105 protein-coding genes (1 of these 105 running past the window's edge) are annotated in these 115343 nt (G+C 39.2%); 67 read left to right on the top strand and 38 right to left on the bottom strand.

The features are described 5' to 3' along the window. Both J2Z32_RS15345 and J2Z32_RS15340 read left to right on the top strand, forming a co-directional pair. A protein-coding gene (locus J2Z32_RS15345) for a PTS transporter subunit EIIC (protein ID WP_210090061.1) crosses the window boundary here: on the top strand, positions 1–1014 show its 3' portion. It extends 399 nt beyond the left edge of the window; the window shows 1014 of its 1413 coding nt (coding positions 400–1413); the start codon falls outside the window, past its left edge; the stop codon is at positions 1012–1014. A 1-nt stretch (position 1015) separates the two neighbouring features. After that, a complete protein-coding gene (locus J2Z32_RS15340; RefSeq protein ID WP_210090060.1) occupies positions 1016–1864 on the top strand; it encodes a Nif3-like dinuclear metal center hexameric protein in 849 nt (282 codons plus the stop codon). 185 nt (positions 1865–2049) lie between these two features. On the opposite strand, the gene J2Z32_RS15335 is transcribed toward J2Z32_RS15340, so the two are convergent. Next, positions 2050–2949: a copper amine oxidase N-terminal domain-containing protein gene (locus tag J2Z32_RS15335; protein ID WP_210090059.1), complete on the bottom strand. Its 900-nt coding sequence runs from the start codon at positions 2947–2949 to the stop codon at positions 2050–2052. 258 nt (positions 2950–3207) lie between these two features. Between J2Z32_RS15335 and J2Z32_RS15330 the strand changes: the two genes are divergently transcribed. Continuing rightward, positions 3208–4716 (top strand): amino acid permease, encoded by a 1509-nt coding sequence (locus J2Z32_RS15330; RefSeq protein ID WP_210090058.1) that lies wholly within the window; start codon positions 3208–3210, stop codon positions 4714–4716. Positions 4717–4729: 13 nt separating this feature from the next. Here J2Z32_RS15330 and J2Z32_RS15325 read toward each other — a convergent pair whose 3' ends face one another. The 3 genes from J2Z32_RS15325 to J2Z32_RS15315 form a co-directional block, all read right to left on the bottom strand. Beyond that, positions 4730–5362 (bottom strand): LysE family transporter, encoded by a 633-nt coding sequence (locus tag J2Z32_RS15325; RefSeq protein WP_210090081.1) that lies wholly within the window; start codon positions 5360–5362, stop codon positions 4730–4732. A gap of 104 nt (positions 5363–5466) precedes the next feature. Then, entirely contained in the window at positions 5467–7128 is a 1662-nt protein-coding gene (locus J2Z32_RS15320; RefSeq protein ID WP_210090057.1) for a ribonuclease J, read from the bottom strand. Positions 7129–7361: 233 nt separating this feature from the next. Beyond that, positions 7362–8504 (bottom strand): family 8 glycosyl hydrolase, encoded by a 1143-nt coding sequence (locus J2Z32_RS15315; RefSeq protein WP_210090056.1) that lies wholly within the window; start codon positions 8502–8504, stop codon positions 7362–7364. 216 nt (positions 8505–8720) lie between these two features. Between J2Z32_RS15315 and J2Z32_RS15310 the strand changes: the two genes are divergently transcribed. After that, complete coding sequence (locus tag J2Z32_RS15310) at positions 8721–10193, top strand: arsenic transporter (protein ID WP_342453970.1); 1473 nt, start codon at positions 8721–8723, stop codon at positions 10191–10193. An 89-nt stretch (positions 10194–10282) separates the two neighbouring features. Next, the gene (locus J2Z32_RS15305) at positions 10283–11107 is read left to right on the top strand and encodes a DUF2262 domain-containing protein (protein WP_210090055.1); all 825 of its coding nucleotides are present in this window, start codon (positions 10283–10285) and stop codon (positions 11105–11107) included. Between the two features lie 115 nt (positions 11108–11222). On the opposite strand, the gene J2Z32_RS22430 is transcribed toward J2Z32_RS15305, so the two are convergent. Both J2Z32_RS22430 and J2Z32_RS15295 read right to left on the bottom strand, forming a co-directional pair. After that, positions 11223–12866: a DUF4179 domain-containing protein gene (locus J2Z32_RS22430; protein WP_342453969.1), complete on the bottom strand. Its 1644-nt coding sequence runs from the start codon at positions 12864–12866 to the stop codon at positions 11223–11225. Beyond that, positions 12863–13369: an RNA polymerase sigma factor gene (locus J2Z32_RS15295; protein WP_210090054.1), complete on the bottom strand. Its 507-nt coding sequence runs from the start codon at positions 13367–13369 to the stop codon at positions 12863–12865. The genes J2Z32_RS22430 and J2Z32_RS15295 overlap by 4 nt, the downstream gene beginning before the upstream one ends. Positions 13370–13545: 176 nt before the next feature. On the opposite strand from J2Z32_RS15295, the gene J2Z32_RS15290 reads away from it, so the two are divergent. Continuing rightward, complete coding sequence (locus J2Z32_RS15290) at positions 13546–14085, top strand: hypothetical protein (RefSeq protein ID WP_210090053.1); 540 nt, start codon at positions 13546–13548, stop codon at positions 14083–14085. 51 nt (positions 14086–14136) lie between these two features. Here the strand turns inward: J2Z32_RS15290 and J2Z32_RS15285 are convergent, their stop codons facing one another. Further along, positions 14137–14574 (bottom strand): pyridoxamine 5'-phosphate oxidase family protein, encoded by a 438-nt coding sequence (locus J2Z32_RS15285; RefSeq protein ID WP_245251506.1) that lies wholly within the window; start codon positions 14572–14574, stop codon positions 14137–14139. Between the two features lie 72 nt (positions 14575–14646). After that, on the bottom strand, positions 14647–14985 hold the full coding sequence (locus J2Z32_RS15280) for a winged helix-turn-helix transcriptional regulator (protein WP_210090052.1): 339 nt from the start codon (positions 14983–14985) through the stop codon (positions 14647–14649). A 166-nt stretch (positions 14986–15151) separates the two neighbouring features. Between J2Z32_RS15280 and J2Z32_RS15275 the strand changes: the two genes are divergently transcribed. After that, complete coding sequence (locus J2Z32_RS15275; RefSeq protein ID WP_245251504.1) at positions 15152–16165, top strand: UDP-N-acetylmuramate dehydrogenase; 1014 nt, start codon at positions 15152–15154, stop codon at positions 16163–16165. A gap of 23 nt (positions 16166–16188) precedes the next feature. Continuing rightward, positions 16189–17115: an AraC family transcriptional regulator gene (locus tag J2Z32_RS15270; RefSeq protein ID WP_210090051.1), complete on the top strand. Its 927-nt coding sequence runs from the start codon at positions 16189–16191 to the stop codon at positions 17113–17115. A 135-nt stretch (positions 17116–17250) separates the two neighbouring features. Here J2Z32_RS15270 and J2Z32_RS15265 read toward each other — a convergent pair whose 3' ends face one another. Together J2Z32_RS15265 and J2Z32_RS15260 are read right to left on the bottom strand one after the other, a co-directional pair. After that, positions 17251–18849 (bottom strand): response regulator, encoded by a 1599-nt coding sequence (locus tag J2Z32_RS15265; RefSeq protein ID WP_210090050.1) that lies wholly within the window; start codon positions 18847–18849, stop codon positions 17251–17253. 13 nt (positions 18850–18862) lie between these two features. Continuing rightward, positions 18863–20641, bottom strand: coding sequence for a sensor histidine kinase (locus tag J2Z32_RS15260; RefSeq protein ID WP_210090049.1), 1779 nt, complete (start codon positions 20639–20641; stop codon positions 18863–18865). A 234-nt stretch (positions 20642–20875) separates the two neighbouring features. On the opposite strand from J2Z32_RS15260, the gene J2Z32_RS15255 reads away from it, so the two are divergent. The 4 genes from J2Z32_RS15255 to J2Z32_RS15240 all read left to right on the top strand — a co-directional run bounded on the left by J2Z32_RS15255 (position 20876) and on the right by J2Z32_RS15240 (position 25694). Then, positions 20876–22213, top strand: a complete 1338-nt coding sequence (locus J2Z32_RS15255; protein WP_210090048.1) for an ABC transporter substrate-binding protein — start codon at positions 20876–20878, stop codon at positions 22211–22213. Positions 22214–22283: 70 nt separating this feature from the next. Further along, positions 22284–23174: a carbohydrate ABC transporter permease gene (locus J2Z32_RS15250; protein WP_210090047.1), complete on the top strand. Its 891-nt coding sequence runs from the start codon at positions 22284–22286 to the stop codon at positions 23172–23174. 15 nt (positions 23175–23189) lie between these two features. Next, positions 23190–24014 (top strand): carbohydrate ABC transporter permease, encoded by an 825-nt coding sequence (locus J2Z32_RS15245; protein WP_210090046.1) that lies wholly within the window; start codon positions 23190–23192, stop codon positions 24012–24014. A 21-nt stretch (positions 24015–24035) separates the two neighbouring features. Next, positions 24036–25694 (top strand): glycoside hydrolase family 43 protein, encoded by a 1659-nt coding sequence (locus J2Z32_RS15240; RefSeq protein ID WP_210090045.1) that lies wholly within the window; start codon positions 24036–24038, stop codon positions 25692–25694. A 107-nt stretch (positions 25695–25801) separates the two neighbouring features. Here J2Z32_RS15240 and J2Z32_RS15235 read toward each other — a convergent pair whose 3' ends face one another. The 5 genes from J2Z32_RS15235 to J2Z32_RS15215 form a co-directional block, all read right to left on the bottom strand. After that, a complete protein-coding gene (locus J2Z32_RS15235; protein ID WP_210090044.1) occupies positions 25802–27802 on the bottom strand; it encodes a beta-galactosidase in 2001 nt (666 codons plus the stop codon). Positions 27803–27951: 149 nt separating this feature from the next. Next, entirely contained in the window at positions 27952–30285 is a 2334-nt protein-coding gene (locus J2Z32_RS15230; RefSeq protein WP_210090043.1) for an ABC transporter permease, read from the bottom strand. Between the two features lies 1 nt (position 30286). After that, entirely contained in the window at positions 30287–31048 is a 762-nt protein-coding gene (locus tag J2Z32_RS15225) for an ABC transporter ATP-binding protein (protein ID WP_210090042.1), read from the bottom strand. A gap of 110 nt (positions 31049–31158) precedes the next feature. Next, positions 31159–32436, bottom strand: coding sequence for a sensor histidine kinase (locus tag J2Z32_RS15220; RefSeq protein WP_210090041.1), 1278 nt, complete (start codon positions 32434–32436; stop codon positions 31159–31161). Beyond that, entirely contained in the window at positions 32433–33140 is a 708-nt protein-coding gene (locus J2Z32_RS15215) for a response regulator transcription factor (protein WP_245251502.1), read from the bottom strand. The genes J2Z32_RS15220 and J2Z32_RS15215 overlap by 4 nt, the downstream gene beginning before the upstream one ends. A 91-nt stretch (positions 33141–33231) precedes the next feature. Between J2Z32_RS15215 and J2Z32_RS15210 the strand changes: the two genes are divergently transcribed. From J2Z32_RS15210 to J2Z32_RS15195, 4 genes are all read left to right on the top strand, one after another. Then, positions 33232–33837 carry a TVP38/TMEM64 family protein gene (locus J2Z32_RS15210; RefSeq protein WP_210090040.1) on the top strand — a complete coding sequence of 202 codons (606 nt, stop codon included), beginning with the start codon at positions 33232–33234 and terminating at the stop codon, positions 33835–33837. A gap of 27 nt (positions 33838–33864) precedes the next feature. Continuing rightward, the gene (locus J2Z32_RS15205; protein WP_210090039.1) at positions 33865–34845 is read left to right on the top strand and encodes a ring-cleaving dioxygenase; all 981 of its coding nucleotides are present in this window, start codon (positions 33865–33867) and stop codon (positions 34843–34845) included. Between the two features lie 528 nt (positions 34846–35373). Then, a complete protein-coding gene (hflX, locus tag J2Z32_RS15200; protein ID WP_210090038.1) occupies positions 35374–36645 on the top strand; it encodes a GTPase HflX in 1272 nt (423 codons plus the stop codon). Positions 36646–36743: 98 nt separating this feature from the next. Further along, positions 36744–37676, top strand: coding sequence for a manganese-dependent inorganic pyrophosphatase (locus J2Z32_RS15195; RefSeq protein ID WP_210090037.1), 933 nt, complete (start codon positions 36744–36746; stop codon positions 37674–37676). Between the two features lie 128 nt (positions 37677–37804). On the opposite strand, the gene J2Z32_RS15190 is transcribed toward J2Z32_RS15195, so the two are convergent. The 3 genes from J2Z32_RS15190 to J2Z32_RS15180 all read right to left on the bottom strand — a co-directional run bounded on the left by J2Z32_RS15190 (position 37805) and on the right by J2Z32_RS15180 (position 40095). Continuing rightward, on the bottom strand, positions 37805–39070 hold the full coding sequence (locus tag J2Z32_RS15190) for an MFS transporter (RefSeq protein WP_210090036.1): 1266 nt from the start codon (positions 39068–39070) through the stop codon (positions 37805–37807). Between the two features lie 24 nt (positions 39071–39094). After that, on the bottom strand, positions 39095–39397 hold the full coding sequence (locus J2Z32_RS15185; protein WP_210090035.1) for a hypothetical protein: 303 nt from the start codon (positions 39395–39397) through the stop codon (positions 39095–39097). A 68-nt stretch (positions 39398–39465) separates the two neighbouring features. After that, the gene (locus J2Z32_RS15180) at positions 39466–40095 is read right to left on the bottom strand and encodes a TetR/AcrR family transcriptional regulator (protein WP_210090034.1); all 630 of its coding nucleotides are present in this window, start codon (positions 40093–40095) and stop codon (positions 39466–39468) included. Between the two features lie 207 nt (positions 40096–40302). On the opposite strand from J2Z32_RS15180, the gene J2Z32_RS15175 reads away from it, so the two are divergent. Together J2Z32_RS15175 and J2Z32_RS15170 are read left to right on the top strand one after the other, a co-directional pair. Further along, positions 40303–42510: an MMPL family transporter gene (locus J2Z32_RS15175; RefSeq protein WP_210090033.1), complete on the top strand. Its 2208-nt coding sequence runs from the start codon at positions 40303–40305 to the stop codon at positions 42508–42510. Positions 42511–42610: 100 nt separating this feature from the next. After that, entirely contained in the window at positions 42611–42874 is a 264-nt protein-coding gene (locus J2Z32_RS15170) for a YqkE family protein (protein ID WP_210090032.1), read from the top strand. Between the two features lie 583 nt (positions 42875–43457). On the opposite strand, the gene J2Z32_RS15165 is transcribed toward J2Z32_RS15170, so the two are convergent. Next, positions 43458–44459: a quinone oxidoreductase family protein gene (locus J2Z32_RS15165; protein ID WP_210090031.1), complete on the bottom strand. Its 1002-nt coding sequence runs from the start codon at positions 44457–44459 to the stop codon at positions 43458–43460. Between the two features lie 176 nt (positions 44460–44635). Here J2Z32_RS15165 and J2Z32_RS15160 point away from each other — a divergent pair, with 176 nt between their 5' ends. Continuing rightward, complete coding sequence (locus J2Z32_RS15160) at positions 44636–45505, top strand: LysR family transcriptional regulator (RefSeq protein WP_210090030.1); 870 nt, start codon at positions 44636–44638, stop codon at positions 45503–45505. Positions 45506–45537: 32 nt separating this feature from the next. Further along, positions 45538–46122, top strand: coding sequence for a peptide deformylase (gene def, locus J2Z32_RS15155; RefSeq protein ID WP_210090029.1), 585 nt, complete (start codon positions 45538–45540; stop codon positions 46120–46122). Positions 46123–46291: 169 nt separating this feature from the next. Here def and J2Z32_RS15150 read toward each other — a convergent pair whose 3' ends face one another. The 5 genes from J2Z32_RS15150 to J2Z32_RS15130 all read right to left on the bottom strand — a co-directional run bounded on the left by J2Z32_RS15150 (position 46292) and on the right by J2Z32_RS15130 (position 53094). Beyond that, on the bottom strand, positions 46292–47845 hold the full coding sequence (locus tag J2Z32_RS15150; protein WP_210090028.1) for a response regulator: 1554 nt from the start codon (positions 47843–47845) through the stop codon (positions 46292–46294). A gap of 86 nt (positions 47846–47931) precedes the next feature. Further along, positions 47932–49893 (bottom strand): cache domain-containing sensor histidine kinase, encoded by a 1962-nt coding sequence (locus tag J2Z32_RS15145; RefSeq protein ID WP_210090027.1) that lies wholly within the window; start codon positions 49891–49893, stop codon positions 47932–47934. 97 nt (positions 49894–49990) lie between these two features. Continuing rightward, positions 49991–50827: a carbohydrate ABC transporter permease gene (locus J2Z32_RS15140; protein WP_425343009.1), complete on the bottom strand. Its 837-nt coding sequence runs from the start codon at positions 50825–50827 to the stop codon at positions 49991–49993. Between the two features lie 2 nt (positions 50828–50829). Continuing rightward, entirely contained in the window at positions 50830–51726 is an 897-nt protein-coding gene (locus J2Z32_RS15135) for a carbohydrate ABC transporter permease (RefSeq protein WP_210090026.1), read from the bottom strand. A 60-nt stretch (positions 51727–51786) separates the two neighbouring features. Next, the gene (locus J2Z32_RS15130; protein ID WP_210090025.1) at positions 51787–53094 is read right to left on the bottom strand and encodes an ABC transporter substrate-binding protein; all 1308 of its coding nucleotides are present in this window, start codon (positions 53092–53094) and stop codon (positions 51787–51789) included. A 250-nt stretch (positions 53095–53344) separates the two neighbouring features. Between J2Z32_RS15130 and J2Z32_RS15125 the strand changes: the two genes are divergently transcribed. Further along, positions 53345–55528: an alpha-galactosidase gene (locus J2Z32_RS15125; protein WP_210090024.1), complete on the top strand. Its 2184-nt coding sequence runs from the start codon at positions 53345–53347 to the stop codon at positions 55526–55528. Between the two features lie 273 nt (positions 55529–55801). Here J2Z32_RS15125 and J2Z32_RS15120 read toward each other — a convergent pair whose 3' ends face one another. Further along, entirely contained in the window at positions 55802–57793 is a 1992-nt protein-coding gene (locus tag J2Z32_RS15120) for a glycosyl hydrolase 53 family protein (RefSeq protein WP_210090023.1), read from the bottom strand. Positions 57794–58579: 786 nt separating this feature from the next. Here J2Z32_RS15120 and thrC point away from each other — a divergent pair. From thrC to J2Z32_RS15070, 10 genes are all read left to right on the top strand, one after another. Beyond that, positions 58580–59968 carry a threonine synthase gene (gene thrC, locus J2Z32_RS15115; protein ID WP_210090022.1) on the top strand — a complete coding sequence of 463 codons (1389 nt, stop codon included), beginning with the start codon at positions 58580–58582 and terminating at the stop codon, positions 59966–59968. 218 nt (positions 59969–60186) lie between these two features. Next, positions 60187–60861 (top strand): deoxyribose-phosphate aldolase, encoded by a 675-nt coding sequence (deoC, locus tag J2Z32_RS15110; protein ID WP_210090021.1) that lies wholly within the window; start codon positions 60187–60189, stop codon positions 60859–60861. 439 nt (positions 60862–61300) lie between these two features. Continuing rightward, positions 61301–62179, top strand: coding sequence for an ABC transporter ATP-binding protein (locus J2Z32_RS15105; protein ID WP_210090020.1), 879 nt, complete (start codon positions 61301–61303; stop codon positions 62177–62179). After that, a complete protein-coding gene (locus tag J2Z32_RS15100) occupies positions 62172–64346 on the top strand; it encodes an ABC transporter permease (RefSeq protein WP_210090019.1) in 2175 nt (724 codons plus the stop codon). Before J2Z32_RS15105 ends, J2Z32_RS15100 begins: the two co-directional genes overlap by 8 nt. After that, positions 64343–65065: a hypothetical protein gene (locus tag J2Z32_RS15095; protein WP_210090018.1), complete on the top strand. Its 723-nt coding sequence runs from the start codon at positions 64343–64345 to the stop codon at positions 65063–65065. The genes J2Z32_RS15100 and J2Z32_RS15095 overlap by 4 nt, the downstream gene beginning before the upstream one ends. 61 nt (positions 65066–65126) lie before the next feature. Beyond that, on the top strand, positions 65127–65711 hold the full coding sequence (locus J2Z32_RS15090; protein WP_210090017.1) for an RNA polymerase sigma factor: 585 nt from the start codon (positions 65127–65129) through the stop codon (positions 65709–65711). After that, on the top strand, positions 65695–66609 hold the full coding sequence (locus J2Z32_RS15085; protein ID WP_210090016.1) for an ABC-2 transporter permease: 915 nt from the start codon (positions 65695–65697) through the stop codon (positions 66607–66609). The genes J2Z32_RS15090 and J2Z32_RS15085 overlap by 17 nt, the downstream gene beginning before the upstream one ends. 14 nt (positions 66610–66623) lie before the next feature. Continuing rightward, complete coding sequence (locus tag J2Z32_RS15080; protein WP_210090015.1) at positions 66624–67508, top strand: ATP-binding cassette domain-containing protein; 885 nt, start codon at positions 66624–66626, stop codon at positions 67506–67508. A gap of 96 nt (positions 67509–67604) precedes the next feature. Continuing rightward, entirely contained in the window at positions 67605–68789 is a 1185-nt protein-coding gene (locus J2Z32_RS15075; RefSeq protein ID WP_210090014.1) for an oxalate decarboxylase family bicupin, read from the top strand. Between the two features lie 99 nt (positions 68790–68888). Continuing rightward, positions 68889–70181 (top strand): homocysteine synthase, encoded by a 1293-nt coding sequence (locus tag J2Z32_RS15070; RefSeq protein WP_210090013.1) that lies wholly within the window; start codon positions 68889–68891, stop codon positions 70179–70181. 113 nt (positions 70182–70294) lie between these two features. Here J2Z32_RS15070 and J2Z32_RS15065 read toward each other — a convergent pair whose 3' ends face one another. Next, complete coding sequence (locus J2Z32_RS15065) at positions 70295–70966, bottom strand: O-methyltransferase (RefSeq protein ID WP_210090012.1); 672 nt, start codon at positions 70964–70966, stop codon at positions 70295–70297. A gap of 145 nt (positions 70967–71111) precedes the next feature. On the opposite strand from J2Z32_RS15065, the gene J2Z32_RS15060 reads away from it, so the two are divergent. The 4 genes from J2Z32_RS15060 (at position 71112) to J2Z32_RS15045 (ending at position 75569) form a co-directional block, all read left to right on the top strand. Next, on the top strand, positions 71112–71996 hold the full coding sequence (locus J2Z32_RS15060; RefSeq protein ID WP_210090011.1) for a LysR family transcriptional regulator: 885 nt from the start codon (positions 71112–71114) through the stop codon (positions 71994–71996). Positions 71997–72241: 245 nt separating this feature from the next. Next, entirely contained in the window at positions 72242–74191 is a 1950-nt protein-coding gene (locus J2Z32_RS15055; protein WP_245251500.1) for a heavy metal translocating P-type ATPase, read from the top strand. 156 nt (positions 74192–74347) lie between these two features. Continuing rightward, complete coding sequence (trxB, locus tag J2Z32_RS15050) at positions 74348–75295, top strand: thioredoxin-disulfide reductase (protein WP_210090010.1); 948 nt, start codon at positions 74348–74350, stop codon at positions 75293–75295. Positions 75296–75341: 46 nt separating this feature from the next. Further along, entirely contained in the window at positions 75342–75569 is a 228-nt protein-coding gene (locus tag J2Z32_RS15045) for a glutaredoxin family protein (protein WP_210090009.1), read from the top strand. 112 nt (positions 75570–75681) lie between these two features. On the opposite strand, the gene J2Z32_RS15040 is transcribed toward J2Z32_RS15045, so the two are convergent. Next, positions 75682–75855 carry a hypothetical protein gene (locus J2Z32_RS15040; protein WP_210090008.1) on the bottom strand — a complete coding sequence of 58 codons (174 nt, stop codon included), beginning with the start codon at positions 75853–75855 and terminating at the stop codon, positions 75682–75684. A gap of 312 nt (positions 75856–76167) precedes the next feature. Here J2Z32_RS15040 and J2Z32_RS15035 point away from each other — a divergent pair, with 312 nt between their 5' ends. Then, positions 76168–77304 (top strand): transglutaminase domain-containing protein, encoded by a 1137-nt coding sequence (locus J2Z32_RS15035; RefSeq protein ID WP_210090007.1) that lies wholly within the window; start codon positions 76168–76170, stop codon positions 77302–77304. A 147-nt stretch (positions 77305–77451) separates the two neighbouring features. Here the strand turns inward: J2Z32_RS15035 and catA are convergent, their stop codons facing one another. Continuing rightward, positions 77452–78105: a type A chloramphenicol O-acetyltransferase gene (gene catA, locus J2Z32_RS15030; RefSeq protein ID WP_210090006.1), complete on the bottom strand. Its 654-nt coding sequence runs from the start codon at positions 78103–78105 to the stop codon at positions 77452–77454. Between the two features lie 80 nt (positions 78106–78185). Continuing rightward, positions 78186–79121, bottom strand: coding sequence for a helix-turn-helix transcriptional regulator (locus tag J2Z32_RS15025; RefSeq protein WP_210090005.1), 936 nt, complete (start codon positions 79119–79121; stop codon positions 78186–78188). A gap of 209 nt (positions 79122–79330) precedes the next feature. On the opposite strand from J2Z32_RS15025, the gene J2Z32_RS15020 reads away from it, so the two are divergent. Continuing rightward, positions 79331–79852: a dihydrofolate reductase family protein gene (locus tag J2Z32_RS15020; RefSeq protein WP_210090004.1), complete on the top strand. Its 522-nt coding sequence runs from the start codon at positions 79331–79333 to the stop codon at positions 79850–79852. A 327-nt stretch (positions 79853–80179) separates the two neighbouring features. Here the strand turns inward: J2Z32_RS15020 and J2Z32_RS15015 are convergent, their stop codons facing one another. Continuing rightward, positions 80180–81310: a virulence factor gene (locus J2Z32_RS15015; protein WP_210090003.1), complete on the bottom strand. Its 1131-nt coding sequence runs from the start codon at positions 81308–81310 to the stop codon at positions 80180–80182. A gap of 263 nt (positions 81311–81573) precedes the next feature. Here J2Z32_RS15015 and J2Z32_RS15010 point away from each other — a divergent pair, with 263 nt between their 5' ends. Next, complete coding sequence (locus tag J2Z32_RS15010; RefSeq protein ID WP_210090002.1) at positions 81574–82515, top strand: MBL fold metallo-hydrolase; 942 nt, start codon at positions 81574–81576, stop codon at positions 82513–82515. Between the two features lie 121 nt (positions 82516–82636). Continuing rightward, positions 82637–84265: an ABC-F family ATP-binding cassette domain-containing protein gene (locus J2Z32_RS15005; protein ID WP_210090001.1), complete on the top strand. Its 1629-nt coding sequence runs from the start codon at positions 82637–82639 to the stop codon at positions 84263–84265. 130 nt (positions 84266–84395) lie between these two features. Here the strand turns inward: J2Z32_RS15005 and J2Z32_RS15000 are convergent, their stop codons facing one another. Then, positions 84396–84581, bottom strand: a complete 186-nt coding sequence (locus tag J2Z32_RS15000; RefSeq protein ID WP_210090000.1) for a hypothetical protein — start codon at positions 84579–84581, stop codon at positions 84396–84398. Between the two features lie 161 nt (positions 84582–84742). On the opposite strand from J2Z32_RS15000, the gene J2Z32_RS14995 reads away from it, so the two are divergent. After that, positions 84743–85636 carry a cation diffusion facilitator family transporter gene (locus tag J2Z32_RS14995; RefSeq protein ID WP_210089999.1) on the top strand — a complete coding sequence of 298 codons (894 nt, stop codon included), beginning with the start codon at positions 84743–84745 and terminating at the stop codon, positions 85634–85636. 141 nt (positions 85637–85777) lie between these two features. Beyond that, positions 85778–86257: a DinB family protein gene (locus J2Z32_RS14990; protein ID WP_210089998.1), complete on the top strand. Its 480-nt coding sequence runs from the start codon at positions 85778–85780 to the stop codon at positions 86255–86257. A gap of 40 nt (positions 86258–86297) precedes the next feature. Here the strand turns inward: J2Z32_RS14990 and J2Z32_RS14985 are convergent, their stop codons facing one another. Beyond that, the gene (locus J2Z32_RS14985; protein WP_210089997.1) at positions 86298–86612 is read right to left on the bottom strand and encodes a hypothetical protein; all 315 of its coding nucleotides are present in this window, start codon (positions 86610–86612) and stop codon (positions 86298–86300) included. 308 nt (positions 86613–86920) lie between these two features. On the opposite strand from J2Z32_RS14985, the gene J2Z32_RS14980 reads away from it, so the two are divergent. Beyond that, on the top strand, positions 86921–87742 hold the full coding sequence (locus J2Z32_RS14980) for a C40 family peptidase (RefSeq protein ID WP_210089996.1): 822 nt from the start codon (positions 86921–86923) through the stop codon (positions 87740–87742). Between the two features lie 51 nt (positions 87743–87793). On the opposite strand, the gene J2Z32_RS14975 is transcribed toward J2Z32_RS14980, so the two are convergent. Both J2Z32_RS14975 and J2Z32_RS14970 read right to left on the bottom strand, forming a co-directional pair. Next, a complete protein-coding gene (locus J2Z32_RS14975) occupies positions 87794–88222 on the bottom strand; it encodes a hypothetical protein (RefSeq protein ID WP_210089995.1) in 429 nt (142 codons plus the stop codon). A gap of 67 nt (positions 88223–88289) precedes the next feature. Next, positions 88290–88454, bottom strand: coding sequence for a DUF1328 domain-containing protein (locus tag J2Z32_RS14970; protein ID WP_210089994.1), 165 nt, complete (start codon positions 88452–88454; stop codon positions 88290–88292). 182 nt (positions 88455–88636) lie between these two features. Here J2Z32_RS14970 and J2Z32_RS14965 point away from each other — a divergent pair, with 182 nt between their 5' ends. From J2Z32_RS14965 to J2Z32_RS14940, 6 genes are all read left to right on the top strand, one after another. Further along, positions 88637–89128, top strand: coding sequence for a DUF948 domain-containing protein (locus J2Z32_RS14965; RefSeq protein WP_210089993.1), 492 nt, complete (start codon positions 88637–88639; stop codon positions 89126–89128). A gap of 209 nt (positions 89129–89337) precedes the next feature. Beyond that, a complete protein-coding gene (locus tag J2Z32_RS14960; protein WP_210089992.1) occupies positions 89338–90495 on the top strand; it encodes a fused response regulator/phosphatase in 1158 nt (385 codons plus the stop codon). Positions 90496–90558: 63 nt separating this feature from the next. Beyond that, on the top strand, positions 90559–91770 hold the full coding sequence (locus J2Z32_RS14955; RefSeq protein ID WP_210089991.1) for a response regulator: 1212 nt from the start codon (positions 90559–90561) through the stop codon (positions 91768–91770). A 68-nt stretch (positions 91771–91838) separates the two neighbouring features. Beyond that, positions 91839–92198, top strand: a complete 360-nt coding sequence (locus J2Z32_RS14950) for an STAS domain-containing protein (protein ID WP_210089990.1) — start codon at positions 91839–91841, stop codon at positions 92196–92198. A 2-nt stretch (positions 92199–92200) separates the two neighbouring features. Beyond that, the gene (rsbW, locus tag J2Z32_RS14945) at positions 92201–92653 is read left to right on the top strand and encodes an anti-sigma B factor RsbW (RefSeq protein WP_210089989.1); all 453 of its coding nucleotides are present in this window, start codon (positions 92201–92203) and stop codon (positions 92651–92653) included. Further along, positions 92650–93426 (top strand): sigma-70 family RNA polymerase sigma factor, encoded by a 777-nt coding sequence (locus J2Z32_RS14940; RefSeq protein ID WP_210089988.1) that lies wholly within the window; start codon positions 92650–92652, stop codon positions 93424–93426. Before rsbW ends, J2Z32_RS14940 begins: the two co-directional genes overlap by 4 nt. A gap of 132 nt (positions 93427–93558) precedes the next feature. Here the strand turns inward: J2Z32_RS14940 and J2Z32_RS14935 are convergent, their stop codons facing one another. Then, entirely contained in the window at positions 93559–93891 is a 333-nt protein-coding gene (locus J2Z32_RS14935) for a DUF5665 domain-containing protein (protein ID WP_210089987.1), read from the bottom strand. Between the two features lie 109 nt (positions 93892–94000). Beyond that, positions 94001–94423 (bottom strand): YtxH domain-containing protein, encoded by a 423-nt coding sequence (locus J2Z32_RS14930; protein WP_210089986.1) that lies wholly within the window; start codon positions 94421–94423, stop codon positions 94001–94003. A 294-nt stretch (positions 94424–94717) separates the two neighbouring features. On the opposite strand from J2Z32_RS14930, the gene J2Z32_RS14925 reads away from it, so the two are divergent. Further along, entirely contained in the window at positions 94718–95722 is a 1005-nt protein-coding gene (locus J2Z32_RS14925) for an asparaginase (RefSeq protein ID WP_210089985.1), read from the top strand. A 113-nt stretch (positions 95723–95835) separates the two neighbouring features. On the opposite strand, the gene J2Z32_RS14920 is transcribed toward J2Z32_RS14925, so the two are convergent. Next, on the bottom strand, positions 95836–96060 hold the full coding sequence (locus tag J2Z32_RS14920; RefSeq protein WP_210089984.1) for a DUF1128 domain-containing protein: 225 nt from the start codon (positions 96058–96060) through the stop codon (positions 95836–95838). A 513-nt stretch (positions 96061–96573) separates the two neighbouring features. On the opposite strand from J2Z32_RS14920, the gene yyaC reads away from it, so the two are divergent. The 5 genes from yyaC to J2Z32_RS14895 all read left to right on the top strand — a co-directional run bounded on the left by yyaC (position 96574) and on the right by J2Z32_RS14895 (position 102257). After that, positions 96574–97107, top strand: coding sequence for a spore protease YyaC (yyaC, locus tag J2Z32_RS14915; RefSeq protein WP_342453968.1), 534 nt, complete (start codon positions 96574–96576; stop codon positions 97105–97107). A 63-nt stretch (positions 97108–97170) separates the two neighbouring features. Beyond that, positions 97171–97965 carry an alpha/beta fold hydrolase gene (locus J2Z32_RS14910; protein WP_210089983.1) on the top strand — a complete coding sequence of 265 codons (795 nt, stop codon included), beginning with the start codon at positions 97171–97173 and terminating at the stop codon, positions 97963–97965. Positions 97966–98110: 145 nt separating this feature from the next. After that, the gene (locus J2Z32_RS14905; protein WP_210089982.1) at positions 98111–98758 is read left to right on the top strand and encodes a DUF6483 family protein; all 648 of its coding nucleotides are present in this window, start codon (positions 98111–98113) and stop codon (positions 98756–98758) included. Between the two features lie 58 nt (positions 98759–98816). Continuing rightward, entirely contained in the window at positions 98817–99992 is a 1176-nt protein-coding gene (locus J2Z32_RS14900) for a class I SAM-dependent methyltransferase (protein ID WP_210089981.1), read from the top strand. A gap of 36 nt (positions 99993–100028) precedes the next feature. Then, positions 100029–102257, top strand: a complete 2229-nt coding sequence (locus J2Z32_RS14895; protein ID WP_210089980.1) for an O-antigen ligase family protein — start codon at positions 100029–100031, stop codon at positions 102255–102257. Here J2Z32_RS14895 and J2Z32_RS14890 read toward each other — a convergent pair. Further along, positions 102198–102509 carry a dehydrogenase gene (locus J2Z32_RS14890; protein WP_210090072.1) on the bottom strand — a complete coding sequence of 104 codons (312 nt, stop codon included), beginning with the start codon at positions 102507–102509 and terminating at the stop codon, positions 102198–102200. The two genes, J2Z32_RS14895 and J2Z32_RS14890, sit on opposite strands and share 60 nt — an antisense overlap. 144 nt (positions 102510–102653) lie before the next feature. On the opposite strand from J2Z32_RS14890, the gene uptA reads away from it, so the two are divergent. The 13 genes from uptA to J2Z32_RS22660 all read left to right on the top strand — a co-directional run bounded on the left by uptA (position 102654) and on the right by J2Z32_RS22660 (position 114969). After that, the gene (gene uptA, locus J2Z32_RS14885) at positions 102654–103265 is read left to right on the top strand and encodes an undecaprenyl phosphate transporter UptA (RefSeq protein ID WP_210089979.1); all 612 of its coding nucleotides are present in this window, start codon (positions 102654–102656) and stop codon (positions 103263–103265) included. Position 103266: 1 nt separating this feature from the next. Next, positions 103267–103833: a thioredoxin family protein gene (locus J2Z32_RS14880; protein WP_210089978.1), complete on the top strand. Its 567-nt coding sequence runs from the start codon at positions 103267–103269 to the stop codon at positions 103831–103833. Positions 103834–103837: 4 nt separating this feature from the next. After that, positions 103838–104464 carry an MBL fold metallo-hydrolase gene (locus tag J2Z32_RS14875; RefSeq protein ID WP_210089977.1) on the top strand — a complete coding sequence of 209 codons (627 nt, stop codon included), beginning with the start codon at positions 103838–103840 and terminating at the stop codon, positions 104462–104464. 204 nt (positions 104465–104668) lie between these two features. Then, positions 104669–104932: a hypothetical protein gene (locus J2Z32_RS14870; RefSeq protein WP_210089976.1), complete on the top strand. Its 264-nt coding sequence runs from the start codon at positions 104669–104671 to the stop codon at positions 104930–104932. A gap of 264 nt (positions 104933–105196) precedes the next feature. Then, entirely contained in the window at positions 105197–105580 is a 384-nt protein-coding gene (locus J2Z32_RS14865; RefSeq protein ID WP_210089975.1) for an ATPase, read from the top strand. Positions 105581–105778: 198 nt separating this feature from the next. Further along, entirely contained in the window at positions 105779–106066 is a 288-nt protein-coding gene (gatC, locus tag J2Z32_RS14860; protein ID WP_210089974.1) for an Asp-tRNA(Asn)/Glu-tRNA(Gln) amidotransferase subunit GatC, read from the top strand. Between the two features lie 31 nt (positions 106067–106097). Then, complete coding sequence (gene gatA / locus J2Z32_RS14855; protein ID WP_210089973.1) at positions 106098–107552, top strand: Asp-tRNA(Asn)/Glu-tRNA(Gln) amidotransferase subunit GatA; 1455 nt, start codon at positions 106098–106100, stop codon at positions 107550–107552. A 41-nt stretch (positions 107553–107593) separates the two neighbouring features. After that, the gene (gatB, locus tag J2Z32_RS14850; RefSeq protein WP_210089972.1) at positions 107594–109033 is read left to right on the top strand and encodes an Asp-tRNA(Asn)/Glu-tRNA(Gln) amidotransferase subunit GatB; all 1440 of its coding nucleotides are present in this window, start codon (positions 107594–107596) and stop codon (positions 109031–109033) included. A gap of 2 nt (positions 109034–109035) precedes the next feature. Then, positions 109036–109506: a GNAT family N-acetyltransferase gene (locus J2Z32_RS14845; protein WP_210089971.1), complete on the top strand. Its 471-nt coding sequence runs from the start codon at positions 109036–109038 to the stop codon at positions 109504–109506. Between the two features lie 142 nt (positions 109507–109648). Then, the gene (locus tag J2Z32_RS14840; RefSeq protein WP_245251499.1) at positions 109649–111415 is read left to right on the top strand and encodes a DUF4097 family beta strand repeat-containing protein; all 1767 of its coding nucleotides are present in this window, start codon (positions 109649–109651) and stop codon (positions 111413–111415) included. 92 nt (positions 111416–111507) lie between these two features. Further along, entirely contained in the window at positions 111508–111942 is a 435-nt protein-coding gene (gene perR / locus J2Z32_RS14835) for a peroxide-responsive transcriptional repressor PerR (protein WP_280921150.1), read from the top strand. Between the two features lie 212 nt (positions 111943–112154). Beyond that, the gene (locus J2Z32_RS14830; RefSeq protein WP_245251498.1) at positions 112155–113873 is read left to right on the top strand and encodes a glycosyl hydrolase family 18 protein; all 1719 of its coding nucleotides are present in this window, start codon (positions 112155–112157) and stop codon (positions 113871–113873) included. A gap of 211 nt (positions 113874–114084) precedes the next feature. Further along, complete coding sequence (locus J2Z32_RS22660; protein ID WP_210089968.1) at positions 114085–114969, top strand: nucleotidyltransferase-like protein; 885 nt, start codon at positions 114085–114087, stop codon at positions 114967–114969. The last annotated feature ends 374 nt before the right edge of the window (positions 114970–115343 follow it).

The following is a 115343-nucleotide window of genomic DNA, read 5'->3' as shown; positions in this document are numbered from 1 at the left end:
TTATGCAAGACGATTGTTGCCATCATTGGCCCGAGTTTATTGAATATAGTTTCTCCAGAACATGATATTTATGCCCTTTTTGCCTTTATAGGTGACGCCGGCTTTTATTTCTTACCGGTATTTCTTGGATGGTCTGCTGCTCGAAAGCTGAATGTGAGTATACCTATAGCAATGTTATTGGGAGCTTCGTTAATTCACCCTACATTTATTCAAATGGCAACGAATGGTGATCAATTTAGCGTTTATGGAATTCCTACGGTTACGCAGAACTATTCGAGTACAGTTATTCCTATTTTATTAATTGTATGGGTCATGAGTTATGTAGAAAAATGGTTTAAACAGCACACTCCAGATACTTTAAAAGTTTTCGCTATTCCTTTTGGAACCCTATTAATCATGCTTCCGATTTCTCTAGTTGTATTAGCTCCACTTGGTGGATATCTTGGTCAATATATTGGTGATGCCATTATTTCATTAAATAATGTTGCAGGTCCGCTTGCAGTTGCAGTTATTGGGGCTACTTTTATTATTTTGGTTTTAACGGGCATGCATATGGTATTGATGACATACTTGTTTGTGACATTCCCAACTCTAGGTTATGATAACTTCTTGTTGCCAGGCATTTTATGTGCAAGCTGGGCTTCAGCAGGTGTTGCTCTAGCATGTGTATATAGGTTCAAAAATAAGAATAACAAAAAACTAACGTTGGGGTATGTGATAACTTGGTTTATTGGGGGCGTGGGTGAACCGATGTTATACGGTTTATTTGTTCCTTACAAAACACCATTAATCGCAGGGGTTGTTTCAGGAGGGGTTGCCGGACTGGTAGCAGGCTTGCTGGAATTAACCGCACATGTTTTAAATACTTCGAATGGTATTTATGGAGTTGCATCCTTTGTTGGCGGATCAAGCTGGAATTATATCACCCTAGGGATTACGATTGCAGTTGCACTTATTGCAGGTTTTATAACCATGCTATTTATGAAATTAGATGAGTCGATAGGAGCAAATTAATATGGATATCAGTCAGGTCATATCTAAAATTAAAGACTATCACAAAGGAGAGGTCTCTGGGCAAAAAATTACGGACGAAAATACGCGTGATAAGATTCTTTATGGAAATGAAAATCAGGCGTGTACAGGTATTGTGACTACAGTGTTTGCCAGCATAGATGTAATACAGAAGGCTCATGAACTTGGAGCTAACCTGATTATTGTTCATGAGGCATTATTCTGGAATCATGGGGATCATCAAGAATGGCTAATGAAATCTCAAAATGAGACTTATCTTGCCAAGAAAAAATTATTAGATGATTATCAGATCGTCGTATGGCGAAATCACGATTATGTACACTCTGGTATTCCTTTGGATGATGGCTCATATGCGGATGGTATTTTCTATGGATTTGCAAAAGAGATGGGCTGGGTACAATATCCACAGGATAGCAACGAATCCCTTATGACCTTTCAGATACCTGAAGTCAGTGCGGAAGATCTTGCTTATGAGCTAATTAGTAAAATGCACTTAGAAGGAGCGCGTATCATTGGGGATACAAAAACTAAGGTTCGTAAAGTGCAAATTCCATTCCATATTTTAGGGGATGCTAAAGAGTTAATTACTGAGATGGATAAGACGGATATTGATGCTCTGTTGGCTATGGAGCTAGTTGATTTCTCAATTAGTGAATATGTGAGAGACAGCAGTATGTTAAACCGGAACAAGGTTATTATTACGGTGGGACATTTCAATATGGAAGAGCCAGGGATGAAATATATGTCTAGTTACATTCCCCAAGCTATCGAGTGTGATCTCCCTTGTCACTTTATCCAATCAGGTGATACTTATCATTATGTAAAGGGATAGGGATCGCCCCAGTTTGATGAATGCAGTTTTTTTGGAAAGTGAAAAAGAGGGCTTCTGCCCTCCGAGGCCGTCTGAGCTATCTTTAAGCTAGTTCCCACATGACTAAATATTATTTCGTCAAACAAATGAGACACACCCATAATGCTGGACTAGCAGCACTTATGGGTGTGTTTATTTTATCTTGCTTATTTGATAATGTATGGCTCTAATGTACGACCAATCGCTAATACGACTTCAAGCTGACCTTTATCTGCCTGTTCTATTTTTTCTTTTACTTTGATGGTTTTATCTTTCCCCATAGCATATCTTTTGCGATCTTTGTTTTTCCACTTTTTGATCCATAACGGGTCGTCATTGTGGAATTGAAAGCCTTCGGTATAAAAATAAATAGGATGGAAATCCTCTTCATCTGCTACTATGTTTTTTCCAGATATGTTCTTGATCTCAAACTGAATATTGTACCGCCACCATTTATTTGGGTTCCCTTTAATATCTCTACTTCCAGAAAACTGAAAGCTAGTAGGTTGAATTGCATTGTTATTGGTTGAACGCTGAATGCCAAAGCGATCATCATCAAGTATGTAAGTATATCTTCCTGTAGTGAAGGCTTTCTCATCTTGAATAGCAATTAGTCCATTTTTATTAGATACGTCTAACTGAAACATATTGATTAAAAGTCTTAATGGTACATAATAAGTCCCTTTTTGAAGTGCAGGTTCAGCATCCCAGTCCAACATCTCAGTGCCTACTTTATATTGCTCTTTACCTGCATAAAAGGTTAAGGTTTTGTTGTCGCGTGAGACGGTCATTGACTTTTCTTTTTTATCAAAGGAATATTCCATTCCAAGCATCTCAGCTATGGCTTCTAATGGAATCATTAAACGGGATTTCTTATCCATATATGGCGCAACAGGATGAGTATATACAACATAATAGCCATTAATCATGAGCCGTGGAACTGATTTAGTTGTAGGGATAGGCGCAGTATTTTTTGCTGCGGAAACGGACAACACGGGCGTCATACTTAGAATAAAGGTAAGCAAAAATGCCAGAAATAAAGTCAGTTTTTTAGTTTTGTTATTCATGAGTACACTCCTTTAAATTAGAAAATATTAACTGGCTTTATACTCTTAACGATATTTGAAACCCAAATGTTTCATATATTAGTAAATCAAGTGTTACATAAGTTAGAGATTACCATTTAATTGAGCAAATATATTCATGAAATTCCAGCCCTTAGGGAAGCTTAAAAGAAGAGAGTATTTGTACTTTTAAAATTTAACTATATTTAATATACTCCTTGATTTTAACTTTTCTAAATCCAACATAATGAGGGAGATAAAATGAATCAAACTTCGAGAAATTCCAAAGAAGAAAAGAAGCTGAAATGGTGGCAATTAAGTTTGCTAGGGTTTGCGGGTACGATTGGCACAGGTTACTTTCTAGGATCTGGGTTAGCTATTTCCATTGGTGGGCCCGGCGTGTTGGTTGCCTATCTTTTTGCGGCGCTGGGTACATATGTGGTATTTGATGCATTGGCACGCATGACAGCACAACAGCCAGAGCAAGGCTCATTTCGATCTTATGCTAAGAAGGCATTTGGAGATTGGGCTGGCTTTGGAAGTGGGTGGGTATATTGGTTCTCAGAATTATTAATTATAGGTAGTCAATTGACGGCGTTAGCTATCTTTTCACGTTTTTGGTTCCCAGCGGTACCAATGTGGGTGTTTGCGGCAGGTTTTGGTGCTGTAAGCTTAGTGATCGTATTTTTTGGTAATAAAGGCTTTGATCGGGTTGAAAATGTGTTAGCCATTATTAAAATGGCAGCTATTGTCATGTTTTTAGTCATTGCAGTGGCGTTATTAGCGGGTTGGATTGGTGGTAATAAATATACACCGAACGTACCCACACGTCTTCCTGAGCTTTTCCCATCAGGGGGGATTGGGTTATGGTCTGCTTTTATTTTTGCTTTTTATGCGTATGGAGGGATTGAGGTGCTGGGGATTATGTCGTACAGACTTCAAAAACCTGAAGAGGCGCCTAAGGCTGGAAAGGTAATGCTGATCACACTTGCCGTTGTTTATGTCCTATCTATTGGTTTAGCTGTCACTATGGTTCCATTAGGTGTGTTCAATCCGAAGGAAAGCCCTTTTGTACTTGCGTTACGAAGCGACCATTTAGCGTTTGTCCCACATTTGTTTAATGGGGTGCTGATTGTGGCAGGGTTTTCTACCATGACGGCTTCCCTATATGCAATTAACTCAATGATGCTGACCCTTGCGCAGGAGGGGGATGCACCTCATATATTCTCTAAAAAGTGGAAGGACAAATATCCTTTTTATGCTTTATGCTTAATTGCTGTAGGACTAGTGGGTACGATTATGATGTCGTTATGGTTACCTGGAAAGGTGTACGAATATATTACAACCGCAGCGGGATTAATGATTTTGTACAATTGGTCCTTCATATTGCTCTCATCAAAGAAACTGCTTGAAAAGTCCAAGTTAAGTGGTGTGAAGCGTTGGATTGGTTTGATTCTCATTGCAGCGGCAGTTGTAGGCACGTTGTTCCATAAGCTAAGTCGACCAGGTCTTTATATTAGCTTACTCATTGTGGCACTAATTGCACTTAGTGATTGGATTGTGACTCGTGTGCGCAACAAGCAAGAGGGCACTAAGCAGCAGAAGGGAGAAGGTGAACAGACAGAACAGACAGAACAGACATACAGTTCTGAGCAGGAAAAGCAGAAGAAGTTATCTATGAATAAAGAGAATAACCCGTACCATAATCTTGCTGGCGGGCCGCAGTTTTGGATTAAAGGCATTCGTCTTCGAAAAAGTAAGCTGGAATGAAGCTGATTCATGATTACTGAAAAAAGAGCAGCTGTACAGCTTGTACACCAAAATATAAGCCAAAGCCAACAAGCGATAGTCCTGATGAAATCGAGATGATTTTCAAAAGGCGGTTTGTTAGTATTTTGCGGAAAACGCTAGATGCACCTGCCATCAGTACATCCCAAAGTAAAATGCCAAACACGATTGCTCCGCTATAGACTAATAATTGATCCATAGAATATTCACTGGTCATTTTTGCTAATATTGAGCCATAAATCCCAAGCCAGAACAAGATAGAGAGTGGATTAAATAAGGACATCAGAAAGCCAGAGGTAAAGGATTTAAATAAGGATTCCCCGACTCCTCTTGCCTCTATTGATGTCACTTGCTCTGAATTCATAATGCTTTCTATCCCTGTATACACAAGGACGAAAAATCCAAATAACCATAAAAATGCTTTAATAAAAGGGGCATCGAGCAAATGAATCATACCAAAATAGACAAGCAGCATATAAATAATATCAGCGCATACCGCCCCAAGACCAACTACCCACGCATGCATAAATCCTCGCTTGAGACCCTTGTCCAATTGTGCGGCATTAATAGGTCCAATCGGTGCGGAAAGGGATAATCCTAAAAAAATATAACTTATAAAGATGTTGATGTTGTCCACCTCCTACTTATAAGGTAGCTTATTCGTAGTGATGTGGGATTATGATAAAGAAAAGAAGACCTACTTAATAGCAAGTCTTCTACTACTTACCCTTATTACACTTCAATAATGATGGGTAAAATCATCGGACGACGTTTTGTTTTTTCGTACAAAAACTTACTTAATACATCTTTAATCGTCTGTTTCATAATGTTCCATTGTCCAAGATCAGCAGTGCTCATTTTTTCCAAGGTGTCTTTCACAAGCTTGTTGACCTCTTCCATTAAGGTGTCTGAATTCCTGACGTAAATAAACCCTCGCGAAATCGTATCAGGCTCGTTCAGAAGACGACCATCGCTTTGGTTTAAAGTAATGACTGTAATGAGTATCCCATCAGCAGAAAGCTGGCGTCGATCACGTAATACGATATTACCGATGTCACCAATCCCTAGTCCATCAACAAAAATTTGCCCTGATGGAACTCTTCCTGATTGACGGACAATACCACCAACAGATTCAACGAGGTCTCCATTTTTTAAAATGTAGACTTTATCGCCTTGTACGCCAACCGCCTCAGCCAATAAACGGTGATGATGTAGCATTCGATATTCGCCATGAATCGGAATAAAATACTCTGGTTTCATTAAGGTGAGCATTAGCTTTAATTCGTCCTGACTGCCATGACCAGATACATGTAACTCACTTTTTGAGCCGTAAATTACATTTGCGCCAAGCAAATACAAATTATCTACGATTCGTGAGACGTTACGTTCATTACCTGGTATAGGATTCGCCGCAAGTAGGACTGTATCTCCTGCACCGATTTCCATTAGTCTGTTACTCGTATTTGCCAACCGCGATAATGCCGCCATCGGTTCACCTTGACTCCCTGTGACAAGCACTGCAACCTCATGTGGCGGTAGCTTTGCCGCCTCTGTAGGCTCAATAAGCATACCCTCTGGGATATTTAAATAACCCAACTCCTTAGACACGTTTACTACGTTCACCATGCTACGTCCAAGTAAAGCAAGCTTACGCCCTGTTAGTTCAGCAGCGTCAACTACCTGTTGCAGTCGGTGTACATTGGAAGCGAAGGTAGACACAAAAATTCTACGATCTGCTTTTTTAAAAGCCTCTTCCATATGAGCGCCAACAAGCTTTTCAGATGGAGTAAATCCAGGTCGTTCAGCATTTGTACTTTCTGAGAGTAAGAACCGGACACCTTTTTCGCCAATTGCCGCCATTTTATGTATATCCGGATATTGTTTGTTTACGGGGGTTAGATCAAATTTGAAATCACCTGTATGCACGACTGTTCCTTCAGGCGTATCAAAGACGACACCAAGGCAATCGGGTATACTATGATTTGTTCGGAAGAAGCTAGTCGTGATCTGACCAAAGTTTAAAACGGAATCTGAATCAATACAATGTAAGCTGGTTTGTCGTAACAATCCATGTTCTTTTAGTTTTGTTTCAATTAATCCTAATGTGAGACGAGAAGCATAGATTGGGATGTTAAGTTGCTTGAGCAGGTAAGGAATACCGCCGATATGATCTTCATGTCCATGGGTCACCACCAACGCCCGTAACTTATCTATATTGTTCAACAAATAAGAGACATCGGGAATAATTAAATCAATTCCAAGTAAGCTCTCATCAGGGAATTTTGAACCGCAGTCAATGACAATAATGTCGTTTCCATATTGCAGAAAATACATGTTTTTGCCAACCTCATATACACCGCCAAGTGCAGCAATTAACAATCGTTCCTCTGGCATAGTTAATCCTCCTAGTATCAGTTATTGCTTAGTATGTTTGGAGGACTGGTGAAATATCCATTTATTTAATTGAAGTGAAATGAAATAACAGAGCAGTATGTTATTAAAAAAGGCGTAACACTCAAAGATTAGTGAATAGTGCTACTAATCTAAGGTTACGCCTTGGTTCAATCCTAAAATAATGCTTAATATAAAAGGGGATTAGCGTAGGGACAGAGGGATTCAGCATTATTTTAATAAATTCGATAATTCCCACTTAACGCTAACATACTAAAAAAGTACAAGCAGTTATCATAATAACGGCGTTCACCTGTACGCAAAGGGGTATTCCAAAATAACTGCACAAAATGCTTGGCATGTGGTCCATCCGCCGCAAGGGAGGCCATTGCATTAGTTGCCAATAAGCCGATTGGATGAAGCGAAGGCTCATCAAACGGTTGACCATCAATGGTGTATCTACGGTAATCACTCACTTCTTTGTCACTAAAAAATTGTTGAATGCGATTACATTCCTCTACTTGCCAAGGGTCCTTACCAAACCATTCCCAGTCGAGGCTGACATTTGCTGCTACACGATAGGAGTCGCTGTAAAAATGACTGAAATCGCCATGTGGTTGAGGAGGTGTAGGTGTCCCATCATAGTGGGCGTATTCAGGTGCAAGTCCTGTAGTTGGATGGCAAGCTTTATGTAGGTATTGTCTGCTTGCCTCCGTTGCTTCTTGCCAAAATTGAGCATCCTGCTCATCTGCATACAGGGCAAATAGCTCGTAGAAATGGGGTAAGTGATAAGAAGGATCACTAAAAGGCAAACCAGGCACAAATTTAATTAATTTGTTCTCAGGTTCCCACATTGGGTCGCCTTGTCCATCTTCGCCCTTGTGAATACATGCCGATAGTAAAGTCTTAGCTTGCTCTGAATAGTTGTACGGAGCTGCTCCATCTCCCCAGCGTTTAGATGCAAAAAATAAAGCCATTGCAAAAAACTCTTCGCCATCTGGCGCAGATCCAGGGGAAATAATCGTTCCATCTGGCTTACAATGCCAAGCAAAATAATACTTATGTGGCCCTTCTTTATGTTGCATAAAGGTGTGAGCAAAATTCCACAGCCGATCAAATTCTTCTTTCCTATCCATTTGGACCGCCATCATCATGCCATAGGACATGCCTTCTGTACGCACATCTAAATTTCCGGTATCAAGAAAATACCCTTTGTCATCTCCCATTGGATAATAAATACGTACATCAGGATCGCCATAAAATAACTGGTTCCACGTATCCTCTACTTTTGCACGAATTTCATCCTCTGAATAACCAAGCTCCGCAAATAAATTTCTATATTTATGAGTGTAAAATGCCCCCGTAGGTTGACTTGTCATGCTCTTTTTTCCTCCTTATATCGAATTTGCTTTGATTATAGCATAGGTATAGATGGACAAATTAAAGGAGTTATCCTTGAAAACATAGATGAATTTTTCCTTGAAAATTGGCGTGATCTTCTAAGTGCTGAACTAGTTTAAAATGTGATACACTATTGCTTGGCAATATACTTGATTGCTGAGAATGATAGTTAAGGCTTGAATTTATACTCTATTATATCGAAAGATGTGCAGGAAATGGGAACTGTGACGTCTTCAGGGGGAAATATGGCAATACTTACTGCGGTTCTTATCTTTTTATTTACGCTGACGTTGGTGATTTGGCAACCTAAAGGTTTAAGTATCGGTTGGTCGGCTTCGATTGGAGCGATCATTGCGCTTGTCTGTGGCGTAGTCAGCTTTGTAGACGTTGGCACGGTTACAGGTTTAATTTGGAATGCGACGCTGACGTTTGTTGCACTTATTTTTATTTCATTAATTTTAGACGAAGTTGGACTGTTTGAATGGTCAGCCTTGCATATGGCGCGATTGGCAAAAGGCAACGGTACGTTGATGTTTGTCTTTGTCATTTTGCTTGGTGCAGGCGTGTCTGCATTATTTGCAAATGATGGTGCAGCACTGATTATGACGCCAATTGTATTATCGATGGTTCGTGCTTTGAATTTTGAAAATAAAATGGTTTTACCGTTTGTGATGGCTAGTGGTTTTATTGCGGATACGGTGTCTTTGCCACTAATCATTAGTAATCTTACGAATATTGTATCTGCTGACTTTTTCAAAATTGGATTTGCGGAATATGCGAGCGTTATGATTGTACCTAATTTCTTTTCTATGATTAGTAGCTTACTTGTTTTATATCTTTGTTTTCGTAAAGGGATTCCGCAAAGCTATAGTATGGAGCAGCTAAAAATGCCAAGGGAAGCCATCAAGGATATGACTTTATTTAAGCTGTCTTGGGGTATTTTGGCGTTGCTACTTATTGCTTATTTTACAAGTGAGGCGATGGGGGTTCCTGTTTCAGTCATTGCTTGTATTGCGGCGTTTTTATTTGTATTGATCGCTCGTAAAAGTCCACACATTCAAACTAAAAAGCTCATCAAAGAAGCACCTTGGACGATTGTTATTTTTTCAATTGGGATGTATGTCGTTGTGTACGGTTTACGGAACGTGGGCTTAACGGATGCATTAGGCAAAGTGATTCAGGCGGTAGCAGAGCAGGGGGTAGTAGCAGCTACGGTGGGAATGGGCTTTATTGCGGCGTTTTTGTCCTCTGTGATGAATAACCTACCTACCGTTTTAATCAATGCATTAGCGATTGGGGGTACGCATACGGAAGGCATTATTCGTGAGGCCTTAATTTATGCCAATGTCGTTGGGTCAGATTTAGGTCCAAAAATAACGCCAATCGGTTCGCTTGCCACGTTAATCTGGTTACATGTTTTGTCTCGTAAAGGGGTTAAAATCACTTGGGGTTATTACTTTAAGATTGGTATTTTGCTTACCCTCCCGACCTTATTCATTACGTTGCTTAGCTTGGCAGGTTGGTTGTATTTAATTCGTACTGTTCATTTGAATGTGATTGTTTCTACGCTGGTTGTTGCGGTTATTATTATAGGTATTGTATTTTTAGCGATTAAAGTATTGGGAAGAAAACATGCTATGTCGATAACTGAGAATAGTGGAGCATAGTAGGAAAAATACAAACGTTAAAAAGTAATGATCGATCAAAACTATGAATTTAGCTATGAATCCAAACTGATGAATGGTGGGGGTTACAGATGAGTAAGGAGAAGGAAATAAAGAAGGAAATAAAGAAGTTTGAACAAAGATTTGGTGATGAAGTGATTGAAATTGTGGCTGTTACGGGACCTTCTGGAGTAGGTGGCGGCAAAGCGGGTGGGGATACGTTATGGCGTGCTTCGATTAATTTGGTGGCGTGGAGAGAGCTAACCTCTTCAAATCATGACGTAATTCAAGAGGAAAAGAGACTGGAATGGCTAGCGGATGATCAGCAGCTTGAGGAGTCTAGAAAATGGCTCGACAAGGATCGTATCGTTAAGCTTGCTGTGCGACGTGGTGAAAGTTCCTTTATGCTTGTTGAAGTTTTGAATGGTAGCTTCCATGATGAAGAGCTAGAAGCATTACGTGATGAGATGCTGAAGCCGGTCTATTACACGGATGAGAAGTTAGGCACGTTTACACTTGATCGCTCCGTTCAAACCTTTGAAAAGTCTATTGTATGGGCAAAAGAAGAGGGGAAATTGTATTTTGATCATGATGAGACTGAAGTGATGACAGCAGCGTTAGCGACCGCGCACACGTTGTTTGAGGATGAGTTGAAATGGAGCGATAGCATTCGTAGCTATGCGGCGGAGGAGTTACTAGATTTAGCTAATGACTGGCTTGCTGATGATGAGGAAGCTGAATTAGACGAAATTACAAAAGAGATTTTTATTTCTAAATTAGAGTTGAGCAGCATTTCGGTAAGTGCAAATGGTGATTTCACGATATATTTTTATGACGGGGATCTGTTCTGGGGACATGTCATTATTGTTGAGGGCAACGTCAATGGAACTTTTGATTCGGCGTATATCGCAGGATAGGCTAATTTATGAGGGCTTAAAACGCACGCTTTAAAGATATAAAATAAAAATGAGCTAAGCAATGAAGCTAGCTCATTTTTTGGTGTTCACATTTTTTGTATCAACATAGATTTCTTTAAAGATTAATTTCTATATCACGACTTGGATCAAAGTATTTATATACCCCTGGGTTAAGTTCAATCTTTTCTGTAAGTGGAAGGTTGGAATAGCGGTCTATATTGACACCTGTGCTAACCATCCCTTTAGGTGAAATATCTGGAATCAGTTCTTTTCCGTTTATCCGAAGTGTCGTTTGATTGACACCTTTAAAGCCTTTGGAATCAGAGCTTGCTTCAACTACAAGCTTTCCATCCTCTGTATAATACGTAAAGTTAATCGTAAAACCATCTACAAGCATTGAGGTTTTCTGTTTATCAGTGGTAGGCTGTTGTAATGTGACCCAGTTTTTACTTGTATCTCTTTTTACAACCGTTGCATCCTTCAAAATCAACTTCATCGGGGTATCAGCCCAATTTTTGTACCGCTGTGGGGACTCAAATTGAAATAGATGCTGAAACTTGTCTTTGCCCTCTACCGCTTTTAAGTTCCAGCCGCCGGTTATGGTTTTATCGCCAATCATTAGCTTGACAGTGTTGTAGTGAACACTTCCCTTCTTAAATGAGTCTTGATTCTCAAAGTTAACCATAATGTCCAGTGGGGATATGATAAGCTGCTGTAAAGTTATTCCTGTTTTCTCCACAAACTGTGGTGTAGCTTGCAGTTCCTTGGTGAACATGGCTTCACTTGCTTTTTTACCGTCTGCATGGAAGGCGAGCTCCCACGTACCTGAAATTCGTTTAGCCTCATCGGTATAAGTTAAATGAAGCTGGGCTTGTTCCCATCCCTTAGCATTTACATCAAACACCTGCTCAATTAGAAGTTGCTTTTTGTCTGTTGGTAAATAGGTGGGGATCGCTTCTTTATTTTGATCGTGATCATTGAGTGTTAAGCGTGGTATTGCGCTTCCTAAATCATTAGAAACACCTGGAATTGCATAACGGATCACGGTTTGTTCCTTGATGTGAGCGATAGACTCAATTTGAATAACTGGATATTTAGTATCACCTGTATAAATCATATCCCCAGCTTTAAAGCTTGCTTTTAAAGGGATCTCTTTATTTTTATAAAATATTAAATTTTGAGCTTCAAATTTGTAGTTTTTGTTACCGTCTTTTAGTGAATCAGGGGTTTCATAAATGCCAAGTAGCTTTTTACTGTCGGGATCATAGGATAAGTAACCTGACACTTTAGCTTTGGAATTCCCTTCACCAGTCATGATATTGTTTTCTGTTGCAAAACCTTCATAGCTAGTTAAATCCTCATTTTTATTGTCAACATCTAAGGATAATATCATTTTCATTTTTTCCCCGTCTGTAACGACACCATGGAGGTTCATTGTTACGCCTTCATCGCTAACGTGTAAATCATATTGCTGACCAATCCCATTACTTAACGCAGTAGCGACATTCCCACCGCCAATTTTATCCCAGTTAAGTGCCACGCCAGCAAACACAGGGACAGCAAACAAAAGTAGGGAAACAACAGCAACACTCATTGGCATTGCCTTTAGCTTTTGGCTAAATGAGCGACGAGGGAGATTTATGGTTTTCGTAGTTTGAGCATGTGCTTGACGTCGTTTTGCTTCTTGTTCGATATTGCTCCACATTAATTCATAATTAGGCTGAGGAATGCTATGCTCTTTATCCATATGTTCTTTCACGAATAAATCATCTCCTTGGGCCTTGACTCGACCAGTTTATTTAACAATTTCAGACCTTTATGGATTCTCGATTTTACTGTCCCTTCGGGAATATTTATTGTTTTGGCAATTTCAGCAATGGATAACTCGTTAATATAGCGAAGCACGATGACCGTTCTAATTTTATCAGGGAGCTGCTTGTACACTTCAGCCATTTCTTGTTTAGTTTCTTGTGTAGTCAATTGCTGTTCCACAGGATTGGCATTGTCTGATTTAGATAAAACAAAATTGCGTATTTCTTTTAAGATCCCGTTTTTTCGCCTTCTTAGGACAGAGTTACACTCATTAGACGCAATTCTCAATATCCATGCCTTCATATTTGTAACCTTTGATTTATCAGCTAAAATGACCTTTACAAATACTTCTTGGGTAATATCCTCAGCATCTGCCCGATTTTTCATGTAATAATAGCAAAAGTGATAAACCTGCTCCTTATATAGCTCGAAAAGTTCTCGATCATTCAAAGTTCTGCACCCCCTTCGTTGTTGTTGTCATGGTATAGACAGATAAGGGCAAACAAACGTTCATTTTATTTGTTAAACTAAAATTAAGTAGGTATGTAGTACGTCGATTAAAAAGCACAAAATGTTTAAGTGAGAACAAGGTTATATTTATTATGCTCTTCATATGGAGGATTTAAATGAATATGATGTTAAAGCAAAAAAGATTTAAGATAACTATTATATCTTTTTTAGTTGTTACTTTGTTAGTTGTTTCGTTTACTTACATGAAGCAAAAAGTTGTAACGGATGCTAAATCCGCTGCTAAAGCCGAGATAATTAAAAATACAGAGCTACATGTCTTAAATGCGGAAGAGCATTCGGAGATGACACTTGACGGTGCAGTGATTATGATTATGCCAGATATGGAGGTCTTTATTGGTGGAGATGTTGTTTTTCACAAAGAGTTGACTGACGTTAAATATATGAAAATCAGCTATTATTATATCGAGGATGGAGAAGCCATTCCTTTGCGAGTAAATATATTTACAACTGAAGGTTCTGAACATGGAATGAGTTTTAAGAAACAAGATATGGGGACTGAACGAGGAGAAAAATTAATTTCAACGAAAAAGGTAGCACTTTTCAGTGATATTTTACGATTTTCAGCAGAAGGTACCTTCATGAACGGGGAAAGGTTTGAGTATACCACCAAGGTGAATGTTAAAAAGGTATATTAAAAGTAACTCAAACCTATAAATATGGACGACATGAAATAGGTAAAATAAATTTTAAATTATAAAGGATTCCGAGCTAAAGCTGTGATAATATCTGCCCGAATCTGCTGTAAAATGTAGAACACAATAATCGGGGTCTGTCACTCCTAGAGGATAATATAGGGTATCTCCTTCAAGCCATATCATCTCCTTAGAGGCTACGTCTTCCAATACCTGCATCGTGCCCTTCAGCATCATACCCTTAAACTGCTTGGGATCACAAAAATACAGGGAAGCCTTAGGGTTGGCACGAAACTGCTTCACTCTCATAGAGGAAGTGTTCGTAGTGAAGTAAAAATGCTGAATACCTTCTTTTTTGCGTGGAGGTAACATTCCTTTTGTATTTGGAAAACCTTCTTCATCTATAGAGCTAACAAAAGAAACAGGATGATGGAGAAGCAGCTCGTTTAAAATGTGTTCCATATTTTCAGTAACCTCAGTATTTTTAGGCATTGTCATGTTACTTCCTTTCAAATGTAATATTTGTTTAGAATATAACATGACAAAATTAATTAAGCCTATTACTTACTTTTTTGTAAGTAGATCGCGCTCTAGCATAAGCTCAACCCCGATTGACTGCATGATGGTAATGGCTTCAAGCATTTTGATCCCTCGCTTTGTCAGTGAATACTCTACCCTTAAGGGGTAACCGTCGTGCTTTTTTTTGTTTACCATGCCACTACTGATAAGCTCATGTAGCTGTTCGATCAGTACCTTTTCACTAATCCCTTGAATATCTGAGCGAAGCTTGGACAAGGAACAAGATTGCTTACCTAATTGCCATAATAAAATGGGCTTCCATTTTCCTTTAGTAACATCATGTGTTATTTCTAGCGGACATGTATATTCATTACGTATTTTCAATTTGGGCATCTCCTATACAGCTTTTTGTGTTAATGTGCTCTACATGATAATACTTTGCTCTTTGTAATATAGTATAATGAAATCATTGATATTTATAGTGAGGTTTGCATATAAGTGAATGAATATGACCACTGAGTTGGTTTAAATAGAGAAGGGTTGGATTTTATTGAAGGCAAGCTTAGAGCATTTATGTAAAAGTAATATTTCGTTAGCTCCATTTTCCACGTATGCGATTGGAGGAGAGGCTAGATTTGTAGCGATGCCCCAAACGACAGAGCAGCTTGTTGAACTGATGGAGAACGTGAAGAGTAGTGGGTTAAATCCAGTGTTTTTTGGTATGGGTTCGAATATTTTATTCCCAGATCAACCACATCCGGATACATTATTTTTATCCTTGCGAGAACATATTGAAATCAGATACAAATCGATAGATGAGTTATATGTTTCTGCAGGCACACCAATGGCGATGTTATCGTTGTTAGGGATTCAAGCAGGGATTAGTGATTTTGGATTCACCTTTTTACTTCCGGGTACATTTGGTGGCGGCGTCTATATGAATGCTAAATATTTTAGTAATCAAATTAACGAGTTATTAACACTTGTTTATTATATCGATGTAGACCATCTTGAACGTGGTATTCAATCGATTGATGTAGCTGACTGTAAATTTGCTTATAAGCACTCCATTTTTATGGAGCACAATTGGTTTATTATTGGGGCAGATTTGAAGCTAAAATCGCCAATCGTACATGAAGATAGATTATTACAGTTTATTTCCCAAGCCCATAAAACGGCCTTTACCGCTTCTGACTTAGGTCAATTTGCGGATTATTATGTGAAGCAGCTTGAAATATTGGAGCAACGGGGAGAGGCAAATACTGAAGCAATGCGTGCTGTCATTAATGACCGAATGGGTAAGCATCATTTTGACTATCCTTCCTGTGGATCTGTATTTAAAAATAACTATAACATTGGAGAGCCGATTGGCAAGCTAGCAGATCGTTTGAATTTGCGTGGAACACAGCGAGGTCAAGCGATGATCTCACCTGTACATGGTAATGTCATTCAAAATCGTGGGGGAGCGAAAGCTCAGGACGTAATTGAATTAATTAAGCTTGTGCAGGATGCAATTTCTGGGGAGTTTGGATTCGTGCCAGAGTGTGAGCTTGTTATTGTGTAACAGCTTAGAAGGGAGGAAGGGGGATGAAGCAACCTATCCCAAGTGCAGAATGGCTTCATGTAGCACGTTGGTTACCTGCGATTGACTGGAATGTGAAGCTATTTGGCGCACATGAGCAAGTGGTCAAATGTGGATGGAAGGTACCTGAGGATGTCCATGTGGGCTTTGAAATTCATGTTGTGCTTCAGGGCAGTCAAGAAACATGGATGGAGCAAATACATTATGAGCTACAGGAAGGCGATATCCTCCTTGTCCCACCAGGCTTTAAGCATACGATTCATTGTAACGATAAAAATGGACTACATTATTTTTGCGCTCATTTTAATGTGGATGATCCTGTTTTTAGACAAGAGATGGCAATCCGTGAACAAATTTTGTTTAAAGCAGGTACAGTTGAAAATGCTAGACTACACGAAATTGTGCAGGACTGGCTAGCTATTTTGCGTCAAGAAGGAAGCTATACGACAGGAGATCGTTTTCGGATACAGATGGTATTGTTTCAGTTGCTCAATTTTTTAGCGGAACGGCATCCCTCTGAGCTAGGTGAGCAGGATACGTTATCACCATCTTCTCTACATTATGCTAAAGCGATTGCGGAGGGCATTAAAGCTCGTTTTCAAGCTAAGCTAGAGCGTCGTAATGCTGATGGGAATGGTAACTATACTGAGGATGATGGGATAACTGTTAAAATCGAGGACATTGCAACGTCACTTGGTATTACACCAGGGTATTGCTTAGAAATTTTTCGGAAAGTATATGGAACTTCGCCACGGCAGTATTTATCTGAGTTACTGCTCAATGAAGCGAAGCTGCTGATTCAGCAGCCTGAGCTGTCGATTAAGGAAATCGCAGAAAGACTTGGCTACACTCAGCTATCTCATTTTAGTAGGCAGTTTAAACGTTGGACAGGCATGAGTCCGTTACAGTATCGGCAGATGAAAAGTGAGTAACGTAAATGGAGTGTATGAGCTAAATAAGAGTAATAATAGCAATATGGAAAATAAAGAAAATAGAAGGGCGACATCGTAAATTTCCAGGTGGAAATTTGCAATACTGCCCTTCTTTATATAGTTAACGAGAGTAACTTAATTCAAATTGTTCCGATATTGATTGGGCGTCATACCCATATACTTTTTAAACACTTGATAAAAATACTTTTCATCCCCATAACCTACGTCATGGGCAACATCTCCGATTCGTAGACTTTGATCTCCAAGCTTTTCGCAAGCGGAATTAATCCGGATTTTGTGTAAATAGTCTAGAAAGCTTGTTTTCATTTCCTGTTTAAATAAAAGGCTGACATAACCCGGTGTAATATACACCTCTCTGGCTACATCTTCACGGCTAATGTTTTTAGTGTAATTTTGTTTTATATAGTTAAGTACATTTTCAAATAGTTTATTGCTATTTTTTTTTGTCGTTAATTGCTTACTCACCTTTAAGGCGGTATCGGATAAAGCTCGTATTAATTCCTCTTGGCTGGACCGGGCAAGGATCGAGGTTAGCTCGGTTAAATCCTGTCCAAAAACCTGACTGACATCCACGTTATTTTCAATACATAAATGATACAGTGAAAAAAATAATGCAAAGCTAGATTTTAGCACCTGATCCTTAGACGCAATTTCCGGATTTAATGCTTGATTAAAATCGTGTAACGTTGCATTAATACTATCAAACTCACCGTGTCGTACCGCTTTTAGCACGGCCTTTTCCTCAGCAAGGGGGTAGGAGCTCATCGACGATTCTTCCTCTACCGCATCCATATAATCCACAACCTTGGCAGTACCCGCATAATACCCAATATCCAGTGCTTTTGAGGCTTCGAGAAAGGAGAGCCTTACATGCTCAATCTGATTATTGAAGCTACCGATACCGATAGAAACGGTAAATTTGAGATATCTTTCGGTATTTCGCTGAATCGTCTCAATATAGCCTGCTAGCTGCTCGCGATCTAGCCATTTCTCAGTGTTGAGAATAACCACGATATCATCTTGGTATTCAAATACTGCACATGGACATAGTGATGTTGTCATTTCGGCAATCATATTTTTTATGGCAAATTTAAATAATTCGATGTCCTCAGTGCCATATTTCTGTTGTAAGGCAAGAAAATGATCTATTTTGACGATCATCACGCCATACATAACATGGGGAAAAGTAATTCCGTTCATATTAAGTGTCTCAAGTAAACGCTGATAAGGAGGAGCCTCTGTCGTAACAAGTCTACTTAAAGTCTGCTCCTTCAGTAGTGGCAACGTTTCACGAAAACTTTTCTTTAAATTTTCTAGAGCTTGATTTTGAACCTGCTCTTCATTAATTTGCGAGGTGAGATGAACGATCGTTTCCAAAATTTCCTGCCGACGACTTGGCTTTAATAAATAATCACTTGCCCCAAGGCTCAAAGCCTTTTGTGCATACGTAAATTCCCCATATCCACTCATAATGACCGTTTTAATCGATGGGTATTTCTGAGCAACAATCTCGATAAGCCTAAGACCATCTAATTCTGGCATTCTAATATCCGTCAAAATAATATCTACATGTAACTTCTCTAGTAACTCTAAAGCTTCAAGCCCATCTCTGGCTTCGGCAACAATTTCAATATTATGCTCTTTCCAATCAATTAAATCTCGTATTCCCGTTCTTGCACGTTCTTCATCATCAACAAGCATTAAGTTAATCATGAAAGTGTCCCTCCTAAATGTCCCTAGTTATAGGAATCTTGATGATTACTTTTGTTCCCTTACCGATTTCACTGTCATATTGCAATTGGTATTGATCCTTGTAGTAATGACGTAATCTTGCATGTACATTATGAACTGCATAACCGCCAACATCTTGCCCTGTATGCACATCATCTTCCTCGGGAAGGGTTGTAATTTGTTTAATCGTATGCTCACTCATGCCACCACCATTATCCATGATACAAAAAATCAGGTTATCATCTTCAAGTTGTCCTGATATCGAAATAAAGCCACCTTCGCGTTTCTGCTCAATGCCATGAATAATTGCGTTTTCGATAAAGGGCTGTAAGCATAGCTTTAGGATCACAAAATGATCTAATTCATCCGGAATGTTAATTTCATATCTTAACTTTTCTTTAAATCGCATTTGCTGTAAGGATAAATATAAGGCAATAAACTCTTTTTCCTTCCCAACACTTGTAAAGCTTTTTCCTTGATTTAAGCTAAGACGAAATAAGCGGGATAAGTTAATAATCATTTCACTGATTCGTTCCTGTCCTGCCGCCTCTGCTTCCCAGAAAATTGTATCTAACATATTGTACAAAAAATGTGGGTTAATTTGCGATTGAAGTGCTTTTAGCTCAGCTTCTTGTTCCTTTAGCCGAAGCACATACACATCGTTTACTAACGTTTTCATGTTGGAAACCATGTTATTGTAACCCTTGCTTAAATGGCCGATTTCGTCCCAATATTTAATTTCAACACTTTCATCAAACTGTCCATTTTGAAATTTTCGCATTGAAAGCAATAAATTTTTCAGTGGAGCGGTTAAAAAGCTTGTTAATATCATTAACAAAGGAACACACAACACTAAGCAAATGCCTACAAGTAAAATGACAAATGATTTAATCGAATTTAACTCATTTGTTAATAAGCTCATTGGAATACTGTATAAAGTCCGCAATCCATTATCGTTCACGCTATAGGAGATTAACACATCTTCTTTGTTGGACTTAATAATTGTTGAGCCTGAACTCCCTGGATTTAATGGGAGTAAGAAATGAAAGGCATCATTACTTTGATCGTAAAACGATTTTCCAGCCGTAAGTAATGGGGTACCGTCCTGATCTAAAATTGCGATTCCATGATTGTCATCATATAAGTTTTTTAAATATCTATTACGTATTGTATCGACGTTAACACCTACAAAAATAAATCCTATTTTATGTCCGTTGTTAATATCACGAATGATTCGTGTCATTCCGATCTTGCTATTGCGATTATATTGTATAAAAAGGTTGTTGTTATTAGTTAATGCGAACCAATAGGAGGCACCGTTGAGGTCTAGAGATTTATTGTAAATGTCACTGGCGCTAAAGTCGCTTAAATTGGAAGCCCCGTTGCTACCATCCGTAGATACTTCATATAATGCACTATTTTTCTCACCATAAATGGATAGATAATCGAAGCTTCCTGTCACTAGCATCTGATTCATAATTGAAGCAGTAGGGCCATTATATAGCATCGATTCGACCTGATTGCTGCCAATCGAGCCACTTCGCAAAATGTCCTGTACTACATTCGTTAGTGTAAACACAGTGACCCAATCTGAGATAGTTTGCTGAAGCGTATTCATATTGTTGTTAATTTCTTTGACCACACCAAGGTTGGTGCTACTCACTTTGTTAACGATTTGTTTTTTTGAAGTTTGAAAGGAATAATAACCAAGTATCAGTGAGACGATAGTAAGGAGCGTGAAAAATAAAGTAATAATTTTAAATTTCAGGCTCATATTTAAACTTTGCTTAAATAGCTTTGAAAGCACATCATCACAACCTTTTTTTAAAGATGAAGTTGTTAGTATTCTAGCCTGTCTAATGTATTTATACAATGTGAATCTTTAGCCATTCGACATATTTCAAGTTTGTCCGATGTTTCTCTACTGACGGCTAATTTACACATTTGTTATGATGTGTTCAAGTCAAACTTATTAAGATCAAGCGCGATTAAACAAGGGGGATTTTAAGTGGAAAAAAGTAAAAAGAGAGTAAGAATTTCGTTGCTTGCGTTAGTCATGGCTGTCGTTATGATGCTTACTGCTTGTGGTGGTAACACTAAAAATGAAAGCGGTAACGCAGGGAGTAAAGATGGAGATAAGCAAATTACGTTGCGCTTTTTCTCTAACTTACCAGATCGTAAATCAGGACAAGGTTTAGCTGAGCAAAAAATGTTAGACAACTATGTTGCAGCAAATCCAAACGTCAAAATTGATCTTGAAACATTAGCAGAAGAACCATTCAAAAATAAACTTAAAGCATATATGGCTTCCAGTGAACCTTTAGACGTGTCCATGGTACATGGTGGCGCAGAGCTAAACACATTAGTTCAAGCAGGATATGTCAAAGAAATTGATCTAAAACAATATGAAGGTGAAAAATACAATTTCCTTCCAGGCGTATTCACATCTTTTACATTCGACGGTAAAGTATACGGCTTGCCACGTAACAGTGACTATGAAGTCATCTACTATAACAAAAAGATGTTTGAAGACAATGGCGTAAAAGTTCCAACAACATTCCAAGAGTTACTTGATGCAGGTAAAGCATTCCGCGAAAAAGGAATTTCTCCAATGTCCATTAATGGTAAAGACCTATGGAGCTATCCTGCAATGTTCCAAAACATCTACATTCGTTTGACAGGCAACTCTGATGTATTGCTTGGTGCTGTACAAAACAAAAACAAGCTTACAGACAATGCTGATGTATTAAAAACAGCTCAATTGTTGCAACAGGTTAGAGATGAGAAGCTGTTCCAAGATTCATTTATGACTGCGGATTATGGTGCATCTCAAAACTTATTTACACAAGGTAAAGCTGCAATGTGGTACATGGGTTCTTGGGAAGCAGGTATGGCATCCAATGAGGCATTACCTGAATCGTTCCGTAACAATATCGGCGTGTTGAAGTTCCCAACGGTTGAAGGCGGAAAAGGGAAAGATACTGACTTACTTGGATGGAATGGTGGCGGCTATGTGCTTATCAGTAAATCCAAACATCCAGAAGAAGCTAAAAAATTGTTTGATTACATGATGGCTGCAGATCAATGGGCAAAAATTGCTTGGGATACAGGCGCAGCAGTACCAGCTCAAAAGTATGAGTTAACAGGTAAAGAAACAGAGCTTCAAAAGAGCTTAACAGACATCTTAGTTGGTGCAACCTCTAGCTCTGGTGCATTGATGTTAGACTCTGGAACACCTAAATTTAAAGATGATGTGCAAAACATCTTTGGTAAATTTTTCGCAGGTGGGATTGATGCAGAAGGTTTAGTGAAAGAGCTTCAAAACGCAGCAGATACACAAAAATAATTCGTTTGAGGACAGGCCAGCATTCGTCTGCCTGTCCTCTTACATTTTTTGAAGGAATGGGGAGAATATTATGCATAAGGTGCTTAGCAATAAAACCGCTATATTTCTTTTTGTAGCTCCAGGCGTAATTTTATTTATTCTTACGTTTTTGGCACCTATAATTTTGAGTGGTTACTACTCCTTTACAGATACATTGGGACCAGGTACAAACGTTAAAATGGTTGGCTTTGAAAATTATCAAAATTTACTTTTTCATGATGAGCGCTTTTGGATTTCTTTACGTAATGCAATATTACTTGGTTTAGGGTTTATTGTGATACAGCATCCAATTTGTATTTTATTTGCGATATGGCTCGATCGAATTGGTGGAAAAGCAGAAAAAATATTCCGTACCATTTTCTTTATTCCATGTGTTATTTCCGTTGTAGTAATTTCTAAAATGTGGTTATCTGTGCTTGATCCTACCTTTGGCATTCTCAATAAAATATTAGATATGGTTGGTTTAAGCTCTTGGCAACACGTATGGTTAGGTGAATCAAGTACAGCGCTTGGCTCTATGCTTTTCATCTTGATCTGGGCAGGTTTTGGTTGGGGCTTATTGTTTTACTATGCAGGTATTAAAGGGATTCCTGAAGATCTATACGAAGCAGCGAAGCTTGATGGTGCATCTGGATTAAAATTACACCTACGTATTACCGTTCCGTTGTTGTCTCCAGTTATTGCGGTGCAAGTGACACTAGCGATGATTACCGCCTTAAAGCAGATGGAAATGGTGTTCTTAACTACAAATGGCGGTCCTGGTGACTCCACGCAATTCCTTGCCGTTTATTTGTACAATAAAGCATTTTCAGCAAGTCAATATGGTTATGCAAATGCAATTTCTATCTTGTTTGTAGTTGTATGTCTATTATTCACTTATTTAAGCAATAAGCTCATTCGCAGTGATGCGACAGAATATTAAGGGGGAAGAAAAGTTATGCAAAAAAAGACAAAAATTGCACTGTGGCTCTTTTTCCTAGTTGTCGCAGCACTACAGTTATTTCCGCTCATTTGGATGATTGATTTCTCATTTGCCAGCAGTACAGAATTTTATTCCTCGAATATTCTAACTTGGCCAGAAACGTTCCAATGGCAAAACTATGTAAATGCCTGGGTAGACGGCAAGTTTCTTAGATACTTTTTTAACAGTGCTTTAGTGACAAGTACCACGATTGTACTTACGATCTTATTATCTTTAACATTAGCTTATGCATTCACAAGAATGACTTGGAAGCTTCGTTCCTTTTTCTTTGCGATTATTTTGTTAGGAATTATGATTCCTATTCATGCGACATTACTTCCTAACTTTGCAATTTTCAAAGAAATTGGGTTAACGGATTCGTATTTAGGGCTCATTTTACCGTATACTGCGGTTTCTGTACCGTTAGCAACCTTTATTTTAACTGGATTCATGCGTAGTATTCCGAGAGCGATGGAGGAATCCGCGGTCATGGATGGATGCAGTATTTATCGGACTGTATTTCAAATTATTGCTCCACTTACGAAACCAGCCTTGGTGACCGTAATTGTAATGACCTTCCTAAATTGCTGGAATGAATTTATTATGGCTTCGACCTTTTTAAGTAAAGATGCGCTTAAAACATTACCGTTTTCCGTCATGAACTTTGCGGGCCAATATTCCTCTGATTATGGTTCACAGTTTGCGGTGATGGTGCTTACCTCGATTCCTGCAATTATTATTTACGCCATCTTTAATGAACAAATTACTAAAGGTGTAACAGCAGGCGCGGTAAAAGGTTAATACAAAAGGAGCTGATTACATTTGAGTAAGCAGATTCAAAACCCGATTTTAAGGGGGTTCCATCCCGATCCTTCCATATTGCGGGTAGGTGAAGATTATTATATTGCGACATCCACCTTTGAATGGGTTCCGGGTGTACGTATTCATCATTCTAAAGATTTGGTGCATTGGCAACCGATTGGATATGCACTTACCAACAAGGAGCAGCTTGATTTAACAGGCGTTATGGCTTCTGGTGGCGTGTGGGCGCCTTGCTTAACCTATAATGAACAGCAACAACTATTTTATCTCGTCTATACTATTGTGCGTAATCGGGCGGGGAATGTATTTCATGCTGATAACTATGTCGTTACAGCGAAGGAGGTTACAGGGCCTTATAGCAAGCCAGTGTATTTAAACTCCAGTGGCTTTGACCCTTCGTTTTTCCATGATGACGATGGACGTATATGGTTAACTCAGCTAGAGTGGGACTTTAGGCAAGACTATCCTTCTCCTGGTGTGATTTTTTTACAGGAGTATAGTGCTGAACTTCAAGATGTAGTTGGAGACCCTATCCGAATTTACGATGGCGGTACAGATATGGGCTGTCTTGAAGCCTCACATATTTATAAGCGAAATGGCTATTATTATTTGATGGCAGCAGAAGGGGGCACTGGGTACGGTCATGGGGTAACGATGGCGAGAGCGAAGCAAATTACTGGACCTTATGAGCCTGATCCATGCAACCCGATTATTACGTCTGCGGTTACTATCTTTAATGAACGGGGCGTTGGCGCCTTTCTTAAACCGCAATATTACAATCCAGATGCACCACTGCAAAAGTCGGGACATGCAAGTCTTGTAGAAACAACGGATGGTAATTGGTATGCAGCTCACCTATGTGCCCGTCCATTAATGCCACAAATGCGCTCAACATTAGGGCGTGAAACAGCGCTCCAGAAGGTGTACTGGAACGAGGAAGGGTGGCTTCGTCTAGAGGGGGGCGGTAACCAAGCGAAGCTAGTTGTGCCTGCACCTGATCTTCCTTCAAGTCCTGTACCTACATTGCCTGAAAAGGATCATTTTGATGAGCCTGTGTTGAGTACAGAATGGAACACACTTCGAGTACATGTCGGCGAGGCAGGAATTGACTTAACCTCCAGACCAGGATATTTACGACTACGTGGGCAAGATTCTTTATTTTCTGTGCATACGCAAAGCTTAGTGGCTCGAAGAGTTCAAGCCTTTGATGTCATGGCAGAAACCGTCGTTGAATTTGATCCTAAATATTTTCAAGCGATGGCAGGGTTAACCTTTTTCTATGATCATTTGACGCATTACTTTTTACGTGTATACTATAGTGAATCTTTGGGTGGAAAAGCCTTAGGGCTAATTTCTTCCGATCATGGGCAAAAGCAAGAATGGACCGCGTTCCGTGTAGCATTACCTGAAGGAAAACCCGTTTATTTGCGTGGAGAAGTTTACAGGGAAAAACTACAGTTTTTCTGGTCCTTAGATGGTGAGCAATGGAATAAAATTGGACCTGTGCTAGATGCAAGTAAAATGTCTGACGAATATCCTGAAAGCTTTGAGCATTTTACAGGGACATTTGTAGGTGTAACTTGTATTGATACGTACAGACATCAAGCCACTGCCGATTTTGATTATTTTGTGTATCGGGAGCTTGGTGAAGAAGAGTAACAACGAAAAGAGAAGTAAAAAGAGACTGTCCTTATTTAGCTTGTTGGCTAAGGGACAGTCTCTTTACTTTTGTAACCGTTTATAGAATTTGATATTTTATTTTGAAACTATTGCTCAATTATTACAAATCCCCAAGGTGATAATGTGATCTGCTGACCCTCAGATACAGACTGATCCGTCAATAATTGTGTGCCAGCTTTGTGAGGGTAAACAAAAGCCTGCTCCTCGCCAGAATAGTTGAAGTAGTATCGAATTAGCTTACCTTCGTCATTAAAACCTTTTTTAGTAATGATTGGGAAGGTTAGCTTTTGCTCCTCTTGCCAAAGACCAATATGTTGTAACGTATCTGCTAAAATGCTACGTAATGCCGCTGGACTTGACATACAACCGATATAGGTCGCAGTCCCAGCGCCATATTGATTACGCGTAACTGCGGCATAATTATTCCATTCAGGATGATCATAGCTTGCTAGCACCTTGGCTGTCGTAGGTGTTATTAACTCCATCCAACTCGTGATAGCTGCGTCTTCACTTGACCATAACAAAACATCACTTTGTATTTTTGCCACTTCATCAGGTGCGATAAACATGTTGTAGCTGATACCACATGCTTTGCTAATAATCCCTGGTTGTACTACTGTACGTACCTGAACATCCTCGTTAGTAAAGCCACTTTTAAATGTATAAACGACATGTCCACCGTGCTCCGTAAATTCATTAAGCCGCTCTAGTGCTTCATCTTCTACCGAATATAAGGCAGGCACTATGACAAGCTCATAATGACTTAGCTGTTCAAAGTCAGGCGTAATAAAATCAACCTCAACATTAAGCTTGTACAACTCATCATAAATCCAACGGAAAACATCATTATATAATTTACCGTCAGGCAGCTTAAACCATTCGATGGCAGATAAGGCTGTATTGCTGACTAGGATCGCTACTTTATTTTGCTTACGAAGGTTAACTAACTTGTGGCTTAGTTTAGTAAAATCAGCGCCTACTGTTTTAGCTTCATTGTATACAGGGTTTGGCTGAAAATCGTGACTGAGCAAGCCCTTCCAATACGTTTCAAATGAATTATGGATGGAATGCCAATGCCAATAAGCAACCATATTTGCGCCTGAAGCGACATGACTAAATGCTAATAGTCTTAGCTGACCTGGGTAGGGTGTCCAATCTGGAAAAGCTTGCGCTTGCGTTTCTAGCACCAAATAATTGCTTTGCTTTAATGATCTGGATATATCTCCACCAAAGGAAATTTCAATTCCTGTCAGCTTGCTTTGGGATGGATGATAAATATCTACGCCAGCAATGTCAAAGGGCTTCGCAGCCTCAAAATGATCGACAGAAGTCTGAACCCCAAAGGAATGTCCACGCCAGTCATAGTCAAAATTTTGAGTTACGAATTGACCAGGCAGTTTATATTCATTCACAATCTGTACCTGCCATGCTAAAAACTCATTTACTAATGTGCGTTGAAATTTAGCAAATTCCGCACCTAAGCTCCCATTAATTGTCCCTACAACAGAAGGGAACTCCTCCCAGCTATTGATACGATTACTCCAATAAGTAAGACCAAATTTCTGATTAATGACTTCTAATGAACCAAACTTATTTCGCATATATTTTACGAATTGAAGCTGAACATTGTCGCCTGCGGTATCGTAATGCTTCGTTTCGTTGTCCGTTTGATAGCCAATAACCGCAGGGTGCTTATGCACTCGCTCCATTAATTTGCGAATCATCCGTTCTGCGTAAAATAAATAAGCAGGGTGTGTTATATCCATGATTTGACGTGCACCATAACGTCCGGCACCTCTTGAGGTCGTCGCAAGAATGTCAGGATGTTGTTTAATCATCCAAGCAGGTACAGCATAAGTGGGTGTTCCTACAATGACATCGATGCCGGCTTCATGCATTGCATCCAGCACGCGATCTACAGATGTGAAATCAAATACTCCATTTTGAGGCTCATGTGTGCTCCATGTAGATTCCGCGATGCGTACTGTATTAATGCCTGCGGCTAACATCATCTTAATATCCTCTTGAAGTCGGTCATACGGCATATATTCATCATAATACGCAACACCATAACGTAGCTTGTTCATCCTAACACTCCTTTTTCATACGATCGTAGTTATAAATTCCTCTAATATAAGCCCATTATAAAAAGTAAAAGCACTAACGTATATGGTCATAACATCGTGGAATTTACCCAAATCCAAGGTGTAATAAGGAATATAGATAAACCGATCATTTATTCAGTAAGTAGGTTGTAGGTTGAAATGGATTTGATCTTTCGTGTAATGATCATGGCAACAGTATAAGCTAAACACGTAATTGAAATACATAACAAAATAATGTTCGAAGGATGAATAACAAAATGTACATTTGACATTCCCGCATTTGAAAATAATAGCCCAAGTAAAGGATTAATATACAAATAACCTAATATCCCACCTAGTATAGTACCTACAAATATAACTGGAGTAAAACTAAGAGTAACTTGTGTCATTAATTGCATGGTAGTAAAACCAAGTGCTTTAAGTAGTCCAAATTGATGTTTTTGTTTAACAATTGTCATTTTAATTAGAATGTATAAAATCAACATGATTACAAGTAAAGTAGCTATCAAAATAACAACCATTACTGAAAACATCATAGAAGTATAGGATTGGAATGCTTTATCTAATGCTTGATCGACATCACTTATCATTACAATCTTATTTGAATGTAACTGCTTAAATTGATCAATAAATTGTGATTTATGTTCCTTTTGCAAATAAACATTAATGACAGAACTCCTATAGTTAGGGATAAGATAACGAATCGATTGTGTAGTCATGGCTGCGCTACCGTATCCTCCATCGTTAATTTGATTTAAACCTGAGATCAGAAAAGTATAGGTTGACGCACCCATGGTAAGTTTAACTTGATCACCAATATCTTTTCCAAGGCGCTGAGCAAGTCCTTTACTTAGAACAATTTCATTATCATATTTTGGTTGTTTTCCTTTAATTACTGTATTGATTTCTAACTTTTCAAAGTCATCTGTAATGCTTAACGTAATAAGCATCCCATTAATGACCGCTTGCCGTTGATCCTGAATATTTGCTTTAATTACCCCGTTCATACCATTGATAACTGTAATTAACTGCTCCGCATCTTGCTCTTGAGCTGCAATAATACCGATATTTGGAGTTTCAGTACCTAACATTTGGAGTAAAGCAGTTTTATCATTAGCAATATTATCGTACATCACAAAGCTAAAAATAGAAGCAAAGGTAACTGCAGTTGTAATAATGACGACCATTATAATTTGCCGAATATTTGTCATTATATTTTTACAGGACATGACAAATGAAATCCCACCTCTAGCCTGTTCTAGAGCAAAAAAGTTCCGTTTAAAGTTGTGTGAATTTATACCACTACGTAAACCTTCTACAGGTTTTAGCTTACGAATACGTATTGAGGAGATGACTACAACCAAAAATACAAGAATCAAAATAGTTAATAGACTAAACAAAGCGGCTGACATGGGGGTGTTTCCCTGCCAGAGCAAACCGGATAAGGAAGTAATTAATGAGTTTACAAATGGGAAAATTGCATAACACAAACTAACACCAATGCATCCTCCAACTAGAGCAATCATTACAAACTGCAAAATAATAGGAAATATGATTTGTTTGCTTGTATAACCTATCGCCTTTAAAACTGCAATATTTTTAAGGCTTTCATGAATACTATTTTTAATTCGAAATTGTATGATAATAAGTGAAATGAGGACAACAATCGCAGAAAAGGCTATTAGAATGATGGATATTGCATTAATGGTCATTGAATTTTCATTTTGGGCCATTTGAATATCGATGGCTGCGAAAGAAGGGGTAACTGCTTCACTAGACTCAGGGAAGGTTTGAATATAAGCTGTTAACAGTGAGCTAGCTTGCTGACTATCTTGAAGAATTGATGATAATAATACACCATTCAATTCGTCACCTACTTGATTTTGGAGCTCTCCGTAACCCGAATGGGGGAGATAAAATTTAAATATTCCAGAGCCCATTAAAGCAGTATCAAAAAAACCAGCGATGTGATAGCGATAACTGGTGTTGTGGTAGTTAATCTCAAAAATTTGGTCTAACTCGTAGTTATACTTTAGCTTAAACATGTAGGGTAAATATATGACATCGTTGTTTCGAGAAATTGTTCCTTCTATTAAACGTAAAGGGGCAATTTGCCGTTGATGATCTAGGTCAAGAATCGCTGCCTTGATGCTGAGCCTTTCATCATTTAGTTTTATAGTTGATCTAGTTAATAGCAGTACATTTTCCTTTTCCGCTTGGTCTACACCTGGATAAGAAGATATAAATTTATGATAGTCCTCCTTATATTGCTTACGATCCATAAGGATATTAACATGAGCGTCATGTAAGGAGGTTGCCTTGTCTGGAAAAAAGTTATTCATTGTTAGTAGGACACCCGCACCAATCGTTAACAATAATGAAGCTAAAATGATCAAAATAAATAAAGAGAGTTCAGCACTTTTGCTTTTTTTAATGTTGGCGATGGCAAATTTGAAGCTACCCATTTTACCACCCCATCTCAGCTAGAAAACTTGTTAATTTGTGATGGCGTTTCTCGTTTTGTTCAGGTTCATAGCTACCAAGGGTTAAATCACCACAGATCACGCCATCATGTAAATATAAAATACGGTCCCCACGTAGTGCAGTCTGGATATCATGTGTTACCATCACAATGCTTTGTCCACCCCGGCATACTTCCGTCAACACATCAAGCACCTGCTTGCTTGAAGCAGAATTAAGTGCACCTGTTGGTTCATCTGCAAATAGGATTGCTGGAGCATTAATTAATGCGCGCACAATACCTACACGTTGAGCCTCACCACCTGACAGTTGGGCAGGGAACTTTCGCCAAAGCGACTCTTCAAGCCCTACTTCTAGCAAAAGCTGCTTAGCAGATGAAACTAGTGCTTGCTTGTTTTTGTTCACTAACATTCCACTTGCTAAAACATTATCCATCACACTCATATGGTCCAGTAAATGAATTTGTTGAAAGACAAACCCACAATGCACTCTACGAAATTTAGCTAATTGATCCTGGTTTAAGGTAGTAATATTATGTCCTTTAAAAATAATCTCACCTAACGAAGGTTGGTCCATACCAGATAAAGCATACAGTAAGGTGGATTTCCCAGATCCAGAGCTCCCCATAATGATGGTAAAATCTCCTTCGTATAAAGTAATATCTAGATTTTTGAGGACATGTTGCTGCAGTCCAGCTGTGGAAAAGCTCTTACATAACTTCACCGTGTTTAACAATAAATTTTGCATGATTTCCATCCTTTTTAAATGATTTGCGACTAATTTGCAGTACCATCATACAAAATCAAAGCTTAGTGAATCTTTGTCTAATTCTTAATGAATCCTTAAATTTATTGCACCTAGATGTGAGTAAGTCGAATTTTTAAACATACTGTAAAGCCATCTTGACGGTTCCAGCATGTAATCTTCCCTTGCATTTGATGCATCAAATATTGAGAAATAAACATACCAAGTCCCGCGCCATGACGTCCTTCAGTATTGCTACCGCGATAAAATTTATTAAACAATAACGGTAGCTCTTCAGGTGGAATCCCCGTCCCATAATCCATGATTTCAATCCTTAAAAATTCTGGCTCTATCGCAAAAGTAATTGTAATTGGTGAACTAGCGTATTTATACGCGTTACTTAACACATTGTCAAAAACCTGCTGCAATCGAACGGAGTCAATGAGTACAATGCAGTCAGGCACAGGCCCATAGGTAAGCTTTTCATCAAAATTCATATTTTCAATCATCGGTATAAGCCTACTACTGTACTCTTCGGTTACTTGTACCTTTAGCTCCTGTAATTCCTCTAAAGTAGCATGGAACATATCGGTGACGAGGATGTTGATTTGCTCTGCTTTGGTATGAATCATAGTTAGCTGTTTTGTTGTCTTCTCATCTTCAGTGCGTAGCAACATCAGCTCACTGATTGCTTTAATAGAGGCGATAGGTGTTTTAATATCATGACTTAAAGTCGCAATGAGTTCTTTTTTGCTACGATTGGCTTCATATTCGCTTTGCTTGGCTTTAGCTAATTCTTCACGCATAATATCAAAGCTTTCCGTAAATGCACCAAATGGATTATGACGAAACATAGGAAGTGGGAGATCTAAATTACCCTTTGCAATCTGCACTGCAAAATGTTGTAACTTGTTAAATGGAGTAATGATGAGCTGTTTTAAAGTCATGGTGTAAATGAAAATAATAATAAATATCAATAAAAAGGTAACTAGAAGGACAATCGCAAGTTTCTGTTGAGTTTGTTGGAATTGGTTTTGAACATTATTTTGAATAATAATTTTGCCTAATGTCTGACCGTTTCTTTCTACATCTAAAATTGTATCCCGATTCTTTAGTGCTTCATGTAAAGTTATGTTTATGGTGGAGGAGGGGGGATGATTGAATTTAAATCTAGGTTGCTCATGTGTATCAATAACAGTAAATACATAGTTAATATCTCTATAATCCCCTTGTGCTGGATGCTCCCAATGCTGCAACACTTCCTGTGAAATGCGATTTGCTGCAACCATATCTAATGTGTGGTCAACCTTAACGTTAATAAATTGAAAGGAAACAAAAATACCAATGATTCCAACGCCACATAAAGTAATTAAAAAGCTTCGGAGCTTCATTTCCTTTTATCCTCCAGGACATACCCTCTTCCCCAAATCGTTTTTATATACTCAGGCTGATTAGGGTCTGTTTCTATTTTTTCACGGATGTGCCGAATATGTACGTTTAATGTACCGTCTCCTGTAAAGCGATCCTCCCATACATTCGTAAATAGCTCTTCCTTCGTAATAATTCGATTTTTGTTAATAATGAAGTAACATAACAATTTATATTCTAAAGCTGTGAACTTTGTTTCTTTGCCAGCAATATAAACACGAGATAGATTTAGGTCAACTTTAATATGATGAAATTGAAGTAAGGATACAGTAGAGGAGGGAATTGTGTTAAGCTCTAACCTTTTAAGTATCACTTTTACTTTTGCTAACAAAATGCTTAGTGTATAGGGCTTATGAATATAGTCGTCACCCCCAATATTTAATGCAATGAGTACATCATCATCACTAGTACGAGCACTTATAAATAAAATAGGAATTTGGGAGGTTTGTCTCAGTTTTTTACACAACTCAAAGCCAGAGGTTTCCCCTAGATTGATATCAAGTAAGATTAAGCTGACCTCATGCTTTTGCAAAAACTGTTCGCAGTCCTCTGCGTTTGTAACATATGCAGTGGTAACATTAAACATATTAAAATACTCACTCGTTGTTTCGGCGAGTGCAACTTCATCATCAACAATTAAGCAATCATAGTTCATAGCTGGCTCCATTTCATATGTATTTTCTTTTTACGATACCATGAAATAATAAAAGGAAACAGGTATAATGAACAGGAATTGATTAAAATAGGCAGGTGGACAAATGTCCGGTACATTAAGCATTATCGATTTATTTACAGAACAAAATTTGGCATTATGGTTAGAAAAATATCGCTCCTTAGGGCCACTTCCGGGCATTTTACTTACTTTTATGAAATCGTTTGTGCCCCCGTTACCTACGATTGTTATCGTGGGCTTGAATGCAGCGTTGTATGGGTTATGGTGGGGATTTTTATATTCATGGATTGGATTGGTTTCTGGAAGCTTACTGACTTTTCTACTTGTTCGCAAAGGGTCACAGCTAAAGTGGATACGACGTTGGTCAGCCAAGCCAAAGGTAGAGCAAACTCTGGTGTGGGCAAGACGTAATGGCTTTAATTATGTCTTTTTATTAGGAATGTTACCTGTAGGGCCTTTTGTCATCGTTAATATCGTAGCAGGACTAACACGAATGTCTGTACTCTCCTTTTTTGTTGCCGTGGCGTTAGGTAAAGGAGTCATGGTGTTTTGCGTCTCATACATCGGCACACACTTCTCTGATTTTATGGCAGAGCCACTTAAGCTGACAGGTGTTGTTGCGTTTATCGTTTTCTCATTATGGATGAACAAGGCGTTACAGCGTTATTTTGCAAAGGAAGCGTTAAGTTAACAAATGAAAAGAAGGGACTGAAGATACATGCAAATTAAAGGGATTCACCACACTTCTGCTTTTACAGCATCGGCGGCAAAAAATTTTCATTTTTATACAGAAATATTAGGACTAAGATTAGTTAAGAAGACGGTCAATCAAGATAATGACAGCATGTATCATTTATTTTATGGGGATGAAGCTGGCAGTGCTGGGACAGAGGTTACATTTTTTGAAATTGATCATGCAGGTGCAAATCGGGATGGCAATAACAGTATTTCGGCGGTTAGTTTACGTGTTCCTAGTGATGATGCATTAACCTACTGGCGAGATCGGTTTGAGCAGTTGGATGTACCCCATGAAGACATTGTCCAGCGTGGAGGAAGATTGACGTTAGCCTTTAAGGATTTTGAAGGAAGCCGGTATATTCTTGTATCACAGCAAAATGATAAAGCTATACAAGCTGTTCATGGTGCAACTACAGGTAAACCTTGGACAGCGGTTGTCCCGGAAAAGTATGCCATCAGAGGTCTAGGTCCTGTTTACTTGACGGTAGATAATGCAAGTGCTACGTTGTCCTTAATGACGGAAATTATGGGGTTTCGCCAAGCTGGAAGTTATGCGTCTTTTGTTCCTAATCAACCTGATATTATCGTTTTGGAGTCTGGAGAAGGTGGAGCAGGGACGGAGATTCATATTGAAGAGCGGCATGATCTTCCTAAGGAGCGATTAGGTCGTGGGGGTGTGCATCACGTAGCCTTTCGTGTAGAAGATGGAGATGAGATTACAGCTTGGGCGAATAAGCTAAATGAGGCTGGGTTCAGTAATACAGGACTCGTGGATCGCTATTATTTCCAATCGCTGTATTTCCGTGAGCCTAATCGAATTTTATTTGAGATTGCTACAGATGGCCCAGGGTTTACTACTGACGAATCGTTAGAGCAGCTAGGGCACACGCTTGCGCTTCCGCCATTTTTAGAGCCAAGAAGATCTCAAATTGAAGCTACGTTAAAACCACTATTAACTTAATCAGTGTGGGAGCTGAGAAACTGAGCAATACTAAGCATTATGCTTAAAAGCTTGTTGGATTAGGTATACTATGTTAAAATGACCTTATTTCTAGCGAATGGAGGGCTGTACTCTTATGTGGATTACTAAATTTCGTTTTTACTCTTTGCGCGGCTAATTAAATAGTGCTTAGGAGACTCTGCACCTGTGCAGGGGGAACGGGATTGGTCTGCATTTTAGGGACAGTACCTTTAATATAATTCATAGGATTGCATTTCATTATATCTGTTTTGTAATGTGTTCTCAGTATGCAATTATATATTGCTATTGCTCACTCTAGCTTGATTTTCGGAAGGTTACAAGTGAACTTGGGTTTTATTACAAGATAGCTGGCAGGATATCCTTTAGGATGTCTGGCTAGATGTGCATATGCAAACTATTGTTGATGCAGCTAGTATAGTTAGATGTGTATTTTTCGTTCACCCTCTACACAGGTCGCGCTACCTGTGTTTTTTTATGCCATATTAGAAGTTGAAAGGGATGAATCATATGAAAGAATTAGAAACTTTAGTGCAAAAGGCAGTATTAGTTGGCGTTAATGTTAAGTCTCAGGAAGACTTTGAATATTCGATGGAGGAATTAGCGAATTTAACGGAAGCATGTGGGATAGAGGTGGTTGCCACTTTAACTCAAAATTTGCCAAAGGTAAATAACTCCCATTATATTGGGACAGGGAAGATCACAGAGGTCAGCTCGCTCCTTGAAGCGATGGAAGGGAATCTTGTCATATTTAATGATGAGTTATCCCCTTCGCAAATACGTAATTTAGAAAAGGATTTACAGTGTAAAGTTATCGATCGTACCATTCTAATCTTAGATATTTTTGCGCAACGTGCTAAAACAAGAGAAGCACAGCTTCAAGTTGAAGTTGCACAACTAAAATATATGTTACCTCGTCTTGTAGGCTTACGTGAATCGTTAGGAAGACAAAGCGGTGGGGTTGGCACACATAACCGTGGTGCGGGTGAAACAAAGCTAGAGCTCGATCGCAGACGGATTGAAGAAAAAATTACTGCATTAAGCAAGGAGTTAGAAGAGGTCGTCGCACATCGTCAGACTCAACGCAAGCAACGTAAAAAGCAAGGAATGCCTGTTGTGTCGCTCGTAGGTTATACGAATGCTGGCAAATCTACAATTATGAATGCGCTCATGGAGCAATATAGTCAGTCCCAAGATAAGCAAGTGTTTGAAAAGGATATGTTGTTTGCCACACTAGAGACGTCAGTTAGACATGTCCCACTTCCTAACAATAAGTCCTTTTTGCTTACTGATACTGTAGGGTTTGTAAGTAAATTGCCTCATCATTTGATTAAAGCCTTTCGTTCGACGTTAGAAGAGGTGGCAGAAGCGGATTTACTGATTCATGTGGTAGATTACCATAATCCTGAATATGAGCGACTAATTGAGATTACGAATGCAACATTAAAGGACATCGGTATTGAAAATATTCCAACCTTATATGCTTACAATAAAGCAGATTTAACGGATAAGGTGATCCCAGAGGTACAGAAGGATATTGTATATTTAGCGGCAAAACCTCGGATTGGCATGCAGGAGCTAACAGATGAAATAGCTAAACGTATTTTTACAGACTATGTGCAATGTGAAATGTTAATTCCGTATGATCAAGGGAATATCGTTTCTTATTTAAATGAGCATGCAAACATTACGGAAACAGCATATGAAGAAGAGGGCACAAAGTTAGTGCTAGAACTCAAAGCGAGTGACTATGCAAAATACGAACAATTTGTTGTGAAATAACGGGTTGCTTGTCCCTCTAAATGTGGGATATACTTTTGTAAGTTGGAATGTGTAGATTCACATCGCTTTACAATGTATAGCTAAAAGGAGAGTTCACGATGGGAAACGTATTAATTTTTGGTCATAAAAACCCAGACACGGATACAATCTGTTCAGCAATCGCTTATGCTGATTTGAAGAGCAAGCTTGGATTAAAGGTAGAGGCTGTTGCATTAGGAGAAGCAAACAATGAAACGAAATTTGCATTAGAACGCTTTGGCGTGGCTGCACCACGTATTGTTACAACCGTAGCTTCTGAAACAAACGAGGTTATTCTTGTAGATCATAATGAGCGTCAGCAAAGTGCTGAAGATATTGATCAAGTGACAGTGCTAGAAGTCATCGACCATCATCGAATTGCAAACTTTGAGACGAAAGGTCCATTATATTTCCGCGCGGAGCCAGTAGGTTGTACTGCAACGATTTTACTCAAATTGTATAAGGAAAATAACGTAGAAGTTCCGGCTAACATTGCTGGATTAATGTTGTCTGCGATCATTTCAGATTCCTTATTGTTTAAATCACCAACCTGTACCGCACAGGACGTAGCTGCGGCGAAGGAATTGGCTGTTATTGCTGGCGTTGATGCAGAGGAATACGGCTTAGATATGTTAAAAGCAGGTGCGAATTTAAGTGATAAGACGATCGAGCAGCTTGTTAACCTTGATAGCAAGGAATTTGAAATGAATGGTGCGAAGGTCGAAATTGCCCAAGTGAATGCAGTGGATGTGAATGATGTATTGGCACGCCGCATTGAGATCGAAAATGCAATCAACATCATTATCGAGAAAAAAGGTCTTGACCTATTTTTATTCGTAGTTACCGATATTTTAAATAATGATTCTGTTGGTTTGGCATTTGGTAAAGACGCATCATTAGTAGAAAAAGCATACAATGTGAAGTTAGAAGATAGTAAAGCTGTATTAAAAGGGGTCGTTTCCCGTAAAGCGCAAATCGTACCTGTATTAACAGATACGTTTAATCAACGTTAAGTTTAAACGTTAAGAATAAACAACAATGTTTGAAACTTAAAAGCGTCGCTTGGAGCATTTTAGCTGCTTCAAGACGACGCTTTTTATTTGCATACCTATTATGCTTTGAAAGTACTTCATCTAATCTACTAAGACGGTTCTGGTGCTTGCCCCATCGCGGGGGAAGAGGGTAAGTTAGGCTTAATTCTAAAAATAGGGATCAATATTAATCCACCGATAAGCATAACAATCCCTGATGCAATATAAATGTCCATAAGTGGTACATATTTTTTAATAATACCAGCGATCGACATCATAATGACCATCATGCCTGTAAACATTGGACTAAGTACACCGTTCACCCGACCAACGTACGATTGCTCTGTAAATTGTAGAATCATTGTATTAATACCAATTTGAATACAAGGCATTGTAAGACCATTTAGAAATTGCAATGCAAATGTTAAAGGTATACTTTTAGAAATCCCCATTCCTGTAATACAAGCGGCACTGATGACCGTACCAACTGCTAATAGCACCTGTGGTGGAATTTTTTTAGCAAAGCTCATTAACACAGCTCCACCAATCAACATTGCGCCTCCATTGACCATGAGTAAATATTGCAGAAATTCCTTTGTTTGTCCTAAGTTTTCAAAGACGATAAACAAACCTAACGTCTGAATGATCCCAACAGCAAAGCCAGCAATGGCAAAGGTACCACCTAATGTTTTTAGCACTTTGCTTTTCCACACATAGTTAAATCCATCTATTAATTCTTGTTTAATATTAGTACGCTCTACCTGCTCCGTTTTTTCTTCCTCAATATCAGGAGGTAATCTGAACAAAATGCAAGCAGAGATTAGAAAAGCGATCCCCATTACTGAGATTGACCAGTAAATTCCAATTTGCTGATAAGCAAGAATACCAAGTGACGGCCCTAACACCATGAAAATTGCCATTAACGATTGGAATAATGCCATTCCTTGTTGGACCTTATCTGGATGAATGTGCTGTTTAAATAGCTTCATGACAGAGGGTTGAGAAAATTGCGATAAAATAGCAGATACAAAGGTTGCAAAATAAACAGCTTGCCATGATTCAAAAATCAAGGTGAGCAGAACGACAAAAACGGAGATTGCAGACAAAAAGTCACACCATATCATCGTTTTTTTAGGCTTCCATCGATCCGCAAATGCACCGCCAATAAAAGAGAACACAAAAATCGGTGCAAACTCTGCAACAGAAATTAAAGAGATGGAAAAGGAGTCGTTATTCGTCATATCTGTAACGAACATGAGGATGGCGAAGTTTCTAACCCAGATCCCAATTTGTAAAAAGATGTTGGAGATGAGGACCGTTTGATAGAAACGGTTACGCAATATACTTTCTGATGAAGCTTGTGGTGATGTTGACATGATGTCCACCTTTCATATTAAGTTTTAAATAAGCTTAAAGCGTTCCAATTGTTCTCTGTACCCTTCTTCTAACAAAATATCAATTTGCTTAGGGCCAATTAGATCAAAATGAGGAAATAAAAAACGCTTATGTATATGCTGGGGCGGGAGCTCATACTGGATACACCATGCGGTTAAGCGTTCGAGGTCTGAGCATCCAACCTTTGTTACTGTTTTAATATTTGGAAAACGTGGATCAAGCCAATAGTGGGTTAAAAAAGCAATATTGCCCTCAAGCACCTCTTGCTTCCAAGCCTCTAATTCCTTGCGTTTAATACCAAATGCCATGATCATCATCGCTTTCTTATGTTTTATAAGCTTCCGTTTACAAGCTTCTGTATACAGGCTTATATAATTTATTCCTCGCTATTTTGTGGCTGTATCCCTCGCCAGAGCAAAGCTACAATACGTTTTGCGGCGTCTTCCGTACGCCCAACGTTTCGTTCACTCCAGTATTTGCTCTCCGTCACTCTGAGCATTGAAACATATAAATGAGCCGCAAGAATAGGGTCCTCACAATCTATTTCGTGCTTTTCATTTGCCTCAATAAACCAATTTTGTAAATGCTCATAGAGCTGGTGCTCATAGTTATTTAGAGTAGCGGCTTGCTCCTCTGAGAGGTATTGTTGGGCTTTTTCTAGCATTGTATGCATATGCATTTTTGGAACCTTTAAATACTGCTCTGCCACTTGCGTAAGTCGATAATAAAAGCTACCTTCTTGACATAAGATGTTTTCTATCAGTATCGTAACGCGTCCAAGCACGTCGCCAATTGCAGCTAAAAACAAATCGTTTTTAGTTGGGAAATAATAATAAACTGTCGCTTTTGTAACACCACTTTGCTTGGCTACCTCATTCATCGATACAGACTCAAAACCTTTCTCCATAAAAAGCTTTGAAGAAATATTTTTAATCAATTGTGGGGTAGGAATTCCTTCCTCCTGTACTGGTGGTCTGCCTAGTGGCCGCTTGCCTTTGGATCTCATTCTAGTTCACCTCAACGATCAGATGATCCAATATTTCTTTATTGAGCCATCATTATACCATAGCATGATTTATTCAACAAAAGGACGAGAACAATTAAATTTTTCTAAATTTGATTGATAATTAACCTTCCGGTATATATAATTATAAATGCCTAATATAATAAATGACAATGGGTTGTAATATTTAAAGAAGGAGAGGAACAAACGATGGGAATTTTGTTAGAAAAAATGGGACGTTATGTTGCTGGCAAAAGATCCAAGTGGATTACGCTAGCAGTCTGGATTTTGATTGCAGTGATTTTAAGCTCTGTGTGGCCCGCGGTGAACAAGGTGACGCAAAATAATGCACCAAATTTAGGTGACGAGATGCCATCTGTTATAGCGGCACAGCTTGCAGAGGAGCAGTTTCCAAGTGATGCTGGAATTCCTGCGTTATTTGTATTTAAGCGGGATGGAGGGCTAACTGATGCGGATTATGGTCATCTTACCTCGCTAACCTCACACTTTACAGCAAATCCTGCTCTAGGCCAGCAGCTTGTTGTTCCTTTTGATAAAATCCCTTTACCTGTACTTAAAGGGCAAGCTTCAAAAGATGGAAGTACAATTGTATTGCCATTTTTCTTTGAAAAAGGACTAGATTCAGCGGACATTACTAAGGCGATTGATGCCATTGAAGCCCAAATGGAAAAGGAATTTAAGGAAAATCCATTTAAACAAGATTTAGACAAACAAGGTGAGCTAAGTGTAAGAGTAACGGGACCAGCAGGGATTTCTAAGGATGCTTCAGGCTTGTTTGCCGATGCAGATGTGTCTTTATTAATTTCAACCGTGCTACTTGTTCTAGTTTTGCTATTACTTATATATAGATCGCCGATCCTTGCAATTATTCCTCTGATTGCCGTTGGTTTTGCTTATATCGTGACAAGTCCAATTTTGGGCAAGCTGGCAGAGATGGGTGTCATTACAGTAGATTCACAAGGCATTTCGATTATGACGGTTTTGCTGTTTGGCGCAGGAACTGATTATTGCTTGTTTTTAATCTCACATTTTAGACAGACATTATTAGAAGAAAAAAGTAAGGCAAAAGCGCTCGTTATTGCATTCCGTGATTCTGCAGGGGCGATCGCCATGAGTGGCTTTACCGTTGTGTTATCCTTGCTAGTCTTGTTATTTGCTAAATATGGTGCTGTTCACCGTTTTGCTGTGCCATTTAGCTTGTCGATTTTAATAATGGCGGCGGCTAGCTTAACGTTAGTTCCAGCCCTGTTAGCGATTTTGGGGAGAGCTTCATTTTTTCCATTTATTCCACGTACCCCAGAAATGCTTGCAGCTAAAAATAAAACACCTAAACAACCTCGTAAGTCTGCAGGCTGGATTGGGCGCATTGTAACCAACCGTCCTTGGACAGTGGTCTTAGTTACGATGGTCATTTTAGTGGGGCTTGCAGTTAATGCTTTACGTGTTGAGTATACCGTTGATTTATTGTCTTCATTCCCAGAAAGTAGTCAATCTAGACAAGGTTTTAATGTTATTGGGGAGAAATTTACACCTGGTGAGCTTGCACCTGCTAAGGTCATGATTGATACCGAAGGTAAAGAAGTAGATTTAAAGTCATGGTTAGTGGATCAACCTTATATTTCTAATGTATCTGAACAAGCAAAAGGAGCCACTAACGAAGCGATTCAAGCAGTCGATATTGAATTTAATATTAATCCATACTCTAATGAAGCGATGTCACATATCCCTGAAATTCAAAGCCTAGTTGCTGATAAGCTGAAGGAGCAAGGGATTAACGATGCCGATAATAAAGTATGGGTAAGTGGATTAACCGCTACACAATACGATACAGAGCATACGAATTTACGCGATACTGAGGTCATTATTCCAATTGTGATTGGCTTAATCGCCTTGTTATTGTTAGTTTATCTTCGTTCGATTACAGCGATGATCTATTTGATTTTAACGGTCGTGTTATCTTATTTCTCAGCTTTAGGGCTAGGCTGGATTATTATTCATGATTTCATGGGTGTGAGTGCGATTCAAGGACTCATTCCGTTATATGCGTTCGTATTCCTTGTCGCCTTAGGTGAGGATTATAACATTTTCCTCGTCTCAAGCATTTGGAGAAAAAGCAAGGAGATGCCACTTAAAGAAGCGATTTCGCAAGGGGTTAATGAAACAGGAAGTGTAATTACATCTGCTGGACTTATCCTTGCAGGTACATTTGCAGTATTAACGACGTTACCAATCCAAGTCTTAGTCCAATTTGGACTGATTGCTGCAATTGGTGTATTGCTTGATACGTTTGTTGTCCGTCCATTCCTCGTGCCTTCCATTACGATGTTGTTAGGACGTGTAGCATTTTGGCCAGCTAAATTTGAGGAAAAGCAAGGCATTAAAATAGAAGGGAAATAATAGATGCATTGCTATGATTGTGAAAAGTATTTAAGTAGTAAGTTGACAATAATTTTGCCATTATGGTAGCTTAGGGGTAACATAATCCGAGGTGATTGAAATGGCTAAGAAAAAGAACCGTAGTGTGCCTACTCCTGCCGCTAAGGAGCAACCTGCAACACTTAAAGATTTGCTTGGTGCCGATGTCATTGGCAAGTTAAAGGAGCAAGCGGCAAGCCTACAGCAGGAAGAGGATCAACGTAAGGAAGCTGCACGTTTGCAAAAGGAGCAGGAGCGTAAGCAAAAGCAAAAGCAAAAAGAACTAGATAACAATTTTGAGCATTTGCTGAACTCATCTAATATGGATTGGCATAAATTCAAATAAAATATTTAAGGCTTAATATAGGATCAGTACTTTAACACTGGAGGTTAGGCGCTACGATCCAGGTAGTTCTTACAATCGTTGTTAAATCTAGATTACTTGAATGGGATTTTATGGATATAATCTAGATTTAAAGACGATCTTCAGAATCTACCTGTCTCTTCGCTAGTACAAGGGGTGTTAAAGTACTGATGATAATATCAAGCCTTATGTGGGATTGAGCTTGTAGTATAGGAAAGGATGACCTTTGAAATTGTGGAGGTCATCCTTTTTTGATGTGATACTATTTGTATACACATTTAAAAAATTATGCAATTAAACTTATACGGTTTGAAATAATATTTTATTATATGAATTATGGCTCAATCTTGAAATCAGTGCTTGACGCTAACCCAAACTAGCGAAGAGACAGAGCGATTCTGAAGATTGTCTCTTAAAATCAAATTCTATCCATAAATACATTTTAATAAAAAGGAATTTGATTTTAACACAATCGCAAGAACGCTCTGGATCGTAGCTACCAGACTCCTATCGTAGTCAAGTACTAATTTCTAAATAGAGCCTGAATTATACGTATCTAAATGAGTTAGCTAATTTTTAGAACAATATTACCAAGCTGCTCGCTACGCTCCATACGCTGGAAGGCAAGAGTGGTGTCTTCTAAAGAATACACACTGTCCACGATAGGATGAATCTTGTGTTGCTCCATAAACTGTAGCATAGCGACAAATTCCTCATGGCTGCCCATGGAGGTACCCATCAATTGAATTTGCGGGAAAAAGATCGCTCTGGCTGGAATTGTAATGTCATCTCCTGAGCTAGCGCCAAACATGACAATTTTTCCATTTGGCTTGAGTACGTCGAAATATTGATTAAATGTAGCTGGGCCAATGCTATCTAAGATGAGGTCAACAGGTTCATCCTGTAGTTCATCGTGCCAGTGGCTATTGCTATCTATAACCTTTGTAATCGGAAGTTCAAGAGCTTGTTTACGTTTCGCCTCGCTTCTTGACGTCACCGTGACCTTTGCTCCTATCGCAGATGCCATTAAAGCTGCAAAGGTGGCAACTCCCCCTCCAATGCCTGGGATCAACACATGTTGCCCTGCTTGAAGGGTCCCTCTCGTAAATAATGCACGATAGGCGGTAAGTGCCGATAAGGATAAAGCACCCGCTTCTTCCCATGATAAGTAACCTGGCTTAGCTACTGCATTTTGCTCTGGTATAATGACATACTCCGCAAAGGTTCCATCTGTAGGCCCGCCTAATATTTCAGGTACAACAGGCACTTCATCTGTTTTGTCCCAACCAAGAGTAGGGTTAATGATAACTTCTGTTCCTTTGGATAGACCCGTTACACCTTCACCAATCTCTTCAATGATGCCTGCGCCATCTGAACCAAGTATAAAGGGGGCATCTTGTTTTGAACGTGCCGCCATTAAAAATAAGTCTCGATGATTAAGACCTGCTGTTTTTAGCTTAATTTTAACCTGTCCTTTTTTTGGAGGCTTGTCTTGCTGTCCTATATAATGGTGTTTATATTGCAAACCGTTTACTCCTTGTTCACCCTCATGTATAATCGCCTTCATGAATGATCCTCCTAAATGTTGAAGTATATGAACCCCATTGTATACATCTCTAACAGCTTGGTAAAATGAATAAATGAGAAGGTCAGTATCATAAAAAACGATAGTAGAAAAGTCAGTAAGTCGAGTAAGTTGAGTAAGTCCATTAAATGGAGTATTGAGCATAGGAGGCGGAAGCATTGGAAAGCAGTGATCTAAAAATTTTTCAGGCTGTGGCAAAAGCGGGCAGCATTACAAAAGCGGCACAGATGCTAAATTATGTCCAGTCTAATGTGACCACTCGTATTCAAGCGTTAGAGACAGAGTTAGGTATTCCGCTTTTTTATAGAAGTAACCGAGGAATGAGCTTAACCCCTGCTGGTGAAGACTTACTTACCTATGCTGATCAGATCATCATGTTACTTGAGGAAGCCTATAACAAAATAAAGTATTCTGATTCTGCCGCGGGTTCCTTAAAGCTAGGAAGTATTGAAACGGCGGTTTCTCCATATCTACTCCCTATACTTAAAACATATCAAGCTGATTTTCCAAATGTGCAGGTGATACTCACTACAGGAAGTACACATGAGCTTTTACAAAAAGTAAGGTTAGGGGAACTACAGGGTGCTTTTATATATGGTGAGGTGCAGGAACAACAACTAAATTATCATCCTTTATTTGAAGATGAGCTTGTATTAATATCGGAGTTAGATAGATCAGACAGCTTGGATAGCTTGCTTTCATTGCCGATGTTGTTTTTTGAAGTGGGCTGTACACATCAGGAGAGAGTGGAACAGCTTTTGCGTGATTTTCATATCCATCATTTTGAAATGAAGCCCTTTGGTACGATGGAGGTCATTGTTAATAGTGTGTCCGCAGGCTTAGGGATATCTTTGTTGCCCTATTCAGCAGTAAAGGCTGCCGAGCAAGCAAAAAGAATTTCCTGTCACTCCTTACCTGAAGCTTACCGAAAATTAGAAATTGGATTTGTATATCGATCAGAATCAAACTATTTTACTTCATTAACTAAGTTAATTGAACTATTGTTGTGTGGTAAGATGTCAGTATAAATATTGTGATAAAGGTGGATGGCAACAAGGTTATGAGTAAATTTGTTAAAAATTATATGATAAAGATGGATGATATTATTAGAGAGGGCGATCCGATTCTCCGTACTGTAACCGAACCTGTGAACATCCCGCCTTCAAAAGAAGACCGTGAAGAGATGGGCTGTATGATGCAATTTCTTAAAAATAGTCAAGATCCAGTCATCGGTAAAAAATATAAGCTACGTGCAGGTGTTGGGCTTTCAGCGAATCAAATTGGACTCAATAAAAGAATGTTTGCGGCACTTCTTACAGATAAGCATGGTAATGATGTTGAATATGCCTTGTACAATCCCAAAATTGTTAGTCATTCCACTGCGATGATTTATATGCCTGAAAGTGAAGGCTGCTTGTCCGTTGATCGAGCCATCCAAGGTTATGTTCCTCGTTACGAACGTGTTCAGCTTAAAGCTTATAATCATCAAGGGACAGAGTTAACTTTGAAATTTAAAGGATTTGATGCAATCGTGATGCAGCATGAGCTAGATCATCTTAACGGGATTATGTTTTACGATCATATTAATAAAGATAATCCATTTAAGCTGCCGGAAAATGTGGATATCTCTAGCCTGTATGAATAAAACGTAGTAGTGATGCTTTTTGTATTAAATATGTATTGCTAGCCAATAATTGGTATGCTGATATGAATAAAGGAGGGAGGGCATTTTCCCTCCTTTTAAATTTCCTAACTAACTTAGGTATATCTCACTCCTTTTGCCTTCCACGATAATCTACTCCCCAAGGGTGAAGTCAAGCTTGTATAGTGCTATGTGTAATTTTTTTGAATTGAGACGGTGTAATCCCGATTGTCCGCTTAAACAGCTTATGGAAATAAGCTACATCTGCATAACCAACTTGTTCGCTAATTTCCTGTACTTTTAAATGTGGTTGTTGAGTGAGTAGTCGCTTGGCATGTTGTAGGCGTACATCTGTCAAATAATCTGTAATCGTATGCCCTGTTTCCTGCTTAAAGAGCTTGCTTACATAGGTAGGTGTTAAATAAACGATGGCGGCTAAAGCGTTTAAATCAATCTGCTCAGCATAATGCTCATGGATATATTGTTTAATTGTAAGCGTAGCCGAAGCTAAGCTTGCTAACCGATCTGCACGAATGAGCTCCAGCTTGGACAGAAAGATATCCACAACATAACTCACAAGCTCATCATAGCGAAAAAATAGATACAAATCGCTTTGTAATTGTTGCAATATTTGGTCATGGAAGAAAGTTGTCCATTCGTCTACTTCATGCTCGATTTTGCTTGAGATAAGGCAGCATAAATCATAAATATGTGATAGTCCCCCTTGTTGCTCCTTAATATTGGTGAAGTTTTGTATAAGCCAATGTTGGAGTGACGTTGTATTTAAAATTTTTAAATCATTTATAAGCTGAGGATAGGCTTCTGGTTGCCTTTTCTTTATTTTTGTCAAGCAAGGGGGAGAGAGGGAATGGCTGAAATAATGAATACGATTGCTGTATAAACCTTGATCACAGGTGTAACGGGCAATATTAAAGGCTGATTGTAGTTGAGTCAGATTTACGCACAGTCCACCACTTCCAATATGTAACGGAAAGCTTTCTTGCTCCGCATAAGCTAACAGTTGTCTCCCGATTCCATCTAGCTGCTCAGGTGAAGGTGGTTGAGTGAAATAGATTATCCAACCTTGATAAGCCTGATCACGCCATAATAGGTCCAGTTCGATCCCCATAACTAACTCAGATTGAGACGTACAATTGGTTAGCTGTACTTGAAGTTGTTGAAGCCGACTTGCACAATACTGTAAATGACGTGCTTCATTACTTTTTAATATAAAGGGAACAAAAAATGAATGTGGAAAGGGAACCCCCACTATTTGCTTATCCTTATTCTCTTCTTGCGACAACAGCGCACTTAGCAATAAAATACGTTGTTCCTTTACTTGGTTAAGCTTAGTTTGTTGCTCTTGCTGGAGACGATATAACAATTCAAATAACTGCTCTTTATTTATAGGTTTTAGTAAATAGTCTACAGCACTACAGCGGATTGCCTCTTGGGCATAACCAAAGTCAACATAACCACTCATCAGGATCGAGCGAATATGTGGGTAATGATTTTGAAGCTCTTTGATTAAAGGCAATCCACCTAGCATGGGCATTCGAATATCTGTAATAACGACATCTACGCCGAGGTTAGGAAGTGCTTCTAGCACATCTTGACCGTCCGCAAATAGTCCAACAATGTGAAACGTGGGATTTTCTTTTTGAATCATTTTTGCTAATCCTTCTCTAATCAGCACCTCATCATCCACAATAACTATGCGTAGCAAGTTAGAGCACCTCCTTTAAAATTAAACTAAGCTATGACAGGCATGGCTAAGCTCGGGTTACGATATTTAACTTTTGCTAAGCATGCTTAGCTTTGAATGGTGATCGTTACGGTAGTACCATGGTTAAGCTCGCTGTCTATTTGGAGCGTAGAAGTATGTCCATAATGTAGTGTAAGCCTCTCACTGACGTTACGTAGACCCATACTGAAATGAGAAGAAGAGGGCAATGGCTGTGACTGTAAGAGATGATCAACTGTGTGATGAACTCCGTGAGAAGTGTGATGAAATGAGTGATCATGTGAATGAAGTGAGTGACGAAATGTTTGATCAAGTGAATGACGCAGAGTGTTTAACGTATCTGGATTCATGCCACAGCCATTATCGGTAATTTTAAATTGTACGGTATTTTCCTCCTTATAACCTGAGATCGTTATTAAACCACCGTGTGCCTTGTCGTTAAAACCATGAAATATGGCATTTTCAACAATAGGCTGAAACACAAGCTTAATCATAGGCATCTGTAACAATTCATCTGGAATATGAAGCTTAAGTGAAAATTTGTGCGGAAAACGGATCGTTAACAGGTCAACGTAATTTTGAATATGCTCAAGCTCTTGTTGAATGGTCACTAATTCATCGCTATGGACAATACCATAACGCATTTGTGATCCAAGTAAGTAAGTTATTTTGGCAATTCGAGGTTCATCACTGCCTTCAGCGAGCATTCGAATAGATTCTAAGGTGTTGTAAATAAAATGGGGATTAATTTGATTTTGAAGTGCGTGTAAATCCGCTCGCCGCTTGCGTTCCTCTGTCTGGGAAACTTCTTGAATTAGCTCTTTAATCCGTATAAGCATAATATTGAAGTGACTGGCGATGATTCCAATCTCATCATTGTATTTAGGGGTTAGGGATACATTTAAATTTCCATGTTGAACTTGGCGCATGAGCCTCACTAAAGCTTTAAGTGGTGAAGTAAGTGCAAACGAGAGTAGAGTTGCTACACCAAGCGCAAAAGAAATAATAATTAATGTAGTTAACATTAATGTGTTGCGGTTACTTTTCATTGGTGCCATCAGTTGGCTTAAAGGAATCGTAACGATGCTGGTCCAGCCCGTTTGTACAGAGGTATCGTAGACTGCCAGCTGCTCGACCCCTTGGGTATCAACAAATTCAAAATGCCCAGAGGCATGATCCTCCACATTTCCTACATTCCCGACATTCTCTAGATTCTCTAGGTTCCCAAGAACCCCAAGCTGCCCAGAAAGGGGAGAGGGGGATGTGGTAATGATTGATCGTTTATATTGATAAGCTTCATAGCTAGCAAGCTTGTCTCCATAAATCGGTTGCCCGTTTTGATCTACAATTAATGCATGGCCTTGGGTCGTCCCTTCCAGTGCAGTGACAACATGCTCTAGCAAGGATAGATTAACGTCGATCACGATGATGCCTATGTTTTGTAAGGCGCTGGCGGATTGGATCGTTCGGAGTACACTAAATACTTGTCTATGTTTTGGATCGGAGCCATCCATCACAATCTCACTTTTACCTGTGACAACAGAATTAACACCATTCTGCTGACTTAATTCCCGCCAAGACCCGAGCCTTTTTTCTGGATACAACGTATGAATTCCCGGCTTGTTATCATAAAAAATAGCCCCTGCTTGGTCTACTAAATAAACCGCAGAGATTTCCTCCTTACTATGGTTTAAAAAGCTCAGAAACATATGTAAATCATTGCTTTTGTCCCAACTTGCTTCGGGATTTGCTAGGTGTTGCTGCACATTTGCATGGTATAGAGGTAACGTTGAATATCGTTTTAAATCTGCAATGTAGTTATCAAGCACAGCGGTTTGATCTTTGTTTACTTGAAACGCACTGTTGACCGCATTTTGCCGAATTACCTCCATGGTAGACCGGGAGGACAAGTAGCTGACATAAGTAATAGGTACTGAAATAAGAAACACAAATAGCAAAATTAACTTTTGCTGCATGGACAAATTCGCTAGCTTTAGCCAACCGCCACGCAGCAAGTCGATAAACTTCATTGTATTATCCTTTCGTGTTCATTTATCTATCCATCCACCTAACGATCTCTACCCTCACGTTCTACACAACTTAGATAGGGTATGGTAACAAGAGATCTTACTTCACCGCACCACTGGTCACACCCTCAAAAATATAGCGTTGGAGGAATAAATACAAAATAACAGTAGGCAATAAAATCAATAAAATGGCAGCACATATCAAGTTCCAATCCGCAGTGTTTACCCCTTGGAAGCGCATCAGTACCGTTGTCACTACACCTAAGCTTTGCTTGGGCATATACAGATATGGAATGTACATGTCATTGTAAATGCTGATCGTTTTTAAAATGACGAGTGTGGCTGTAGCTGGAGTTAGAAGTGGGAAGATGACTGAGCGATAAATTTTGAATAATGAAGCCCCTTCGACCATAGCACATTCATCTAAATCGATAGGGATGTTGCGAATAAACTGAAGGTACAAAATAATCTGAATTACATCTGCTCCCACATACAAAATAATTGGTGCTCCTAATGTATTATATAAGCCCAAGCCTTTAATAATGCCAAAGGTTGCAACCTGAGTCGTAATGCTTGGAATGACAGTGGCTACAATGTAGGCGCCAAACACAAGCTTTTTGCCTCGAAATTTAAACCTGCCTAGCACATAAGCGACCATGGTCCCAAACAAAATATTTAAGCATAACACCACGATGATAATGAGGAGGATGTTGGCAAATCCACTAAGTAAACGACCACGCTCAAATACAACCTGGAAATTTTCCATATTAAAAAAACTTTGAGGTAATGCCATCGTGCTTGACGTGTTGAACTCCGTTGTTGATTTAAAAGCATTCATGATGACGACATAAGGAGGGAAGAGGACAACAAACACGCCAAAAAATAAAGAAATATATTTTACGCTCGTCTTTAAGTAGCTCTTCATAACGCTGTTCATGCTCATGCCTCCTTCCCCCCTCGACTAAGCACCCATTGCTGGATTAAAAGAATGGCGATCACAAATATGAGCAAAATAATACTCATTGCGGAGGCTAACCCATAGTTGTTATAGGCAAATGCAGTATCGATGACACGCTGTACATACGTTTGTGACGCACCCGCAGGACCGCCCTTGGTAAGTACAAAAGGCAAATCAAATACTTCTAATGCACCAGTAATGGTTAAAAATAAATTCAGCTGAATTACTGGTTTAATATTAGGTAACGTAATTCGTCCTAACGTCTGGAAAGCACCTGCACCATCAATTTTTGCCGCTTCATATATATCACGCGGAATCGCCTGTAGAGACGCTAAATATATAACCATGTTGTACCCCATAAACCGCCAAAATCCAGTGGAAGCAAGAGCATAGTTGACGAGTCCTTCTGTCCCTAACCAACTTGTCTGAGAAAGCTGTGTTAACCCCAAGCTGTTTAAAAATAAATTTAGTGAGCCATTTGTCGTATCAAATACATAACCAAACATAAAGGCGACCGCTACGCCGTTCATAATATAGGGAAGAAATAACATCGTACGGAAAAAGTTACGTCCTCGTAGCTTGCTGTTCAGCACAATTGCAAAGTAAATGGCAACGATATTTTGAATGATACCCATTACAAAATACGCAAAATTATGGCGGAACACCCGAAATATATCGGGGTTTTCAAACACCTCTCTGTAATTGGCTAAGCCCACCCAAGGCTTATCAGGACTATAGCCATCCCAATTCGTGAAGCTATAGTAAATTAGCTTTGTGGCAGGGTAATAGGTGAGCAGAAGGAGTAGTGACAATGGGATAATTAAAAAGGAAACGATAATGAGTAGCTTTTGTTTATTGTAAGAAAGATGTCCAAACATGAAGCCCCTCCTTTCTAAGTAGCTAGTTGACAGTGATATAGCTGTCCTCCTCTACTTAGATTAGTAGCCTAAATCCTTTTTCGCCTTCGCCCAAGCTGCATTCCACTTATCAAGTACTGCTTGAGGATCCTTAGCAAGCACAAACTCCTGAATAATGGCAGGTAAGTCGATTTGTGCTTTGTTTGAGATTTCAGTTACCGCCGCATCATCCGTAAGTCCCTCCTGGAGCTTTACTCCTGTAGACTGAAACTCTACAAGCTGAGGTAGTTTGGATTGACGATCCTTAAGCGGGGGAATAAAACCTGCAAAGTCCTCATACCCAGAATCCTCTAACATCCATTTTACAAACGCCTTTGCCGCTTCTACATTTTTACCATCCTTAGCAACGGCATAAAAAAAGTCAGGACTTAATCCAGCATGAAGCTCACCCGAATTGTCATACGGTAATGGGAAAAATCCAACATTGTCAGAGGTTGTACCTGCACCGATGATCTGATTAATAACCCAGTTGCCTAAATAGTACATCCCCATTTTTCCTTGCGCGATATCCTTTTTCGATTGCTCCCAATTCGTAGAGTTAATATCTGGCTCCAAATATCCCTTTTCATTCAGCTCCTTTAATAGTGAAAAGGATTTGCCATACCCGTTATCTAACGTGAAGGGCGTATCTGTTTTAAGCTTTGTATTTGGAAAATCTGCATTATTTTCAATGAGACGTGGCGTGTCATAAGCCCATGTATTTAGCGGCCATTTATCCTTAAAGTTGGAGGCAAGGGGGATGACATTGTTTTGCTTCAGCTTCTCACACGCGGCAAGAAACTCATCCCATGTTTTCGGAATAGCAGTGATCCCTGCATCAGCAAACGCCTTTTTGTTGTATACAATGCCTGCGGTCGCACTCCCTGTAGCAATGCCATACACTTTATTGTCAAAGGAGCGGAAGTCTTTAAACGTGATCTGATCATTTAAACCTAGGTCATCTAGTGGGGCAAAGTATTTAGGAAGATCAGAGTTCGGAATATTGGGGATGAACAACACATCAGGTAATTCTCCACTGGCCATACGAACCTTTACCTGCTGGTTATAGTCCGTCTGGGATGCCTCAAATTCAATTTGCACATTAGGGTATTTCTCGTTAAAGCGTTTTAAATAGTCGTCATATTCTTTTCCAATCATATCTGTACGGTTCGTAAGGAAGGTGATGGAACCACTTAGCTCACTAGTGGCATTGGACTTATTAGCTGGATTGGAGTTGGAGTTAGCAGGAGAGGTTGTTGACGAAGTATCACACGCAGTTAGCAAGAGCGAACAAATGAAAATTAACACAAATGCTAGTAACCCATATTTTTTAAATTGCCTTTTATTCATTTTATCTGTCCCCTTTGTTAGTTTGTTATTTTGTTAGCGTTTACAGAGAGTATATGCAGAAACCTAACATCAAGAAATGGAGTCAATTATGATTAATTGTATTCTTTTATGCTTTTGCCATTACTCCCTTGTCTCTCTCTATAAATGAAGTTAGATTAATAATTATGTTAATTGGTTAATAAAGATGTTGATAAGTGTGGGTAAAGCAAATAAAATGAAGGAAGAGATATAACGAGAGGAGATTTAAAAGATGGCGATTATTGTACAACCAACTGAAGGTTTATTTCATTTGCAAGGCGAAAGCATGAGCTATGTGATTCAAATTTTGAACGATACTCCTGTTCACGCATATTGGGGTAAGCGCTTACGTAATGATGCCGATCTAAGCCAGCTTGCGGATTGTGATAAGCACACAGGGCTGGATCGTTTACCACAGGAATATCCTCAATATGGAACTGGTGATTTCCGTTATCCGGCTTACCAAGTGAAGCTTGAAGACGGTACAAGAATTACGGAGCTAAAATATAAGTCGTACACCCTCTCAGCAGGGAAGCAAAAATCAGGTGTTTTACCAGGAGTGTATGTAGAAAAAGAGAATGAGGCGGATACGTTAGAGCTTCACTTAGAGGATGCTTATTCAGGGTTACAGGTTACCCTCGTTTATACGTTATTTAAGCAAGGTGATGCCATTACACGTTATACCCGTATCGTGAATAATGGCAAAGCAAGCTTAGTGCTACAGCAGGCGTTAAGCATGTCCGTTGATTTCCCAGCAGGGGATATGGATATGGTCTATCTCTCAGGGGCATGGGGAAGAGAAGCACAATTAACTCGCAATGCGGTTAAAGAGGGAGCAAATGTCATTGAGAGTCGCAGAGGGGTAAGTAGTCATCAGTTAAATCCATTTGCAGCATTAGTGAGTCCAGATGCGGATGAGCGCCGAGGAGAAGTATATGGCTTTAGTTTTGTGTATAGTGGTAATTTTGAAGCAAGAGCGGAAAAAGACTCGTTCCAATCCATTCGCTTTGCTATGGGGATCAATTCCTTTGATTTTGGATACGTATTAGAGGAAGGTGCTGAGTTTGAAACGCCTGAGGTTGTCATGGTTTATTCCAGTCAAGGCTTAGGTGAAATGTCTAGAATCTATCACCGGTTATATCGTACTAGATTATGCCGGGGACAATACCGAGACACTACGAGACCTATTCTCGTAAACAATTGGGAAGCCACTTATTTTGACTTTACCGAAGAAAAGCTAGTGGATATTGCCACAGAGGCATCCAAGCTAGGGATAGAGTTGTTTGTGCTTGATGATGGCTGGTTTGGTTCGCGTAACTCGGATAACAGCTCTTTAGGAGATTGGACAGTCAATCCAAGTAAGTTGCCCAATGGTCTAAATAAATTAGCAGAAAGAATTAACGACGTAAATATGAAGTTTGGGTTATGGGTAGAGCCAGAAATGATTTCACCAGATAGTGATTTGTATCGTGCACATCCAGATTGGTGTCTGCATGTCCCAGATCGTCGCCGGACAGAATTCAGATGGCAGCTTGTGCTAGATTACAGTCGTAAGGAAGTCAGAGACTATATTTATCAATCCTTGCATCAAATTTTCTCAACTGTACCGATCTCTTATGTGAAGTGGGACATGAACCGTAATTTAACTGAAATTGGTTCAGCTGATTGCCCACCTCATAAACAAACGGAAATTGCGCATCGCTATGTACTTGGTTTATATGAGTTGCTAGAACAAATTACGTCTGAATTCCCGCACATCTTGTTTGAGTGCTGCTCTAGTGGTGGCGGTCGTTTTGACCCTGGTATGCTGTATTACATGCCACAGACTTGGACAAGTGATGATTCAGATGGGGTTGAACGTCTAAAAATTCAATATGGCACAAGCCTTGTCTACCCTGCGAGTTCGATCGGCGCGCATGTGTCGGCATCCCCAAATCATCAGGTAGGGCGTGTTAGTCCAATAACATTCCGTGGTGACGTTGCGATGTCTGGCAACTTTGGTTATGAGCTAGATTTGACGGCGTTGTCTGAGGAAGAGAAGGAAGCGATCAAGCTACAGGTTGCACAATACAAGGAAATCAATAGCCTTGTTCAACAAGGAGATTTATATCGTCTAAAAAGTCCGTTTGAAGGTAATGAAACTGCATGGATGTTTGTCTCGGAGGATAAACAGGAAGCAATCGTGTTTTATTTCCGCGTGTTGGCACAGCCAAACTCCATTCGTCGCAGAGTGCATTTAGAAGGACTTGATCCTAGTCTTAACTACAAGCTTGTAGCTGTAGAGGGCCTAGAAAATCGGGTTAAACGTTATGATGGACAGTTGCTTGGTGGGGATCGCCTCATGCAGGCTGGACTTATTATTGATGAGGTGCAAAGAGATTTCTATAGCACATGGTTTAGATTAAAGGCGGAATAATAGCATATGTAACCTAAAGATACTTTATAGTAGGTTGCGTAATAAAAAAAAACCCGAACTACCCACGAAAATTTTTAAAACTTTCGTTGGAGAGTTCGGGTTTTTTGTGTTTATATCAATTCATGTTTAAATGGGATAAATAATTTTAGGCTCAATTTTGAAATCAGAGCTTGACCGCTAACCCAAACTAAAATATCTAATTCAAGAAAATCAGGACGTAAGAGGGGTCGAAGCCACCCTCTGCACCGTTGCTGCTTTCCTCGAAACTTAGCTTTAATTGCTATTAACTCCACGCACATAGGTTAAAGAGAAGTCGTCTAGTGTACCCCAAGCGCCCCCATTTGCCTTAATTGAAGCACCAATGGTTAAAGTTCCATCCTCAATATATATATTATTGATAACAGGGGTATTCCATTGAACCCAACCATTCACACTGGTGGGAGACTCTAGCTTTTGCGTTTTACTTTTAGCGAATAGCCTCATATTGGCGTTGCTAGCATCGCCACCTTGAATGTTCATCGATAACTGATAATAACCGGGCTGTAAGTTCGTGATTGTCTGCTCCACTGTGAAGTCAACCTTTTGTGCGCTATAAAAATGAAGGGAATAGTTCCCCGATTTCGCATCAGAGGCTTTATTTTGATAATCTGTATGTGGAGCTAAGCCTTGACCATACGAGATTTTCCACATGCTACGATCGTTATTCTCAAAGCTGCTGTTTTTCACTAAATTTTGCAACTGGATCGTTAGATTGGCTTGTGCTGTAATTCCACCTGTCACTGTGCCGTTAATGATATAGCTACCTTGCCCTTTTCGGATCGCTTGCTGTAGCGCTTGCTGGTCCCAGCTTACGCCTACGTTTCCCTTGCTACCGTCATTATAGATGGCCGTCACGACACTTGGTAATACAACGGGTTCACCCGCATTTACGGACAATTCAATCGGTTGTACAGCATCTATTTTTAAAGGAGCGACAGCACCTGTATCCACATATTTGAACACATTTAAGGAGGGGAGAGGATGCCCATTAAAATCAAATAACGCTTGATTATCGACAGCACTACCCCCAAACCATTTCCCTGCATCATGAGGATCATATTCCTTAGCATAACTACTTGCCCAACCTGAGCCATATTGCTCCCAAAGCTGCTTATTACGCTGAATATCACTTGCAGGGCCTACGGGTAGCCAAGCAGGTTCCCAATAAAACACACCAATTCCTGCTTGTCCCACCTGAGCGACCGCATCAATCACATTTCGTAAGGAGTTTGCTTGACCTTGTACACTAATAGGATAGTCCAGAGTTTGACCACTGCTGGCAGGGGCTGTGTTTGGATGTCCATCACCGTCTTTGTTCGTATAAACGTATGAGGTTTCGGCAACCATCACTTTTTTGCCATATTGGTTTGCAACTTGTTTTAAAACCGCAGTTAAGTTATTTAAGGTGCCATGCCAAAAAGGATAATAGGAGCTTGCAAACACATCATAATCTACATTGTTAACTTTTAGTGCTTTGGCATAGGAGTCATAACGCCCTGGTGTTTCTGGATTTGTAAAATGTAGTGCAACTAAAATATTGCGATCGATTTCCCTTACAGCTTGACTACCTTTATTAAACAAACGACTAATTTTATCCCACTCTTTTTCCCCAATAAAAGCTTGATTACTTTCATTGCCAATCTGTACCATGCCAATATTTATACCAGCGTTTTTCATTTGTTGTAGACTTGACTTTGTATACGTATATACAGCCTGCTGTTTTTGCTCAAAGCTGAATTGTTTCCATGCTTTTGGCGCTTGCTGCTTAGCAGGGTCTGCCCAAAAATCAGAATAATGAAAATCAACCAGCAGCTTCATTCCATGAGCTGTTGCTCTTTTGCCAATAGCAATGGCTGCGTTAAGATCATTGTTTCCACCACCATAACCTCTTTTATTTGCATCAAAGGGATCATTCCACACACGTACCCGTACATAGTTCACGCCTGCGCCTTTTAACGTCGCAAAAATGTCCTGCTGTTGTCCTGATTCATTATAAAATTTCACGCCACTTTGCTCTAAAGACAAAATGCTGGATATATCTACGCCTTTAATAAAATCTGAACGTAACCCATCAACCTTTTTTACAAAAATGTCAGCAGGAACAGCATTGACCTCATAACCTCGTTCCTCCAGCGCCTTGGCAGTAGAGCCAATATTCAACGGGAATAAAGCGACGATAATTGAAGTAATCAGCAACAGTCTAAATGATTTTGTAATTTTGAACATCCTGTAATTAAAGCCCCTTTCTTAATAAAAATTAGTTTTATTTCAGGCTCAACATAGTAATCAGTGCTTGACAATCTTTGGAGTGGGAGGCTACGAAGCAGAGAGTGGTTTCAACCGCTGTTAAAGTCCCACTTTTTTTAAAACTTGTCTTGAAATGATAAAAGTGTGACTTTAAAGTAGCTTATGCTCTCTAAGTATCTTTCTTACAGAAAGATTGTAACACTATCGCTTTTCCACCATCTCTCTGCTCCTCCGCTTCGTTTGCCTATTGTCAAGCACTGATTTTGAGGTTGAGCCTTAATTAAACAATATATTTTTTATAAAGCGCTTACAATTAAATTGTATAATTAATATAACAGACAACAACATGTCCCTAATAGGACACAATTACAATATTTTGTGTGTTTATCCAACTACCTTCTCAGCTATAATAAAGAAATAAAGTTTTAAACTTGGCTCAAAATAGAAATTAGTACTTGACAATGACTGGAGGCTGATTGCTACGATCCAGAGAGTTCTTGCGGTTGTTGTTAAAATCAATTTCCTATTATTGACGTATATTTATGGGTGGAACTTGATTTTAAGAGACAACCTTCAGAATCTCTCTGTCTCTTCGCTAGTTTGGGTTGGTGTCAAGCAATGATTTCAAGATTGAGCCAAAATTAAGTGTGAAATCAACGAGTAATGATATTTTTTTATGACAAATTTTAATTTTGTGCACACTTTAGTACGTAGAAGTGATAATATAAGAAAAATGAATTCATCGAAGTGAGGTAGGAAACCATTATGAAATTTATAAGCACAAGAGGTAATGTAGCACCAGTTGGTTTTATTGATACGGTTTTAATGGGACTTGCTGATGATGGCGGCTTAATGGTTCCAGAGCAAATTCCTGTTGTTTCTGCGCAAACGTTGTCTTCTTGGCGAGGAATTAGCTATCAGGAGCTATTTTTGAAAATATTTGCTTACTACACAAATGACGAAATTCCTTATGAGGATTTAAAGAAGATGGTGGAGACCAGCTACAGCACGTTCCGTACACCAGAGGTGACACCTCTTCATAAGCTTAATGATACTTCCTATATTCTTGAATTGTTCCATGGACCAACCTTTGCCTTTAAAGATGTGGCATTACAGTTTATAGGTGAATTATATTCGTATATCTCCAAAAAACATGGTGAAATTATTCATATTTTAGGGGCGACATCTGGGGATACTGGAGCGGCAGCGATTGCTGGGGTACGAGGTAAGGAAGGCATTAAAATTTGTATTTTGCACCCACATGAAAAGGTAAGTAAAGTGCAAGAGCTACAAATGACTACTGTAGACGATAGTAACGTTCTAAACTTATCTGTGAAAGGAAACTTTGATGATTGTCAAAAAATCATTAAGGATCTATTCGCTGATCTAGAATTCAAAGGTAAATACCATCTACGTGCGATTAACTCCATTAACTTTGTGCGTATTTTAGCTCAAACCGTTTATTACTTCTATGCTTATTTGCAGCTTAGTGAAGCGGATGCTGGCAAAAAGATTAACGTGACAGTTCCTTCGGGTAACTTTGGTAACATCTTTTCTGGCTTCCTTGCTAAAAAGATGGGACTACCAATTGGCAAGCTAATCATTGCTACGAACGAAAATAATATTTTAGAGCGGTTTGTACGCACTGGTGAATATAAGCCTGGTGATTTTAAAGCTACGCATAGCCCATCGATGGATATTCAGGTGGCAAGTAATTTTGAGCGTTATTTATATTATTTGTTAGATGAGGATGCGGCTCAGGTGAAAGCAGTGATGGATGACTTTAAGCTGAATGGTGAAATTAAAATTAGTGATGAGTTACTAGCACAGGTAGGACTTGATTTTGCAGCGCTAGGGGTAAGCAATGACCAATGTCTTGCGGCGATTGATAAATACAATAAGCAAAGTGGATATTTACTTGACCCACATACTGCTTGTGGGATCGTTGCTACAGACACCTTCCAAGAGGAAGGTGAGCTAGCAATCACATTTGCAACAGCTCATCCTGCGAAATTTAATGAGTCCATCAGCTTGCTTGGCATTGAACAGCAATTCCCAGCACAAATTGCCCAATTGTTTGATAGAGAGCAACATCAGGTCGTTATTGAAAATAGCGAAGCAGCAGTAGTTGAGCAACTGAAAGCTTTTTTCTAGGCGTAAGTCCAGCATACAAAAGAATTTACAAAAAAAGTCGATAAACTAACGAAATTGTGTTATATAATGCCTGATTCTTCTCTTTATACTATAATAGGAGGGGAGTCAGGTTTTATTTTGGTTATACTAGTGAAAGTTGCCATGATAAAGCTGATTTTGTTCAAGCCATAAATATGGCGTAAGGTTTGACAAATAAATGATAAAAGAGGGATCATCCGATGAGTAACCAATCTATTTTAGCTAAAATCGATCATACATTATTAAAGCCTGAGGCAACAAAGGGGGATATTATTAAGCTTTCAGAGGAAGCTAAACAATATAAATTTGCTTCGGTTTGCGTAAATCCATTTTGGGTAAGCACAGCAGCAGAGGTATTAAAGGGTACAGAGGTTAATGTATGTACTGTGATTGGTTTTCCTTTAGGTGCTTCAGCATCTGAAGTGAAAGCATTTGAAGTAAAAAAGGCGATCGAAGATGGCGCAACCGAAGTGGACATGGTATTAAATGTTGGTGCACTTAAAGCTGGTGATTTAGAAGTGGTAACTAACGATATGATTCAGGTTGTAGAAGCAGCAAAAGGTAAAGCATTAGTTAAGGTTATTTTGGAAACTTGCTTACTAACACCAGAAGAAATCGTAACCGCTTGTAAATGTGCGGTAAAAGCAGGCGCAGATTATGTTAAAACCTCTACTGGTTTTTCAACAGGTGGTGCAACAGTAGAAGCAGTGAAATTAATGGCAGAAACTGTAGGCCCTAACATCGGTGTCAAAGCATCTGGTGGTGTACGTTCCTTAGAGGATGCAGAAGCGATGATTGCGAACGGCGCAACTAGACTAGGATCAAGTGCTGGTGTGGCCATTGCAAAAGGTTTGCAAGGACAAGCTGGTTACTAATATTAATCAAAGTAGGAGTTCTCGCCCTTACTATCATGACAAGCTAATATAGTTTTATTAATAAATAATGAAATAATGAAACCTGTACCTGACGAGCTTATTCGTTAAAGTACAGGTTTTTTTGTGTTCTATAAAGGTTTTATCATTTATGGCGTTCCCTTTAAATAAGTGGCTGACAAACAGCCTAAACTAGCGTAGAGACAGAACGATTCTGAAGATCGCCTCTTAAAACCAGATTCCAACAATTAAACACCAATGATAAGGAATCTGGTTTTAACAGCGATCGTAAGAACGCTCTGGAGCGAAGCCTTCCAGCTCTATCCTTGTCAGCCAATATTTAATTTTTAATTTATTTTATAACCTTTTTCTACACCCTTCCGTTACATAAGCAGAAGCAACACCTAGGTGAATTAAAAATAAAAGTTGAAAGAGGAACGTTATGATACAGATTGAAGGATTAAGCAAAAAATATCGTGGTAACAAGTGGGCTCTGCAGGATGTAAATCTTACTTTTAGCGAAGGTATGATTGGTTTGCTGGGGCCAAATGGTGCAGGGAAATCTACATTAATGCGGATTTTAGCTACATTGGCATCTCCAACGACAGGAATCGCTACTATTCAAGGTATTCCATTAACTAAAGCAGATGAAATTCGCAAAATGATTGGATATTTACCTCAGCAATTTCAGGTATATCCGCAAATTACAGGGGAAGATTATTTAGATTACGTTGCGGTAATGAAGGGCATGAAGGATATTAGAGCGCGTAAAGCGGAGGTTGCAAAGCTACTAGAGCAAGTAAACCTTGTAGATAAAGCAAAAAAGAAAGTAAAGACCTACTCAGGTGGGATGAAAAGACGGTTAGGCATCGCCCAGGCGTTGTTAGGCTCTCCAGAGATATTAATTGTAGATGAGCCTACAGCGGGTCTTGATCCAGAGGAGCGCGTTCGCTTTCGTAATTTATTAACTCGCTTTAGTATTGGGCGTGTTGTTCTATTGTCTACCCATATTGTGGCGGACATTGAAAGTAACTGTCGTCAAGCTGCGGTGATCGATAAAGGGCATGTATTATTTTCAGGAGATTTGAAGCAATTACAGAGTTATGGTGAAGGTAAAGTATGGGAAGCAACGGTAAGTCAAGAACAGTTTGCATTGCTTGATCCGATGAATGTCATTTCTACACATAGACAGGATGAGGATATGGTATGCAGAGTCATTGGTACGCCGCCTGTAGGAATGAATGTGAGGTATCTTTCGCCTACATTAGAGGATGGTTATTTATCCTTGCTTCGTGGTCAAGGAGAGAAGAATTATGTATAAATGGAAACGTCAATTTAGTCATGAATTTGCTATGATTTTTCGCAATCCTTTGTTGCTTACTCTACCACTCATCTTTGCGGGATTTTACAGCTATGTGTTATTTAATGCTGATCCAATCGATAATCTATTTCAGATAGCTTATAACTATCATGGTGTGGTAAATACGTTGACCCTTGGTTTAGTCATATTTATGGGAATTGCTACGATAAGACGAGATACGTATCGTCAGTCCTATGATTGGATCGAAGGCTTGCCGATTTCTTTTGCAATGCGAGTGACCGTCAAATATGTTGTGGGCATGTTATACTTCTCCATCTTTACGCTAATTGTAGGCATTGTATATATGATTGCTTCTCAGCGTATAGGCATCGAGCCTTCATTATATATGAAACATGTCAGCTATTTTATGACTCGTTATGAGCTGTCTTATCTTGTGACGTATGCGTTAGCAATACTACTTGCGGTGTGTATTCCGAATCGAGTGATTTATTTAATTGGTTTTTGTACATGGATGTTTGGAACGTTTTTTATGCAAATCTTTATTATTGAACGGACTAATTTCTATTTCTTAAATACGTTTCACCTTAGTCAGTTGTACGTATCAAGCAATTTTGATAACGATTTGTGGAACTATAATTTAATCCCTAATGAAATAAAGGCATCAAATCTGTTTGTTATTGCTTTTGCACTGATGTTGTTAGTGATTGCAATTATGTTACTTGATTTGAAGCGACCAACTCGGCTTAGAAAAATAAATGCTACAGCAAGTATACTTGCCATTGTCATAACGTGTGTATGCTTTATTCCCTATGCTCAGATCTGGGAGGAACGTCAAGATAAAGTGCAACAAATCGTCAATCATCCCAATATAAAAACCTATGCACAATTGTATAGTGACGGGAAAGAGGATTTACCCAAGTTTACATTCGCAATACAGCGTTATGATATTGATGTGGTGAAGGAGCAAGAGGATACATTAAACATGAAGGTACGGCTACAAGTGCCTACGAAGCAGCTTGGGAAGGTAAGTGATTTAAAGCTAACGTTAAACCATGTATTTCAGGTGGATTCCGTCATGATTGAGGGGGAAAAGGTAGACTTTAAACGTGACCTTGATTGGATATCGATTCCAGTTCAGACTTCAAACAAAAATATGATGCAGGTGGAATTAAACTACTCTGGTCAAGTTTATGATTACCCCTATAACGAAAAAAGCCCAGTTAGAACATTTGCCTTTGTAAAAGGTAAAAATGTATTTTTGCCCTACAGTATGGCATGGTATCCGCTAGCAGGACAACACAATCTTTATGCTAAAGAAGAAAACTTAAAATCTTATTTCCTTTTCAGTGGGAAAATTGATTATGTTGCAGACTGGAATATAAGCATGAAGGGCTTTGACAATAAGCTTGTCACAGGCCTGAGTGAAGAACAGGCTATAGCAGGTGAGCAGAAATTTAGCGGTTCTAACCTGCCTTATGTAAGTATGCTTGGTGCTGATTTCATCACCGTAAAGGAGGCAGGCTTGCCTGTAATTATATATACGACACCTTATGCTAAAGGAAGGGCAGAAGCAATCGCAGAATCATGGAAAGCGGGCTATGATTATTTCACTTCATGGCTAGGTCCATTAAAAAATAATATTTCAAAAGCACTAATTATAAATAAACAAAGCTATATAGAGCCCATAAATGAAGGCGATTTAGCTGTCCTTTATCGGGAACAAAATGAAAGCAATTATTTATTAAATCAAATGATATTGGGGTCCAAGCAAGGCTTCTCCTATACAAAAAATCCTAAAAATGATGTAAGGACAAAAATCAGAGGCTTGATCTGGTATGTTTATTCTAGGGAAGTGTATAAATTATCCGATGAAGAAATTCTAAATTATCAGGGTGACTTTCGAATGGTCAATGAGGTTATAGATAATAGCTCAAAAACGGAGCAGGCTGAGTTAGGGTTACGAATGCGGGAGCAGGTTGCCGCTGCGATTGATCAAGGGAAGCTTAATGAGGTTAAAGCATTGCTGAAATATTATTATGAGCAAGGCTTAGAAATTCCGCCTCATTATGAAAATGCGAGCAAAGAGACTGGCGCCGCTATAGCCAAAGATAAGCCTGTCACCTATGCGGCATGGCAAGCTAAATGGAAGCAGGTGATTACGCCATGAGCACCTTAAGCCATCAATTGAGGACTACCCTGCGGATGCAATGGAGGTTAGTCAAGGAGCCTATGTTTTTATGGACAATGGCTTACTTTATTTTCTTACTAGTGACGATTTTTATCGCAGATCCGACGAAACCAAGACTAACCTTTTATTATGCTGAAATGGGGATGTTTCCTCTCATTATTATGGTAATGACCGTGTTGTTAGGCCGTGAATTTGGGGGTGGAGGGATGGAGATGATCGCCACCTACCCGGTTTCATTATGGTGGATCGCCTTCCGAAAATGGCTAGGCACCCTCATCTATATCGCAATAGCTAACATAATATGGATGATCGCCTATATCATGCAATTTGGTAAACTAGAGCCATGGATATATACATGGGGGGAAGGAACTAAGGTAGTTTCAGAAAATGCCTTCTTCGCTTTATTTATCCAAGGGCTACCCGCATACATGCTCATGGCTTCATTGGTCCTATTGGGGACGGTATTATTTCAAAAAATATACGGTGGCTTGCTCTTTGGTTTTTCGTTATGGGCGTTAGATACACTTAGCGGTGGCGGACTCCTTCGCAAGTTTACGTTATATGCTAATTTATTAGAACAGGATACATGGTTCACAACTAATCGAATTACTTTGCTTCTCTTTACTGTCATAGTTTTAGTTACCGCTTTATGGTTGACAGGACTTCGGGAGCGTTGGATTGGTAAGGACGAAGAGTAAATAGGCTAAAGAGTAAATAAGCTAAAGCGTAATAAGTAAAATAATGTAAGAGGGGGATGACATGATTTCAGATGAAATATTGACAGAACGAATGGCTCAAGGTGATCAAGAGGCGTTTGAAATAGTGGTAACTAGATATCATGGCCCTCTATTGAGCTTTTTGACAGGACATCTTCATGATCGCTCCAAAGCAGAGGATTTTGTACAGGAAACGTTCCTGCGTTTAATTCGCCATTTACGTAAGCATGGAGAGCTTGCCCAGCTTCGTCCTTGGTTATATAAGGTGGCGCTTAATCTATGTCGAGATTTTTGGCGCACCTCTTTGTTTCGTAATGAGCAGCTTGCTCCAGAAAATATGCCTGAGAGTATCGATCTTTCTCCAGATGCACAAGCGATGATGGAACAAGAAGTGTTGAATACGCAGTTGGTCTCAATTTTGCAGACATTACCGGATATTCAGCGGCAAATTGTTAGCTTACGATTTTTTCATGAGCTAAAGCTACAGGAAATTGCGGAAATTGAGGAAATGCCACTGAGTCTCGTAAAATCCCATTTATATGGGGCATTAAGGAAACTAAAACGAATTTTAGATTCACAGCAGGAAAATCCAGAAAAGGAGGCACGCCGATATGAAGATATTTTCTGAAGAGGAATGGGATGACGAGGAATTAGAGGCTTTAGAGGAAAGCTTGAGAACACCACTTCGTAATGCTGTAAAATCGTTTCCGACTCAAGAAGAAAGTAGTGCTTTAATTCATAAATTACAAGTTGAGTTTGATATGCTTCGGGCTGACCTTGGCACAGAGGATACACCTCAGTTAGTTTTCAACAATCAGGTTAAACCTCCTTCCATTACACAGTTGCTTTTAAATCAATTTAGACTTAATCGAAAATATTTGCTCTCTGCATGTACGATCATTTTTATGATGTTGATCTTTTTAGTTGATCCCGCAGATCCAGATGCATTTTTTGGTAGCTCAAGGTTAACAAACCTGTTTGCATTCATTATTCCGCTGTTGATCATTTTGTCGATGCTGTTTAGCTTTCGTTCTTGGGATCGCGGGATGTCAGCGTTAGAAAATATTACGCCCTATCCACCTGTATTAGTTATTTATTGCCGAATGCTAATCGTTATTGGATTAATATTAGGCTGGGCAACGGTTTCCTCTGTGATTGCAACGATTCGCGTCTCAGCAATCAATGAGATGGAACTTCCTGTTTGGCCCTTTATATTACAATGGTTAGGGATTTCATTGATAATTGGTGGGATTTCCATGGTTGTCATGTTTTATAAAGGAAGCAAGTATGCACTGGGAGCCTCCTCGGTCATTTATATCATGTGGATATTTGTTACATCACAATCTGATCTCTATGGCTTCCGCCTTACATTATGGCTCGAATCGCTTGGACTAAATATGAGTGAAGATATGTTTGTTAACTATATTTTATTAGGCTTAGGTATTGCTTTAATCGTATTGGCAATATTGAAAAGCTTTTCGTATACAGCGAACAAAAGTTTTCATAAAAATAGTGTTGTAGGCTAAGGGAGAGAAGCTTAGTGCTAAGCGTTAAAAACTTAAAGCAACAAATTGGTGAGATGATTTTAAGTGTGCCTGACCTGCATTTGCAGGCAGGCGTTACCCTTTTAGTGGGCGAAAATGGGGCGGGCAAAACCACTTTCTTGCGGCTATTAGCTACGGTGGATTCACTTCAACAGGGGGAAATATCTTATCATGGTCGCCCTTTACAAGCTGATCTGCCGCTAATCCGTAGTCAAATCGGTTATGTTCCTTCTGAAATTCAAATGTATGAGGAAATGACCGCGGATAGATGGTTAATGTATTTTGCTGAGTTAAAGGGAATTACCGATAAGAAATGGATAAAAACGCTGCTGACCAAATTTCACTTGCTAGAATACGAAAATGTGAAAATCAGGCATATGTCCGAGGGTGTGAAGCGAAGATTAGTTATCGCCCAAGCATTTTTAGCATCTCCAGCCTTTCTTTTTTTGGATGAGCCTTTGAATGGAATGGATTTAAATGAACGCAAATGGGTCATCTCCTTGCTAAGCCAACTCAATCCGAATGTCATTATATTGGTGGCTGTTCATGAACTAAATGAATGGGAAGGTGTGGCAAACCATATCGTTTGGTTGGAAAATGGAAGGATTGGTTTTAAGGGAACAGCAAGCCGTTGGCTAAATGAAGCACCGATGAAGGTGTTTGAAGGTATATTGACGATGGAAGAATGGGAAAAGTTGTCTCCAAGTGAGTTAATATTTTTTAGACAAGAGGAAGGTGGCATGTTCGTCAGGGTGGTTGCGGACAACAAACCGTTTACTTCATTGGTAGAAGTGCCTCCGATGATTGAGGATATATTTTTTATGCAGAAGCATCGAAAGCGTAAGATGCAAGCAAGTAAGATGAACCGTAGTGGTGAATAGGCATGCCTTCGTATATTTCATTTGTGTATCACATATACATCTTGCAGTAATTCATTTCCTAAACGAAATTGTGAGGTGAATGTATTGGATGACCAGATGAGAAGACCGTGTCCACCTAAATCAATTCCACAGCCAATTCGTAGTGATGGTGCAGGAGGGATTGATCGAGGTCCACGAGATATTATGAGGGATTTACAAAATCCAGATATGCTTGTGCCGCCTGTGACGGATGCAGGGTTAATTCCTAACCTGCGGTTTTCGTTTTCGGATACACATATGCAACTGAATCATGGTGGATGGTCGCGAGAAATTACAGTACGAGATCTTCCGATCGCCACAACATTAGCTGGGGTAAATATGAGCTTAACCCCTGGAGGAGTAAGAGAACTGCATTGGCATCAGCAGGCGGAATGGTCTTATATGCTGCTTGGACATGCAAGAATTACAGCCGTAGACCAAAATGGACGAAATTTTATAGCCGATGTTGGACCGGGGGACTTATGGTATTTTCCACCCGGTATACCGCATTCTATTCAAGGGTTAGAAGATGGTTGTGAATTTTTGCTTGTGTTTGATGATGGTAATTTCTCAGACTTGAACACCTTATCGATCTCAGACTGGTTTGCCCACACACCTAAGGACGTGTTGTCAGCAAATTTTGGCGTACCCATCGATGCATTTCAATGTATTCCAAATGAACAAGTATACATTTATCAGTCTGACGTACCTGGCTCCATTGAGTCACAAAAGGTGGAGTCACCGTATGGCACTGTTCCTTTAAGCTTCAAGCATCAGCTGTTGGCACAGCCACCGATTAAAACATCTGGGGGAAGTGTGCGGATTGTAGACTCTAGAAATTTCCCCATTTCCAAAAACATTGCAGCAGCACTAGTAGAAATCGAACCTGGCGCGATGCGCGAGCTGCATTGGCATCCTAACAATGATGAATGGCAATATTATCTCACTGGTCAAGGACGTATGACGGTATTTGCGGGAAATGGGGTTGCAAGGACATTTGATTATCGTGCTGGAGATGTAGGTTATGTTCCGTTTGCCTATGGTCATTATATTCAAAATACAGGTACAACCTCATTATGGTTCCTCGAAATGTTTAAAAGTGATATTTTTGAAGATGTATCGCTTAATCAATGGATGGCGCTTACACCTAAGCAATTAGTTGAAACCAATTTAAACGTGGGTCCTGAGCTAATGGATGCTTTAAAGAAAGAAAAGTTCCCTGTCGTTAAATATCCACCGTACACCTATTATCCTAAAAAATAAAACAAATAAATCTCATATAAATTATCGGAATTACTCTTCACAAAAGTCCTTTTCTATGAGAGAATGTAAAAAAATCAAAATAGAGGAGGCGTTATCGTAATGTCTAATGAACGTAAATTATCTTTTGAAACGTTAGCAGTTCATGCAGGTCAAGAAATCGATCCAACTACTTTGTCTCGTGCAGTTCCTTTGTATCAGACTACTTCCTATGGGTTTCGGGATACGGAACATGCAGGGAATTTGTTTGGTCTACAGGAGTTTGGGAACATTTATACTCGTATCACGAATCCAACTAATGATGTGTTTGAAAAACGGATTACTGCACTTGAGGGTGGAGTAGGCGCTTTAGCGACTGCTTCTGGGCAAGCTGCGATTACGTTCTCTATTTTGAATATTGCGGGTGCTGGTGACGAAATCGTTTCTTCAGCAACATTATACGGTGGAACATATAACTTATTTGCAAATACGTTATCAAAGCTAGGCATCAATGTGAAATTTGTAGATTCCTCTAACCCTGAAAATTTCCGAGCAGCGATTACGCCTCAAACGAAAGCATTATATGCAGAAACGATTGGTAATCCTAAAGGGGATGTTCTTGACATTGAAGCAGTTGCAGCAATTGCTCATGAGCATGGGATTCCACTCATTGTAGATAATACCTTCCCAAGTCCATACTTGCTTCGTCCAATTGAGTTTGGTGCGGATATTGTTGTACATTCTGCGACCAAGTTTATTGGTGGACATGGAACGTCAATTGGTGGCGTCATTGTGGATGGTGGTAAATTTGACTGGACAGCAAATGACAAATTCCCTGGGTTAACTCAGCCAGATCCAAGCTACAATGGTATCGTTTATTCAGACGCAGTTGGTCCGCTTGCCTATATTATTAAGGCACGTGTGCAGCTGCAACGTGATATTGGTGCAGCATTATCTCCGTTTAATGCATGGCTGTTGATCCAAGGCTTAGAGACATTACATTTGCGTGTAGAGCGTCACAGTGAAAATGCGTTAAAAGTGGCGAAGTATTTAGAGCAACATCCAGACGTAGCGTGGGTGAGCTATCCAGGTCTATCTAGCCATGAGTCTTATGCACTTGCTCAAAAATATTTACCAAAAGGGCAAGGTGCAATTTTAACGTTTGGCATTAAAGGTGGCGTCGATGCAGGACGCAAGGTCATTGAAAATGTGAAGCTGTTTTCTCACCTGGCTAACGTAGGTGACTCCAAGTCACTAATCATTCATCCTGCTAGTACAACACATCGACAGCTTTCTGAGGATGAGCAATTAGCTGCAGGTGTAAATCCTGAATTGATTCGTTTATCTATCGGAACAGAGTCCATTGACGATATTTTGTATGACTTAGAGCAAGCGATTGCGGCGAGTCAGCAATAATAATGTAATCTTCTTATACAATTTTTCTGATTAAAAATAAACAAGAAGGACGCTTTCTCTGTTTAGAACAGTTGTTCAGACAGCTAAGAGAGAGCCCTTCTTTTTTTGTGTAATTAATGGGTTACTACACCCATTACAAATCCATCGTATCCCTTTTGGCCAACAGTTTGAATCCCGGTAGCTGTAATTCTTTTCTCCTGCGCTAATAGATCGTAAAATTGCCTTACCCCTTGCACACGTGGATCTTCGCTTTCGGAATTAATTACTTCCCCGTCACGAATAACGTTATCCCCAATAATTAATGTCCCCGGATGGGAAAATTGAAGCGCCCAATTTAAATATTGTGGATTATTTGGTTTGTCTGCATCAATAAAAATCAAGTCAAACGTCTCTACGTTCTCTTTCTTCATCTGGGCTAATTGATCTAAGGCATTGCCTACTCGGATTTCTACAGAGCAAGGTAAGTTTGCAAGATCTATATTTGCCTGAGCTACCTTGGCATGTAACGGGTCTATTTCTAAAGTCACTATTTTTCCGCTTGGTGATAATGCTCTGCCCATCCAAATTGTACTGTAGCCACCTAAGGTTCCAATCTCTAAAATACGAGTTGCCCCTTTTAGCTGTACTAAAAGATTTAATAGCTTTCCTTGGGCGGGGCTTACATCATATGCAGGTAGCTTGTTTTGATTATTGGCAAGTAGAACTTGTTCTAGTAGAGGATCATGAGGAATTAACTTCTCTGCAATATACTGATCAACTTTCTCCCATAACTTTTTCTGACTCATTTAAAACCACCTCAATTTTATTATTTTTGTTTTATTGTTGTTCTAAATTGATTGTAAATTAAAATTAAATATAAATATAATATATATAAATGAAGTAATTATATAAAAAATATATAAAATGAAATCTAAGGAGGGGATATAAAATATGAACTTACATGCTTTGCGTTTATTTCATACCGTTGCAGCTACGGGGAGTGTGACTGTGGCTTCGGAGCAGTTAAAAATTAGCCAACCTTCTGTCACTGCTCAGATTAAAAATCTAGAACGAGAATTAGGCTTTCCTTTACTTAAACCGCAAGGCAGGGGGGTGGTTGTTACGGATATAGGAAAAGAAATAGACCTGTATGCCAAGCGGATTTTTATGATTGAACGTCAGATCGAGCAATTAGCACAAGATTATAGTCAGGGTACTGTCGGTAGCTTAAGGATTGCTGCAACATATTTACCTTCTCATTTCCTCATCCCAGCTTGGTTAGCACAATTTAAGCAACAATACGAGCAAATTGACATTAGTGTAACAACAACAAATTCAAGTGGTGCATTAAAAAAATTGTTAGATGTAGAAGTAGATATTGCGATTTATGGAGGATTAACAGAAGAATATCCTGACTCCGTTTTAAAGGAAAACTTGTTTGAAGATGAGTTATGGTTTGTTGTTGCACCTCAACATCGTTATGCGAATCAACAGGTTTCGTTATCAGATATAGTAAAAGAACCTTTTGTAATGCGTGAAGAAGGAAGCTCAACAAGGGAAAGACTATTTTCTTTGTGTCGTACGTTTAATACACCGGCACCGATGATTAATTTGCAATTTAATGGATTACATGAAGTCATTACAGCTGTTGTTGCTGGTTATGGTGCTAATTTTGTCTCCTCGTTAGTTGTTCGTGATTATGTAGAACGTGGGCTTTTAGCAAGAGTATTTGTAGAAGGAGTTCATATGAAAAATATAATTGCGATATGTACTCGTAATAATGAGGAGCTTCCAAGCACTGTCTCTAACTTTATAGAAGTCATTCGCAACGTCTAATTTTATTATTCTTGTTTACAACCCCCGCCAAAAGGTTTAAAATGAAACTAAAGTTGTAAAGAGTAAACAAAATTGTATAAATACAAAAATGATTATCGTTCTCAATTAGAATGAAAAATTAAAATTTCATAATGATAGCTACAATACCATGCTGCTCCGGCCTTCCCGGAGCAGCATGTGCTATTTTTAGGGAGATAACAATGGTATTCATTCTCAATTAGAGCAACTTCATGAGGGGAGAGATTATGATGCAAGCCATTCATAAAAATAATACTGTAATACAAAAATCGATTGGGGGTCAGCCACCTGGCAAAGGCCCGATGAAATGGTTAGGGGAAGCGATTCGTCATCCAGAATTTATGATGGCTATGTTAAGTGGTGTTTTTATTTTAGCCGCTTGGAGCCTGTCTTATTGGTCGCAATGGTTGTCTATTACGATGTATGTTGTCGCCTATGTAATTGGTGGATTTATCAAAACAAAAGAGGGACTAATCCATCTATGGGAAGAACGTGATATTGACGTTAACTTGCTCATGATCTTCGCAGCAATGGGCGCAGCCACGATTGGTTATTGGAATGAAGGGGCAGCACTGATCTTTATTTTTGCGTTAAGTGGGGCGTTAGAATCGATAGCAAGCGAACGTAGTCATAAAGATATTTCAGCATTGGTGTCCATGCGTCCTGAGCTAGCTTGGAAAATGACAGAGAGTGGACTCAGTCAGGTATCTGTACAAGATTTACTCATTGGCGATATAGTTGTTATTAAGCCTGGTGAAGTGATCCCTGTAGATGGTAAGGTACAAACAGGTCGTTCTTCCGTTAATCAGGCGGCAATTACTGGTGAATCGGTTCCGTTAGACAAAGAAACTGGCGATGAGGTGTACGCGGGTTCGCTTAATGGAGAAGGTGCATTGTACGTAATAGTAACTAGTCTTGCTTCTGATACCTTGTTTTCGAAGATTATTACATTGGTAGAGCAAGCTGAACAACAGGTTCCCGTTTCTCAAAGATGGATTAAACGTCTCGAAGGTATGTATGCAAAAGCAGTAATTGTAGTAACAGTGTTACTAATTCTCATTCCGCCATTATGGATGGCGTGGTCTTGGCAAGCTGCTTTTTATAAAGCGATGGTATTTATGGTGGTCGCATCACCTTGCGCTATTGTGTCTTCTGTCATGCCTGCCATTTTATCTGCGATGTCGAGAAGTGCTCGTAACGGTGTGTTGTTTAAAAGTGGAGCATGCATGGACTTACTTAGCGAAATAAATGTGGTTGCTTTCGATAAGACAGGAACTCTGACAAAGGGAGCGCCAATTGTAACAGAGTTTTACACTGAATCAGGATATGACAAGATAGAGGTGATCAAGGCTTGTGCATCTGCTGAAAGCTTGTCTGAGCATCCGTTAGCCCGTGCGATTGTTTCCTATGCTGTGGAGCAAGGCGTTAAGCTTCAAGAAAATGAAGAAATTGAACAACTTACGGCTCTTGCAGGTCAAGGTGTAGAGGCACGTATTGCAGGCAATGTGTGGCGAATTACTAAGGCAAATGAAAAAGATGTGGAGATGCCTGAACAGATGTGTCAAAATATACGTCATTTGTCGCAAGCGGGGAATACCATCTCTGTGATTCAATGTGATGGTGAGTATGTTGGTTTATTTGCGATGCAGGATACATTACGCCCTCAAGCTAAAGCGACGATTACAAAGCTACATGATATGGGGATTACCACCGTCATGTTAACTGGGGATCGTGAACTTACTGCTGCGGCAATTGCCAGAGAAGCGGGTATTGATCATGTGTATGCAGATTTATTACCAGAAGATAAGGTTAAATATGTATCACAGCTTAGAGAGAGCTGTGGGGGCGTAATTATGGTTGGGGATGGCGTGAATGATGCACCTGCACTCGCAACGGCCACTGTAGGGATTGCGATGGGAGCCGCAGGTAGCGGAGCAGCGCTGGATGTCGCAGATGTGGTATTAATGAATGATTCACTAGAGCATATGGTGCATACACTTACACTTGCAAGACGGACCAAAAAAATTATTAAGCAAAATTTAACCTTTGCCGCAATGGTGATCTCTTTATTAGTGGCAAGTAATTTTATACAAGGTTTACCGTTGCCGCTTGGTGTTGTTGGACATGAGGGCAGTACAATTTTAGTCATTTTAAACGGGTTACGTCTACTGCGATAGGGGACTTCATCATAACTTCATGTAATATTCACTGAACCCTACCAGTAGAAGAATTGACACTCTAGTGCTTATTTAACATAATTATAAATAAGGATGCCGCACATCTTGAACGAAAAAATAAACCACTAAGAACACTCTTTGAAGGAGGATTTATATATGTATAAATCAATTATTGTTGGAACAGGGCCAGCGGGTTTAACCGCTGCAATTTACCTTGCACGTGCTAATTTGAGCCCACTTGTAATTGAAGGACCACAGCCAGGTGGACAGTTAACAACTACAACTGAAGTTGAGAACTTCCCAGGTTTTCCGGATGGCATTATGGGACCAGAATTGATGGACAATATGCGTAAGCAGGCGGAACGCTTTGGTGCAGAGTTCCGTACGGGCTGGGTGAATAGCATTGATGCAAGCAACCGTCCATTTAAATTACAAGTTGAAGGTCTTGGAGAGCTTGTGACAGATACACTTATTATTTCAACCGGTGCTTCTGCAAAATACCTCGGTATTCCAGGGGAGCAAGACAATATAGGTCGTGGCGTAAGCACATGTGCGACTTGTGACGGATTTTTCTTCCGCGGTAAAGAAATTATCGTTATTGGCGGTGGGGATTCCGCTTTGGAGGAAGCTGGCTTCTTAACGAAGTTTGCATCCAAAGTGACTTTGGTTCACCGTCGTGAGGAATTACGTGGTTCCAAAATTATGCAAGATCGTGTACGCAACAATGAGAAGGTAGAGATGGCATTAGATCGTACGCCACTTGAAGTACTTACTGGTGAAAATGGGGTTACAGGTCTGAAAGTACGTAATAATGCAACAAATGAAGAAGAAATCATTACAGCAAGTGGTGTGTTTGTAGCGATTGGCCACCATCCGAACACAGGATTTGTCAAAGGCTTAGTAGATACAGATGAAAATGGTTATATCGTAGTGAAGCCAGGCACAAGTGAAACAAATATCCCAGGTATTTTTGCTTGTGGAGATGTTCAAGATAACCGCTATCGTCAAGCGATTACTGCGGCGGGTAGTGGATGTATGGCTGCGCTGGATTGTGAGAAATATATTGAGAGCATGGAGCATGATCCACAGCAGGTTTCTGTTTAAAATAACGACTAATTTTTAATCCATATATAGAAATGAGGGAATTTAAATGGAAAATGTAATTGTTTATACAAGTACAAACTGTCCTCACTGTCGTCAGGTAAAATCATTTTTGAACGATAAAGGCGTACAATTTGAAGAACGCAATATTGAGCAAAACGAGGACTATGCACAACAGGTATGGGATATGGGTCTTCGTGCTGTGCCTGTTACTGTCATTGGCGATAAAAGAATTGTAGGGATGAACAAATTGCAATTCGATAAGGCATTATCTTAAGAAGCTGCATTAGTGAGATGTTAATCATACTTTAATAACAAATAAGGTTGCCTTTCATCCGAAAAAGATGGCGATGGCAACCTTTGTTTTATATTCATGTATCATTTTTTGTCTATTCAAAAAGATGTTTTGCTACCTGCATCAAAGCAAAGCTGGCAATTGCACTTCCGATGAGTCGGAAGCCTGACTTTTTACGACCTTGATATAATCGCAGAATCCCTAAGCTAACTAGTGGAGCGATAATAAATACAGGCACCATTACAGCAATATATAATCCAATACTCATAAGCCATCTTCACTCCTATCGGCGAAACGAAAAAAAGATATGATTTAAATCACAATTTTATTTATTTTTTATTATACATAAATGTTATCCTTTTAATGGCGTTTTCACAAAAAATTCACTGAACAAAATTATGACAATTAATGATTTTCATATTGAGTACATCAAAAAAAGTAAATATTTGCATGAATTCATCACATTATCTACTCGACAAAACTAGAAGACTTCTGCATAAAAAGCTGTGTTACAATTGAAATAGATTGGTGGACAACCATGTAACTTGTTTAAAGTAAATTGTGGACAAGAGGTGAGCATATGGCTAAAAAAGGACATCAGCGATGGGTTGCGATAAGTATTGCTAGTACAATATTATTTGGTACGATTCCTCCTGGCTGGGGAATTCCAGAGGTACACGCAGCTTCGGAGTCTGTTCCTACCTTTACTTCATTTAAACAAATTCAAAATCAGTTGGCACAAGATTTGCTGGAACGTAAACCAGCCATGAGCTTCCGCTATAAGGGATCCACGGCTAATCTGGAAAGTCAACTTAAGCAGTCTATTGCTATCGCGCTTGAGCGTGATCCATATACAAAATATATTGTTGATCGTTATGTTTTTTCGTGGAAAGGGAGAACTTCTTCAACTAAAGTTACAGTAAAGTTTGTATATCGTGAAACTAAAGCACAAACTGCATATGTAAATTCAAAAGTAAAAAAAATTGTGCAGCATATTATTAAGAAAAATATGACGGACCATGAAAAAATCAAGGTTATTCATGATTATGTGGTTCAAAATTTAAAGTATGACCATGGACTTAAAAATTTTACTGCTTATGAGGGTCTTAAAATTGGAGAGGTAGTCTGTCAAGGCTACACACTATTAGCTTATAAAATGTTGGAGGAAGCTGGCTTTACGAGTAAAATCGTAGAGGGTACAGCGAAGGGTCAACTCCATGCTTGGAACTTAGTGAAGCTAGACGGAAAATGGTACCACATGGACACGACTTGGGATGATCCAGGGGATGATACGTTATTTAAAGGTGGCGTAAAATATACTTATTATTTAAAAACAGATCAACAATTAGCAGTAGATCATACATGGAATCGCAAAAATTACCCTGCTGCGAATAGTAATTATCGTGATGTACTGTTAGGTTTAGTGGATACTAATGCAGGAAAAAAAGGCGAGCGTTATGAGGAGATTTCAGAGGATTTAGGTTTACATTTGTATGCTAAAGACGCAGTTGTTCTTAGTAGCGAGGATTTAGTCTCTAAAATAGCTATGCAAATAAAAAAAGGGCGTAAGCATGGACTTATTCGCTATTCAGGTACTGAAGATCAATTAATTACTGAATTAGCAAGCTTGTATTCATTGAAGATCGGTAAAATCAGCTACTTGATAGAGAAGCTTGAGGATACTGATGATTGGAAGGTTGAAATCCGTTGGGAGTAGTGGCAGCAGACGCGAGGTAACAAGATACAAGATAACAATATAACTGATAACTGGACAACAATATTACAAGAGTAATAAGGGAGAGACATGGAATTAATCCATATCCCCTTGTTACTCTTTTTATTTAGATAAAAGCTAGATTAAACGCTATAACCAACGACTTGGTGTTATTGCCAGTTCACGTAGCAATTCTACAAACTTCCCAACGTGCCAGCCATCACAAGCAGCATGATGACATTGGATTGCAAGTGGCATAAGTGTTTTTCCATTTTCCTGAATATATTTCCCGATTGTAAAAATCGGAAAAAGGTAGTTTTTATTTGGCGAAACATTAAGATTAAAGGCTGTAAAGTCTACCCATGGAAGACTAGAAATATTAAAAACGTTAGCTGGGATAGAACTCTGGGGGAATAAAATACGATCGCAATTAGCATATTGGGTAGTTTCTTTTAAAAACAACTCATAAAATTGCCCAAAGTTTACATCGTATTTTGTCCATAGAGCAGAAAATGTGTTTGTGCTGGAATTTAAAATTGTATACATGGGATTTACTTGTTCCCAATAACCTACATTGCCCTGATCATTAATATCCATTCTGAACTCTGGAAGCTGATTAACAACCTTAGATAACATGTAGATTTGAGCGGGATAGCTTTTATATCCCTTCTCTTTGAGAAGAGGGAGTAAGCTGGTAATATCAATTTGAACAGTGACACTGAAAGTACAGTTCACGTTATTGGTGTAATGGTTATAATGCTCTTTTCTTGCCCAGTGTTCCATATCAATTTCAATAAATTTCATTATATTATCCTCCCGAATTTATTATTTTAAATTGGGAGGTACTTCACGTGTCTTTACCATGTATAGTTCACTCCTTAACTTTATTTTGTGTATATTCCCATAATTTCATTTGCTTTTTCCATCATGTGGTCAATGAGCTGTTGAGGCTCTACAACTTTAGCATGGAGTCCTAAACGATATAATATCGGAGTAATAAAGGATAACTCGCCCTCATCTATTATTGTATCAATGTAACCATTACCATCTTTATTAATATGAATAAATTTTTCGAAATAAGAGATGCTTTTACATTGACGTACGCCTTCTGCCGTTAAAATTAGATGAAGTTGTATTGGCTTTTTAATATCATAAGTATGAAACCATTCCTCTAAAGTAATAAATTGTGACTCTGTCTCTTCAGTGTCTTCAATGGATAAGATGCGATCAACCCGATATAGCAGTAACTTATCCTTATCCAAATCATGTGCAGGTAAGTACCACAAGCCATCATGAGCGTAAACGCCAATGGGATGAATATATTTATCTCTGGCTCCTACTTTTGAAGCATATTTCATTCGCAGATTTTTTCCTGATATACATATTTCTACAATTTCCTTTAATAAGGGTGTATCTATCATTCTAGGTGGATTCCAAAAGGTTAAATGATGACGCAACCGTTCGACTTTATTTTTTGCACCAGGATGAAGGGAAGATAACAGCTTATTAGAGACAGAACTAACCTCTGCGGAGAAGGGTAAGCTATAGTAATGTTGCAAAGATTGAAACGCAAAAAAGATAGCAACAGCCTCATCTTCCGTAAATAGAATGGGGGCTAGTAACGTATTTGTGATGACAGTATATCCGCCATGTCGTCCTTGTTCTCCATAAACGGGCAAGCCCATATCAGCTAAATCCAAAATATATCGATGCACAGTACGTGTGGAAATGTTGAACTCATCTGCAATTTCTTGTGCAGTAAACTTTTTTTTAGCACTAATAAAAATAAGAATATCGAGCAGGCGTGTAGATTTAGACATTTCCTCACCTTTTTTAGGTCTATTTAGCGGTCAAGTACTAATTTCAAGATTAAGTCGTTTTTAAAAGTAATTATTTTTATTTATTAATCTAGTGCAATATCATGACAACAATTGTCATGTTTAACTGTTAGTATGACCTTACTTGATGAAAATATCAAGTGTGAGGATGAAGCAATAAACCTATAGTAATAGAAGAGGAGATGATTGGATTGGCACGAGAGGTAATTTTGTATATTGCAGCTAGCTTAGACGGATATATCGCCAAAAAAGATGACAATTTAGATTGGCTATTAGATACACATACAGAGGGAGATAATGGCTATAATGCAATGTATGAAAGCATTGATACGGTCATTATGGGCAGAAAAACCTATGATTATGTAGTAGAGCATAGCGAACAATTTCCGTACCCTGATAAACAATGTTACGTGTATTCAAATACGAAGTCAGGAAGGGATGAGTATGTTGAATTTGTAAAGGGAGATATTTTTCCTTTGATGAACCACTTAAAGGCACAAGAGGGAAAGAAAATTTGGCTCGTAGGTGGGGGAGAATTAATCATCGACTTTATTCAAAATGATTTGATAGATGAGTACCAGCTCTTTATTACACCACACTTGCTGGGGGAAGGAATCCCATTGTTTAAATCTGGCTTTTCAGAAAAGCAGTTAAACTTAATAAATGTTAAACAAAATGGGCAGTTTGTGGAGTTAGTCTATAGAAATATTTAATGAAAAATCATTACTTGACAACAACTGGAGGTGAAAGCTATGATCCAGAGCGTTCTTGCGATTGTGTTAAAATCATATTCCTTTTAATTGAATTAAATGTAATGATGGAATTTGATTTTAAGAGACATTCTTCAGAATCGCTCTGTCTCTTCGCTAGTTGGGGTTAGTTGTCAAGCACTGATTTCAAGATTAAGTCAAAGTATTCTCTAGAAATATTCTATAGTGGTAACTATGGCATAGGGAATGGAATTGAATTAGGGGAGCTATTTGCTTGATGCAAACAGCTTCCCTAATTTTATTATATCTATTAAAAGTATAAATTTACTTTTATCTTTCGCGATTCGCCATTTGCTGCCAAACTGTGCCTACGGCTTCTTCTCCTGCTTCAATTCGTTCTAGTGCCATGCGAGCCTGTAGGCTAACCTCAAATTCGGTATCATCAATTGCAGCACGTAACGCAGGCACACAACTTTCGTCTCCAACATCAAATAGGAAACGAGCAGCTCTCCAACGAACAAGCTTGCTTTTGTCCTGTAAGGCCTCAATCATTGGCTCTGTTGCAATTGGATCTCCAAGATCAGACAAAGTATCTCCTGCGGTACGTCTGATGACAGGTGATGAATCCTTTAATGCTTCACATAATAATGATATTGCTTCAGAAGAACCGATATCACCCAGGTACACAACCGCAAGTCTACGAATTTGTAGCTTTGGATCATGAATAACCTTTAAGATTAATGGCATCATTGCTTCACTTGGTTCAAGTGCATCAAGTGCGGCATAACGTTGCTGCCATTCCTCATGAGAAAGCAATTGTTCAATCTCAGCCAAAGTATAGCTTTTACGTTGCTCTACAAATTCAGCCTCACTACGACCATGGGCAATGGCCTGCTTCACAATCGTCTGCAAGCGCTCCTCGGGAAAAGAAGCCTCAAGTTCCTGCTCAACTTCTCGTGCAATCTCAGGAAGCTCCCCATAACGGACCCCGTAATCAGTCAGCTTACGCTCTTTAATTAACGTGGCACTTGCGACTTCAGTAACTGCATTTACGAAGCGTGCCGCTAAGGAAATACGTTCCTCCTTTTGGCCTGCTTTAACACGAATTTGCATCGGAATACCACGGAAAAATTGGACAAGCACCTGCGCTTCTCCAAATGCAAACTCATTTTGATCCTCAGGATTCCAGCTTGAATCAATCTCCTGTTGTTGAAACTGTTGCTGTATTTGAGCTAAAATCGCACCCCAATCTGCACCTCCCCTACGGTCAATAGCGATGAAGTCAGCGGTATGAAACACACTACGTACCCCATCAATGTTTAAAATTTGGGCAATCCATGGTGGGGCTGAACGGATATTTTCTATTGTATATGTTTTCCGAATACCGGAATCTAGAACTTCATCTAATTGTAGCTTCATGGAATTTGGGCTTGGTGTTGGTTCAATTAATAAAATTTTCATATAACGTTCACAACTCCTTTCATTAACATTGTACATGTTCATTGCATTTAATAAAAGTTGCTGTGTTATTTCTGTTTATGTCTGCATTATTATGGTTATAAATACAAATTAAACACTACTAACGATGAAGTTGTACACTTTTATGGTGTATTTGAACTCAGGGTAGTGCTTGCTCTACAATAAACATAAAGTCATATGAGCATGGCAAGATTGCTGCCTGCCCAGTAACAGGATGAGTAGACACAAGGGAGGGCGTAAATGTAATGCCTAAAAAAAGATACTCAAACATCGATAATGTAAGTACCGATAAAACACTGAAGCAATTTAAACAGTGGCGTAAAGAACGGCGAGAAAAAACTAAGGATTACTCCTATGTTGTTCCTAATGTACCCCCACAGCTTGATTATTTGTGGAACAATCGGGAGCAAGCGACAGTAACTTGGATTGGTCATTCTACCTTCTTAATTCAATATGGAGGTCTTAACATTGTTACTGATCCTGTCTGGGCGATGAGAATGGGTTTCCAGCGTAGACTTGGGATGCCAGGAATTCCACTTGATGATGTACCAGATATTGATCTTATTCTTATTTCTCATTCCCATTATGATCATATGCATATTGCATCCATTCGTAGATTATATGGAAGACATACGGAGTTAGTTGTACCAATTGGGCTTAGACGCAGGCTCGCTCGTAAAGGCTTTAGAAGAATTCATGAGCTGACGTGGTGGGAGGATTTAACCTTTAAGGGAGTGAAAATCTCCTTTGTTCCTTCTCAGCATTGGACACGTCGAACGTTGTTTGATACCAACACCTCACATTGGGGTGGGTTTGTTTTAGAGGCTGACAAGGGTATGCCTTGTATTTATTTTGCAGGGGATAGCGGTTATTTCCGAGGTTTTACGGAGATTGGTCAACGCTTTAATATAGATATTGCCTTAATGCCGATTGGAGCCTATGAGCCTGAATGGTTTATGACTTCACAGCACACCACTCCAGAGGAAGCGCTACAAGCTTTTGTTGATGTGCGGGCCAAGCTAATGATTCCGATGCATTATGGCACATTTAAGCTAGCAGATGATACTGCAAGAGAGGCGCTTGATCGGTTGGAGGCGGATCGTAAACGTCGGGGATTGCCAAAGGATATCATCCATCTTTTGCATTATGGAGAAACTTTTCATGTAAAGGCTTATCATTTTAAATAAGTAACATATAACATTCACGATTAATGTGAGAACAATGTCGTTCTTTCCACTTAGGGTTACTCTTTTTATGATATAATGCTAAACTAGGGTGTGATTACGAATAAAGGATGGTAATGTGTAAATGATCAGTACAACTGGTGTAACGCTCCGCTATGGAAAACGGGCACTTTTCGAGGATGTAAATATAAAATTTACGCCTGGTAACTGTTACGGCTTAATTGGAGCTAATGGTGCAGGGAAATCAACATTTTTAAAAATTTTAGCTGGTGAAATTGAACCAAACCAAGGTGAGGTTCACATGACTCCAGGTGAGAGAATGGCTGTGCTTAAGCAAAACCATTATGAATATGATGAGTTTTATCCAATTGAAACGGTTATTATGGGTCATAGTCGCTTGTTCTCTATTATGAAAGAGAAGGATGCTTTGTATGCTAAAGCTGATTTCTCAGAAGAAGATGGCATGCGTGCAGGTGAGCTAGAGGGCGAATTTGCTGAACTTAACGGATGGGATGCAGAGTCTGATGCAGCAGCATTGCTGATTGGTCTTGGGATTCCTCGTGATTTACATGAGAAAAAAATGTCTGAGTTAAGTGGTAACGAAAAGGTACGTGTATTGCTTGCCCAGGCCTTGTTTGGTCGTCCAAACAACCTATTGCTGGATGAGCCTACGAACCATTTGGACCTTGAGTCCATCCGTTGGCTAGAAAACTTCTTGATGGATTATGAAGGTACTGTTATCGTGGTATCCCATGACCGTCACTTCCTAAACAAAGTATGTACTCATATTGCAGATATTGATTTTGGTAAAATCCAAATGTATGTTGGTAACTATGACTTCTGGTATGAATCTAGCCAATTAGCACTTGCATTGCAACGTGATGCGAATAAGAAAAAAGAAGAAAAAATTAAAGAGCTACAGGCATTTATTCAACGCTTCTCTGCGAATGCTTCGAAGTCCAAGCAAGCGACTTCTCGTAAAAAGCAATTGGATAAAATAACGTTGGAGGACATTCGTCCATCAAATCGTAAATATCCATTTTTACACTTTAAAGCAGAACGTGAAGCAGGTAAACAGCTTCTAACTGTGGACGGTCTAAGCAAAGTGATTGAGCAGGATAAAGTGCTTGATAATGTAAGCTTTGTTGTAAATAAAGGGGATAAAATTGCATTTGTAGGTCCTAATGGCTTGCCAAAAACAACGTTATTCCAAGTATTAATGGGTGAAACGGAAGTAGATGCTGGTGAATTTAGCTGGGGTGTGACAACCTCACAGGCTTATTTCCCTAAAGATAACAGTAGCTACTTTGATGGTGTGGAGCTAACTCTTGTAGATTGGCTTCGCGAATATTCTAATGACCAAGATGAAACCTTCCTGCGTGGATTTTTAGGACGTATGTTATTCTCTGGTGAAGAAGCGCTGAAAAAAGCAAGCGTATTGTCCGGGGGAGAAAAGGTACGTTGTATGCTCGCTAAGATGATGCTTAACGGTGCTAACGTATTGTTGTTTGATGAGCCGACGAACCACTTAGATCTAGAATCTATTACAGCACTCAACAACGGCTTAATCGATTTTGATGGTACGATCTTATTTACATCTCATGACCATCAATTCATTCAAACGATCGCAAACCGTATTATTGAAATTACCCCTAAAGGTATTATTGATCGTATTATGAGCTATGATGAATATCTCGAAAGCGAAGAAATTCAAAAGCTACGTAATGAGATGTATGAAGGTGCATTAGACTAATATATCTTCATTTACCTTTAATTTATTATTTATAAATAAAGACCAAGGCATGCTCTTAGGGGACTTATCCCTTGAAACTGTAAGAGCTGCCTTGGTTTTTTCTGTTTTCCGATTGGTTGCTAAGCATCCATTATACGCCAGTGCGGCGACGTTGGTTGTTTGGCTTTTTATTATTTTGTGTTTTTAGAGCTTTAGTTTGAGTACTACCTTGGAATCCTGCTTTATTTCCTGAGGATTGTTGTTTTTTTTGCTCTAGCTTTTGCCGCATCGCGTCCGCTAGGCTTATTTTACGTGGTTGTTGATTCTCTTCTGTCATTTAAATCATCTCCTTGATATTGAGAAAGGGGCCTACCTCTATCTTATACGTTTTTAAAACGATGGACAACGGGAATAATAACATTTGAGCCGATTATGTATATTAGAATCAGCTTAATGTGCCATCAGTGAACTGTTTTAATTATAAAGGAGGCTAAAGGTGTGGATATATATGAGGATATTCGTAAAGGTGAGCGGGGAGCATGGGTAAGTATTGCGGCTTATATCGGCTTATCCATTTTTAAATTAACTTGTGGTTATTGGCTTGCTTCCAATGCACTCGTGGCTGACGGCTTTAACAATTTAACAGATATTGTCGCTTCTGTCGCCGTCTTGATTGGACTCAAAATTTCCCGAAAGCCACCTGACTCAGACCATACATACGGTCATTTTCGTGCAGAGACGATTGCAGCCTTAGTTGCTTCTCTTATTATGGCGATTGTGGGTATTCAAGTTATTTTTACAGCACTTCGCTCCTTGTATTATGGAGATACATCCTCACCTGAGCTTGCGGCAGGAGGGGTGGCGGCATTTTGTGCTGTCGTAATGTGGGGAGTTTACCTGTATAATCGTAAGCTTGCCAAGCAAACAAATAGTGGTGCATTAATGGCGGCAGCTAAAGATAACATGTCAGATGCATTAGTGAGTGTTGGCGCAACCATTGGTATTGTTGGTTCACAATTTGGCTTGCCTTGGCTTGATATGGTGGCAGCGTTAGGTGTGGGTATTTTAATTTGCTATACAGCATGGTCCATATTCGGTGAAGCTACTCATAATTTAAGTGATGGATATGATGAGGAAGAGTTAGCTAGTTTGCGGAGTGCCATTCGCCGAATTGATGGAGTAGAGGGGATAAAGGAGCTAAAGGCTCGTATTCACGGGAATAAAGTGTTTGTGGATGTTGTAATTGAGGTAGATCCACAGTTAACAGTGAAACAAAGTCACGAAATTAGTGATCTTGTAGAGAAAGAAATGTACAACGAAAAACAGAATGTGTTAGGTGTTCATATTCATGTGGAGCCTAAGGATGAAATCCATCAGGACAATTTAACATAGCTGAAAATAAAGTTAGTGGTTGTCATTAAAAGTCGTTGGAAAAAAATCTAAGCTTCGCTTGCCTTCTGGAACAGAATGGTATAATATAGGAACATACGATCCCCTTTTTTGTTACTTGATTCTATTCAGGAGGTGTCTGTTATGATAAGGTTAGGCAAGGAAACGATCGATCGCTATAAACAATTTATTGTTTGGAGTGATACATTACTTGATTTAGACGATAACATATGGCAAGCTCCAATCGCTAAGGGAAAAGCAACGGTTGCGGAAATCATTTCCCATCTTCAAAATTGGGACGATTACCTGATACATACGGTGATCCCTGCAATTAAAAATGGCGAAGGAATGGTGTTCCCAGCCTTTGATTCTTTTAATCAGAAAGCTTATGAATATGCCCGTTCGGGTATTTCTAAAACAAGATTGCTCAACGAATTCAAGCAAACCCGTCTTCAGCTCGTTGAACTACTATTAGCTGAGCCAGAGGTTGCTACTAGACATGTCACTGCAAATGGTGTGGAAAATTGCCCTCGTACAGGAACACCTTATTCATTGCTATACATCATCCACGAATTTATAGATCATGATAATCATCATAAGAACCAAATTTTATCTGTAATTTGATTTTTTTTGGTTAAAAACGATATAAACCGTCTATCTGTATCTATTTCCCTTCTAGATGTGGTAAAGGTACAGGTGAATAAACAAATGTATCTCCATCATCATCTCGTTTTAGAACAACCCCAAATACCGCCCCGCCGTTACTTTCTCCTGATGGCAGGGCGAAAATCATTGGCTCACACCGCAATTCCTCGTTTACATCTTCAAAAACCTTCTGCCAATGCTTAAAAGCGACCTCGGTTAGTTGGTCAATTTGGGCATAGATTTCTTTTAGCTCCCCAGCGGTTAACCTGAAAAACGGCTCATTTTGTTTATATTTTATTGCAAGCTTCTCTTTATACTCCTCGATGCTTAACAAACTAAATTCCCAGTCAAACGGAAAAATTGTTAGATCATAAATGATAGATTCAGCAATAAATAGATTAGCTAATAAATCTATCTAGTTACCCAGCTGATCTTCCATCTCTAGCAGTTAATTAGAACCTATATACATACGAAAGAACTGGGTATTTGGTAGCACAAAAAGGAAAAACACGAAAATCGACTTATTTAGACAAAATGCGACAAGGAATATAATGGTGATATCGCCAAGGAAAGGAGTGAATGGTTAAGAGTCGCCTGAATTCATCAAGAAAACACCAAGAATAAGCATCTAGGAGGACATCTATGAAGCGCAGTACGGCTATTTTTATGTTAAGCACAGCTATTTTATCTTCATCAATTACCTTTCCGATCGCAGCCTCGGCTGCTGAAATGGAAGTATCCACAACAAAACAGACCTTATCTACTGGAACGATTGTTGGTGGTGTTAATTTAAGAGACAAGCCTTCTTTGTCTGGTAAGGTAGTTGGATTTGTAAAAAAATCGACGAAGGTTTCAATAGTAGAAGAAACGAACAACTATTTTTATAAAATAAAAACACCTGATGGCAAGGTTGGTTATATTAGTTCAAACTCTAAATATGTTCAGGTTAGTGGACAAGTCCCAGCACCTATCCCAACCCCATCTAAGCCTGAGCCAACTCAGCCATCAATTCCTGATAGCATTAGTAGTAAAATCGACCTTGTTATCTCAACGGGGATGAAATATTTAGGTACACCATATGAATATGGCTCTGATCGCAATACAACACTTACGTTTGATTGCTCTGATTTTACAAGACAAGCTTTCAAAGAAGCGTTGGGTCTTGCGTTGCCCTCAGATTCTCGTAAACAAGGGGAATGGATTAAAAGTAATAATTCAGCTGTATATAGCATAAACAAGCTAAAGCGTGGAGATTTAATATTCTTTATGAGCTATAAAGGTTCTAGTGATGCTGCGTATCAAGGTATCGATAAAAATAAAGAAAGAATCACACATGTTGCGATTTATTTAGGAGATGGGCAAATGCTGCACACCTATTCTACTAAATCAGGTGGAGTAAAAACAGACAAGCTTGATGGCGCATGGGTCAAACGCTTTTTATATGGAGGAAGTGTATTGAAATAATGTAAAACGCACGATAGAGGTTGATCACAACCGTCCTATCGTGCGTTTTTTTTAAAAGCTTAATGTATATCCTGGCAGATGAATCCAAGCATTACCTAACCACGTATGAATTTCAAACCATTCACCTTGAACCTTACCTGTTGGTGTTACATATTGTGGTGCAATCTTGCTCCAAGCTTTGCCTTCAGGAGATTCATGAATAACAGTGATTTCGTTTAGTTCAATTGGAAGTGGAGCGACAAACAAGTCACTTCCTGTGATAAAGGGTTCACTTACTGTAAGCCTCACTGGTGCATTTTGTGTTTCGGTGGCTGGTGCTTCTGACGATGGTGTGTCTGTTGTGGTCGTTCCTGTTGTAGTTGCCTCTATTGAAGTTTTACTTTGCTCCATATTGGATGTGCTTGATGTATCTGCGGAAGCAACTGTAGCAAGTGTTAGACTAAGTGCAGCTGTAGCAGCAAAAATGGATAATTTTTTCATACTGAAATCCCTCCTGAATTTTACAAAATTTAATTGTAGCATAAATATTGGATAACGTCTGTTTTTCCTAAGAAGAACTTCTTCTTCCCGTTAGTAAGGAAATGATAAACAAAACTAAAAAGATAAAAAATAATACTTTAGCTATGGATGCCGCGGCGGCAACAAGGTTGAAGAAACCAAAAATACCTGCGACGATAGCAATGATGAAAAAAACAGCGGCCCATTTTAACATGGCATTCATCCCTCTTTCATAGTAAATTAGTATTGAGTGGTTTAACGTATTGCTCATTAACCTGAGAGCTGGTCCTTTGAAACACTTTAATTTTTTGAAGAAATTGTGGTTCGGGCTAATTGTTAGAAGGTTAATTATTTGGTTAATGAGTCATTACGTAGGTCAGGAAGAGGAGGAAAAACATGATTTTACAAATTAGTGTGGCAGTCATTGCTTTGGCGTTTGTTGTGCTCGTCGTATTTGTCGTAAGAACACTACAAGCTGCGGAACAATCTCTGAACAAAACAACACAAACCTTACAGGAGGTACAACAGACGGTTGATGAATTAAGCTATGAACTTAAGCAGGTAGTAAGGCAAGCAAATGACATCTCAGGTGATGTTAAGCACAAGATGGATCAGATTGATCCTGTAATGGAATCCGTCAAAAATGTGGGTGAAGTATTAAGTGAAGTGACCTCTGCTGCAAAACAAGTGTCAAGCGCAGTGGTTCATCGGTTTCAAAAATCTTCACAGCAAATAAAAAAAGAAGCTACGGCATCCATCACGTCAGTTGATGCCAATGCAGTAAATTCAGGAGTTGCAGCCCAATCAGCAAACACGTCTTCCAAAAAGCAGGATTGGACAAAATGGGTAGATATTGCGGCTACGGTCTGGCAAAAGTATCGGTCATAGGTTATCTTAATTAGTTGGTTCAAAAGTAAAATACATGGGTAATGCTTGGCTAACAAGCTATTGAAACTTAGAGCTCGGAAAATATAGATAAGGAATGGGAGTAAGCATGTTGCCCATTCCTTATCTATGTTTAAACTACTAGGAATAGTTGTTTTTTTCGACAAAAGCATACACTTTTTTAGTTATGAGCGATAAGGAGGATAAGAAAGATGAAAATTTTAATTGTTGACGATAATCCGACAAATATAATTATTGTGCGTGAAATACTAAAAAAAGAAGACTTTCGTAAAACGTTTGTGGCTTCATCAGCTAAGGAAATGTTCCAAATGCTTGGTATCGGTGATACTCCTTTAAAAAGAGAAAGCATACTTGGTGGTGTGGATTTAATCTTGCTGGATATGATGATGCCAGAAATGGACGGGATTGAAGCATGTCGTGTACTACAGCAGCACGAGCATTTAAAGGAAATCCCCGTTATTATGGTCACGGCAGTGGGCGATTCTAAAAAGCTAGCCGAAGCTTTAGATGCAGGTGCTGTGGATTACGTGACGAAGCCGATTAACAAGGTAGAGCTGATGGCGCGTATTCGTTTAGCTTTACGACTAAAAAAGGAAAAAGATTGGCATAAGGAACGAGACCAGCATTTAAAGGACGAGCTACAACTCGCAGCAAAGGTACAAAGTGCGGTCTTAAGTCCTCCAATCCATGATCCTCATTTCCAGATTGATGCCTTCTTTAAGCCCTCTTTTGAGTTGGCGGGAGACTTATATTCCTGGTATTCGTTAGGGGATGGAAGGTATGGGGTCATTTTGTTAGATATGATGGGGCACGGTATTTCTTCTTCGTTATTTTGTATGTTTATCGCTTCAGTTCTAAAGGATACGGTTACTACCTATGTAGAACCAGAGAAGGTCATTCATGAATTAAACCGACGCTTTAATCAGCTTCATATTAAGGATCAGTTAATTCAATACTATTTTACAGCGATTTATTTAGTCGTGGATACGAGATTTAAAAAAATTGATTACGTCAATGCGGGACACCCACCAGGGCTGCTATGCACACAGGATGGGAAGATTACAAAGTTAGATACAGTATGTGCACCTGTTGGGCTGTTTGACACGATGGAGGCGACGACCACAACGATTCCTTATGAAGGTAGTGGCCACATCGTCTTATATACGGATGGTTTGATGGAACTGCTTGCAGAGGAGCTAGATGAGCAGATGGGAATGATTGAATCCTTTATGGAGCGTAGTCATCACTTGAATCGGGAGGAAATGGAGCGGTTATTAAGTGAAGTGGAGCAACGTAAAAGTCGTGAAGATGATCAGTGCTTAGTTTGGATTTCCTTTGATGAGGGGTAAGTATATAAAAAGTGATATAAAAGTGACATAAAAAATACATGGTAGTGTAATAAGGAGGTACTTATGGGGGGGAATTCCGAAAAAGCAACCATTTTATTTATTAATGATCATAGGGAAGATGGATTAGCAGTGGAAGCTGTGCTTGAACAGGATCATTATAAACTAAAGGTAGTAACCTCTGAGGAGGAACTACTTCATTATTTGCGAGAAGCTCAGGTTGCACTCATATTGCTTAATGTAGATATGCCTAGACTAGATGGGGTACAAACCGCAAAGAGAATTAAAGCTCATCATCATACGAAAAACATCCCCATTATTTTTATTTCGGACAATCAAAAAAAAGTGGAAAGCTTAGTGGAGTGTTATTCACTAGGTGGGTTTGATTACATGATTAAGCCTTTAATTCCACAGCTGTTACGATCAAAGGTGCATAGTTATGTCACAATGTATCAGGTAAATAGAGAACTGAAGAAGCAAAGTGATTTGCTAACACAAAAAACACTAGAGCTAGAAAAAATAAATCAGCAGTTACTTGAAGCAAAGGAAGCGGCAGAAATTGCTGCTAAAGCCAAGACGGAATTTTTGGCTATGATGAGTCACGAAATTCGAACCCCAATGAATGGGATAATTGGTATGATTGATTTATTGCTTGATAGCGAGCTAGAGGATGATCAAAAAATATACGCTGATATTATTCGTAGTAGCTCAGACACACTTGTCGCTGTTATTAATGACATTCTAGATTTTACAAAGCTGGATGCTGGAAAAATGAAGCTAAAGCATAATGCTTTTTCAATCAGGAATGGGATAAAGGAAGTATTTACTTTGTTTTCATTGTCAGCAGAGCGTAAAGGCTTGCAATTAGAATATGACATTGAGGAAGCAGTGCCAGATCGGCTTGTGGGTGATATGGATCGTATTAGGCAAATTCTAATTAACTTGCTTGCAAATGCGATTAAATTTACAGCTCATGGTGGCATTTACTTAAGGATATCAGGCCATCCATTATCCAATGAGAGCTATGAATTAAAATTTGCCGTGAAGGATACGGGCATTGGTGTGGATGAGCATAAAATAGATCGGTTATTTCAACCTTTTTCACAATTAGATTCATCGATGTCTAGAAAGTATGGAGGAACAGGGCTGGGGCTAGCGATTTGTAAAATATTAGTACAGCTTATGAACGGGGAAATATGGGTGGAATCAAACCAAGATTCAGGGGTCACCTTTGTATTTACAATTCAGCTGAAGTTGCCAATGTATTCCAAATGTTAAAATATTGATTCATTTTGCTTCAAAATGTTTTATGATTTAAAGAATATGAATTTCAGGAGAGACTAGTTATGAGCCTAAATCGAAGTGAAAAGTTTTCTGTAACGAAAGACTGGCAAGACGATCAGTGCATTGTATATTTACAGGGGGAGCTTGATTTAGCAGCTGCTTCAGATTTTCGTAAGATGATGGAACCTATTATGAGTGATGATAAGCTCCACCTGCGCATGAACCTAAAGGATTTAAAATATATTGATAGCACTGGAATTGGCATTTTGTTATCTATTTTGAAGGTTAGACATAGCAATAATAGCACCTTTGTGGTGGAGGAAGTGCCGCCGCAAATTCAGAAGCTATTTACAATGACAGGAATTGCAAAGTTTTTTGCAGTACAGGACAATACCCAAGTAGGAACCGAAAGGAAAGAGTAGAAATGTTAGAGGATGGTCAAAAAATAACAATTTGCTTGCCTGCAACTGCCGAATATGTTGATATTGTCAGATTAAACTTATATGGAATTGCGTCCAAAATGGGCTTTTCCTATGAGGAAATTGAAGATATGAAAGTAGCTATTTCAGAAGCGTGTAACAACTCTGTGTTACATGCCTATCAGAGTCAAACTGGTGTGATGGAAATCCACTTTGAAATTCAAGGCGATGCGTTGTCCATTACCGTAAAGGATGAAGGGCAAAGCTTTGAACATTGGGAGCCTATGGAAAACGATCAAGCTCTGCATAATAAAGATCTAAGTAATGTAGAGATTGGGGGGCTTGGTTTTTATCTCATGCAGGCATTGATGGATGATGTCTATGTGAATCGTGAAGTAGGGCAAGGCACTAGTGTTACAATGACTCGCAAAGTAATGAGAAGCGAGGAAACCGTATGAATCATAAACTGACTCCCCCCGAGTCTTTGAATGAAACCAATAAGCTGATATGGCTGTATCAGCAAACAAAGGATAATGAAATTGCGACTACGCTGATCCATAAGTATGAACCGATGGTTAAAATTGCAGCTGGTAAAATTTCGCGCAATCGCCCTGATCTGTATGAGGATTTATATCAGGTAGGGCAAATGGCGCTTGTTCGTTTATTGCAGCAATATAATTTGGATTTAGGTATTCCTTTTGAGCCATATGCAATGAAAAGTATGATTGGTCATATGAAAAATTATTTGCGTGATAAGTCATGGTACATACAAGTGCCTCGAAGAATCAAAGAAAAAGGTGCATTGGTTCAGCAAGCTATTGATGAATTAACCGTTAGATTAGAGCGCTCACCTGATATTAGGGAGATCGCAAGTTATCTAGAGCTAAGTGAAGAGGAAACGGTTGAGGTATTGGCAGGGCGAGAATGTTATCACTACGTTTCATTGGATTCCCCCTTGTCACAGGATGAAAGTGCTGCGACATTAGGTGAATTGATTAGCTCCGAAGTTACAGATTACGATACGTTAGAAAAAAAGATGGATTTACAGCAAGCGATGAAACAATTAAAGCAGCAGGAACAGGATGTGCTGCTGTTAGCTTTTCAGGAGGGGCAATCACAACGCGCGATCGCACAACAGCTTGGTGTGTCGCAAATGAGTGTGTCACGTATTCAAAAGCGTGCGACGGAGAAGCTAAGACAGATTTTGTCCCATGCTGATTTTTCAGTATGAGTATCGTATATTTAATAACACAATGAAACCTGAGGCATACCTACTTTGCCTCAGGTTTCATTTGTGTTTATTCCATCTTTATGACTGTAATTTCTTCGATACTTTGAATTGTTTTGTGGTCTTCCGAGCAAATTAAGATTTCGTTTGTATGTAATCCAGCAGGCTCTTAATATAGTCACCAATCATTGGGACATTAACGAACAGACTTAACATCCAGCCAAGCAAACCAAGTACAACAAAGGTCCCTACAGTTAAACCTAATCCTCGCGATAAGCCAGCCATAAAATTAGATAAGAATCTACGTTTTGGATTAGAATAATTGGTAATAATATCCTGGAACTCAGATTTCTCCATCATGTGGGAGATTTGGTCTAGTCGTTTATTAAGCTTCTTTACCTCATGTCGTAGTTCAAAAGGATGCTCTTTAGGGTCATATTTAGGATCATACGGCGGAGTTGCTGCCATAAAAATGCCTCCTTGCCTGTTAGAATGAATAAAAATAGTGCTTGATGGGTGATCAAGCACTTATTTTGATTGTATCCTAAATTAGTCAATGGTGAAATAAACAAATGTGTTATGATTTTATTTTTTTCGCAGCTTGTTCTGCTGTCTCCGCCACATCTTCTGCGATTTCACTAGATGCTTCTGCAACTTCTCCTGCAATTTTAGCAGAGGTATCTTTTACATTGTCAGCGACATCAGCAGAAACCTGCTTCACACCTGAAATAATATGTCCAGCTCCAGAACCTACGACCTGAGCAACGTCACATGTTTTATTAGAAACTGTTTTGGCAATATCAGATACCTTGCTTCCTACAGTATATGCGACCTCTTTAGATTTATCTCCAGCAACCTTCATCTTATCAGATAGATCCTCACGCATTTCACGTCCTGATTTTGGTGCCCATAGTAATGCTGCGACTGCCCCAACTAGAGAACCTATAAATAAGCCCTTAGCAAATGATGTGCAATTTTCTGTTTGTTGTTCTTTACTCATAGCGACCGCTCCTTTAATAAAATAAATTTAGATTAAGAGGCTCAATCTTGAAATTAGTGCTTTGGCAAGTACGAATTTTGAATAGAGCCGATTAAGAATGAAAAAACGTTCAAGACGAAAAATAAGCTTAGTGTTATTTAAACTTATACGTGATCCATGAAACATTCAGCAGTAATAAATAAGATAGATCAATTTCTAGATATTCTAGATTTAGATATTCTAGATAATAGCGTTTCGGGCTTTCCTGTAATATACTGTACTGATGTAGCAGCTAAGAAGGGAGTTATACACAATATGGATACTGTATTAGTGAAAGAATTTAGAGCAAATCAATTAGAATGTATCCACCGCGGATCGATTTGCATCGTGAATAATGAAGGAAAAGTTATTCAATATGCAGGTGATCCTCACTATATAGCATTTACACGCTCATCGGCTAAGCCGATTCAAGCCATTCCTGGTGTACGTGCAGGGATTATAGAGCATTATGGTCTAAGTGAAGCCGACATTGCTGTGATGGTTGCTTCACATCGTGGGGAAGAGGATCATATGGGTACGTTAAATGAAATGTTACAAAAAATAGGGGTAGATGAACAAAAACTGGTATGTGCACCTAGCCTACCTTTAAATCAAGAGGCAACGATTAATATCCTTCGTCATGGTGGTGACCGTAGACGATTGTATCATAATTGCTCTGGTAAGCATCTAGGGGCGTTAGCCTATAGCCAGATGAAAGGCTATTCACTTGAGGATTACGCTGATCCTCAGCATCCTGTACAGCAGGAAATTGTACAAACCTTAGCCCAGCTAGCCAACCTTTCTCAGGATGACATTACGATTGGGGTGGATGGTTGTGGTTTCCCAGTATTTGCTTTACCACTTAGCGCATTAGCTACAGCATACATGAAGTTGGCTAATCCTCAGCTTATTCAGGATCAGGCAACAGCTGCTGCGGTTGCGACCATAACTAAAGCGATGAACAAGCATCCGCGTTTAGTAGCTGGAACGGGGATGGTGGATTCCATCCTGCTTGAGGATGACAACATCGTTGCTAAAGGTGGGTTTAAAGGGGTATATGCCTTTGCCCTAAAAAAAGAACAACTAGGCATCACGTTTAAAATTGCGGATGGGTCAGAAGAGGAGTGGGGGTTGGTAGTCACTTCTATTTTAGAGCAACTCCAATATGATCGCCCGAAGACAATTCAGAAGCTCAAGCAAGCATTTCCAAATTCGATTTATAATGATGCAGGCAATGAGGTAGGCACGTCAATTTGTGAGTTTAAGCTAGAGAGGCATTAAATTTTGAATTGATGATGATTAAATTTCTCGAAAAATAACCCGTTCCATAGCGCTAACCTGGGCGGGTTATTTTCGTTTATTGGGGTATATCGAGCTCAGGCAGTTACTTACGCTTATTTACGCAAACTTCCAAGCTCCTTGGCTAATGCCTCAACCTCTGAAATACTCAATCGTTCCTTACTCATGACGATCTCGTACACTTCAACAATATCATCGTAACGATCCAGTGAAAAAGCAGAAGCAGTCATAGCAGCACCAGTCGCCATTCTTAGCTTATTTTTAATTTCCTCTATCATAAATTCTATATTTTCTGTTGTTTTTTGCGTTAAGTCCTTCACACATCTCTTCCTTTCTTAATAACGATTCCAATATTAAAATCATATTAGCAGTATTGTTGTTACCATACAAGTTATCCTGAGTATAAATATATATGTAAATGTATACGTATACGTTTACATCTTACAAGTATTAAAGTTTTATGTTAAGATAATTATATAAATAAGGACGGCCAGCCACCGTCCTCAGTACAAACAACTTGAGTGAGGTTATCCTCCAAGAAAGTTTTATTCCATGAAGAAGTGACTCACAGGTTTGCTGACCTTGTAGTGGGTCACTTCTTTTTTCTATCCATGTATGTTATAGGTGCAACAATAAAACTTGCAAAAATAATTACATCTGAAAAAGAAAAGTTCATACGGTACACCTCCTTTCCGGAGGATGCTTTTTTGTGCATTTAATTAAGATATTGATAACTTGAATTTAGAATGTTCAATCACTCTTATTTTTAAAAATAAAGTATAATTAAAAATGGACTAGCTATTTTAATATAAAGGATTGAGGGGAAAATAAGCGTGGTTGCATTAGGAAAATTGTCACGTCAACATGGCAAAGGTATAGAGCGTAAAAGAGCAAGCGAGTTAGCTTCTTTTTTTGAGCAAATTGCACAATTACATCTCACCGAAAGTATCGTTTTTTTATGTGTTGGTACAGATTGCTCTACTGGAGACGCTTTAGGTCCTTTAGTAGGCTCGCGTCTTGAGCAGATAGGGTTGGATGTGGTGGGCACGCTTAATGAGCCTTGTGATGGGCATAATTATGAGAAGAAGATAAAATCAATTCCATTGGATAAAATCATTATTACCATAGATGCATGTTTGGGTCGTCCTGAATCTGTAGGGAGTTATTTAACCTCAGTAGGGCCACTACAACCGGCGCAAGCTACAGGGGGAACTTTAACACCATATGGCCACTATAGTGTGGCGGCTGTCGTGAATGCGAATGGCCCAAGGCCTTATACGATTTTACAGATGACCCCACTGAGCAAAGTTTTACAAATGACAGAGCAAATTGTGGAAGCAGTGAAACAAGTGTTTCAAAAGCGATAAAAGAGCTTAATATCTAGCAAGGTGTACCCAAGGTGCCATGATCATAGAAAGAAGGAATTGACGATGGACAATATACAAGTAAACGGAATTACGATGGCTTATCAGGACCAAGGTGAAGGTGAAGTTATTGTCTTATTGCATGGTTTTTGTGGCAGTTCTTATTACTGGGAAAAGGTTCAGCCTATATTAGCACAGCATTATCGTGTGATTTGTCCTGATTTAAGAGGGCATGGTTCTACAGGTGCACCCGTCGGATCGTACACGATAGAGCAGATGGCGGACGATGTGGCGGGTTTGATGGAGCAGCTTGGCATTACAAAATATATTGTGTTAGGCCATTCTATGGGTGGATACATTACACTTTCTTTAGTCCAACGTTATGGACATGTATTATCAGGTTTTGGATTGATTCATTCAACAGGTCACAGTGATAGCCCTGAGGCGATGGAAAAAAGGCTTGCTTCGGTTGCATCCATTAATGCGAATGGAATTACGCCGTTTATTGATGGCTTTGCTTCTGGTTTGTTTGCCCCAAGTCAATTAGATCAAAACAGTGAAATGATCATTCGTGTAAAGGAAATTGGCTACAAAACGCCACCCCAAGGAGCCATAGGCTCATTGATGGCAATGCGTGAGCGCACAGCTCGTTGTGATGTCATGTCAGCATCTGTGTTGCCATTATTACTTGTAGCAGGGGATCAAGATCCAATTTTAACGCCTGAGCGTGTGTTTACAACAGATCGCAAGGGTGTTACTCAGGTTGTTATTCATGGAACGGGTCATATGAGTATGCTAGAAGCACCTGAGCAGCTAGCGCAGATAATTAAACAATTTGCTGATTCTATAGACAATGAATGATGAATCTAAAACACATATAAATTACCCATAAGGATTATCAGTAAAGTTTACCCTTTAAAAATGGTGCGTTAGTAATTAACGCACTGTTTTTTGCGTTTTTGTCCATGAAGAAGTACAATTTGTTTGCAAAGGGGAGGATTGCTATATGCAGCGCAGAGATTATTTAGTTCGGATGATAGAGGAAATGACAGAAATATTAGGTAAGGTTTTTGGTTTGAAGCAAGAGCGGAAGTTTACTGAGGCATTATGGCAATTGGATGATTTATATAAAAAGCAGTTTAGACTAAGTAACGATTTGCTACGCTCCTTATCTGCTAAGGATATCGTAGAAATTTTCCATACAGGGGGAAAACTCGAAGCGGACAAGCTTCAGAACCTCGCTTATTTAATGAAGGAAGAGGGGGACCTCCTTATTGCTGCTGGACAGCAGGATGAGGGGACGTTTACACTCATGAAGTCACTTCATTTATATTTAACAGCTGCACAAGGTGGAGCGGATCGTACATTATGGAAGTTAGATGACCAGATAGGTGAATTAAATGTGCTTTTGAACAAATATCGTCTACCAAAGGAAACGGAGCAGCTCCGGCTACAATACGAGGAAGCAGCAGGACGATATGGACGAGCAGAGGATATTTTATATATTATGCTTCAAGAGCAGTGGATCACGAAGGAAGAAGCGCTTGCTTTTTACGAGCGTTTATTACAATTGGATGAGGCGACACTGTCACAAGGTGGATTACCTATAGAGGAAGTGCACGAGGCACTTCAGGAATTACGTAATATAAATTAATTCACATCATTAAGATTAATAATTAGATTAAGTTGTAAGAAAGAGAGTTGCATTCGAAATGGAGTCACTAAGAGCATTAATGGAGCAAATTATTCAAGATGAAGTCCTGATCACAGGTACATTAAGTCAGCTTCGCAAATCAGAAGGTCAGACGTATACCAAGGTCCTAATTAAGCCTGTTGAGATTAAAAAAACATTACATTATCAGTTTGCTTATCACTCAAGTAATAAAGTTCACCATGAAAATGTAGCTGTGGCTGAAGCGGTAGATGTATTGATGGAATTATTTACGAATACATTCCGTCAAGCATTGCTATGCACCGAGGAGGCAGATTATCAGGTACTCATTAGCAAAAAGTACAAAGTATCTATTCTAACAAAGTCACCAACTAAGAAAAGAGTTAGCTATGCACATAATCGTCAAAAGCAATACATTTTGGAGGAAGGCAAGCCAGTTCCTTTTTTAGTAGAGCTAGGTATTATGAATGGGGAAGGCAAAGTTTTAGCTAAAAAATATGATAAGTTTAAGCAGATTAATCGCTTCCTCGAAATGATTCAGGATGTGCTTCCTCATTTACCGTCTGATCGTCCCATCACGATTTTAGACTTTGGTTGTGGAAAGTCTTATTTGACCTTTGCACTTTATCATTATTTAAAGGTGGAGCAGCGTCGTAATTTGAGAATCGTTGGTCTTGATTTAAAAGCCGATGTCATTGAGCATTGTAACCAGCTTGCCACTCGCTTGAACTATGATACATTACGCTTTTTAGTTGGGGATATCGCTAATTATAATGAGCTAGAGCAAGTGGATATGGTCGTAACGCTCCATGCGTGTGATACCGCTACAGATGCCGCCCTAGAGAAGGCAATCCGCTGGGATGCCTCTGTTATTTTGTCTGTGCCCTGCTGTCAGCATGAGCTTTTTTCACAAGTGAATAATGACATTTTAGCCCCGATGCTTGAGCAAGGTATTTTGAAGGAACGTTTTTCTGCTTTGGCAACAGACAGCATACGGGCTCAATTGCTTGATATTATGGGATATCGTACCCAACTGTTAGAGTTCATTGATATGGAGCATACCCCTAAAAACATTATGATTCGTGCCATTAAAACAAAACGCCAAGCAAGTGAGCAACAGCAGTTGTGGCAACGATATGCTACGTTTCGTGACTTCCTTCATGTGTCTCCTTATTTAGAGAAGGCATGTACTGATTTATTGCCTAAAAACGAATAGGTTTGGATTACAATAGCACTGCCAACACTAGTTTATATGCTAGTAGTGGTAGTGCTTTTTTATTATGAACATGAAGGGAGTCGAATGCTTGATATGGCGCTAAATTGGAAAAGTATTTTATATGTATTAGTACCTATGACAATGCTTGTAGCCTATATGGAGCAGGGATGGTTTTATATTGATCGACCTATACCCCTTTTTATGATGTGTATTTGGATGTTTTTGGCTCTATTTTGGTGCTTGCGACAAAACTTAGAGGGCTCTGAGGTTGAATTTAAACTAAATCATCTCCATAAAAAAGAACCTGTTTCAAATGTATACCCTGTTGAATCCATTCTCTGGTTCATCCCCTTAATTGTTACAAGTATAGGCTGTCTGCAATTATTTTTTTCTCCTATCCATATGAATGCACATATTGAATTGATTGTGCAGTTTGCCTTTTACACTGCTTTTTGCTTTGTTATTGTTAACCTTTTACGTGATTCTAGTGGTCTGAGAGTTGTTTATTTGAGTTGGCTGATCTTGGGGGCAGTTGCAATTATAAGTGCTTTAGTTGTCGTTTATGGCTTATGGAGTATTCCTCATGCTCTTTGGCAAAATGCAAATGATCCAAGAATGGCAACTCGATTAGGTGGGGTGTTACAATACCCAAACACATTTGGTGCATTGATGGTAGCGATAATTTTAGAAAAGTTAATGTTATTAAGTATTAATGATGATCGCCGACCTATTCAGCTTATATTATGCTTATGGGGATGTGTTTGTTTATTTCTGACAGGCTCAAGAGGAGCTTTTTCCGTTTTTCTAATAGGCTGGGGCATTGGTTTTTTACTGTTAAAAGGTGAAGCATTATTACGTTACGGTTTATATACGTTTAGCTTAGGAATAGGCGCAATACTTGTTGCAAAACCGTTGATTCAAGTTAATTTATTGCCAGTCACACAAGCGGGTATCGCTAACCTAATGATCACTACCTTGTGTGTATTACTGTGGTGTTATGGGGGAGAAGTGGGGATTGGAAAACTTATATACTATCGATCTAAAGTTCAGAAAGTTAAGAAAGTTCAGCGATTTGAGATACTTGGCAAGGTTTTAATTTTATTAGCAGGTGTAATCGCTATCCTTACCGTCGTGTTGGATCGTTATCCATCCTTAATGAATAAGGATACAGGACTCGCAAGAATCTTGATGTATAAGGATGCCTTGCAGTTATGGAAAAAGAGTCCTTGGTTTGGATATGGGGGCGGAGCTTGGCGAAGCATGGTTTATCATGTGCAAAGCTCGGCTTACGTGGGCAAAGAGGTGCATAGTGGGGATGTGGACTTGTTACTCAATATTGGTGTGATAGGTCTATTTGTTGTCCTGCTTGGACTTAGTCTTTTGATTTATAGTATGTGGAAGAGACGTTCTTACCTTCTGCCTGCGTGCTCTGCTATAATACTGCATTCTATCATTGATTTTGATCTACGTTACACCATAGTCTGGTTAGGACTATTCCTTCTTATCGGCTTACATTTGGTTGAACGTTCAACTACGAATAAAGAGAACATTGAGAACATGGATCTATGTGTTAAAAAGGGATGGAATAAAAGGTTGCTACCTAGCTTTCGAGGAATACCTGCTGGAATCGGTTCTCCTTTGAGTGGGAGCCTACTTAGCATAGTGTTGTTAGTTAGCCTAGGATTTGCGATCCCATTTTATATAAGCACTTCTTTAACCACACAATCCGTACAGTCAGCACTTCGTTTAGCCCCTTATCGTAGTGAGCTTACCATCGCCCTAGCAAAAAAGTTGCCTCTATCGCAAGCCGAGCAGCTATTGTTACGGGGGATTCATTATGATCGTCAAAATGGAGAGCTTTGGCTATTGCTTGGTCAAACTCAAGCCGCTAGACAGCAACCAAAAGCAACACAAGCGCTCATCCAATCTGCACGCTTAAATCCTTATAGTGCTCACGCCCAAGTCGAGGCTTTGGCTCAAATAGCCCTATTATCAGCATCCTTAGAGCATAGTGGAAAACAGCAGGCAGCCGCAGAGGTAGCAAAGGAAGGTTATCGTTTATACTTGGATTATCGTCGATTAGTGCAGCATTCACTACAGCAGCCTGCATTTAAAAATGATCGTAGATTTGGAATGGTACAGGAGGCTCAAATGTGGGGGAGACACTTAGCTACTCACCTAACATCGGCTCACATAACCTCGCATCTAGCCACCAAAGACTTGACGAAAGGAGAGTACGAGCTTACTTTCCTCCACGTTCCATAGCTGGGCAAGCTCACCTGCGACAGCTTCCTCCCACCAATCCGCTAACACTTTACGATTACTCTGATTTTCCGCGATCCAGATTAAATTTTGAATGACTTTTTTATAATATAAATCCTCTCCTTGCTGGACAAGCTCCTCAGGAATATACGTGTTCAGTCTCTTTATTGTCCGATACAATTCTTTGTTACAGCCTCTACGAATTTTTCGTGCCGAGGGGAGAGAACCCTTTTCGTGCTTATTATTATGTTTCATGGTCAATATACCCACCTCCTCTTTATGTAGAATATGCAGGTGGATATGACTCGGTAACCTTTGTCTCTAGCAAAACTAGATGCATGTCCCTGCCTATGGTAGAATAAACTGGTACAAAAAGATTTATAGGGAGAGGGCTAAAGCGTGGAATGGATTTCTAATATTATAGCTGTGTTGTTTGAATGGATTCAGCATTTGGGTTACTTTGGCATTATGATCGGATTAATGATCGAGGTCATTCCGAGTGAAATTGTTCTTGCATACGGCGGTTACCTCGTATCTTCAGGTCAAATTAACTTTGTTGGTGCAGTCTTTTTTGGTGTGGTCGGGGGTGTGTTAGCGCAGCTCTTTATTTACTGGATTGGACGATACGGGGGTCGACCTGTACTTGAGAAGTATGGGAAATATATTTTGATCTCGAAAAAGCATATCGATCATTCTGAGGAATGGTTTAATAAATACGGTCCAGGCGTTATCTTTACAGCTAGATTTATTCCAGTTGTAAGACATGCAATTTCAATACCCGCAGGGATTGCTAAAATGCCCTTGTGGAGATTTACTTGGTTGACAACACTTGCCGTCATTCCGTGGTCCATACTGTTTGTGTGGTTAGGAGTAAGCTTGGGTGATAAATGGAAGAATATAAAAGACGTTGCAGGGCCTTATGTTGGTCCGATTTTATTGTGTGCATTAGCATTATTAGTCGTGTATTTCCTTATTAAATGGTTTAGTTCAAAAAGGAAAGGAGAAAAATAAAATGGCAGTTTCGGTAGCAAATAAGTTAGGTAAAGGGATCTCCCCGAAAGCATTTATAGAAGGAATGACCAAAAATAAAGATGCTTTTATCGAGAATTACAACAGCTTTTCATGGGCAAATGAAGAAGATAAGCAATTTTTTGAAAGCTTAAATTACCGTGATGATCTTAAGGTTTTAATCCTTACTGCCGATTGGTGTGGAGATGCACTTCGTAGTATTCCCGTTGTTTTTCGGGCACTTGAGGTTGCTAACCTTGACACTGAGGTCTTTATTGTAGAACAACATCAGGACTTAATGGATGACTTCTTAACGTTAGGGGGACGTTCCGTTCCTGTCGTTATTATCGCAGATTCAGGTGGCCATGTTCTTGGTCGCTGGGGCCCACGTCCTGCTCATGTACAAGAGCTTATGATTCAATTTAAACAAGACAATCCTGATCGTGAAGCCGCGGATTATAATGATAAAATGATGGAATTACGCAAACAAATGGTAGCAAAATATGACGAAAAGGGTGGAGTTCATTCATCTGTAGTTACTGAACTACGTGAATTACTCTCGGGGTTTTAAGCTAATGTTAAAAATTGAAACATTTTGTTTAGGACCTTTACAGACAAACGCCTACTTACTTCAAGGTGACAAGGAAAATACAGCGATTATTATCGATCCAGGCAGTAATCCGAATGCTTTAATTAGAAGGATTGAAAATATGGACATCGAAGCGATTGTACTTACCCATGCACACTTTGATCATATTGCAGGTGTAGATCAAATTCGCAAATTAAAGAAGTGCCCTGTTTATTTACACCCTCTTGAAAGTGAATGGCTTACCACTCCGAAGCTTAATGGCTCATTGATGTGGCCTGATGTGACAGAACCTATTATAACAGATGCCCCAGAATATGATTTACAGGAAGGGCAGAACATTACGTTTGTTGGTGAGCAGTTTAAGGTGTACCATACTCCTGGGCACTCCCCTGGTAGCGTAAGCCTGCTTTGTGGCAATCATTTGTTTGGTGGCGATGTATTGTTCCGTTTAGGCGTTGGTCGTACAGACCTCCCGGGGGGACGTGAAACGGATCTTTATAACTCCATTCGTGGCAAGCTATTTAAGCTGCCGGACGAAGTTGTTGTATATCCAGGACATGGTCCAAAAACGACAATTGGTTACGAAAAGGCAAATAATCCGTACATTCGTTAAGCTTTTTGTCGAAATAAGCTAGACAAGTCAAGCGCGCTCTGTTAGGATTATAATTAATTTAATTTAATATTTAATTTGAATCAATTCATATTTTTCTAACTACGCGAAGCACGCAAGCTGTGGAATTAGTCCCGGTTTGCGTTCTTTTTTTTGCCTTTTTTAGGGTAAACGCACCCTAGGCTTATATTAAGGAGGAGGAATAAAATGAAAAAGCAGATTAAGTATTTGTGTGATTCTGGTTCAAAGCTGCAAGCGGCAAAGTCGAATGAAGCTAGAGAAGAGATTTATAAGTACACCAAGCAGTCATTAGAGGGAATTATAGTAAGAGAAGGAGGTACACAAGATGGATTTAAAAAGAGAAGAGGACAAGAAAAATACGAAAAAACGATGACTTGGGGGCATGTAAAAAAGAAAAATTGTGGAATTCACCAACCTTGGTATACAAGGTTAGAGCAGTACCGTGATTAAGTAACATAATTTGGTACATAAATCAGCATCATGTTAACAAAATATTCAAGCTTCTGTTTCAAGCTAGGTTGCTGCTGGCATTGTTTTTATGATTTCACTGTATGCCATTGCTACTTGGCAGACTTATTATGATGTAGTGGATCAAATTAATGCTAGTTTTTAATTACAATCTATTCAAAACGCCTTGACCAACGATTCCCCATTTAGTAGGATTATAAAATAACTTATTTTATTCAACTATATTAAATATCAGGGAGGTAGACGATGCTACCATTAGGAGAAAGAGTTGTTATCGTCGATGATGCTTTTGAGCAAAATCTTCCTGTTGGGGAATATGGGTATTTAATTGCTTATGATCGCAATCCTGATAATGCTTTTGATTATGTTATTCGGGCTCCGAAAACAGGACGCAACTATGTTGTTCCATCAAGTGATGTCGAATCAGAAGAGCTTTTGATAGAACAAGAAGTAGAGCGCCATACTCAAGCGGCATTAATAGATTACGCTCTAGCGACTCATAATGAACAGTTATTTCATTTCATCATGAATGGTGAAAAGGAAGAAGCTGAGCATGCTGATGAACCAACACAGGAAGTAATGTCACAGGCTGAATTTATTAAGCAGGTTAATTTACGCGCTTGGATTTAAGCCCTCTGCGTAAGTAAGATATAAAAGTGGTGCTTACCTTAACGGTTGTGTTATCCCAAGTGAGGGATAATTCAGCCGTTTTTTGAAATATAAGGCAGTATTAAAAAACATAAACCCATTTTTACTTCGGACAAATTCATGTTAGAATGAACGGTAATTAAAGGTGAGAAAACAGATGGAGCAAGGAGGAAAACGAAGATGAGTATCCAAGTCAAAGATGTCGAGTATGTAGCTAAGCTTGCACGGCTAAATTTAAGTGAGGAAGAGCGTGAGACTTTTACGGGACAACTTAATGCGATTTTGCAATATGCGGATAAATTAAATGAGCTAAATACGGACGATGTAGAACCAACAACGCATGTATTGCACCTATCTAACGTGATGCGTGAGGATGTTGTGAAGGAAAGCTTACCTCAAGAAAAAGTATTCCGTAATGCACCTGAGGAAGAAGACGGACAATTTAAAGTGCCAGCAGTACTTGAATAGTAATAACAATTAAAAAAGGGAGGGCATCTGTGTGACCTTGTCAGAACTATCATTACAGGACTTACATAATCAGTTTAAAAGCAAGCAGTTATCTGTAACTGAACTGATGGAGCATTATTTTGGGGCGATTGCTAAGTATGATGATCGTGTGGGGGCTTACCTCACCCTAAATGAAGAGGGAGCAAAAGCTCAGGCTGCTAAACTAGATGCAAAGCTTGCTTCTGGTGCGGACCAAGGCTTGTTATTTGGCTTGCCTGTAGGTATTAAGGATAACATGGTAACGGAGGGCTTGCGTACAACATGTGCGAGTCAATTTTTGTCCAATTATGATCCAATCTACGATGCAACGGTCGTTTCTAAATTGAAGCAGGCTGACACTGTAACTTTAGGTAAGTTAAATATGGACGAGTTCGCTATGGGGGGCTCTAATGAAAACTCAAGCTTCCATCCTGTACGTAATCCTTGGGATTTGACTCGAGTGCCTGGGGGTTCAAGTGGTGGTTCAGCAGCCGCAGTTGCTGCGGGCGAAGCTTATTTTACTTTAGGCTCCGATACAGGTGGATCGATACGTCAACCTGCTTCTTATTGTGGTGTAGTGGGGCTTAAGCCTACTTATGGGCTTGTATCTCGTTATGGCTTGGTTGCTTTTGCTTCCTCTCTAGATCAGATCGGACCAATCACAAGAAATGTAGAAGACGCAGCTTATGTGCTTCAAGCGATTGCAGGTTATGATGAAAAGGATTCAACTTCAGCTAAGGTTGACATTCCTGATTATAGAAGTGCATTGACTGGCGATATTAAAGGCCTCAAAATTGCTGTGCCTAAGGAATACCTTGATGGCGTAGATCCTACAGTGAAGCAAGCGGTGCTTGATGCGTTGTCTGTACTCGAAGGTTTAGGTGCTGTATGGGAAGAGGTTTCCTTACCACATACCGAATATGCGGTTGCGGCGTATTATTTGCTTGCTTCCTCTGAAGCTTCCTCTAACCTATCCCGTTTTGATGGTGTACGTTATGGCGTGCGTGTGGATAACAATGGTAGCTTGCTTGATTTGTATCATGATTCCCGTAGTAAAGGTTTTGGACCTGAAGTGAAACGCCGTATAATGTTAGGCACATATGCGTTAAGCTCAGGTTATTATGATGCGTATTATTTAAAGGCACAAAAGGTTCGTACCTTGATTAAACGTGATTTCGATCAGACATTTGAGAAATATGATGTCATTATTGGACCTACAGCACCTACGACAGCTTTTGCACTTGGCTCACAGGTGGATGATCCATTAACGATGTATTTAAATGATATTTTAACGATTCCAGTCAGTTTGGCAGGTGTACCTGCACTTAGCATTCCTTGTGGGTTGGCAGAAGGCTTACCGATTGGCTTGCAAATTATTGGTAAATCATTTGATGAAAGTACTGTACTCAAAGTTGCACATGCTTTTGAAGTGCATACCGACCATCATAAGCATCGTCCATCACTTTAAAATTAAAGTAGGGATTTATTAAGGAAAGCAGGAGGAACACTATGTCAACATCCAAATATGAAACAGTAATCGGCTTGGAAGTGCATGTGGAGCTGCATACAAATACAAAGATTTTTTGCGGCTGCTCTACTGAGTTTGGCGCTCCACCTAATAGTCATACCTGTCCAGTATGTTTAGGACACCCAGGCGTGTTGCCAGTGCTAAATAAGCAAGCGGTAGATTATGCCATGAAAGCGGCAATGGCTTTGAACTGTGAAATTGGTGACGTGAGTAAATTTGATCGAAAAAACTATTTTTACCCTGATTCACCAAAGGCGTATCAGATTTCTCAATTTGACCAACCGATTGGTTTAAACGGATATATAGATATCGAGGTAGATGGCAAAACAAAACGTATCGGAATTACTCGTCTACACTTAGAAGAGGATGCAGGTAAGTTAACTCATATTGATGGTGGGTTTGCTTCTCTTGTAGACTTCAATCGCGTAGGTACGCCACTTATCGAAATTGTATCCGAGCCAGAAATTTCTTCACCAGAAGAAGCAAAAGCTTATTTAGAAAAAATGCGGGCAATTATGCAATATTGTGATGTATCTGATGTGAAAATGGAAGAAGGCTCCATGCGTTGTGATGCTAACATTAGTTTACGTCCTGCTGGGCAAAAGGAATTCGGAATTCGTGCTGAGCTTAAAAATATGAACTCCTTCCGCGGTGTATTACGTGGATTAGAATATGAACAATATCGTCAAGCTGAAATTTTAGACGAGGGTGGGCAAGTAGTACAAGAAACACGTAGATGGGATGAAGCTCAAGGTAAAACATTTTCTATGCGTGGGAAAGAAGAAGCACACGATTATCGTTACTTCCCAGATCCAGATCTAGTAACCTTACACATTGACCAGGCTTGGAAGGATCGTATTCGTGCTTCGATTCCAGAGCTACCAGATGCGCGTAAGGCACGTTATACGGAGGAGTTTGGATTACCTAGCTATGACGCCTCCGTTATTACCTCGTCAAAGGAAATTGCTGATTTATTTGAAGATAGCTTAAAATACACCCAAGATGCTAAATCCGTGGCTAACTGGATTATGGGCGATTTATTAGGTCACCTTAATAGTACTGGGCAGCAATTAACAGAAGTGAAGCTGACAGGTCAAGGCTTAGGTGAAATGATTGGCTTAATTGAAAAGGGCACAATTAGCTCGAAAATTGCTAAAACTGTATTTAAAGAAATGCTAACAAGTGGGAAATTACCTGCTCAAGTTGTTGAAGAGCAAGGTCTTGTGCAGATTAGTGATGAAGGTGCAATTTTGGCAATCGTGAATGAGGTTATTGCAGATAATCCAGCTTCGGTAGAGGACTATAAAGCAGGGAAAGAAAAAGCGATTGGCTTCCTAGTTGGACAAGTCATGAAACGGAGTAAAGGCAAAGCAAATCCTGGACTTGCTAATAAGTTACTAGTTGAAGCATTAAAGAGCTAAATATGATTGTTCCGTTATCGTTACAAAATGCTGATGTCGTAGAGCAATTGTGGCATCTGCAGCATATCGCATACCGTCTAGAGGCGATTGCACTTGGGTTACAGGAGTATCCTCCGCTGGCGGATACCTTTGATTCAATTCGAAACAGCACGCAAAGCTACTATGGGTGGATGGATGATCAAGAAGAGCTAAGAGGGGCAATTGCCGTTTCTGATCATAGGGAAAATCAGCCACCTCGTACGATTAAAATTAATCGCCTTATGGTGCATAACGACTATTTGCGTCAAGGCATCGGGCGCTCGTTAGTTCAATATATTGTTAATGCTTATCCTGATCTGGATATCGAAGTGATAGCAGGCGCACAAAATATACCTGCAATTTCGTTATATCAGTCCTTTGGATTTGAGCAACGAGAATCGTATGTGGTGGAGTCTGGTGTTCGGTTGATCCGTTACCTATTAGAAAGAATCTAAATCAATACTAGACAGCTAATCTTAACTAGCCATGATATATAACCCAGTCCCTTTTAGGTACTGGGTTTGCTGTCTATACATTACAGGTTACAACACATAATGAGTTGAGTTATGATAATAAATATTAAATGGGGGGATGAGGATGTCAGGCTATCAACCACGTAGGCGCAAGCGTAAGCTTATTGCTTGCCTATTATCTGCTCTTTTCCCTGGTTTGGGTCATATGTATTTACGTATGTTTTTGAGAGGCGCCGCCATTATTTATTTTCTTATTTTAGATATATCGGCTTTAATTTACTTCTCATCGATTCGGGTTGGCATTAATGTACCCCTATTAATACTGTTAGGATTAGTTGTACCTATAGCTTATTTTTATAGCTTGTACGATGTGATGCAATCCACAGACCTTATTAATAGCTCGATCGGGCAGCAGCGTACCTACACATCCAGAGCAGGTAGAGTACTGTTTGGAAATAGCCTTCGCAAAGCAATGACAGCAGGATTTATGCTTGTTTTGGGCGGGGTAATTGTGTTTGTCTTTCGCGAAAAGCCGTATTGGTTACAAACTTATATTACAAATCAAGGCGGGATGACCGTTGCAATTGTACTGATCCTTGTTGCGTTGTTGCTCATTTTTACAGAAGTTACGCGTAAATTTTTACGTACAGGACGTCTTACTGCTGCATTATTATTTTTGGCTGTAGGTATCTTATTAATTATTGAGAGCTTAACGACATACGATAGCATGCTGCTGATGCTCACATGGTGGCCAGTGATTATAGCTAGCTTGGGTATAGAGCATATTATCGTCACGATATGGAATCGAAAGGTTAAACAAAAAGGAAAACGCAAAATTCGTGTAGATATAAAAGGGCTCGTTTTGGCGCTTGTTACCGCTGCGTCTGTGTTTGTTGTTACACAGCAGGATCATTACATGCACCTTTGGAATCGAGTCAGCTTAGATCTAGCAGCTGCAGCAACAGAATACAGTAATGAAGAAGGATTTAAGTATGATCTAGAGGCTACCACCATTCCCGTTGATCTAGACACAGATAAAATTATTGTAGATGCGATAAATGGGAATATTGAAGTTAAAAAAGCCCAAATTGAAGGTGTCATAGTAAAAGCGACGGTTTGGGTCGATGGAATAGATGCTGAAAAAGCAAAAGGTATCGCTGAAGCTACTAAGCTAGATATAACAGAAGGTACATCTTTGCGTTTAGTCGTTAAAGATCAGACTTACGGGGAATCGGGAAGACGGCACCCAAAAGTGAATATCAGTATTATTGTTCCTGAAAATAAATTCCTAGATCTAGACATCAGTACATCTAATGGGGCGATTGCTTTAACCGGAACGCAAGCGCTAAAAGAAGTAAAGCTACAAACAGGGAATGGGAACCTAAAATTGTGGGACGTTATTGGAAATGTCACTGCGAAGACATTAAATGGAACGGTAGAGCTTTATCGTATTTTTGGAGATGTTAAAGTAGATACTCAAGGTGGGAGCATGAAAGGAAGTAGAATTTCTGGGAATGCAGCTTTGTCAACTTTTGTAGGTAATATCTCCTTAGTTGGGGCTGAAGGTGACGTGGATGTCACTACACGTAATGGGAATATCACTTTAGATGGTGCACTTAATAAGCTGCATGCAGAATCCCTAAATGGTTCGCTTACCCTTTCTACGAAGGAAATAGGCGGGGACTGGAACGTATATAGTGCGGTTGGGGAGCTTCATTTGCGTATTCCTGAGCAAGGAAGCTACACACTAGAGGCTTCAAGCAGTTATGGAAATATTATCTCCGATTTACCTTTTGCGATTGAAAACAAGGTGCTTAAAGGTACAAGTGGTGATGGGGAATACAGTCTTAAAATAGAAGGAAACAGCGATGTATATGTGAACAAAAATTGAGAGTCTCATGCTCACATTGACAAAGGAAATGTCGTAACCGTACAATTAAACTAAATAGTTTAACAGTTAAACTAAAAAAGGCGGTGGACATGATGAGTACGCGAGTACAACATGCACTGGAACAACTGAAAAATAACGGTGTGCGTATTACGCCACAACGCCATGCTATTTTGTGCTATTTGCTGGAATCTATGGGGCATCCTACTGCGGACGAAATTTATCGTTCCCTAGAACCAAGATTTCCGAATATGAGTGTTGCGACTGTCTATAACAATTTAAAAATGTTTATTGAGGCTGGGTTGGTACGCGAATTGACATATGGAGATAACTCTAGTCGATTTGATGCTGATGTTAGCAACCATTATCATATTGTTTGTGAAAAATGCGGTAAAATTAAAGATTTCCATTACCCTTCACTTGAAGAGGTAGAGAAGAAGGCTGCTGAAGCAACTGGTTTTACTGTACATGGACATCGTTTAGAATTACATGGTGTTTGTGCGGAATGCACTGAAAGCAATGTAGAGTAAACTACGCTCAAACTGAGAATGCCCTTTACTTACCAAATGTATTGATGAAACTTTTATATCAACTATTTCGTATTGATAATTAAAATAACGTGAGGATTCCTGTAGGATTCTTCACGTTATTTTTGAATAGTCGTTTTTAATTTGAATCTTGCAATTGTTGAGTTTACTAGGCTTGAATAAAATTGATAGATTTATATGTTGGAGGTAGTAGATTGAAAACTAGACGTAGTAACACTAATATAGGCAGAAAAAAAGGTGGAAAGTTTAAAAGGTTTGTATTGCTTCTTATTCTTTGCGCAGGCGCATATTGGGCTTTTACACAATACGTACCCAATTGGAGGCATATAGATCCAGATTGGAAAGGTAAATATGATAAACCTATTTTTGTTCAAGATGAATTAATGAAAGGTACTGCAATTGGGGAGAAGGATAACTTAAAGTTACCACTACCTGTTCTACAAGAAGCTATAGATAACAATATTAAATATGAGCAAAAAAGTGGCTCAGTTATAATAACAACGCAACGTAAGCTCGTGTTGCTTAAACCAGAGGACAAGTTAGCTACAGTAAATAATAAACCGATGCAGCTTCGCTTTGCACCTGAAGTGGTTAAGGATATAGTCTATTTGCCCGCAGATTTGATTACAGAACTGTATGGAACTGAAATTAAGCAGGATGCTTCAGGTGCTGTATTGTTGTATCAGCCTGGTGAAGTGCTTCAAACCGGGAAAATTGAGGGTGATGGGAAAGACACGGTTCCAATGCGTAAAGGGGCTAGCATTCATGAACCTATTTTGTATGATATTCCTTCAGGAACTCAGCTTCGTGTATTAGAAAATGGTGCAGTGTGGGTGTATGTTCAGCTAGATAACGGGTATGCAGGTTATGTAAAGAGCAATAAAATCAGCCTTGGTGATGAAAATACGATCCCTGTTCCAGAGCAACAGCTATCTGCTGGAAAGGAAAAGTGGAAATCCCGAAAAGTGAATTTAACCTGGGAGGCTGTTTACCAAGCACCACCTAAAACATCTTCTATTGGAGCATTACCTGGCGTTAATGTCGTTAGTCCAACGTGGTTTTCTTTAGTAGACGGCGATGGAAACGTAAAAAGTAAAGCAGACCGTAATTACGTGACATGGGCGCATGGTCGAAATATGCAAGTGTGGGGGTTATTTAATAATAGTTTTGATCCCGATTTGACTACGGAGGCGTTAAGTACATTCGACAAGCGTATTACTACAATTTTGCAAATGCTACATTATGCTAAGTTATATGACCTTGATGGGATTAATATCGATTATGAAAATGTACACACCAAAGATAAAGAAAATCTTAATCAATTTATGAGAGAACTGTGGCCTTTAGCGCAGGAGCAAGGCTTAGTCGTTAGTATCGATGTTACCCCTAAGTCTAATAGTGAAATGTGGTCAGCATTTTTAGATCGACGTGAGCTAAGTAAAGTTGTAGATTATGTGATTGTGATGGCTTATGATGAGCACTGGGCTGCAAGTCCGAAAGCGGGCTCTGTTGCTTCATTGCCTTGGACAGAAGCTGCAATTAATAAAATTATAAAAGAGGATGAAATTCCAGCTGATAAATTAATTATGGGTGTTCCGCTCTATACTAGAGTATGGACAGAGACACAAAAAGAGGGAGAAACGAAAGTAAGCTCCAAAGCGATTGGAATGAGCAAAGCGCAAGAAATTGTAAAAACAAATAAGCTTAAGCCAAAATTTTTAGAAGATGTAGGACAAAATTATGTAGAATACCAAGAAGATGGAGCTACGAAAAAGATTTGGTTAGAGGATAAAAAGTCACTTGAGGCTCGGGTAAAGCTAATTAAATCATTGAATTTAGCTGGCGTAGCAACATGGACACGCAGTTTTGGGTCCAGCGAGGCTTGGGAAGTGCTTAAAACAATATCTGAATAATTTAATAAACAAATTAACTAAGATAACTTCATTTCACTATTGAGGGATAAAAGACTTCCCTCTTTGGAATGAAGTTTTTTATGTTTTCTCTAAATTTATTTTTTGTTAAAAGAGAGAAGGAAAGTTAGCCACTACGTAGAACTATACTATACTGCATTGGACACTGTATTTCGATAATTTTTAATTTATGTCATAAAGAGGAAGGTGTATTGTGGAGCCAGCATTTTTTTCTTTTGTCCGTGAAGACGAAGCGGATAGTCAAGTGATTGGTGCCATCGCGTATCGCCCTCAAGAAAGATTCAAACATAGTCCTTTACTACAAGATGGGCAGTTGCTTGTTATTGTTGTAAGTCGTGCACCATTCGAGGAAAGGGTGTCGGTGGAACATTATTATAATCACAGTACACAATATCAAATTTTATATGTTACACTTACCCAAATTAAGCACTGGATTATTACTGGGCAACAGCAAGAGCTAATGTACTATTTTTTAAAGGGCGAAATTATTTGGGATATTGAAGGTGAGTTATCATCTTTTTATACACAGGTGGCAACCCTAGAGGAAGAATGGCAGGATAGTCGGAAGCTTAAAGAGTTTTCAAGACTAGCTCATTTTTATGTACAAGCGAAGTTAGGGGAAGAACACCAAGTATTAATGGACACTTATTACAATTTGATTCATGCGTTAAAGCATTTTGCAGCAATTGAGCTAATTGAGATGAGTGGGGAACTACCAAGTGTACATGTATGGGATCAACTAAGTGGTATGAATTCAACAGCGAGTAAATTGTTTGAGGAGCTTCTTTATAGCACCGAAACGCTAGAACAACGGATACAGTTGGCTTTACTAGCGATTGAGTTTTCAGTAACCTCAAAAATGACAGAATGTAGTCGACCATTATTAAAGGTTCTAAGTCAAAAAAGAGCTGGCTGGACAATGGAGCAATTAACGGATTTAGAAGAACTTCAATATATAAAAGAAGATCTTCCAGTGTTAATCAATTTATTAATTCAGCGATGCATTATAGTTCAAGAACCTGTAAATTCAAAAGGTTTTGTTACCTCAGAGTATATAATGAAATTTAAGGTTAAATAATTTGGTAAGGTGCTGCGTGAGGGCAGTCATAATAAATTTAGTTAATTTCTAAAATAATTATAAAAATGCTTGACTGATCTTAGTTAAACGTGATAAATTATAACTCGTCCCTTTTAAAAAGCTAAGTTTTAATTTCAAACGAAAAAAATAAAATTAAAAAAAGTTCTTGACTTAAAAGAGATGAACATGGTATATTATAAGAGTCGCCGCTGAGATATGCGCCGATGAAAAAAAGAGTACTTTGATCTTTGAAAACTAAACAACGAGTGAGTGAATTTCACGAAAGTGGAATTCAAAAATAAGTAGATTAATTTCAACGAATTAATCTCGTCAGATTCAAAATGAGCTTATCGCTCTTTTCAATAACTTTATTG

Origin of the sequence: Paenibacillus turicensis, assembly GCF_017873435.1 — a bacterium.
Taxonomy (GTDB): domain Bacteria; phylum Bacillota; class Bacilli; order Paenibacillales; family Paenibacillaceae; genus Fontibacillus; species Fontibacillus turicensis.
This window is presented reverse-complemented; position numbering and strand designations above follow the sequence as displayed.

Excerpts from the sequence above, each read along its gene's own strand:
- J2Z32_RS15340 (WP_210090060.1), top strand. The coding sequence starts at position 1,016 with ATGGATATCAGTCAGGTCATATCTAAAATTAAAGACTATCACAAAGGA.
- J2Z32_RS15335 (WP_210090059.1), bottom strand. The coding sequence starts at position 2,949 with ATGAATAACAAAACTAAAAAACTGACTTTATTTCTGGCATTTTTGCTT.
- J2Z32_RS15330 (WP_210090058.1), top strand. The coding sequence starts at position 3,208 with ATGAATCAAACTTCGAGAAATTCCAAAGAAGAAAAGAAGCTGAAATGG.
- J2Z32_RS15320 (WP_210090057.1), bottom strand. The coding sequence starts at position 7,128 with ATGCCAGAGGAACGATTGTTAATTGCTGCACTTGGCGGTGTATATGAG.
- J2Z32_RS15315 (WP_210090056.1), bottom strand. The coding sequence starts at position 8,504 with ATGACAAGTCAACCTACGGGGGCATTTTACACTCATAAATATAGAAAT.
- J2Z32_RS15305 (WP_210090055.1), top strand. The coding sequence starts at position 10,283 with ATGAGTAAGGAGAAGGAAATAAAGAAGGAAATAAAGAAGTTTGAACAA.
- J2Z32_RS15290 (WP_210090053.1), top strand. The coding sequence starts at position 13,546 with ATGAATATGATGTTAAAGCAAAAAAGATTTAAGATAACTATTATATCT.
- J2Z32_RS15285 (WP_245251506.1), bottom strand. The coding sequence starts at position 14,574 with ATGCCTAAAAATACTGAGGTTACTGAAAATATGGAACACATTTTAAAC.
- J2Z32_RS15270 (WP_210090051.1), top strand. The coding sequence starts at position 16,189 with ATGAAGCAACCTATCCCAAGTGCAGAATGGCTTCATGTAGCACGTTGG.
- J2Z32_RS15265 (WP_210090050.1), bottom strand. The coding sequence starts at position 18,849 with ATGATTAACTTAATGCTTGTTGATGATGAAGAACGTGCAAGAACGGGA.
- J2Z32_RS15260 (WP_210090049.1), bottom strand. The coding sequence starts at position 20,641 with ATGAGCCTGAAATTTAAAATTATTACTTTATTTTTCACGCTCCTTACT.
- J2Z32_RS15250 (WP_210090047.1), top strand. The coding sequence starts at position 22,284 with ATGCATAAGGTGCTTAGCAATAAAACCGCTATATTTCTTTTTGTAGCT.
- J2Z32_RS15245 (WP_210090046.1), top strand. The coding sequence starts at position 23,190 with ATGCAAAAAAAGACAAAAATTGCACTGTGGCTCTTTTTCCTAGTTGTC.
- J2Z32_RS15235 (WP_210090044.1), bottom strand. The coding sequence starts at position 27,802 with ATGAACAAGCTACGTTATGGTGTTGCGTATTATGATGAATATATGCCG.
- J2Z32_RS15230 (WP_210090043.1), bottom strand. The coding sequence starts at position 30,285 with ATGGGTAGCTTCAAATTTGCCATCGCCAACATTAAAAAAAGCAAAAGT.
- J2Z32_RS15225 (WP_210090042.1), bottom strand. The coding sequence starts at position 31,048 with ATGCAAAATTTATTGTTAAACACGGTGAAGTTATGTAAGAGCTTTTCC.
- J2Z32_RS15220 (WP_210090041.1), bottom strand. The coding sequence starts at position 32,436 with ATGAAGCTCCGAAGCTTTTTAATTACTTTATGTGGCGTTGGAATCATT.
- J2Z32_RS15215 (WP_245251502.1), bottom strand. The coding sequence starts at position 33,140 with ATGGAGCCAGCTATGAACTATGATTGCTTAATTGTTGATGATGAAGTT.
- J2Z32_RS15210 (WP_210090040.1), top strand. The coding sequence starts at position 33,232 with ATGTCCGGTACATTAAGCATTATCGATTTATTTACAGAACAAAATTTG.
- J2Z32_RS15205 (WP_210090039.1), top strand. The coding sequence starts at position 33,865 with ATGCAAATTAAAGGGATTCACCACACTTCTGCTTTTACAGCATCGGCG.
- hflX (WP_210090038.1), top strand. The coding sequence starts at position 35,374 with ATGAAAGAATTAGAAACTTTAGTGCAAAAGGCAGTATTAGTTGGCGTT.
- J2Z32_RS15195 (WP_210090037.1), top strand. The coding sequence starts at position 36,744 with ATGGGAAACGTATTAATTTTTGGTCATAAAAACCCAGACACGGATACA.
- J2Z32_RS15190 (WP_210090036.1), bottom strand. The coding sequence starts at position 39,070 with ATGTCAACATCACCACAAGCTTCATCAGAAAGTATATTGCGTAACCGT.
- J2Z32_RS15185 (WP_210090035.1), bottom strand. The coding sequence starts at position 39,397 with ATGGCATTTGGTATTAAACGCAAGGAATTAGAGGCTTGGAAGCAAGAG.
- J2Z32_RS15180 (WP_210090034.1), bottom strand. The coding sequence starts at position 40,095 with ATGAGATCCAAAGGCAAGCGGCCACTAGGCAGACCACCAGTACAGGAG.
- J2Z32_RS15175 (WP_210090033.1), top strand. The coding sequence starts at position 40,303 with ATGGGAATTTTGTTAGAAAAAATGGGACGTTATGTTGCTGGCAAAAGA.
- J2Z32_RS15170 (WP_210090032.1), top strand. The coding sequence starts at position 42,611 with ATGGCTAAGAAAAAGAACCGTAGTGTGCCTACTCCTGCCGCTAAGGAG.
- J2Z32_RS15165 (WP_210090031.1), bottom strand. The coding sequence starts at position 44,459 with ATGAAGGCGATTATACATGAGGGTGAACAAGGAGTAAACGGTTTGCAA.
- def (WP_210090029.1), top strand. The coding sequence starts at position 45,538 with ATGAGTAAATTTGTTAAAAATTATATGATAAAGATGGATGATATTATT.
- J2Z32_RS15145 (WP_210090027.1), bottom strand. The coding sequence starts at position 49,893 with ATGAAGTTTATCGACTTGCTGCGTGGCGGTTGGCTAAAGCTAGCGAAT.
- J2Z32_RS15140 (WP_425343009.1), bottom strand. The coding sequence starts at position 50,827 with ATGAACAGCGTTATGAAGAGCTACTTAAAGACGAGCGTAAAATATATT.
- J2Z32_RS15135 (WP_210090026.1), bottom strand. The coding sequence starts at position 51,726 with ATGTTTGGACATCTTTCTTACAATAAACAAAAGCTACTCATTATCGTT.
- J2Z32_RS15130 (WP_210090025.1), bottom strand. The coding sequence starts at position 53,094 with ATGAATAAAAGGCAATTTAAAAAATATGGGTTACTAGCATTTGTGTTA.
- J2Z32_RS15125 (WP_210090024.1), top strand. The coding sequence starts at position 53,345 with ATGGCGATTATTGTACAACCAACTGAAGGTTTATTTCATTTGCAAGGC.
- J2Z32_RS15120 (WP_210090023.1), bottom strand. The coding sequence starts at position 57,793 with ATGTTCAAAATTACAAAATCATTTAGACTGTTGCTGATTACTTCAATT.
- thrC (WP_210090022.1), top strand. The coding sequence starts at position 58,580 with ATGAAATTTATAAGCACAAGAGGTAATGTAGCACCAGTTGGTTTTATT.
- deoC (WP_210090021.1), top strand. The coding sequence starts at position 60,187 with ATGAGTAACCAATCTATTTTAGCTAAAATCGATCATACATTATTAAAG.
- J2Z32_RS15105 (WP_210090020.1), top strand. The coding sequence starts at position 61,301 with ATGATACAGATTGAAGGATTAAGCAAAAAATATCGTGGTAACAAGTGG.
- J2Z32_RS15100 (WP_210090019.1), top strand. The coding sequence starts at position 62,172 with ATGTATAAATGGAAACGTCAATTTAGTCATGAATTTGCTATGATTTTT.
- J2Z32_RS15095 (WP_210090018.1), top strand. The coding sequence starts at position 64,343 with ATGAGCACCTTAAGCCATCAATTGAGGACTACCCTGCGGATGCAATGG.
- J2Z32_RS15090 (WP_210090017.1), top strand. The coding sequence starts at position 65,127 with ATGATTTCAGATGAAATATTGACAGAACGAATGGCTCAAGGTGATCAA.
- J2Z32_RS15085 (WP_210090016.1), top strand. The coding sequence starts at position 65,695 with ATGAAGATATTTTCTGAAGAGGAATGGGATGACGAGGAATTAGAGGCT.
- J2Z32_RS15075 (WP_210090014.1), top strand. The coding sequence starts at position 67,605 with ATGAGAAGACCGTGTCCACCTAAATCAATTCCACAGCCAATTCGTAGT.
- J2Z32_RS15070 (WP_210090013.1), top strand. The coding sequence starts at position 68,889 with ATGTCTAATGAACGTAAATTATCTTTTGAAACGTTAGCAGTTCATGCA.
- J2Z32_RS15065 (WP_210090012.1), bottom strand. The coding sequence starts at position 70,966 with ATGAGTCAGAAAAAGTTATGGGAGAAAGTTGATCAGTATATTGCAGAG.
- J2Z32_RS15060 (WP_210090011.1), top strand. The coding sequence starts at position 71,112 with ATGAACTTACATGCTTTGCGTTTATTTCATACCGTTGCAGCTACGGGG.
- J2Z32_RS15055 (WP_245251500.1), top strand. The coding sequence starts at position 72,242 with ATGATGCAAGCCATTCATAAAAATAATACTGTAATACAAAAATCGATT.
- trxB (WP_210090010.1), top strand. The coding sequence starts at position 74,348 with ATGTATAAATCAATTATTGTTGGAACAGGGCCAGCGGGTTTAACCGCT.
- J2Z32_RS15045 (WP_210090009.1), top strand. The coding sequence starts at position 75,342 with ATGGAAAATGTAATTGTTTATACAAGTACAAACTGTCCTCACTGTCGT.
- J2Z32_RS15040 (WP_210090008.1), bottom strand. The coding sequence starts at position 75,855 with ATGAGTATTGGATTATATATTGCTGTAATGGTGCCTGTATTTATTATC.
- J2Z32_RS15035 (WP_210090007.1), top strand. The coding sequence starts at position 76,168 with ATGGCTAAAAAAGGACATCAGCGATGGGTTGCGATAAGTATTGCTAGT.
- catA (WP_210090006.1), bottom strand. The coding sequence starts at position 78,105 with ATGAAATTTATTGAAATTGATATGGAACACTGGGCAAGAAAAGAGCAT.
- J2Z32_RS15025 (WP_210090005.1), bottom strand. The coding sequence starts at position 79,121 with ATGTCTAAATCTACACGCCTGCTCGATATTCTTATTTTTATTAGTGCT.
- J2Z32_RS15015 (WP_210090003.1), bottom strand. The coding sequence starts at position 81,310 with ATGAAAATTTTATTAATTGAACCAACACCAAGCCCAAATTCCATGAAG.
- J2Z32_RS15010 (WP_210090002.1), top strand. The coding sequence starts at position 81,574 with ATGCCTAAAAAAAGATACTCAAACATCGATAATGTAAGTACCGATAAA.
- J2Z32_RS15005 (WP_210090001.1), top strand. The coding sequence starts at position 82,637 with ATGATCAGTACAACTGGTGTAACGCTCCGCTATGGAAAACGGGCACTT.
- J2Z32_RS15000 (WP_210090000.1), bottom strand. The coding sequence starts at position 84,581 with ATGACAGAAGAGAATCAACAACCACGTAAAATAAGCCTAGCGGACGCG.
- J2Z32_RS14990 (WP_210089998.1), top strand. The coding sequence starts at position 85,778 with ATGATAAGGTTAGGCAAGGAAACGATCGATCGCTATAAACAATTTATT.
- J2Z32_RS14980 (WP_210089996.1), top strand. The coding sequence starts at position 86,921 with ATGAAGCGCAGTACGGCTATTTTTATGTTAAGCACAGCTATTTTATCT.
- J2Z32_RS14975 (WP_210089995.1), bottom strand. The coding sequence starts at position 88,222 with ATGAAAAAATTATCCATTTTTGCTGCTACAGCTGCACTTAGTCTAACA.
- J2Z32_RS14970 (WP_210089994.1), bottom strand. The coding sequence starts at position 88,454 with ATGTTAAAATGGGCCGCTGTTTTTTTCATCATTGCTATCGTCGCAGGT.
- J2Z32_RS14965 (WP_210089993.1), top strand. The coding sequence starts at position 88,637 with ATGATTTTACAAATTAGTGTGGCAGTCATTGCTTTGGCGTTTGTTGTG.
- J2Z32_RS14960 (WP_210089992.1), top strand. The coding sequence starts at position 89,338 with ATGAAAATTTTAATTGTTGACGATAATCCGACAAATATAATTATTGTG.
- J2Z32_RS14955 (WP_210089991.1), top strand. The coding sequence starts at position 90,559 with ATGGGGGGGAATTCCGAAAAAGCAACCATTTTATTTATTAATGATCAT.
- J2Z32_RS14950 (WP_210089990.1), top strand. The coding sequence starts at position 91,839 with ATGAGCCTAAATCGAAGTGAAAAGTTTTCTGTAACGAAAGACTGGCAA.
- rsbW (WP_210089989.1), top strand. The coding sequence starts at position 92,201 with ATGTTAGAGGATGGTCAAAAAATAACAATTTGCTTGCCTGCAACTGCC.
- J2Z32_RS14940 (WP_210089988.1), top strand. The coding sequence starts at position 92,650 with ATGAATCATAAACTGACTCCCCCCGAGTCTTTGAATGAAACCAATAAG.
- J2Z32_RS14935 (WP_210089987.1), bottom strand. The coding sequence starts at position 93,891 with ATGGCAGCAACTCCGCCGTATGATCCTAAATATGACCCTAAAGAGCAT.
- J2Z32_RS14930 (WP_210089986.1), bottom strand. The coding sequence starts at position 94,423 with ATGAGTAAAGAACAACAAACAGAAAATTGCACATCATTTGCTAAGGGC.
- J2Z32_RS14925 (WP_210089985.1), top strand. The coding sequence starts at position 94,718 with ATGGATACTGTATTAGTGAAAGAATTTAGAGCAAATCAATTAGAATGT.
- J2Z32_RS14910 (WP_210089983.1), top strand. The coding sequence starts at position 97,171 with ATGGACAATATACAAGTAAACGGAATTACGATGGCTTATCAGGACCAA.
- J2Z32_RS14905 (WP_210089982.1), top strand. The coding sequence starts at position 98,111 with ATGCAGCGCAGAGATTATTTAGTTCGGATGATAGAGGAAATGACAGAA.
- J2Z32_RS14900 (WP_210089981.1), top strand. The coding sequence starts at position 98,817 with ATGGAGTCACTAAGAGCATTAATGGAGCAAATTATTCAAGATGAAGTC.
- J2Z32_RS14895 (WP_210089980.1), top strand. The coding sequence starts at position 100,029 with ATGCTAGTAGTGGTAGTGCTTTTTTATTATGAACATGAAGGGAGTCGA.
- J2Z32_RS14890 (WP_210090072.1), bottom strand. The coding sequence starts at position 102,509 with ATGAAACATAATAATAAGCACGAAAAGGGTTCTCTCCCCTCGGCACGA.
- J2Z32_RS14880 (WP_210089978.1), top strand. The coding sequence starts at position 103,267 with ATGGCAGTTTCGGTAGCAAATAAGTTAGGTAAAGGGATCTCCCCGAAA.
- J2Z32_RS14875 (WP_210089977.1), top strand. The coding sequence starts at position 103,838 with ATGTTAAAAATTGAAACATTTTGTTTAGGACCTTTACAGACAAACGCC.
- J2Z32_RS14870 (WP_210089976.1), top strand. The coding sequence starts at position 104,669 with ATGAAAAAGCAGATTAAGTATTTGTGTGATTCTGGTTCAAAGCTGCAA.
- J2Z32_RS14865 (WP_210089975.1), top strand. The coding sequence starts at position 105,197 with ATGCTACCATTAGGAGAAAGAGTTGTTATCGTCGATGATGCTTTTGAG.
- gatC (WP_210089974.1), top strand. The coding sequence starts at position 105,779 with ATGAGTATCCAAGTCAAAGATGTCGAGTATGTAGCTAAGCTTGCACGG.
- gatB (WP_210089972.1), top strand. The coding sequence starts at position 107,594 with ATGTCAACATCCAAATATGAAACAGTAATCGGCTTGGAAGTGCATGTG.
- J2Z32_RS14845 (WP_210089971.1), top strand. The coding sequence starts at position 109,036 with ATGATTGTTCCGTTATCGTTACAAAATGCTGATGTCGTAGAGCAATTG.
- J2Z32_RS14840 (WP_245251499.1), top strand. The coding sequence starts at position 109,649 with ATGTCAGGCTATCAACCACGTAGGCGCAAGCGTAAGCTTATTGCTTGC.
- perR (WP_280921150.1), top strand. The coding sequence starts at position 111,508 with ATGAGTACGCGAGTACAACATGCACTGGAACAACTGAAAAATAACGGT.